Here is a 115,343-nt window from a genome sequence, read left to right on the forward strand (position 1 = left end):
CCCCAAGCCATCAACTCGACAGGGGGAGAGAGTCATGCCAACTCCGGAGGCCGGGCGCCCCATTGCGGGGCCACCAAGAAGGTAATGGGGGGGGGGAGTTGGGGGGGCTGGGTGAGGTGGGGGCCGGGCGAGGTGGAGGAGTCGGGTGAGGCGGAGGGGCCGGGTGAGGTGGCGGGCCGGGCGAGGCGGCGGAGTCGGGTGAGGCGGGGGGCCGGGCGAGGTGGGGGGCGGAGGAGTCGGGTGAGGCGGGGCGCCGGTTGACGTGGCGCTCCGTGCCGCTGGAAGGGGCTCCTCCCCGAGCGGTCGCCCGCCGTGTCCGCCCGCAGGGCCTCCGGTTGCGGCCGTACGCCGGACGGGGTGTCCTGAAGCTGCCTGAACGGGCCCGAGTCGACCCGAGTCGACCCGAGCCGGTCCGGCCTGAACCGGGGGGACGGAGTCCGGCCTGACCAGGGGGGACGTATCCCTACGCGCCGCCGCCGACCGGGCGGCCGGTGTCCCGGAACCCGCTCCACGGAAGGAACAACCCCCATGGCTGCCAAGCCCGCAATCGTCCTGGTCCACGGTTTCTGGGGCGGTGCCGCGCACTGGTCCAAGGTCATCCCCGAGCTGCACCGCCGCGGCTTCACCGATCTGCACGCCGTTGAGAACCCGCTCACCTCGCTCGCCGAGGACGCCGAGCGGACCCGCAAGATGGTCAAGCAGATCGACGGCCCGGTCGTCCTCGTCGGCCATTCCTACGGCGGAGCCGTCATCACCGAGGCCGGTGACCTGCCCAATGTCACCGCCCTCGTCTACATCGCCGCCTTCGCGCCGGACGCCGGGGAGAGCCCCGGCGGGATCAGCCAGGAGAAGCCCCCGGCCGCCTTCGAGAACCTCGCCCCCGACTCCGACGGCTACCTCTGGGTCAAGCAGGACAAGTTCCACGAGAGCTTCTGCCAGGACCTGACCGAGGAGGAGGGGCTCGTCATGGGGGTGACCCAGAAGGCGCCGCTGGCCTCCACCTTCGGCGACGCCATCAGCGCCCCCGCCTGGCGGGCCAAGCCGGTCTGGTACCAGGTCTCCAGCAGCGACCGCATGATCCACCCGGACAACGAACGCCGGATGGCCGAGCGGATGAACCCCCGCAAGACCATCGAGCTGGACTCCAGCCACGCCTCGCTCGCCTCGCAGCCGGGCCCGGTCACCGATCTGATCGAGGACGCCGCCAACGCCGTATGAGCGTGCGGGCGCGGGCGCGCGGGAGCACCCTGGAAGCAGGTCTTCCGGAGGTGACCGTCATGACGCACACCACGACGCACACCACGACCCGCCCCGCACCGCGCACCGCGATGCACACCATTGTGGGCTGGCATGTCGAGCTGGAGTTCATGGAGGACGACCAGCACACCCGGGCCGCCGCGCTGGTCCGGCTGCCCGATGGCACCGAGGTCCGCGCCCATGGCCGGGCCACCCGCCATCACGCCGACTCCAACCAGCCACGCGTAGGCGAGGAGATCGCGGGCGCCCGCGCCCTCAACGAGATCGCCATGCAGTTGCTCACCAAGGCGCACGGCGAGATCGACGCGGACTCGGGCCGGACCTCCGGCCCGATCCACGCCTGACACCCACCTGACACCTGTTTCGCCCCCCGCCTAACCCGCCACGCCCCCGCCCGCAGCTCCGTGTAGGCGCGATCGCGGCGGACGATCGTCTCCGCGTGCCCCCACCAGGCCCACCATGCAGAGGACCCCTTCGCTCTCTTGTGGTTACTCGGAAACTGTAAGAGAGTGAAGCCTGACCTGGAAGAACGCACTTTTTGGTGACGGGGGAACCCAATGGTGACCAAGCAACTGCTCCACGACCTGCCGCCCGACGCCGATCTGCGCCGCGCCGACTCCCTCGCCCGCGAGATCTTCTCGGACGTCGCCAACAAATGGGCGCTCCTGATCATCGAGGCGCTCGGCGACGGCACCCTCCGCTTCAGCGAGCTGCGCCAGGAGGTCGAGGGCATCAGCCACAAGATGCTCACCCAGAACCTCCGCATGCTGGAGCGCAACGGCCTGGTCGACCGGAAGGTCCACCCCACCGTCCCGCCCCGCGTCGAGTACACCCTCACCGCGCCCGGCCGCGCACTGCGCGCCGCCGTCGACACCATCTGCGGCTGGACCCAGGAGCATCTGACGCACATCGAGGGCGCCCGGCGGCGGTTCGACGACTGAGGGGCGTCCTCAGGGCGTCGGTGTCCCGAACGCCCGCCCGAGGTGGGTGAGGGCCGCCGCCAGCGCCGGGTTCCTGGTGGTGTCCCGCCAGGTCAGGGAGAGCAGCGCCGGGGCCGGGGCGTCCTCGATCGGGCGGGCGGTGAGCCGGTCGGCGTAGGGCGCGGCCAGGGACTCGCTCAGTACGGCCACCCCGAGGCCCCGGGCCGCCAGCTCCGCGAGGGCGTCGGCCGCGCCCGCCTGGAGGGTGACCGCGGGGGCCAGCCCGGCCGACGCGCAGGCCCGGTCGAACGCCGTCCGCACCCCGGTCCCCGGCGGCATGCAGATCAGCGGGTGGGCGGACACCTCCGCCAGGGTGACGCCGGGGCGGGCGGCCAGCGGGTGGTCCGGCGGGACCGCCACCATCAGCCGCTCACTGACGAGGACCAGCGACTCCAGCTCCCGCGGCGGCGCCGACGCCGTACCGACCAGCGCCAGATCCACCCCGCCCGCCCGCACCCGCTCCACCAGCCGCTCCGAGTTGTCCTCCAGCAGCTCGATCTCCACGCCCGGATGCGCCCGGTGGAACGCGGCCAGCCCCTCGAACAGCGGGGTGATCGTGCAGCCGATCACCATCCCGGCGGTGAGCCGGCCGCGCAGCACCCCGGACACCTCCGCCACCGCCACGCCGACCGCCGCCGAGGCCGCCAGCGCGGTCCGGGCGTGCTCCAGCGCCGCCTTTCCGGCCGGGGTCAGGGTCGCCGTACGGCCCGAGCGGTCGAACAGCTCGGCGCCCAGCTCCCGTTCCAGCTGCCGGATCTGGGCGCTGACCCCGGACTGGCTGATGTGCACCCGCTCGGCGGCCCGGGTGAAGTTCCGCTCCTCGGCGACCGCTACGAAGTACTCCAGCTGCCTCAGTTCCATGAGTGAGAATTCTAGTATGAGGAAGAGCCAGCTGTTGGACTTCTGGAGTGGGGGGCGGAAGGCTGGAGGGACCGAGCAGAGAACCCAGAGAGGGAGAGTGACAGCCATGACCGGCCACGAGAAGGCCATGCGGCCCGAGGACCTCACCCGGCTGTTCGTCGAGCGCTCCAACGCCGGGGACGCCGCCGGGGTCGCCGCGCTCTACGAGGAGGACGCGGTGCTCGCGTATCCGCCGGGGCGGACGACCGTCGGGCGGGCGGCGATCCGGGAGCTGTGGGAGAAGGTGCTCGCCGACCGGCCCCGCTTCACCCCCGAGCCGCCCCTGCCCACCCTCGTCAGCGGCGATCTCGCGCTCACCGCCACCCCGCCGACCGACGGGGCCGGGGCGCGGGCACAGGTGGTGCGGCGGCAGCCGGACGGGAGCTGGCTGCGGGTGCTGGACCAGCCGGAGTTCGTGACGCCGTCGTAGGGACGGGAGCCTGACGCCGTCGTGGGGGAGGGAGCCTGACGCCGTCGTAGGGACGGGAGCCTGACGCCGTCGTAGGGAAGGGAACGGCCGTCAGCGTCCCGCCGAGCACACCCCCACCGCCCGGATCAGTGCCTGTGCCCTCGGGTCCGCCGTCACGCTCTTGCGGAAGCCGTTGGTGACATAGCCGAACGCGATCCCCGACTCCGGGTCCGCGAAGCCCAGCGCGCCGCCCCGGCCCGGATGCCCGAAGGAGCCGTCCGACAGCAGCGGGGACGCGCTGCCGTGCAGCATGTAGCCGAGGCCGAAGCGGGTGCCGACGACCAGGACCCGGTCCGGTCCGGCCGAGCGCTCACCGCGCGCCAGCTCCACCGTCTCCGGGGTGAACAGCCGCGTCCCGCCGTCCACCGGGCCGATCAGCGAGGCGTAGATCCGGGCCAGTCCGTCGGCGGTCGCGATGCCGTTGGAGGCGGGGAGCGCGGCAGCCTGGTAGGCGGGGTCGTTCTCGTCGGGCAGCGGGGTGATCGCGGCGAAAGCGCGGCGGGTGAGGGAGTCCGGGTCGGCGTAGGCGTCGGAGACGGCCCGCTTGGGGCGGGTGCGCAGTCCACCGGGGCCGGTCCCCGGGGTGTCGCCGCGGCCCACCCGGCCCACCCGGGCCGCCTCCGCGTCCGGCAGCCCCAGCCAGAAGTCCGCGCCCACCGGCCCGGCGATCTCCTCGGCGATCCACTCCCCGATGCCCCGCCCGGTCACCCGGCGCACCAGTTCCGCCGTCAGCCAGCTGAAGGTCTGCGCGTGATAGCCGTGCCCGGTGCCCGGCTCCCAGGCCGGTGCCTGCGCCGCCACCGCCCGCGCCCCCAGCACCGGGTCCGCCGCCTGCTCCGGTGTCAGCGGCCGGTCCAGCACCGGCACCCCGGCCCGGTGCGCCAGGAGATGCCAGACGGCGGTCCGCTCCTTGCCGGCCGTCTTGTACTCCGGCCACCACTCGCCGACCGGCGCGTCCAGGTCCAGTTCCCCGCGCTGGTGCAGCAGCAGGAGGACGGCGGCGGCCACGCCCTTGGTCGCCGAGCGCACGATCTGGGCCGTGCCCCGCTCCCAGGGGGCCGTCCCGTCGATGTCCCGCGTCCCGGCCCACAGATCGACCAGGCGGTGCCCGTCCCGGTAGACGGCGACGGCCGCGCCCCGGTCGCCGAGCGTCTCGAAGTTGCGCACGAAGGCGTCCCGGACCGGCTCGAACCCCTCCGCCACCGTGCCCTGTATCTCCACGCCCACGCCCGCACTCCGTTCCGTTCCGTTTCCCTGCCATCACCACCCCGGCAAGGGGTGCAACAGCCAGCCACCGCCGCCTGATTCCTCGCCCGGTGGGCTCAGCCCCGGCCCGCCGCCGGTACCGACCGGGGATCGAAGCCGTACGGCAGCTCCAGCCGGTGCGCCCGCATCAGCTCCCCGTCCGTGAGCAGTTCGCGGGTGGGGCCGTCCGCCGCGATCACTCCCTCGCTGAGGATCAGCGCGCGCGGGCACAGTTCCAGCGCGTAGGGGAGGTCATGGGTGACCATCAGGACCGTCACGTCCAGGGAGCGCAGGATGTCGGCGAGTTCGCGGCGGGAGGCCGGGTCGAGGTTGGACGACGGTTCGTCCAGGACCAGGATCTCCGGCTCCATGGCGAGGACGGTCGCCACCGCCACCCGGCGCCGCTGGCCGAAGGAGAGATGGTGCGGCGGACGGTCGGTGAACTCCGCCATGCCGACCTGCCCGAGCGCCCGCTCCACCCGGGCCTCCAGCTCCGCGCCCTTCAGCCCGGCCGCCGCCGGTCCGAACGCCACGTCCTCGCGCACGGTCGGCATGAAGAGCTGGTCGTCGGGGTCCTGGAAGACGATCCCGACCCGGCGCCGGATCTGAGCCAGGTGTGTCCGCCCGACCGGCAGCCCGGCCACCCGGACCGTACCGGTGCCGCCGGTCAGGATGCCGTTGAGATGCAGCACCAGGGTGGTCTTCCCGGCGCCGTTCGGGCCGAGCAGCGCGACCCGCTCGCCGCGCCCGATCCGCAAGTCGACGCCGAACAGCGCCTGATGCCCGTCGGGGTAGGCGAAGGCGAGACCGGAGACCTCCAGGGAGGCGGGGGCCGTGCTGTCGTCGTCGCTCACAGGGTCCGTCACAGGGTCAGTCACAGGGTCCATCCCAGCAGACAGACCACCAGCGCGGTCAGCGGGAGGGCCAGCGCGTACGACCACTGGGCGCGGTCCGCGCGGACCTCGTCGATGACCGGCATGGTCCCGGTGTAGCCCCGGCTGATCATGGCCAGATGGACGCGCTCGCCCCGTTCGTAGGAGCGGATGAACAGCGCGCCCGCCGACTTCGCCAGCACCCCCCAGTGGCGGACGCCGCGCGCCTCGAAGCCCCGGGACTCGCGGGCGATCCGCATCCGCCGCATCTCGTCGGCGATGACATCGCCGTAGCGGATCATGAAGGAGGCGATCTGGACGAGGAGCGGGGGCAGGCGCAGCCGCTGGAGGCCGAGCAGCAGGGCGCGCAGTTCGGTGGTGGCGGCGAGGAGGACGGAGGCGGCGACGCCGAGGGTGCCCTTGGCCAGCACGTTCCAGGCGCCCCACAGACCGTTGACGCTCAGCGACAGGCCGAGGACGTCCACCCGCTCGCCCCGCGCCACGAACGGCAGCAGCACCGCGAACGCCACGAACGGCACCTCGATCAGCAGCCGCCGCAGCAGCAGCCCGGCGGGCACGCGGGCGATCCCGGCGACGACCGCGAGCAGCACGGCGTACAGCCCGAACGCCCACATCGCCGCGCGCGGGGTGGACACCACGACCACCACGAAGGCGAAGGTGGCGGCGATCTTGGTGTGCGGCGGCAGCCGGTGCACGGGCGAGTGCCCGTGCCGGTAGAGCCGGTGCGCGTGTCCCGCTCCCACGGGGTCAGGAACTTCCGGCGGCCGAGGCGGTGGTGGCGTCGTCGCCGGTACGGCGGCGGCGGATCGCCCAGAAGACCGCGCCGCCCGCGACGACCGTCGCGCCGACGCCGATCACGCCCGCGAGACCGCCGGAGAGCCGGGCGTTGTCGATGTCCCGGACGCCGTAGTCGGCCAGCGGGGAATCGGCGTTCGCGTGCTCCTCGGCGGAGTCCGCGAAGCCCTTGTCCTCGGCGACCCGCTCCAGCCCGTCCGGGTTGGCGGACGCGTAGAAGCTGACGACACCGGCCAGGAGCAGGGAGACCACGAGCCCGGAGAGCAGGAAGGTGCGGCGGGAGGCGCGCGGCGCCCCCACCGGCTCGGGCTCCCGGCCCGGCGCGTCGACCAGTTCCCCGCCCACCCGCAGCTTCAGCGGCTGCCGCAGATCCCGGGCCCCGTAGACCAGATCCGGCCGGACGGCGATCACCGCGCCGACGGTGAGCGCGGTGATGACCGCCTCGCCGATCCCGATCAGCACATGCACCCCGCCCATGGCCGCGGCGACCGTGCCCAGCGGGACATCGGTGGTGCCGCCGATCGCGTAGAACCCGACGAAGGCGAGCGCGGCGGCGGGGACGGACACCAGCGCGGCGGCGAACGAGGCCGCCGTCACCGAGCCGGGGCGCCGGGGCAGCACCTTCACCAGAGCGCGGAAGACGACGTACGCCACCACGACCCCGACCACCGACATGGTGCTGATGTTCACGCCGAGCGCGGTCAGCCCGCCGTCCGCGAACAGCACGCTCTGCATCAGCAGCACCACGGAGATACAGAGCGCGCCGGTGTAGGGCCCGACCAGGATCGCGGCCAGCGCCCCGCCCAGCAGATGCCCGCTGGTCCCGGCCGCGACCGGGAAGTTCAGCATCTGCACGGCGAAGATGAACGCGGCGACCAGTCCCGCCAGCGGCGCGGTCCGCTCGTCCAGTTCCCGGCGCGCACCACGCAGGGACACGGCCACGGCGCCCGCCGCGACGACGCCCGCCACGGCGGAGGTGGGGGCGTTGATGAATCCGTCAGGTACATGCACAGGGCGATGATTGACCTGTTGCGAACCCTGTGCAAGAGCGCCTGGGTGTCGGGAACGTCTCGTGTGCGTATACGGAGATCGGCGCAGAGGGGTTCCGGAGGCGGAACCGGAGGCGGTTCTGAGCCGGTTCCGGAGCCGGTTTCGGAGGCGGTTCCGGAGACATTCTCTCCAGGGGCGGTATCGGGAAAGTGTGTGACATTGGAGGAGGGGCGGGGCAGCACCGCTCTCCTACAGGTCACGCTGGGTAAAGGGGCCGTCCGATGTCCGCAGTCGAGCAGTACGCGCGAGCCCATATCGTCACCGACACCGACATCCCCGACGAGCCCGACGCCGTTCCCGTCGTGCTGCGCTACGACCCCGAGGCCGACCCGCTGTCGGTCCGGATCGGGCTGCCCGGCCCGCCCGGACCGCACGAGTGGACCTTCGACCGCACCCTGCTGGAACAGGGGCTGCGGGAACCCGCCGGGTCGGGCGAGGTCAAGGTCTGGCCGTGCGGCCGGGTCCAGGCCGTGGTCGAGTTCCACTCCGCGCAGGGTGTGTCGGTGGTGCAGTTCGACGCCAAGACGCTGATGCGGTTCCTGCGGCGGACGTATCTGGCGGGGGAGCCGACGCCCACGGTGACCGGGATCGGCCGCCCGGCCTGAGTCTGAGTCGCCCGGGTTCGGCCGCCCGGCCTCGGTCCGAGTCGCCCGGGGTCGGCCGCCTGGCCTGAGTCTGAGTCGCCCGGTTTCAGTCGCCCAGCTTGAGCAGTGCCGCGACCATCGGGCCCGCCGTCGAGCCGCCGTGGCCGCCCTGCTGGACCACCCCGGCCGCGGCCAGATCGCCCCGGTACGCGGTGAACCAGCCGTTGGGCTTCTTCTGGCCGTCGACCTCCGCCGACCCGGTCTTCGCACCGGCGTCACCGGTCACCCCGGCCATCGCCTCGGCCGCCGTGCCCGAGGACGCCGTGTAGGACATCAGCTCGCGCAACTGCCCCGCTGTGTCCGCGGACATCGTGCGCGAGGCGGTCGCCAGGGTCCGCCCGTCCACCGACGGATCGACCAGATACGGCTGGCGGAAGACGCCCTCCTTGACGGTCGCCGACACCGACGCCATGTTCAGCGGGTTCATCCGCACCCCGCCCTGGCCGATCAGCGAGGCGCCCATCTGCGCCTTCGACTGCACCGGCACCGCGCCGTCGAAGGTCGGCACCCCGATCGCCCAGTCGTTCAGCCCGAGGCCGAAGACCTGCTGGGCCTGCTTGGTGAGATCGTCGTCCTTCAGCTTCGGCGCCTGGCTGATGAAGGCGGTGTTGCAGGACCGCGCGAAACTCGTCCGGAACGTGCCGTCCTTGATCTCGAACTCGTCCAGGTTCTGGAACTTCCAGTTGCCGTAGGTGAAGTACTTCGGGCAGGGGTGCGCCTTGTCCATCGACGCGAGCCCCTTGTCGATCAGCAGCGAGGCGGTGATCACCTTCATCGTGGAGCCCGGCGCCAGCGAGCCCTGGAAGGCGGTGTTGAAGTTCGGGTTGGCGTTGGCGGCGGCCAGGATCTCCCCGGTCGACGGCTTCATCACCACCACGGACGACCTGGCCTTCTTCGCCACCTGCTCCTCGGCCGCCGCCTGCAAGGTCGGGCTGAACGTCGTCTCCACCGTGCCCGGCGTGCCCTCGCTCAGCTCCAGCAGGGTCTTGTCCGAGGCGTCCTTCTTCTTGGACTCCTCGCCGCGCACCACCCGCAGCTCGATGCCCGCGGTGCCGCCGGCGGTCTTGCCGTACTTCTCCCGCAGCCCGTCCAGGACCAGGCCCAGCGACGGGTACTTCTTCGCCGTCAGCTCACCGCCGTCCCGGTCCAGCGCCTTGACCGGCGGGGTGCCGGCCGCGCCGGTGACGAGGGTGTCGCCGTCCTGGAGTTCGGGGTGCAGCACCGCGGAGTGCCACTCGACGAGGGGGGTGCCGTCGCCCGCGCGGCGGATGACGGTGAGGGTGCTGGAGTAGGAGAGGGGCTTGCTGATCTCGGGGCGGGTCTCCGTCTTGGGCGAGGTGACCGTGCCCTTCACCGTGAACGGGACCTTGTCGCCCTGGCGGGTGCCCGGGGTCAGGGTGAGGTCGCCGATCCCGGCGTCCTCGGCGTAGTCGGTGAGGAGCGCCTTGGCGGCGGGGCCGTCGTTGGTGGCGGAGGCCGCGGCGATGACATCGCCCCGCTGCCAGGCGGTGAGGAAGGTCTCGGCGGCGGTGGTGATCTCGGTCGCCGAGAGGGGGCCGGTCTTCACCGGCTTGGCGCGCTGTCCCGCGCCGGAGACCAGGTTGTCCTCGGCGGCGGCACCGCCGTAGAGCGCGTAGACACCGAGGCCGGCTCCGCCCACGACCACGGCGACCATGCCGCCGACGAGGGAGGGGCGGGTGGTCTTTCGTCGCTCGGCGTCGCGCCTTCTGTTGCCCACGCTGGTTCCGACCTCATTCTTGTGCGTCTGCTTTTTCTGCTGCTTCGGCTGTGGTGATCTCAGTGTTGCCAACGAGTGCACCAGCCTAGGGGCCCGACCTGTGCGGTACGACTCCGTCGGGGGCCGGGTGGTGACGGGGCGTCGGGTTGTTCGTCGGGTGCGGGTGGGTGGGGGCTGGTCGCGCAGTTCCCCGCGCCCCCAAAAGCCTCTGCGCCCCTGAAAGCCTCTCCGCCCATGAAAAGCCGTGGCGGCACCCGCCGATGCGGTGAGTGAGGCCCCGTCACCCGGCCCCGTCACCCCGCCCGGAGTACCGACGCCACGATCGGGCCCGCCGCGTCGCCGCCGTGGCCGCCGCCCTCCGCCATCGCCGCCGCCGCGATGTCCCCCCGGTACCCGGTGAACCAGCTGTTCGCCTTCTCCGCGCCGTCCACCTCCGCCGACCCCGTCTTCGCCCCGATGTCCCCGCCCAGTCCCGCCATCGCCGCCGCGCCCGTGCCGCTGACCGCCGTGCGGTTCATCATCGAGCGGAGCTGGGCGACGGTCCCGGACGAGAGTCCCTTCGCGGTGGCGAGTTCACGGTCGTCCAGGGACCGCGGCACGATCACCGGCTGCCGGAACGTCCCGGTGCTGGCCGTCGCGGTCACGGACGCCATGTTCAGCGGGCTCATCTGGACCTGCCCCTGGCCGATGAGGTTCGCCGCCTTGTCGGGCCCCTCGACCGCGGGGACCGAACCGTCGAAGGAGGGGATGCCGGTCTTCCAGTTGTCCTTGCCGAGCCCGAACCGCTCCTCGGCCTCCCGGGTCACGGAGTCGGCGTCCAGATCGTCGGTGTACTTGATGAAACCGGTGTTGCAGGACCGGGCGAAGGTGTCCGCCAGGGTCGCGCCCTCATTGGGCTCCAGCGTGTCCAGGTTGTTGAAGGTCTGGCCCTCCCACAGCGCCGTGTCCGGACAGGGCGCGGGCCCCTGTTCGGTGGTCAGCCCGGAGTCGATGAGCGTGGCGGCGGTGATGATCTTCATGGTGGACCCGGGAGCGACCTCGCCCAGGAACGCCGCGTTCCAGCCGTCCGCGCGATTGTTGGCGACGGCCAGCACCTCGCCGGTGCTGGGCTGGACGGCGACCACCGACGACTCGTCGTACGCGCCGACCGCCTTCTCCGCCGCGGCCTGCGCGCTCGCGCTGAGCGTGGTGGTCAGCTCGCCCGGCTCGCCCTCGGCGACGGTGAGCAGCGGGGTGTCGGCGGCGCCGGTCGCGGTGTGCCGGATCGCCAGCTCGACGCCCGGGGTGCCACCGGCCTGCTCGCCGTACTTGGCCCGCAGTTCGTCGAGGATGGGGCCGAGCGAGGGGTACTTCTTCGCGGTGAGGACCTTGCCGTCGCGGTCCACCGCCTCGATCGGCGGCTGCGCCGAGGGCCCGGTCATCAGGGTGTCACCGGCCTTGAGGTCCGGATGCACTACCGACGGCTCCCAGTCGACCAGCGCCCTGCCGGTGGTCTTGCCGCGGACGACGGTGAGACTGCTGTCGTAGGCGAGCGGCTTGCTCTTGCCGTCGTATGACACCGTTGCCTTCACCGAGTACGGGACGGTGGCACCGGTGGCCGTGCCGGGGGTGATCGCCACGTCCTTGATACGGGCCTCCTGACCGAAGGCGTTGAGGACCGGGGCGGCGACGGAGGCGTTGTTGGTGAGCGCGGCGGCGGCGGTGCCGTCGCCCTTCTCCCAGGCCGCGAAGAAGTCGGCGCTGGCCTCCTGGATCTCGTCGGCGCTCGGTGGGCCGGTTCTCACCTCGGTCCCGCCGGAGCCGTCGCCCATCGCGGAGACGAAGGTGTACCCCCCGTATCCGGCGGCGCCCACCATCCCGGCGAACACCGTCCCCACGACGGCCCCCTTGACCCCCTTGCGCATGACGCGGCCCTCCCCGATTCCCCGTTCGGTTCCCCTGCTGCTCTGCCTGCTCCGCCCCGGCGGCACGCGGACGTTCTGAACGCGTTCAGACGGCCGGGCGTGTCGAACTGTAGGCGCCGGGAGGGCGAACTGTGACGCCTGTTGCCGGACGGTGGCAGAACAGAGACATGGAGCTGGTGCATAGGGCATCTATCGGATCTACGGGATGTCCCCGGCGGCTCGGTCCGGCTCAGTCCGGCTCAGTCCGGCTCGGTCCGGCTCGGTCCGGCTCAGTCCGATTCCGGCAGCGGCTTCCAGGTCGAGGGGCCCGGCGTACGGCCCGCGGGCGGGTACTCGCAGTCGATGCTGCTGATCTCCCGGTCCCCGTCGGCGTCGACCACCGCGACACCGGTGCACGCCCGCCCGTGCTCATCGGTCCAGGTGACCACCTCGCTCCGGTCGGCGCACCCGGCGAGCAGCAGCACCCCCACGACCGCCGTCCCGGCACCCACAACGCCCCGACGGCCTCCGGCACCCCGCATGGCATCCCCCTGAGTCGCATGGTCTCCGACTCCCTTGGTACCCGGCGGAGTTGAACGCCGTCCACACCCCCGGCCACGTCCAGGGGTCCGGTCACCGCCGTCGGCCGGCGCCGCTACCGTCCTCGCATGGATGGGGACTCCGGGAACCGGACGCGGCCGTGCAAGTGGTGCGGGACGCCGGTCCCGCAGCCGGCCGCCCGCTGGCGCAGACGGAACTTCTGCTGCCGAGCGCACCGCAGGGGGTTCCGCGCGCTGAAGGCGCTCGTGCGCTTCCTGGACGGCCTGTAGCGCCCGGTCGGGCGCCGCCCGAGGAGGCGGCTACACCCAGGTGTCCAGCCACATCCGGGAGCGCCAGTCGTCGATCGGGATCGACTGGCCCGTGTAGATCGGCCAGAAATAGATGAAGTTCCAGGCGATGAGGAGGACCAGGACGCCCGCGCCGGTCGCGCCCGCGACCCTGCGGGTGTCCGAGGAGCGGGCTGGGCCGATCAGCGCGCCGAGGAGCATCGCCACGGCCAGACAGAGGAAGGGGATGAAGACGACCGCGTAGAAGAGGAAGATCGTGCGTTCCTGGTACAGGAACCAGGGGACGTACCCCGCGGCGATGGCGCAGGCGATGGCGCCCGCGCGCCAGTCACGGCGGAAGAACCAGCGCCACAGGACATAGGCGAGGGCGAAGATCCCCACCCACCACAGCATCGGCGTGCCCAGCGCGAGGACCTCGCGGGCACACTTCTCACCGGCGTCCGCCGGGCAGCCGTCGGCGCCGGGGGCCGGGGACTCGTAGAAGTAGGAGACCGGGCGGCCCAGGACCAGCCAGCTCCACGGGTTGGACTGGTAGGTGTGGGGGGAGTCCAGGTCGACATGGAACTGGTAGACCTGCGTCTCGTAGTGCCACAGGCTGCGCAGCCAGTCCGGGAACAGCCAGGACCAGGAGCTGTCCCGGCCGTCGGTGGCCGCCCAGTTGCGGTAGTAGCCGCCCGTGCCGTCCGTGGGGGAGAGGATCCAGCCGATCCAGGACGCGAGGTAGGTCGCCACCATCACCGGGACCAGGGCGACGAACGCCAGGCCCAGGTCGTACTTGATGACCGCCAGATACGGGTGCCGGGCGCCCGCCACCTTGCGGGAGCCGACGTCCCACAGGACCGTCATCACCGCGAACGCGACCAGTACGTAGAGGCCGTTCCACTTGGTGCCGACCGCCAGGCCCAGCATCAGCCCGGCCGCCCACCGCCACGGGCGCAGGCCCAGCGAGACGGTGTCGGCGATGTGCGCGTCCGGGCGGACCCTGCCGTCCGGGTCGACCGGCAGCGCGGCGGCCAGCCGGGCCCGCGCCTTGTCCCGGTCCACCACCAGACAGCCGAACGCGGCCACCACGAAGAACATCAGCACACCGTCCAGCAGCGCCGTCCGGCTCATCACGAAGTGCAGCCCGTCCACCGCCAGCAGCGCGCCCGCCAGACAGCCCAGGAAGGTGGAGCGCAGCAGCCGGCGGCCGATCCGGCAGATCAGCAGGACCGACAGCGTGCCCAGCACCGCCGTCATGAACCGCCAGCCGAACGGATCGAACCCGAACATCAGCTCGCCCAGCCCGATGACGTACTTCCCGACCGGCGGATGCACCACATACGCCGCGTCGGTGGGGATCGGGACGTTCCCCCCGGAGTTCAGGATCAGATCGTTGACGTTCTTGTCCCAGTTGACCTCGAACCCGCGGTGCACGAGCGCCCACGCGTCCTTCGCGTAGTACGTCTCGTCGAATATCACCGCCTGCGGGTTGCCCAGGTTCCAGAACCGCAGCACCCCCGCGAACAGCGTGACCAGCAGCGGACCGCCCCAGCCGGCCCAGCGCACCAGACGGGTGGCCCGCTCGTAGGGGATCCCGAGCGCCGCCCACAGCCGCGGTCCGGGCTCCGCGTACGGCGGCACCAGCCGCTCCCGGACGTCCCCGGGCCCGGCCCCGGGGTCGCCCCCGAGATCCCCCCCGTCGCTCCCGTCGCTCCGCGCCGCGTAGCCGAAACGGCGCAGCCGCTGCTGCCACGCCGGCCGCTGGTCGGGCGGGGCCTGGTCATGCCGGGTGTCCGTCGAGGGCGCGGAGGACGCAGAGGACGCGGTACTGGTCACCGCGCCATCGTAGGGAACGGCGCTGTGCGAGTCCCGCGCATGGGTGGGATGGGAGGAGATGAGGGGGAATGCGCCCGGTTCGCGGTGATCGATCCGGTGCCTGAGGGGGCGCCGGGAAGGACTGGGAGGGGACTGGGAGGGGACTGGGAGGATGGGGGCGTGACTGGAACCCTTGTTTTGGCGGGCACCCCCATCGGCGACACCGCGGACGCCCCGCCCCGGCTGGCCGAGGAACTGGCGGGCGCGGATGTGATCGCCGCCGAGGACACCCGGCGGCTGCGCCGGCTGACCCAGGCCCTCGGGGTGACCCCCAGGGGCCGGGTGGTCTCCTACTTCGAGGGCAACGAGGCCGCCCGGACGCCGGAGCTGGTCGAGGAGCTGGCCGGCGGGGCGCGGGTGCTGCTGGTGACGGACGCCGGGATGCCGTCGGTGTCCGACCCCGGGTACCGGCTGGTCGCGGCGGCCGTCGAGCGGGACGTCCGGGTCACCGCGGTGCCGGGGCCGTCCGCCGTGCTCACCGCGCTCGCGCTGTCCGGGCTGCCGGTGGACCGGTTCTGCTTCGAGGGGTTCCTGCCGCGCAAGGCCGGGGAGCGGCTGTCCCGGCTGCGGGAGTCCGCCGCCGAGCGCCGCACCCTCGTCTACTTCGAGGCCCCGCACCGGCTCGACGACACCCTCGCCGCGATGGCCGAGGTCTTCGGCGGCGACCGGCGGGCCGCGGTCTGCCGGGAGCTGACCAAGACGTACGAGGAGGTGCGGCGGGGGCCGCTGGCCGAGCTGGCGGCCTGGGCGGCGCAGGGGGTGCGCGGCGAGATCACGGTGGTGGTGGAGGGGGCGCCGGAGCGGTCGGGGGCGGAGGTCGGCCCGGAGGAGCTGGTGCGGCGGGTGCGGGTGCGGGAGGAGGCGGGGGAGCGGCGCAAGGAGGCCATCGCGGCGGTGGCGGTGGAGGCGGGGGTGCCGAAGCGGGTCGTCTTCGACGCGGTGGTGGCGGCGAAGCAGGGGACCACGCCGTGAGCGACGACGCTCTGAGAGGGCCGGGCGAAACAGGGGACGACGCCGTGAAGGGGCCGGGCGAAGCAGCGGACGACGCCCTGAGGGGGCCGGGCGAAGCAGGGGACTCCGTGGCGTGCCGCCCGCCGCTCACACCCGTCTTGACGCATCCCTGACGCCGCCCCGGTCCACGCTTCGGCAAAGTGGAGGGGCCCTCTCCGGGGGTTTCGGCAAGGAACGGCCAAGGCGCGGCCAACTCTCGGCAGGGGTGGGTGCATCCGGGCCCGGACAGGCGTTCTCTGGTCTGAGGGGACGCACCCGTCCCCGACGGACCAGCGGACACCACAGGAGCTGGCATGAGCGAGATCGCAGGGCACACCGGCCTCCGCAGCGCGGCGGGCGCCATCGTCCACGAGTCCTACTCCTTCGCCTGCATGAGGTGCGGGCACGGCTGGGAGCAGTCGTACGAGATAGAGCACCACACGGACACCGACGGCCGCGCCTTCGTGCTGTACGTGGCGGACGGCCAGGTCGTGCCGTCCCCGCTGAACCGGCCGACCTGCGCCAACTGCGACGGTCATGTGCTGCGGATCATGGCGGCCGGCCGGGTCTCGGGCGTACGGGAGGCGGCGCGACGCAGCACCGCCCGCCCGGCCCCGCACCCCACGGCGGACGAGGCGGCCGGGGACGTGCCCGGCACCGCCCGGCGCGAGCACCACCACTGGCACCTCTCCGACCTTCTGCACCCCTTCCACCGCCGGGCCAGCTAGCCCCGCCCCCGAATCCGGGCCCGGCGGACGGCCTCCCCCGCCGGGCCCGACGGCCGCCCGGACCCGCGCCGCCCCGCTCCATCCCGTCCCGTCCCGTCCTGGGACTTTCGTAGGATCGGGGCATGTCTTCGAACGCCTCCGGCGCCTCCCGTGCCCCCGGCAAGGACGCCGCGCCGCCGCCCCCGCAGCCGCTGCGCGTCCCGGTCGCCGACTCGCACACCCACCTCGACATGCAGTCGGGCACGGTCGCCGAGGCCCTCGCCGTCGCCGCGTCGGTCGGTGTCACCACCCTCGTCCAGGTCGGCTGCGACCTCAAGGGCTCCCGCTGGGCGGCGGAGACGGCGGCGGCGTACGACGCCGTCCACGCGGCCGTCGCCCTGCACCCCAACGAGGCGCCCAGGATCGTGCACGGCGACCCCGACGGTTGGTCGAGGCAGGGCGCCCGCACCCCCGGCGGTGACGCCGCCCTCGACGACGCGCTCACCGAGATCGACCGGCTGGCCGCGCTGGACGCGGTCAAGGCGGTCGGCGAGACCGGCCTCGACCACTTCCGCACCGGGCCGGAGGGCAAGGACGCCCAGGAGCGCTCCTTCCGCGCCCACATCGAGATCGCCAAGCGGCACGGCAAGGCCCTGGTCATCCACGACCGCGACGCCCACGCCGACGTCCTGCGCATCCTGAAGGAGGAGGGCGCCCCCGAACGGACCGTCTTCCACTGCTACTCCGGCGACGCCGCGATGGCCGAGATCTGCGCCCGCGCCGGCTACTACATGTCCTTCGCCGGGAACGTCACCTTCAAGAACGCCCAGAATCTGCGCGACGCGGTCGCCGTCGCCCCGCCGGAGCTGCTGCTGGTGGAGACCGACGCCCCCTTCCTGACCCCGGCCCCGTACCGCGGACGGCCCAACGCGCCCTATCTCATTCCGGTCACGGTCCGCGCGATGGCCGCCGTACGGGGCGTCGGGGAGGACGAGCTGGCGACCGCCCTCGCCGCCAACACCGCCCGCGCCTTCGCCTACTGAGGCCCTGGCGCGGTCGCCTCGAACAGTCACCGCACGTAGCCGCGTCGCTTTGGAGAGTGACGGTCGCTCCGCTACGTTCTGGGTGCCCGAGCCGGACCCGTCCGGCCCCGAGGGCAGGAACGCCCAGGCCCCAGGAGCGTGTCGGCGTGAGCAGTCAGCAGTACGAGTACGCGAACCCGTACACCCGCACGGCCACCGAGCCGGACGGCGGCCACGGCGCCGCCTTCGCCCCCCACGCGGCGGAAACCCTCCCCTACGGGACCCCCACCGCCTCCACCCTCCCCTACGGGACCCCCACCGCCTCCGCCCTCCTCCCCCCGCCGGAGACCCTCCCCTACGGGCTCCACGGGACCGCCTACCCGCCGACGGCCCCCTACGAGCCCCCCGGCCCCCTCCTCCCCCACCAGGAGGTCGCCGAGAGCGGCGCACCGCCCCGGCGTTCGGCGCACCACCGCAGGACGCGGGACGGCGGCGGTGCCCCGGCCGGTGCCGTACGGCGGCTGCTGCCCCGCGCGCTGGTCATGGCCTTCCTCGCCGGGGGCACCACCGCGTTCGTCGCCCAGGACAAGGCCGTCGAGCTGACCGTCGACGGACACCCCCGCGAGCTGCACACCTTCGCCGACGACGTCACCGAACTCCTCGCCGACCAGGGCGTCGAGACCGGCCCCCACGACCGGGTGTCCCCGGCCCCCGGCACCCATCTGACCAGCGGCGACGAGATCGCCGTCCGCTATGGCCGCCCGATCCGGCTGACCCTCGACGGACGGCTCCACGAGGTGTGGACGACCGGCCGCACGGTCGGCGAGGCGCTCGGGCAGCTCGGGGTGCGCGCGGAGGGCGCGTATCTCTCCGCCGCGCCCTCCCGGCCCATCGGCCGCGCCGGGCTCGCGCTGGACGTCCGTACCGAACGCGCGGTGACCGTCATGGCCGACGGCCGCGCCCGGACCGTCCGCACCAACGCGGCGACCGTCGGCGAGGCCGTGGCCGCCGCCGGGATCACCCTGCGCGGCGAGGACGCCCTCTCGGTGGCCCCGGGCAGCTTCCCGCGCGACGGGCAGACCGTCACCGTGCTGCGGATCACCGGGTCGCGGGAGGTCGCCGAGGAGGAGATCCCCTTCGCGGTCCGGCGGACCCCGGACCCGGCGCTGTTCCGGGGCCAGGAGGTGATCGAGCAGGCCGGGCAGCCGGGGCTGCGCCAGGTCGTCTACGCCGTGCGGACCGTCAACGGGGTGCGGCAGAAGCCGCGCCGGACCGGCTCCGAGGTGGTGCGCGCGCCGCGCGAGCGGGTGGTGCGGGTGGGCACGCGGCCGATGCCGGTGTCGGTCCGGGGCGCCGACCATCTCGACTGGCGGGCGCTCGCCGTCTGCGAGTCCGGCGGCCGTCCCGCCGCGGTCGACCCGTCCGGGACGTACGGCGGGCTGTACCAGTTCGACACCCGCACCTGGCAGAGCCTCGGCGGCGCCGGCCGCCCCCAGGACGCCCCCGCCGCGGAACAGACCCTGCGGGCGAAGAAGCTGTACGTCCAGCGGGGGGCGAGCCCATGGCCACACTGCGGGACCCGGCTGGGCGGGTGAGGCGCAGGGGGTTTTAGGGGCGCGGAGAACTGCGCGACCAGCCCCCACCCACCCGCACTCGACAACCAACCAGTCATCCCCCGTCGGAGACCCGTACCCTGGTCCCGTGAGCAGCCCCACCCCTGACGCCCTGCTGGGCCCCGCCGACGTCCGTGAACTCGCGGCGGCGCACGGCGTGCGGCCGACCAAGCAGCGCGGCCAGAACTTCGTCATCGACGCCAACACGGTCCGCCGTATCGTCCGCACCGCCGAGGTGCGGCCCGAGGACGTGGTGGTGGAGGTCGGACCGGGGCTCGGGTCGCTGACCCTGGCGCTGCTGGAGGTGGCCGACCGGGTCACCGCCGTCGAGATCGACGACGTCCTCGCCGCCGCGCTGCCCGCCACGATCGCCGCGCGGATGCCGGAGCGGGCCGCCCGCTTCTCCCTCGTCCACTCGGACGCGATGCGGGTCACCGCGCTCCCTGGCCCCGCCCCCACCGCCCTGGTCGCCAACCTCCCCTACAACGTGGCCGTCCCGGTGCTGCTGCACATGCTCGAAACCTTCCCGAGCATCGAACGCACCCTGGTCATGGTCCAGTCCGAGGTCGCCGACCGACTGGCCGCCCCGCCCGGCTCCAAGGTGTACGGCGTCCCCTCGGTGAAGGCCAACTGGTACGCGGACGTCAAACGGGCCGGAGCCATCGGCCGCACGGTCTTCTGGCCGGCGCCGAACGTGGACAGCGGCCTGGTGTCCCTGACCCGGCGGACCGAACCGGTGAAGACCTCGGCGGCCCGCACCGAGGTCTTCGCGGTGGTGGACGCCGCGTTCGCCCAGCGCCGCAAGACGCTGCGGGCGGCGCTGTCCGGCTGGGCCGGTTCGGCGGCGGCGGCCGAGACGGCGCTCGTCGCGGCCGGGGTGTCCCCACAGGCGCGGGGCGAGTCCCTGACGGTGGAGGAGTTCGCCCGCATCGCCGAGCACCGGAGCGTCGAGCACCGAAGCGTCGACGATCGGAGCGCCGAAGGTCAGAGCGCCCGGCACCGCATCGCCGAGCACCGGAGCGCGGAGCGCCGGAGCACCGAGCAGAGGGAGTCGCGGTAAGTGAGCGCCGGCGTGACGGTCCGTGTCCCGGCCAAGGTGAACGCGCAGCTCGCGGTGGGCGCGGTCCGCCCCGACGGCTTCCACGACCTGGCCAATGTCTTCCTCGCGGTCGGCCTCTACGACGAGGTGACGGTCACCGAGGCCGACGACCTCCGCGTCACCTGCTCCGGCCCCGACGCCGACCAGGTCCCCCTGGACCGCACCAACCTCGCCGCCCGCGCCGCGATCACCCTCGCCGAGCGGTACGGCCGCGTCCCCGCGGTCCACCTCCACATCGCCAAGGACATCCCCGTCGCCGGGGGCATGGCGGGCGGCAGCGCGGACGGGGCGGGCGCCCTGCTGGCCTGCGACGCGCTGTGGGGCACGGGCGCCTCCCGCGCCGAGCTCCTCGACATCTGCGCCGAACTGGGCAGCGATGTGCCGTTCAGCCTGATCGGCGGCGCGGCGCTGGGCACCGGGCGGGGCGAGAGGCTGACGGCCCTGGAGGTCGGCGCCACCTTCCACTGGGTCTTCGCCATGGCCGACCGGGGCCTGTCCACCCCGGCGGTGTTCCGCGAGTTCGACCGCCTCGCCGAGGCCGAGGGCCGCGAGATCCCGGAGCCGGTGGCCTCGCCCGCCCTCCTCGCCGCCCTCGCCAAGGGCGACCCCGAGGCCCTCGCCGCGGCCGTCTCCAACGATCTCCAGCCCGCCGCGCTCTCCCTCTTCCCGGCCCTCGCCGACACCCTCGCCACGGGCCGCTCCGCGGGCGCCCTCACCGCCCTGGTCTCCGGCTCCGGCCCCACGACGGCCTTCCTGGCCCGCGACGCCGCCGCCGCGGTGAGGATCGCGCAGGCTCTGACGGGGGTGTGCCGGACCGTACGGACGACGACAGCACCGGCGCCGGGGGCGACGGTGCTGTGAGGGGCGACGCGGTCAGGGCTTGGAGATCGTCAGATCGAGGTCGATGCCATAGGGTTCCGCGACCCTGACGCGGTCACGATGGAGGCCCATGTGCACATACCCCCGGGTCAGCGGGTCGAGTTGGTAGACATGGGCGATCGGCTGGTCCGTGACGCCGTCCCGCTCGACCCGCCAGTAGTGCCGGATCCCGGCACGGGCGTACTTCAGCGGCTTGGTCGTTCCGTCCCGGGACTCCGACTCCGGCGCGACCACCTCGACCGCCAGCAGCACATCCCGCGCCACGAAATGACGCTGATCCAGACCGGTCAGCGCCTCCCTGGCGACCACCATGATGTCCGGCCCGGGAGCGTTGCGGTCATCGAGCCGCAGGGCCATCTCCCGCACGAGCATCAGCTCCGGCGGCAGCGTCAGCCCCAGCCCTCCCATCAGCGACTCGGTCACAACGAAGTGGTAGTAGCTCGGCGGACTCACGAAGACCAGGCTCCCGTCGATCATCTGGGTGTGCGGCGGGAGATCCTCCAGGGCGAACAGGTCGTCCGCGGTGTAGCCGTTCCTCGGCGGCACCGGCCACGGGGAGCCGTGCTCGGTGGACTCGTCGGTCATGGTTCCTCCCATGCCCGCGAGCCTGCTGCCCGCCCCCCATCCCGGTGATCACTTCTCGATCGCATCATCACAAAGAGTGACAACCCCCTCGCGCGCCGCCCCGCCGCGCCCAGGCCCTACGCTTGAAGGCTGACCGACCCCCGCGCAGCAGGAGAGTAATGGCCGTCAATCTGGTCAATGTCGAGAACGTCACCAAGGTCTACGGCACCCGTGCCCTGCTGGACGGAGTCTCCCTCGGCGTCTCCGAGGGCGACCGCATCGGCGTGGTGGGCCGCAACGGCGACGGCAAGACGACGCTGATCCGGATGCTGGCCCGGCTGGAGGAGGCCGACACCGGCCGGGTCACCCACTCCGGCGGGCTGCGGCTCGGCGTCCTCACCCAGCACGACTCCCTCGACCCCACCGCCACCGTCCGCCACGAGGTGATCGGCGATCTCGCCGACCACGAGTGGGCGGGCAACGCCAAGGTCAGGGACGTGCTCACCGGCCTCTTCGGCGGGCTCGACCTGCCCGGCTTCCCCAAGGGCCTGGACACCGTCATCGCCCCCCTCTCCGGCGGTGAGCGGCGGCGCATCGCGCTCGCCAAGCTGCTCATCGAGGAGCAGGACCTGATCGTGCTCGACGAGCCGACCAACCATCTCGATGTCGAGGGCATCTCCTGGCTCGCCCGCCATCTGCGCGAGCGCCGCGCCGCCCTGGTCTGCGTCACCCACGACCGCTGGTTCCTGGACCAGGTCTGCACCCGGATGTGGGACGTCCAGCGCGGCACGGTCCATGAGTACGAGGGCGGCTACTCCGACTATGTCTTCGCCCGCGCCGAGCGCGAGCGCATCGCCGCCACCGAGGAGACCAAGCGGCAGAACCTGGTCCGCAAGGAACTGGCCTGGCTGCGCCGGGGCGCCCCCGCCCGCACCTCCAAGCCGCGCTTCCGCGTCGAGGCCGCCAATGAGCTGATCAGGGACGTCCCGCCGCCCCGGGACACCAGCGAGCTGATGCGGTTCGCCTCCTCGCGGCTCGGCAAGACCGTGTTCGACCTGGAGGACATCACCGTCCAGGCCGGGCCCAAGGTGCTGCTCAAGCACGTCACCTGGCAGCTCGGCCCCGGTGACCGGATCGGCCTGGTCGGGGTGAACGGCGCCGGGAAGACCTCGCTGCTGCGCGCCCTCGCCGACGCCGCCCGCAGCGAGGGCGAGACCCAGCCCGCCGCCGGGCGGGTCGCCGTCGGCCGGACCGTCAAGCTGGCCTACCTCTCCCAGGAGGTCGCCGAACTCGATCCCGCCCTGCGGGTCCTGGAGGCCGTCCAGCAGGTGCGGGAGCGGGTCGACCTCGGCAAGGGCCGGGAGCTGACCGCCGGACAGCTCTGCGAGACCTTCGGCTTCAGCAAGGAGAAGCAGTGGACGCCGGTCGGCGACCTCAGCGGCGGTGAGCGCCGCCGCCTCCAGCTGCTGCGCCTGCTGATGGACGAGCCCAATGTCCTCTTCCTCGACGAGCCCACCAACGACCTCGACATCGAGACCCTCACCCAGCTCGAAGACGTCCTCGACGGCTGGCCCGGCTCGATGATCGTCATCTCCCACGACCGCTTCTTCGTGGAGCGCACCACCGACAATGTCTACGCCCTCCTCGGCGACGGCACCCTGCGGATGCTGCCGCGCGGGATCGACGAGTATCTGGAGCGCCGACGGCGGATGGAGGAGACGGCCGCCGCCGGAACCGCCGCCGCGACGCGTCCCGCCATCGACAGCGGCGCCCCCGCCGAGAAGAGCGCCGCCGACCAGCGCGCCGCCAAGAAGGAACTCCAGAAGATCGAACGACGGCTGGACCGGATCTCCGAGCAGGAGACCACCCTGCACGACCGGATCGCCGCCAACGCCACCGACTTCGCGAAGGTCGCCGAACTCGACGCCGAGCTGCGCGCGTTGAGCGGCGAGCGCGAGGAACTGGAGCTGCGATGGCTGGAACTCGCGGAGGACGCGTAGCGGAGTCGGGCGTTTCACGGCGGAATCCGGAACGCGCCGCACACCTCGTGAAGGGGGCGTGAAGGCGCGTAACGGGCCCATCACGGCCCGGTGCTCCCTTGGGAACAGGGGGGACGCCGGGCCGTTGTGATGTCCGCCCCGAGTGATAGAAAGGGCCGGTCTGAGAACTGAAGAGAAGCGCGTCCGGGTCCCTTGGGAGCCTCGGAGCGTGGCTAAAAAGGTCAGCAATAACAGGGGGAACACGCTGATGGCTCAGCCGCCCAATCAGCCGCCGCCGCAAGGCAGTTTCGGTGCACCGCAGGACCAGCCACCACCCCCCGGGGGCGGTTTCGGCCCCCCGCAGCCCACGCCACCACCACCTCCTCCTCAGACCCCGCCCCCGCCCCAGCCCGGTTACGGCTACCCGCAGCAGCCCCAGCCGGGCTACGGCTACCCGCAGCAGCCCCCGGGCCCGTACGCCACCCCCGGCCCCTACGCCACCCCCGGCCACGGCCGGCCCCAGCAGCCGGGCCCCTACGGCGCCCAGCCCCCCGGCTACGGCTATCCGCAACCCGGCGGCGGCTACCCGGGCACCCCACCCGGCCACCCCGGCCACCCCGGCCCCCCGGGCGGAGCCCCTGGCGCTCCCGCCCCCCGGGGTCCCTTCCGGGGCAAGCCCGCGATGATCATCGGCGCGGCTGTGGCCGTCCTCCTGGTCGTCGGCGGGACGGTCTTCGCGGTCACCCGGGGTGACGACGGCGGCAAGGAGCCCGTCGCCGAGAAGAGCGGGGACACCGGTCCGACCGCCTCCGACGACCCGGTCAACCCCGGTGACGGCGACGGCGACGGCGGCGCGGGCCCCGACCCGGACAACCTCAACGAGGGCCGCGAGGACGGTGACTCCCGGGTCCTCTGGTACAAGGAGGCCCCGGACGCGCCCGGTGACGGCGCCGAGGCCCCCGGGATGTGGATCACCGACAAGACGGCGGTGAAGGCCGCGTACAAGCAGGTCTTCGCCTATGCCGTGGGCGACGGCACCCCCGCCTGGGACCCGATCGAGTTCCCGCAGCCGATCTGCGCGGTCACCGAGGAGAAGACGGACGACGACACCATCGTCGTCGCCTATATGAGCGGCACCACCGACCGCGCCAAGTGCAACCAGCTCCAGCAGATCGATCTGGCCACCGGTGCCAAGGGCTGGAAGGGCGAGGTCCCGGACGGCGCCCTGTTCGACTCCACGCTCAGTGTGGAACTGTCGGTGGCGGGCGACACCCTGATGGTGGGCCGCTCCCAGTCCGGGACGGCGTTCGACATCACCGACGGCAAGAAGCTCTTCGACGCCAAGCGCTACGACGACACCTGCTTCCCCGCCGGGTTCGCGGGCAGCGGCGGACGGCTCCTCCAGGTCGCCTCCTGCGGCGCCGGGACCGACGACCAGCACGACGAGATGCGGGAGCTGGACCCGCGTACCGGCAAGGCCAAGTGGACCCAGCGGTTCGACAACGGCTGGCAGGTGACCCGCGCCTACTCCGTGGACCCGCTGGTGGTCTACAGCACCCATGACGAGAAGGACCAGTGGAACATCTCGGTCCTCGGCGCGGACGGAGCCGTCACCTCCCAGGTCCTCCTGGACGAGACCTTCGCCCCGGAGTGCGGCTGGGCCATCCTCGCGCGCGATCTGGCCGGCTGCCAGGGCGTCGCCGCCGACCGCGACACCCTCTATCTGCCGACCGAGGCCATCACCGGCGCCAATGAGATCGTCGCCATCGGTCTGGCCGACGGCAAGGAGAAGTGGCGGGTGAAGTCCCCGTCGGACCGGTCGATGCAGCCGCTCCGGATCGAGGGCGGCGAGCTGATCGCCTATGTCGGGGCGTCCTACGACCAGGGCGGCCGGGTGGTGTCCATCCCGATCGCCGGGAACGACCACGAACCGGTCACGCTGCTCCAGAACCCGAGCGGTGCCGCCGATGTCGAGGGTGGCTTCTTCTCCCGGGACATGGCCTGGGAGGACGGCCGCTTCTATCTCTCCACGACCCGGCTGACCGGCAATGACGACGCCAAGGAGAAGCTGATGCTGGCGTACGGCAAGTAGCGGCCCCGCGCCCGCCGTCGCCGTACGGCCCTTCCCGTTCCCCCGCTTCTTCTCCCGCTCGCTCCCCAGGTTCCGAAGGTTCCGAGGTACTCCGCGATGACCCAGCCGCCCCCGCCCCCGCCGCAGCAGCCCCCCAACGAGCCGCCCCCGAGCGGCGGGGGCTTCGGCCCGCCCCCGACACCCCAGCCCGGTTACGGCTACCCGTCGGCCCCGCCCCCGCCCGCACCTCCGCAGCAGCCGGGCTACGGCTACCCCGCCGCACCCCAGCAGACCCCGCCCGGCTACGGATACCCGGGCCAGCAGCAGCCGTCCCCGAACCCCTATGCCTCCCAGCCGCCGCCCCCCGGCTACGGCTACCCCCAGCCCACCGTGCCGCTCCACCAGGCGCAGCCGGGGCAGGGGAGCGGCGGATCCGGCGGCCGGAGGATCAACGCCCAGCTGGCGATCATCGTCTCGGCGGTCGTCGCCATCGCCCTGATCATCGGCGGCGGGGTCTGGTACTCCCAGTCCTCCGGCGACGACGGGAACGACACGGCCGCCTCCAGCGGCGCGAACGGCGGAAAGAAGGACGGGAACGACAAGGACGGCAAGGCCGACGAGGGCGCGGCCGTCCCGAAGGGCTCCGAGCCGGTGCCCTCGGACCCGGCCGCCGAACTGCTGTTCCAGATCCCCGCCCCGGCCGTGAAGGGCGACCAGATCGACAGCGTGGTCGGCTCCTGGCTGACCGACTCGGTGTACGCGAAGAGCGGGGTGAACGAGGTCGTCGGCTACGACCCGGACACCGGCGACAAGCGCTGGACCCTGCCGCTCACCGGCCAGACCTGCGGGTTCGCCCGGCAGATCGCCGGGGACGGGACGAGCGTGGTGCTCTCGGAGACTCGTAAGCGCAACAGCGAGGGCGACCATGAGTCGTGCACGCAGATCACCGCGTTCAATGTCGGCAGCGGCAAGAAGCTGTGGAGCAAGAGCGTCACCATCAATGACGCCGAGGTGGAGTTCGCGGAGGCCAGTATCACCGGCTCCACGGTCGCGGTCGGCGGCGGCTTCACCGGCGGCGCGGCCTTCGACCTCACCAGCGGCAAGGTGCTGTGGCAGCCGAAGGTCAGCAACTGCGCGGATGCCGGCTACGCGGGCGGCGCGCAGCTCGTCGCGGTCCACAAGTGCGGCGAGTACGGCAGCGAGAAGTTCGAGGTCCAGGTGATCGACCCGAAGACGGGTGCGGTCACCTGGGGTTACCAGGTCCCCGCCGGGCTGGAGAACATCAAGGTGATCTCCACCGACCCGGTGGTGTTCGGAGTGGACTCGGCGGACATCACCGCCTCCGGCGCCTCGGACGTCTTCTCCCTGGACGACAACGGCAAACTGCTCTACAAGATCGCCCTGAAGGACGGGGAGTACAACCACCGCTGCGAGATCAGCCGCATCGACGGCTGCGGCGGGATCGTGGTCGGCAACGGCAAACTCTGGGTGCCGACCAAGGAGCACGACGCCGGCGGCGACTACGGCCAGACCAATGAGATCGTGGCGTTCTCCCTGGAGACCGGCAAGACGACCGGCGACCGTATCGACGCCGGGGACGGCTACACGATCTTCCCGGTGCGCATGGACGGCGGCGATCTCCTCGCCTACAAGGAGGGCCCGTACGACGGGGGCGACCAGATCGTCTCGGTCAACGGCGGCACGATGAAGCAGACCACCCTCCTGGAGACCCCGGACAGCCGGTCGGTACGGGACGCGATCAGCAGGATGGTGCCCAGCTCGGCGGAACTGCGCTACACCGACGGACGCCTGTTCCTCGGCAAGAACCTGATCAGCAGGCCGTACTCGGAGGGCGAGGAGGTCTTCACGGCACTGGGCTTCGGCGCGAAGTAGGGGGTGCGGGGGCGAATCCGTGGGCGTGAACCCACCGCCGCGCGCCACACCCGCGCCCCCGCTCACCCCTCCTCACCCCCGCTCACTCCCGCTCGCCTCCCACTGCCCCCGCCCGCCCCTCTCCCCGCGCCGCCCCAGCTCAGGGCCGGTCCGGTGCGCGTTTCGCCCAACACCCGCGAATGCGAGGATTTTCAGCGATCCGGGGCACATCTCTCCGGTAGGGGAAGCGCAATGTCGAACAAGCGTGTAGCTTCCGGGGGCATGAGGAGCAGGGGTGTCCCGGGCCCGGTGTCACGGGCTCCGATCATGGGGAGCGATGACGACCCGTAGTGGGCATCCATGGGGGGACTGGGGGGACTGGGGGGTTCTCGATGGGAGTGCGGCTGATGGTGGTCGATGACCACCGCCTGCTGGCCGAGGCGCTGGCCTCGGCACTGAAGTTGCGCGGGCACCGGGTGCTCGCCGCGGCGGCACCCGCCGCGGGCGCGGCGGAACTGGTGATCGCGCGAGCGCCGGAGGTGTGCCTGCTGGGGACGGCGACACCGGCCGAGCCGGGGGCCTTCGACCCGGTGGCGAAGATCAAGCGGGAGCGTCCGCAGGTGGCGGTGCTGGTCCTCGGACCGGTACCGAGCCCGCGCGGCATCGCGGCGGCCTTCGCGGCCGGCGCCTCCGGCTATGTACGGCACGACGAGCGGATAGAGGGTGTGGAGCGCGCCATCATGAAGGCCCGCGCCGGGGAGGCGGCGGTGGCCCCGCAACTGCTCCAGGGCGCGTTCAGCGAACTGCTGAACCCCGCCGCCCAGCCGGACGACGAGGGCCGCCGACTGCTGCGGATGCTCACCCCGCGCGAGGTCGAGGTCCTGGTCCGGGTCGCCGACGGCGAGGACACCCGGCTGATCGCCGCGGGCATGGGCATCGCCCCGTCGACGGCCCGCACCCATGTCCAGCGCGTCCTGATGAAACTGGGCGTCGGCTCCCGCCTGGAGGCCGCGGCCCTGGCCGCCCGCACGGGCCTGCTGGACCACGCGGGCCCGTTCCACCCGACGGCGGGGCGGGTTTCGGAGAACGGGGTGGAGCGGGGGCCGTAGGGGCGGCGACGACGAGGGGGGCCGGGGTTCGCTCGAACCCCGGCCCCCCTCGCTCACGGTCGCCGCCGTCAGCCGATCAGCCGATCATCAACTGGGACGTCCGCCAGGCGCTGTCCGGGCTGATCACCGCGACCCGCGCACCGAGGACCGACGCCCCGCCCTTGTAGAAGTGGACGGCGTTGTCGCTGCCCAGCGCCCAGAGATCGGGGATACGGTCGTTGTTGACGTCCGCGGTGCCGCGCAGATGGGTCACCGGGACGGTCGTCTTGTCCCAGCCCTCCGCGTAGACCTCGTCCGCGCCGGTCTTGGACGCGGCCGCGGTGGACAGCGAGGCGATCGTGGAGCCGCCCGTGCTGTCCTTCACGCCGTAGCGCAGATACAGCCGGCTGCTGGCCTCGGAGCGCCAGAGCAGATCGGGGGCGCCGTCGGCATCGTGGTCGCCGACCGAGACCAGGTCCCGTTCCAGCCAGGCCGTCGCGGAGATCTTGGTGACCTTGAGGAAGGTGGCCCCGGTGTAGCCGTCGAAGGCCCACAGCTCACCGCCGGTGGCCGTGGCGAACAGATCGATCCGGCCGTCGAGGTCGTAGTCGCCCACCATCAGCTGGTTCAGGGTCGCCGGGTCCGGTGAGCCGGTGGGCAGCCGTACGGTCATCCGCCCGGCGATGTCGACACTGCCGTAGCCGTCGCCGGGGTAGACATAGAGCTTGCCGTCGGGCATCCGGGCGAAGACATCGCCGACGCCGTCGCCGCCGAGGGCGTCACCGCCGTGGGTGATCAGCGCGGGCTTGCCGTCGGCGCCCTTCCAGTAGCCCGGCAGATGGGCCTCGCCGTCCTCGTCGGGGTCGGCCAGCAGCCCGGTGCCGTTGTCGTGGGCGGCGGAGAGGGAGGCGTGCAGATCGCCGGTGAGGGTGGAGGCGTGCATCCGCAGATCGCCGTCCGCGTTGATGACCAGGACGTCCGGGATGGCGTCCCCGGTCAGGTCGCCCGGCCCGTCGGCCTTGTCGCGCGGGGTGACGTAGAAGAGGTACTTGGTGCCGAGCGAGGGGTTGCCGCCGCTGTCCTTGGCCCGGACGTACAGGACGTTGGGCCCGGCCATCGGCGGGGACAGGGACTTGGTGAGGGAGGCGCCGGCGGTGACGTTCTGGCCCTCGCCGTAGCTGGTGGTGTTGAAGGACCACTCGAAGCGGGTGACGTCCAGGTCGTCGTCCGGTGCGAAGGTGAAGGAGCCGGACGTGCCGAACTTGACCTTGGACCAGATCGTGCCGTCGTCGTCGGCCTTCGGGAAGTCGACGGGGGAGGTCACGATCGGCTCGTTCGGCGCGTCGCTGTCGAAGATGAACCGGCACACCCCTGGGCTGGCCGTCGGGGAGTACGCCGAGGCGGCCCCGCTGTGGTCGATCGCCCGGACCCGCCAGGAGTAGGTCCAGCCGTTGGTGAACTCCGCCTTGTTGATCTCCACCGATGCCTTGCCGGTACTGGTCACCGCCACATTCCGGTCGAGGATCTTGTCGGTGGCACCGGTGCGCCACAGCTCGAAGTCCAGATACCTCAGGTCCTGCCGGACGGAGGTGTCGTCCGGGTCGGAGGAGGCCGCCGAGAGGATCACATTGCGCTTGCCGATGTGGAGGTAGGGGGAGGTCCGGTCGCAGGTGCTGCCGGGGCTCATCGTCACCGAGCTGGGGGTCTTCGGCTTGCGGTTGTAGGTCAGGTCCAGCCGGGGCGCGCTCTCGCGTTCCGCCTGGAACTTCTTCCACGAGTACGCCGAGTCCTCGGTGGTGGCGCGCAGCCCGATGGTCATCGAGGACCAGCCGCCGTCGGCCGCGTCCTGGGCGACCGCCTTGGCGTCGTAGGTGACATAGGAGTCGGGGCAGCTGGAGTTCCAGCCGTGGGCGAAGGACTTGGTGCCGATCTCCGTCTTCCAGTCCGGCTGGTTGTTCCAGGTGGTCTTGGAGGAGATGCCCCCCGTCAGCCACACCTGCATCTCCCGCGCGCTGCACGACCAGGCGTAGGTCTCGCGCAGCCGGATGGTGGCGGAGGAGATATGGGCGCCCTTGATGTTCGCCGCCCAGACGATGTTGAAGAAGGAGCGGGACAGCCCCCAGGTCGTCGACTCGAAGCCGACCCGGGCCTCCGTGGTGCCGGAGTTGTAGTTGGTGCCGTCGTAGAAGCTGGAGCTGGGGTACTTCTTGTACGCGGTCGTCCAGTGCTTGGTCTTGCCGTAGATCGTGGGGTCGATGAAGACCGGGTAGACGGTGCCGGTGTCCGACAGCAGTTCCGCGTCCGGGACGACGGTCAGTGCGGTGGAGGTGGTGCCGGGCGCGGTGAGCGCGGCACCGGCCACGGCCATATGGGTGCCGGGGTCGGGTCCGGCGAGCCCGGGGAGCGCGAACACCTCGGCGTCGGTCAGGGCAGCCCGCCGGACGTCGGCGTCGGCATCGGCATCGGCGCTCTCGCGGTACGGGGCCGTCCGTACGAGGCCGTCTCCGGTGCCGTCTCCCCGGTGGGTGGCGGGATCGGCGCCGTCCGTGGCCGGTTCGGTGGTCTCGGGGGCGGGGCCGGGGTCCTCGGCGGGCGGGGGAGCCGGGGTGGCCTCCTCCGTCGGGGCCGCGCTGTCCGAACCGGTGTCGGGGGCGGCGGTCTCCTCGCCGACCGGTGCGCCGGGCTCCTCGGAGTAGGAGGGGGCGGGCTCGGTGGGCTCCTCGGTGGGCTCGGGGTCGGGGCCCTCGGTGACGGCGTACTCGCCCGCCGAGTCCCACATGTAGGGCGTGGGGGAGACGGCGATCTCCCCGCCGTCCCGGTCGCGGCCGGTGACGACCTTGGTGACCGGGTCCAGATGGAAGGTCAGATCGGGCGAGGACAGCCCGTAGGACAGCGAGTCGAGCGCGGGGTTCGCCGCCGCGGCGGCGCTGTGCACCACGAGGACCTGGCTGAAGCCGCTGTCCTGGGCGGTCAGCAGCAGATCGACCCCGTCGAGCACATCCCGGTACAGCGCGCTGGAGCCGCTGATCACCGGGCTGGGCAGGGCACCCGGCCAGCTCAGCGTCACCTCGTGCCCCTCGCTGGTGAGCGTGGCCAACTCGCTGTACGGGGTGGTCTCGTCGGCGATCCGCAGGGTCCGGCCGCTCTTCGTGGTGGTGAACACCGCCGGTTCGGCCCGGGTGGTGGTGCCGCCGGGGGTGCGGGCGTCGCCGCTGCCGCCCGCCGAGAACACCACGGGGTCGCCCACCGCCCGTGCCGCCCAGCCCTCGTCGGTGCGGGTGAGCCGGGTGTCGAGGGGCTTCCAGGCGCCGTTCACCTTGGCCCGGACGGGCGCGGCGTAGGCGACCAGTTCGAAGCTGCCGTCGGGGCGGGCGTAGGTGGTGGACGTCTCGTCGCGCAGCGCGGTCACCTCGACGCGCTCGCCGGTGGAGACGGCACGGGTCCGGGCTGCCTCCTCGTCGAGCGTGGCGGCGGCCTGCTTCGGCCGGGCGGTGCCGGGGGAGGCGGCGGAGCCGGGGGGATCGCCGCCGTCGAGCAGCGGCACGGTGAGCAGACCGAGGCCGAGCGCGCCGGCGATGACGGCGGCCACCCCCGCTCGGCCCCGCCCGGACGCGGGCAGGCCGAAGCGACGACGTTCCATGGGCTTTTCGTCCCCTCCCCCTGAAGCTCCGGAAAGCCCGGAACTCTTCAGCACTCTGTGTCGCTTTTCCGGCGCGCAGCAGGCGACCGGGAAAGCGAGCACAGAGCATGGCTGATGGCAGGGAATTGCGCTACAGCCCCTCTGCCTTTGTCCTTCCTTGACCTCGGACCGGGAGCGGACGGCGTCGTTCGTACGTCTTCAAGGGTGAGGCGAGCTGCTGCTTCGCGCTCCGGGGTGTTCTGCGCCAAATCGCCACAACCCCAGCACATATGACGGTCCTTTACATCCCCATTGGGATGATCTTGCCGTAAAAGGAAATGATTCAGCAGCCTTTGATAAACCTGTGGGAATTTATCTCGTGATCCATTTCACACCTGTTGACTTTCCGTGAATGGGTGATTCACCATTCGTGATCTCAAGTGAAGGAACTGTGTCCGCGGGGGCTGCCGCTGTGTGGGGATCACTTTCTTGGAGCGGCAGACGCGGACACGCGCTGTCGAACGCCGACCGCAGGGTCCGGACCCGGCTGCGCACCGCCGTGGTCGGCGCGGTCTTCGTCGCCCTGGTGGCCGGCGTCGCACCCGCCGCCGTGGCGGTACCGCCGAAGGACGACCGCAGCGGCGTCGACCTGGTCGATCTGCCCGTCCCCGAGGACGCCGACGGCGCCGACGGCGGTGAACTGGCCGAGCTGACGACCAGTGAGGCCGAGCAGCCCGCGGAGTACGAGCCCACCCAGGTCACCGCCCCCGAGGGCGGCACCGTCGCCAAGGACCTCACCGGCCTCACCCCCGGCGAGCTGATCCCGATCAGCAGCGCCGACGGCACCACCGTCCTGCCCGTCGAGATCGGCGCCCCCGAGGACGCCCAGCCGGCCCAGGCCACCGCCCTGGAGGGCAACTGGCAGGTCGCCCTCGCCGATCAGAGCGAACTCGCCACCACCAGCATCGAGGGCGTCGCCCTCACGGTCACCCCGCCCGCCACCGCCACCGGCGACGCGGTCATCGCCCTCGACTACTCCGACTTCTCCGACCTGTACGGCGCCAACTGGGCCGACCGGCTGTCGTTCGTGCAGTACCCGGCGTGCTTCCTGACCACCCCGGACACCGAGGGCTGCTCCGAGCCCACCGAGGTCAACACCGACAACGTCGTGGAGCAGACCGGCACCGACACCGACGGCAAGCCGGTCTACGAGCGCAGGATCCTCGCCGAGGTCGACGCCGAGGCACTCGCCGCCGGCGGCACCACCACCGTCACCCCCGCCGCCACCGGCTCCGAGGGTTCCGTCACCGACGCGCTGTACCGCGGCCCCGGGAACCCGGGCGGCCCCCGTCTCGCCTCCCTCGCGCAGGCGGCAGCCGCGGGCTCCGGCTCCTCCGTGCTGCTCGCCACCGACTCCGGCGCCGGCTCCAAGGGCGACTTCGGCGCCACCCCGCTGGTCAGCGCGGGCACCTGGTCCGCGGGCGGCAACGCCGGCTCCTTCAACTACACCTACCCGCTCCAGGTCCCGGAGGTCCCCGGCGGCCCGGCGCCCTCGGTGTCGTTCGGCTACAACTCCCAGTCCGTGGACGGCCGTACCTCGGCCTCCAACAACCAGCCCTCCTGGATCGGCGACGGCTGGGAGTACAACCCGGGCTCCATCACCCGGACGTACACCTCCTGCCGCGACGACCAGGCGGGCACCCACAACAACACCAAGAAGACCACCGATCTGTGCTGGGGCTCCTACAACGCCACCCTCACCCTGGGCGGCGCCACCACGGACCTGGTCCTCCCCGACACCGCGACCTCCGCCTACGGCGACAAGTGGGTCACCGCCAACGGCGACGGCTCACGCGTCGAACTGCTGAAGTACACCGGCTTCGGCAACGGCGACGCCGACGGCGAGTACTGGCGCGTCACCACCAGGGACGGCACCCAGTACTGGTTCGGCCGGCATCTGCTGCCCGGCTTCGGCACCGGCGACCCGGCGACCAACTCCGTCCTCAGCGTGCCCGTCGCCGGCAACCAGCCCGGCGAGCCGTGCTACCAGGCCGACGACTTCGCGGGCTCCTTCTGCTCCCAGGCATGGCGCTGGAATCTCGACTACGTCGTCGACGCCAACGGCAACGCCATGTCTCTGTACTGGACGAAGGAGAAGAACCACTACGCGAAGAACAACAAGTACAAGACCCCGGTCTCCTACGACCGCGGCGGCTACCTCCGGCGCATCGAATACGGCCTGACCAGCGCCGACCTCTACGCCCCGCCCATCGCCAGGGTCTCCTTCGACACCGACGAGCGCTGCTTCAAGGAAGGCGACCTCGTCTGCACGGCGGAGGGCGACAGCAACGACAACTTCACCTCCGGCGAGTTCGCCAAGAACCGCATCTGGTACGACACCCCGGCCGATCTGTACTGCGCCTCCGGCAAGGAGTGCTACGTCCCCGTCCCCACCTTCTGGTCCCGCAAGCGCCTGGCCCAGGTGACCACCTGGACCCAGCGCACCGAAGGCACCACGGACCTGTCCAAGGTGGACAGCTGGACCCTCCAGCAGTCCCTGCCCGCCGACCTCACCGACGAGGGCACGGCCCTGTGGCTGGAGTCCGTCACCCGCACCGGCTACGCCCCCGACGGCGAACCGCAGGCCCTCAACCCGGTGCAGTTCCTCGCCAACAGCCAGTCGATGCCCAACCGGTACAAGCGCGGTACCGGTGACCCGAACCCGGCCTTCGACCGGCTGCGCATCCAGCGGGTGGTGAGCGAGTACGGCGGCGAGACCCTCGTCACCTACGAGACCGACGACTGCCGGCCCGGCGGGCAGTTCCCGCAGCCGGAGGACAACACCACCCTGTGCTTCCCGGTGTACTGGCACACCGACCCCGATGTCGAGAAGATCGACTGGTTCCACAAATACCGGGTCGCCTCGGTCCAGGAAATGCCCGCCCTCACCGGCGTGCCCCCCGTCACCACCTCCTACGAGTATCTCGGCGGCGGGGCCTGGGCGCTGAACCAGGCGGAGTTCTCCAAGAAGAAGACCCGCACCTACGACCAGTGGCGCGGCTACGCCCGGGTCCGCACCGTCACCGGCGAGGATCTGTCCACCCCCTATGTCTCCACCGCCCGGGGCATGACGGAGACCCGCTACTTCCGGGGGATGCACGGCGATCCCCTGCCCGGCGGCAGCACCCGCTCGGTCTCCGTCGTCGACTCCACCGGCGCCGCCATCGCCACCGACCGCAAGCAGTACGCGGGCCGGGTCGCGGAGACCCTGACCTACGCGAAGAACGGCGGCGACCTGCTGACCCGCAGCATCGACTACCCGAGGTCGATCCTGCTGGCCAGCCGCGACCGCACCGGCGGCATCCCGGCCCTGGAGGCGCACCGGGTCCTGGACAGCCAGAGCCTGACCTCCACCCGCTCCTCCGGCACCGGCGACGACACCCGCACCTGGCGCTCGCTGAAGACCGTCCACACCTACGACGACACCTACGGCCTCCCCACCCAGGTCGAGGACCAGGGCGACGCGGGGAAGACCGGCGACGAGACCTGCACGGTCCTCACCTACCTCCACAACACCGCCAAGCACCTCATCGGCCTCCCCGCACAGACCCTCACCACCGCCGGGACCTGCGCGGACGCGGCCACCGCCACCGCCGCCGACTGGATCGACGGCTCCCGCGTCGGCTACGACGGCACCACCGCGTTCAGCGCGACGGCCGCCCCCGCCTCCCCCAACCCCACCATCACCTGGGCCGTCAACGGCACCGGCGGCGGCTGGACCAGGGACGGCGAGGTCGCCTACGACTCCTACGGCCGCACCACGTCCACCAAGGACGCCGACGGCAACCCCTCCACCACCACCTACCGCCCGAGCCAGGGCCAGGTCCACGAGATCGAGACCGCCAACGCCCTCGGCCACAGCGAGGTCAGCAAGCTGGAACCGGGCCGCGGGGTGGCCCTCTCCGAGCGGGACACCAACGGCCGCACCACCACCTTCGGCTACGACGCGCTCGGCCGCTCCACCGAGGTGTGGGCCCCGGGCCGCGCGACCTCCCAGTCCCCCTCGGCCAAGTTCAGCTACCGCACCACCATCGGCCAGCCCGTCTCGATCACCACCGAGGCCCTCACCCACGAGGGCGGCTACGACACCTCCACCGTCATCTACGACGGACTCGGCCGCGAACGCCAGAAACAGGAACCGGCGGTCGGCGGCGGCCGACTGATCACCGACACCCTCTACAGCGCCAACGGCACCATCCAGCAGACCAACAACGGCTACTACGCCGAGGGCGACCCCTCGATCGAGCTGTTCGACCTGGCCTCCGACTACCAGGTCCCCAACGCCACCCTCTACTCCTACGACGGCGCAGGCCGCACCCTCTCGGAGACCCCCTACCTCAACGGCCAGGCCGTCCCCGCCAAGGCGACCCGCTACGAGTACCGCTACGACCACTCCACGGTGATCCCGCCGCAGGGCGCCGCCGCCCAGCGCACCTGGTCCGACGCCCAGGGCCGCACGGTCCGCGTCGACACCTTCACCGACGCCCTGCGCTCCGCGTACCGCGCGACCACCTACACCTATGACGCGCGCGGCGACCAGGTCGAGGCCAAGGACTCCGAGGGCAACCGCTGGACCTGGACGTACGACGCCCGGGGCCGCGAGACCGAATCGGTCGACCCGGACGCCGGCACCACCACCACGACCTACGACACCCTGGACCGCCCGGTCCTGGTCACCTCCGAGACCGCGACCGTCCACACCGCGTACGACGACCTCTCCCGCCCCACCGAACAGCGCCTCGGCTCCGCCACCGGAACCCTGCTGGCCAAGACCGAGTACGACACCCTGATCGGCGGCGCCGGCCTGCCCACCGCGCAGACCCGCTACACCGGCGGCCAGCCCTACACCACCGCGGTCACCGGATACACCACCGACTACCAGCCGACCGGCCAGAAGATCAGCATCCCCGAGTCGGTCGCCCTCCAGCACGACCTGGCACCGGAGTACGCCTACAGCTTCGAATACTCGGCGCTGGGCCGTCTGGAGGCGGTCAACCTCCCCTCCGTCGGCACCCTGCCCGCCGAGAAACTGGTCATCCGCTACAACGAGGACGGCCTGCCGGTCTCCACCTCCGGCCTCGCCTGGTACACCTCCCAGACCTCCTACTCCCCCTACGGCCAGGTGCTGCGCACGGTCAGCGGCGAGAACCCCAACCGGGTCTGGACGACCAACCTGTTCGACGAGGCCACGGGTGAGCTGAAGCAGAGCATCGTCGACCGCCAGTCGACCAGCGACACCACCGGCGTCACCGGCAACCGCGTCAACTCCCGCACCTACGGCTACGACCCGGCCGGCAATGTCACCTCCATCGCCGACCTCTCCAACTCGGTCACCGACCGCCAGTGCTTCGGCTACGACGCCCTCGGCCAGCTCACCGACGCCTGGACCGCGCCGTCGTCCTGCACCGCCACCGGCAAGACCCACGCGGCGCCGAAGTACGCCGACGGCACCACCAATGTCACCGCCGCCAACAGCGGCTACTGGCAGAGCTACTCCTACGACGCCCTCGGCAACCGCGAGAAGCTGATCCAGCACGACCCGGGCCTGAACGCGGCCAAGGACGCGACGACCACGTACGCCTACGGCAAGACGGACGGCACCCAGCCCCACACCCTCACCGGCACGTCCAAGACGTACACCGCGGACTCCGGAGCGCAGGTCACCAAGGCGACGACCCTCACCTACGACGACGCCGGCAACACGGCCACCCGTACCGCCGACGGCTCCGAGCAGGCGCTGACCTGGACCTGGGACGGCCAGGTCGAGTCCGTCACCGGCTTCGGCGAGAACGGCTCCGGCGCCTGGCTGGGCCTGGCGAACAAATGCCTGGACCTCACCTCGTCCCTCACCACCCCCGGCACCCCCCTCCAGCTCTACACCTGCAACGGCTCCAAGGCGCAGAAGTACCGCATCGACCCGGCGTCCTCCGCCGACCCCTCCACCGGCACCCTGAAGATCCTCGGCAAGTGCGCGCAGCCCAAGGACGGCGGCACGGCCAACGGCACCCCGGTGGTGATCGCCGACTGCACGGGAGCGGCCCCCCAGCAGTGGAAGGCCGACCCCACCGGCAACAAACTCCGCCACATCGCCTCCAACAAGTGCCTGGACGTCCCCGGCGCCAACTCCACCGACAGCACCGACCTCCAGCTCTACACCTGCGACACGAACGGCCTCGCCCAGTCCTGGGTCCCCGACAAGGCCACGACCTACGTCTACGGCGGCGACGGCAGCCGTCTGATGACCCTCTCAGCCACCGAGAGCACCCTGCATCTCGGCGAGTCGACGATCTCCGTCAACGCGGCCGGCGGCCCCGCCTACACCGAGCGCTACTACTCCCAGCCCGGCGCCCCCACGGTCATGCGCCACGCCCAGGGCTCGGCGGCGGCGGAACTCTCGGCCCAGATCACCGACCAGAACGGCACGGCGTACGCCAATGTCGCCCTGGCCGCGGGCAACCGGGTCAAGTTCTCCAAGACGGACGCGTTCGGCGTGGAACGCGCCGAATCCTCCACCTGGCGCTCCCACCAGGGCTACATCGGCGGCACGGAGGACACGACCGCGGGCCTGATCCACCTGGGCGCCCGCCTCTACGACCCCACGACGGGCCGCTTCCTCTCCCCCGACCCGGTCCTGGACCTGGCGGACCCGGTCCAGATGAACGGGTATGTGTACTGCGAGAACAACCCGGTGACGTTCTCGGATCCGACGGGGTTGATGTCGTCGGCGGATGGGGCCGGTGGCGGGGGCGGCGGCAACTCGATGAGTTCGGAGGAGGCGTGGGCGCACGGTCAGCTGAACATGACCCTGACCGATATCGTCCTGGCGCACGGATGGGCCGCGCTGAGCGAGTTCTTCGACCTCGGTGAGGTGGTGAGCTGCTTCACCCGGGGCGACCTGTGGGCCTGCGGCAAGGTGCTGATCGGCGCACTGCCGTGGACCAGGCTCGGCAAGATCCCCGGAGTGCTGAAGGCGGCGAACAACATCGCCAACGCGATCCAGGCATGGATGAAGGCCAAGGAGAAGGCCCGCAAGATCATCGAGGCGGCCAAGAAGGCTCGCGAAGCGGCGCGCAAGGCGAAGGAAGCGAAGCGCAAGGCGGCGGAACGCGCCGCCCAGCTGAAGAAGAAGGCCCAGCAGGCCGCGACGCGCCAGGCGAAGAAGGCGGTGGAGAAGACCGGAAACGCGGTCCAGAAAACGAAGAAGGCCGACGCGAAGAAGGCGGAGTCCAAGCCTCAGCAGGCGAAGGCGAAACCGGAGAAGTCGTCCGGGGGCGGCAACGAACGCTGCGATGACAGCAACAGCTTCGTCCCCGGCACCCAGGTCCTCATGGCCGACGGCACCACCAAGCCCATCGACCAGGTGAAGAACGGCGACAAGGTCCTCGCCACGGACCCGGAAACCGGCGAGACGGCCGTGGAGACGGTCACCGCACAGATCCAGGGCAAGGGCGCCAAGAACCTGGTCAAGCTGACGATCGCGGTGACCGACACCCAGACCTCCGAGGTCACGGCGACGGACGGCCACCCGTTCTGGGTCCCGGAACTGGGCGAGTGGATCGACGCGACGGACCTGACCTCAGGCCAGTGGCTGCGCACCAGCGCCGGCACGTATGTCCAGATCACGGCAGTGGAACGGTGGACGGCGGCGGACGCCACGGTCCACAACCTGACGGTCAGTGATCTGCATACGTACTATGTGGTGGCGGGCGTTGCCCCGGTACTCGTGCATAACTGTGGTGAGTCCGAGGAGGCTGCCCCTGCGGAGGCTGCCTCTGAGGGGCCGCAAAGTCTCTACCACTACACGAATGAAGCGGGGCATGACGGAATCCTTTCGAGTGGCGAGATGAGACCTTCCCTGAAGGCAAACAACCCGAAGGATGCTCGCTATGGAGATGGCCAGTATCTGACGGATATCCGGCCCGGGACGAAGACGCTCGGACAGCTCTCGGCAGCATTCTTGCGTGTCCCATGGGCTGGACGTAAGTTCACTCACTACATCGAAATTGACGTCAGAGGGCTAGACGTAGTGGAAGGGAGGCCAGGAGTGTTCGTGATCCTAAACAGCGGGTCACTTGATCTAACCGGCCGCATCCTCAACTCTGGAAGGAACTAGAGGTGAGGTACGTCAAGGTCGCATGGGTTCACGACTTCGCTGATGATCCTGTGCTCTATCTCAGTGAACTCGGCGACGACGGATATGAGAATCGGAAGGTGCAGTTCTATCGGGACGGCCGATCCGAATGGGCGGACGAGGGTTTCGAAACCGCAACTGTTGGTCTGTCGGAAGTTCCTTTTCCGCCATTGGAGGAAATTTCCAGCCAACCGGAGTTCATTGTCCAAGCCATCACTCCGGAAGAGTTCGAGCGTGCTTGGAACGAGGCACACGCGGACTTCTGACGTACCGTCCACGGCCACACCCTGCGTCGCTGTCGGCGGCTATTGGAGCACTTGAGTATCGGATCGCCAGGGTGATGGATTTCGAGGCGAGGTATCCTGATTACTTACGACCATTCGAGGCTCGGGCTGGTGCCTTCGGAGGAGGGGGGATATTAAATCCTGGCTCGTGGCCTTGTGGCGGGAAGGGCATGCGTCGAGCTTGAAAGCTGAGGAATTTATCGCCGAGTTCGGAGGGTTGGTGGTCCAACCTGTAAATCGAACAGGGCTGAATTTTTCCAATGACTAGCCGTTCGACTTTGATCCGATTTCGGCTGGCGCAGATCGGCATTTGGTGTGCCGTTACTCGGAGTCCGGGGGTGAATCCATGGCCTTGATAGCAGTGAGCACGAAGAATGAAAGCGAGAGCGTATGATGCGGCTGGGGCGATCCGGGGCGGCAGTGATACTGGGTGTGTTGTTGTCGGGGTGCACCGCAACGGGCGGAGGCGGCGGAGGTGCAGATGAGCTGCTCAAGCCAATGCCTCACGGAAGCGCCACGATCGATAGCCGAGGGCTACGAGGGGCGTCATTGATGTCCAACGAGGTAGGCGGATTCACTGTTTCTGACGTGGATGGCCAGACGGACGTGGTGGTCGAGCAGGATGTTTGTGCCCCCTTGGCTGAGGCGTTGTCGGGCGACATCATCGCCAAGCCGACGTCTACGGAGATCCGGGAAGCCTCCGGCGAAAGCGTCACCGTGACTCTCTTGCTCGCCCAGTACGGCGACGGCAAGGCATCCCCCGCCCTCGACACCCTCGCCACCTCCACCAACACCTGCGCCGACGGTTTCACCGCCACCGTCGACGGCAAGCCCCACCACTTCACCCAGATCACCCCCGAACTCGCCCCCGAAGGCGCCGACCAGGCCATGGCGCTCGGCGCCCAAGTCGAGCGGGACGGGACGAAGACCCCCGTCAAGGTCGTCGTCCTCCGCAAGGGCGACACCGTCGCCTACCTCAGCGCCGTCCCCGACGGCCGCACTCCCGACGGCTTCGCCGTACCCCCCGCCCTCATCGGCGCCCAGCTCGCCAAGCTGGCCCAGTGAAAGCACCCAACGAAAACCCCGGCTGACGGCAAGTCGGCCGACCAGCAGATCCACAGAAAGCGAACACCGCACCCCATGCACAGACCCGGCATACGCCACCGCCACCCCCGTACCACCCTCGCCGCCGCCACCGCCCTTCTCTCCCTCACCCTCCTCACCGCCTGCGGCGGCTCCGGCGGCTCCGGTTCCGGTGATGCCGAGGGGAAGGACGGGGACGGCACCGCCACCCCCACGACCGCCGCCGTAGTCGAAGAGGCGACCCCCCTCACCCCCGCCGAACTGGAGACGGCCTCCCTCACCAAGGCCGACCTCGACAACTACGAGGTCGCCGAGGCACCGGAGTCGGACGTCTCCGCCGCCGAGGCCGCGAAGGTCACCGGTGAGGACTGCGCCCCCGCCGGCCGCACCATCGCCGGCGCCGCCCTCGGCACGGCGGACGCCACCACCCACCGCCGGTTCACCGGCGGCGCCGCCGACGCCTCCGACTATCTGAACATCAACACCGGCATGGTCACCCTCGCCTCCTACCCCTCCGCCGCCGACGCCGCAGCCGCGCTGAAGACGCTCGGCGATGCCGTCACCGCCTGCGCGGACGGCTTCGAGTGGACCATCGGCGGCGAGAAGCTGACCGCCACCGAGGTCACCGAGGACACCGCCCCCGACGCGGGCGACGAGGCCGTCGCGTTCACCGTCGTCAGCCCGGTCGAGGGCGTCGACGCCCCCTGGAAGGGGCTCGTCTTCCGCGAGGGAGCCACCCTCGCCCACTACAGCCTGGTCAACGCCGCCGCGGTCGACTCCGGCAAGGACGCTCCCTTCCCCGCCGTCCTCGTCACCGCCCAGGCGGACAAGCTGCGCGGCTGAGCCGCACCGCTGCCCAGCTTCCTCCCCCTCCCCTCCCCTCTCCAACAAAATCAACAACACCTCATGGTGTTCTTTGTTTGATTGTGGTGAAGTGACCTTGGTGGCAGCAGTCGGCGGGCAGGGCGCCCCAGGGCCCCGCCCGCCGACTGACCGAGGAGCGCAAGGGGAGCCCGTCCGTGAAGAAGACCTCGACCCGGCTGGCCGACGGTCGTGAGCTGATCTACTACGACCTCGGCGACACCGGCACACGGAACGCGCCCGACCGGCGTCCCCTGGAGCCCACGGTCACCTCCTCCGAGGTCCGCCGCGACCCGCTGCTCGGCGACGCCGTGGCCATCGCCTCCCACCGCCAGGGCCGTACCTACCACCCGCCCCCCGACCAGTGCCCCCTCTGCCCCACCCGGGGCGACCGGCTCACCGAGATCCCGGACTCGTCGTACGACGTGGCCGTCTTCCAGAACCGGTTCCCCTCCCTCGCCGGGGAGGCCGGGCGCTGCGAGGTGGTCTGCTTCACCTCCGACCACGACAGTTCGTTCGCCGGGCTCGGCCGCGACCACGCGCGCCTCGTCCTCGACGCCTGGACCGACCGCACCGCCGAGCTGTCCCAACTCCCCTCCGTCCGGCAGGTGTTCTGCTTCGAGAACCGCGGCGCCGAGATCGGCGTCACCCTCCAGCACCCGCACGGCCAGATCTACGCCTACCCCTTCGTCACCCCCCGCACCGCCCTGATGCTCCGCCAACTCGCCGCGCACCGCCGGGCGAGCGGCGGCGGAAACCTCTTCGACGCCGTCCTCGCCCGTGAACTCGCCGCCGAGCGGGTAGTCCTCACGGGTGAACACTGGGCGGCCTTCGTCCCCTACGCCGCCCACTGGCCGTACGAGGTCCACCTGTACCCGCGCCGCCGGGTGCCCGATCTGCTCGCCCTGGACGAGGACGCGCGCACAGAGTTCCCCCAGATCTATCTGGAACTCTTGCGTCGGTTCGACCGGATCTTCGGGGACGGTGAGCCGCCGACGCCCTACATCGCGGCCTGGCACCAGGCCCCGTCCGGGTCGCCGGCGGACTTCGACGGCGTCAGCCGTGACGACTTCGCGCTGCATCTGGAGCTTTTCACCATCCGCCGGACGTCCGGCAAGCTGAAGTACCTCGCGGGCTCCGAATCCGGTATGAGCGTGTTCATCAACGATGTGCCGCCGGAGCGCGCGGCCCAGCGACTGCGAGAGGTAGCGAGTTCATGAAGCACCTGAAGTACCTGGTGACGGGCGGGGCGGGGTACGTCGGGAGCGTGGTCGCCCAGCATCTGCTGGAGGCCGGGCACGAGGTCACCGTCCTCGACAACCTCTCCACCGGTTTCCGCGAGGGCGTCCCCGCGGGCGCCGCCTTCATCGAGGGCGACCTCCGCGACGCCGCGAAGCACCTCGACGCCTCCTACGCGGCTGTCCTCCATTTCGCCGCGTTCTCCCAGGTCGGCGAGTCGGTCGCGCACCCCGAGAAGTACTGGGACAACAACGTCGGCGGCACCATGGCCCTGCTCGCCGCCATGCGCGACAGCGGCATCGGCACCCTCGTCTTCTCCTCCACCGCCGCCACCTACGGCGAACCCGAGCAGATCCCCATCCCCGAGTCCGCCCCCACCCGCCCCACCAACCCCTACGGCGCCTCCAAACTCGCCGTCGACCACATGATCACCGGCGAGGCCACCGCCCACGGCCTGGCCGCCGTCTCCCTGCGCTACTTCAATGTCGCGGGCGCGTACGGCGCCTGCGGCGAGCGCCACGACCCCGAGTCGCACCTCATCCCCCTCGTCCTCCAGGTCGCCCAGGGCCGCCGCCCGTCCATCTCGGTCTACGGCGACGGCTACCCCACCCCCGACGGCACCTGCGTCCGCGACTACATCCATGTCGCCGACCTCGCCGACGCCCATCTCCTCGCCCTCACCGCCGCCCGCCCCGGCGAGCACCTCATCTGCAACCTCGGCAACGGCGAGGGCTTCTCCGTCCGCGAGGTCATCGAGACCGTCCGGCGCGTCACCGGCCGTCCGATCCCCGAGACCGCGGCCCCGCGCCGCGGCGGCGACCCGGCCGTCCTCGTCGCCTCCGCCGCCACCGCCCGCGAGCGGCTCGGCTGGCACCCCTCCCGCCCCGACCTCGCGGCCATCGTCACCGACGCCTGGCAGTTCGCCCAGCACCTCGCAGAGAAGCGGTAGACCGATGGACACGGAACTTCAGCCGGCCCTGGACACCCAGGTCACCCGCGCCTTCGAGGATCTCTACGGCACCTCCCCCGACGGCGTCTGGGCCGCCCCCGGCCGCGTCAACCTCATAGGCGAGCACACCGACTACAACGACGGCTTCGTGATGCCCTTCGCGCTGCCGCACACCACCGTCGCCGCCGTCGCCCGCCGCACCGACGGCCGCCTCCGGCTGCACTCCGCCGACCTCGAAGCGGGCGGCGGCACGGGCATCGTCGAACTGCACCTCGACGCCCTCGCCCCCGGCACCGACCGCGACTGGACCGCGTACCCCGCCGGGGTCGTCTGGGCGCTGCGCGAGGCCGGGCACCCGGTGACCGGCGCCGACATCCATCTCGCCTCGACGGTCCCCACCGGCGCCGGGCTCTCCTCCTCGGCGGCCCTGGAGGTGGTCGTCGCCCTCGCCCTCAGCGACCTCCACGCCCTCGGCATCCCGCGCTGGAAGCTGGCCCGGCTGTGCCAGCGCGCCGAGAACGTCTATGTCGGCGCCCCCACCGGGATCATGGACCAGACCGCGTCCGCCTGCTGCGAGGCCGGACACGCCCTGTTCCTCGACACCCGCGACCTCTCCACCCGGCAGATCCCCCTCGACCTCGCCGCCGAGGGACTGCGCCTGCTGGTGGTCGACACCCGCGTCAAACACGCCCACAGCGACGGCGAGTACGGCAGGCGCCGCGCGGGCTGCGAGAAGGGCGCGGCCCTGCTGGGCGTCGACGCCCTCCGGGACATCGGGTACGACGGCCTGGACGAGGCCCTCGCCGCGCTCGGCGACGAGGAGGAGGTACGCCGGCTGGTACGGCACGTCGTCACCGAGGACCAGCGCGTCGAACGCGTCGTCACCCTCCTCGAAGCGGGCCGCACCCGGGAGATCGGCCCCGTCCTCACCGAGGGCCACGCCTCGCTCCGCGACGACTTCCGTGTCTCCTGCCCCGAACTGGACACGGTCGTGGACACCGCCCTCACCGCCGGCGCCCTCGGCGCCCGCATGACCGGCGGCGGCTTCGGCGGCTCGGCGATCGTCCTGACGGACGCGACCGAGGTCGACCCCGTCACCCAGGCGGTGACGGCAGCCTTCGCGGCGGCGGGCTTCACACCCCCGAGAACCTTCGAGGCGGTACCGGGGGAGGGGGCGCGAAGGGCTTTCTAGGGGCGCTGAGGGTACCCCTCACAACCGCTTCGTCAGCGTGTACTCCGTGACCCCCGGCGGATAGTCGGGGATCACGCACACCACCTCGTACCCCCGCTTCCGATAGAACTCCGGTGCCTGGAAGTCCCACGTCTCCAGCCGCACCGACCCGCACCCCCGCTCATCGCGCGCGATCCGCTCGGCCTCCGCCAGCAGCGCCCCGCCCAGCCCCGCGCCGCGCACCCGCTCGTCCACCCACAGCGTCGACACATGCAGCCAGCCCGCCCAGGTGTGCCCGGCCAGCCCGCCCGCGAGGGCGTCCGTGTCGTCCAGCGCCCACAACTGGAGCGGAGCCTCCCGGTCCCGCCCGGTGGCGCGCAGGGCGCGCAGTTCGGGCGAGGCCGCGGTGTTGGCGGCGCGCAGCCCCGCCCCGAGCTGGGCCCGCCGGGCCGGGTCGACTTCCGCAACAAGACGAAACATGCGGCACACGATAGGCGTGCCGGGCAGGCCCGTTCTGCAAATAGGCGTCCGCTTCCGCAAATACGCTTCCGCCGCCCGCGCCCGCCCGTACCCTGAGGAACAGTGCCGGTGGGGGCCGGCGCGGATCAGGGGGCGAGACCAAAGTCGGGTACGACGCCCGATCGGGGGGTAGCAGTCTCTGCACGGCGGCGGCCGCGCGGCTCTGGCATCTCTCCGGGCGTCGTACCCGCGTCGGTCGTCGTACTCCGGACCAGTGGGGGTTGTCAGTGGTTCGCATCCGAGTACTGGTCGTCGACGACCATCGAATCTTCGCCGAGTCGCTCGCCGCGGCGCTCGCGGCCGAGCCCGACGTGGATGTCTCCGCGGCCGGGAGCGGCCCGGCGGCGCTGCGCAGCCTGGAGCGCGCGGTGGCCGAGGGCCGCCGCTACGACGTGCTGCTGGTGGACGCCGATCTCGGTGTCGCCCCGCCCGGGATACGCCCGGCGGTGCAGGAGGTCGGCGAGGACGGGCTGGTGGACGGGATCTCGCTGGTCGCGGGGGTCCGTTCGGCGCAGCCCGGCGTCCGGATCGTGGTCCTCGCCGAGAAGGACGATCCACGGCGGGCGGCGCTCGCGCTCCAGGCCGGGGCGTCCGGCTGGGTGGCGAAGGACTGCTCGCTGTCCCGGCTGCTGACGGTGATCCGGGGGGTGCTGCGCGACGAGACGCATCTGCCGCCCGCGCTGCTGACCGGGGTGCTGCGGGAGCTGACGGCGGCCCGCAAGCACCGTACGGAGAGTGAACGCCTGGTGGAGTCGCTCACTCCGCGTGAGCGGGAGGTGCTGCGCTGCATGGTGGCGGGGCTGGGCCGCAAGGCGGTGGCGGAGCGGCTGTTCCTCTCGCCGCACACGGTCCGCACCCATATGCAGAACGTGCTGGGCAAGCTGGGAGTGCACTCGACGCTGGCGGCCGTGGCCCTCGCCCGGCGGGCCGGGGTGGGGCCGGTGGATCTAACCGGGGATGTTGTCGAACGGGGCGGTCAGCTGGCGTAGCAGCGCGGCGAGTTCGCCGCGCTGGGCGCGGGACAGCTCGGCGAGGATCGCCCGCTCCTGGTCGAGGAGTCCGGCGAGAGCCTGGTCGGCGCGGTCGCGCCCCTCGTCGGTGAGCCGGACGAGGACGCCCCGGCGGTCGCTGGGGTCGGGCAGCCGTTCGACCAGGCCCTTCTTGGCGAGCCGGTCGATCCGGTTGGTCATCGTCCCGGACGTGACCAGCGTCTGGGTGAGCAACTGACCGGGGGAGAGCTGGTACGGGGTGCCCGCGCGGCGCAGCGCGGTGAGCACGTCGAACTCCCAGGGCTCCAGGCTGTGCTCGGCGAAGGCCAGCCGGCGCGCGCGGTCCAGATGCCGGGCGAGCCTGCTCACCCGGCTGAGTACTTCCAGCGGCTCCACATCGAGGTCCGGACGCTCCCGGCGCCACGCTGCGACCAGCCGATCGACCTCGTCCTCCATGACGATCAGTGTAGTGGTTGTGTCGACATGAAGTCTCTTGACATCAAGATACTTTCCGGTTCACTGTGGGAAGGGGAAAGAGACGCCCCCACCCCCCGCCCGAGGAGACCCCACCATGACCACCCCCGTGTGGGACCCCGTCCAGTACCTGCGGCACGCCGGGCTCCGCGCCCGCCCCTTCGCCGATCTGCTGGCCCATGTACCGGACCTCCCCGCCGAGCGGCCCCGGATCGCCGATCTGGGCTGCGGCCCCGGCACGGTCACCGTCGCCCTCGCCGAGCGCTGGCCCACCGCGCACATCACCGGGTACGACAACGCGCCGGAGATGCTGGCCGGGGCGGAGACCTACGCCGGGCCGACGCCGGGCGGCGGAACCCTCGACTTCGCGGCGGCCGACGCCCGCACCTGGACCCCGGACGAGACCCACGACCTGATCATCAGCAACGCCACGCTGCAATGGGTGCCGGGGCACCCGGACCGTTTCTCCGACTGGATCGCGGCGCTGGCCCCCGGCGGCACCTTCGCCTTCCAGGTCCCCGGCAACTACGACGCCCCGAGCCACCGCATCCTGCGCGAACTGGCCGGGGCCGATCCCCGGCTCGCCGGCACCCTGCGCCACGAGGACGCGGTCCGCACCCCCGCCGAGTACCACGAGGCCCTCACGTCCCTCGGCTGCGAGGCGGACGTCTGGGAGACCACGTACATCCATCTCCTGACGGGGGAGGACGCGGTGCTGGACTGGGTGAAGGGCACCGCCCTGCGCCCGGTCCTGACGGCCCTGTCCGGCGACCCGGGGGCCCGGGACGCCTTCCTCACGGCCTATCGCGCGCGGCTCCGCGAGGCGTACCCCGCCACCCCGCACGGCACCCCGTTCCCGTTCCGGCGGATCTTCGCGGTGGCGTCGGTGCGGGGGTGAGGGGTGCCGGGCGTGAGGGTTCAGGCCGTGCGGCCCAGGTGGGTGATGAGGATGTGGATGACGTCGTCGTCGATGACGTACAGGACGCGGTAGTCGCCGACGCGGAGGCGGCGGATGTCCACGCCGTAGGCGACGGAGTCGGCGGGGCGGGGGGCGTCGGCGAGTGCGTCGACGGCCTCGTAGACGGCGGTGAGACCGACGGGGTCTTCCTTCAGGAACCGTGTGGCCTGATCTGTGGCGCTCGCTTCCCAGATGATGCGGTAGGTCATGGGCGCAGCCCCAGGATGCGTCCGACCTCCTCGTGCGGAATGCCCGGCCCGAGCGTCCCCGCGAGCTTGCGCCGCTGATAGTCCGCCACCGCCAGTGCGTCCTCAAGATCCTCTATTACCTGTGGAGAGACGATCAGCGCCGCCACATGGCCGTGGTCGGTGATCGCGATGGTCTCCCGGCTGTGCGCAGCACGCCGCACCAGATCGCCGAGCTGGGCACGGGCCGCACTGATCGTGATCTCAGTCATGCGCACATGATTGCACAAGGTGAAGGTTGTTTACGTTTGGATGGTTGAGTGGAGAACCGTGCCCGGTCAGTTCTTCCGATGGCCTATCAGCCGAGGCTTCGGCTCCAGGCCGTCCAGGCCGTGCCAGGCCAGGTTCACCAGATGGGCCGCGACCTCCGCCTTCTTCGGCTTGCGGACCTCCAGCCACCACTGGCCGGTCAGGGCGACCATGCCGACCAGGGCCTGCGCGTAGAGGGGGGCGAGCTTGGGGTCGAAGCCTCGGCTCTTGAACTCCTTGCCGAGGATGTCCTCGACCTGCGTGGCGATGTCGGAGATGAGGGAGGCGAAGGAGCCGGTCGACTGGGGGATGGGGGAGTCCCGGACCAGGATGCGGAAGCCGTCCGTGTACTCCTCGATGTAGTCGAGGAGGGCGAACGCCGCCTCTTCCAGCAGCTCACGCGGGTGCCCGGCGGTCAGGGAGCCGGTCACGCCCTCCAGCAGCCGGCGCATCTCGCGGTCGACGACCACCGCGTAGAGCCCCTCCTTGCCGCCGAAGTGCTCGTACACCACCGGCTTGGACACCCCGGCCTTCGCCGCGATCTCCTCCACCGATGTGCCCTCGAACCCCTTCGCGGCGAACAGCGTGCGACCGATCTCCAGCAGTTGCTGGCGCCGCTCCGCACCGGTCATCCGGGTGCGGCGGACGCGCCGCGGCTTGTCATTGCTGGGGGTACTGGAGTCGGTCGCCACGCTGTCAATCATGCAGCCTCGGCGGGGTCTTTCCGCTGCCGGGAGCCGTCCAGGGCCTGGTTGCGCCGGGAATCGATACGCGAGCGTGACGGCCAGCGCACGTCATGGGCCCAGCCCGCCAGCTCGAACCAGCGGATCAGCCGGGCGGAGGAGTCGATCTGGCCGCGCTCCACACCGTGCCGCGCGGAGGTCGGGTCGGCGTGGTGCAGGTTGTGCCAGGACTCGCCGCAGGACAGCACCGCCAGCCACCACACATTGCCCGAGCGGTCCCGCGACTTGAACGGCCGCTTGCCCACCGCGTGGCAGATCGAGTTGATCGACCAGGTGACGTGGTGGAGCAGGGCCACCCGGACGAGGGATCCCCAGAAGAATCCGGTGAAGGCGCCCCACCAGGACATCGTCACCAGACCGCCGATCAGCGCGGGGAGGGCGAGGGAGACGCCGGTCCAGACGATGAACTGGCGGGAGATCGCGCGCAGCGCCGGGTCCTTGATCAGATCCGGGGCGTACTTCTCCTGCGGGGTGCGCTCCTCGTCGAACATCCATCCGATGTGGGCCCACCACAGGCCCTTCATCAGGGCGGGCACGGTCTCCCCGTAGCGCCACGGCGAGTGCGGGTCGCCCTCCGCGTCGGAGAACTGGTGGTGCTTGCGGTGGTCGGCGACCCAGCGCACCAGCGGCCCCTCGACCGCCATCGACCCGGCGATGGCCAGCGCGATCTTCAGCGGGCGGTTGGCCTTGAAGGAGCTGTGGGTGAAGTGGCGGTGGTAACCGATGGTGATGCCGTGGCAGCCCAGGAAGTAGAAGAAGACCATCAGAGCGAGGTCCAGCCAGCTCACCCCCCAGCCCCACACCAGCGGCACCGCCGTGATCAGCGCGAGAAAGGGGACGACGATGAACAGCAGCAGGGCGAACTGCTCAAGAGAACCCTTGCGGTCGCCGCCCAGCGTGGCGGACTGCGGTGGCTCCCCGGTCGCCTGGGCGGACGGTTGCGTGGTCTGGTCGATCACATCGGAGCTCGTGGTCATGGCGCGTCCCCTGGGGGGTCGTGGGTTGGGGGTACGGGTACCGGGATACCGGAACGGGGGAAACACCTGGACAGAGGCTTCCCTACGGTTCCGTAACCTACGGCGTCGTAAGTATGTCAGCGCGTAGCCCGGCGGCAAGAGCCCGACAGCCTGCGCGTCCCGCCCGACACCTATCCTTGGGGGTGGTCGGACAGCGCGGTCCGCTCTTTCTTCTGCCCGGAAGCCCGGCCCGTAAGCGGTCCCGCCGCGCCACGGACCACGGCCTCCTCCGACACGAGCCCCGAACTCATCAGCCGAGCCTCCCCACTGCAAGGAGCCGCACCTGTGAGCAGTGCCGACGACCAGACCACGACGACCACCGGCAGTGAACTGCGCGCCGACATCCGCCGGCTGGGCGACCTCCTGGGCGAGACCCTGGTCCGCCAGGAAGGCCCCGAACTGCTGGAACTCGTCGAGAAGGTCCGCCGTCTCACCCGCGAGGACGGCGAGGCCGCCGCCGAGCTGCTGCGCGGAACCGAGCTGGAGACCGCCGCCAAGCTGGTCCGCGCGTTCTCCACCTACTTCCACCTGGCCAATGTCACCGAACAGGTGCACCGGGGCCGGGAACTGCGCGCCAGGCGCGCCGCCGAGGGCGGACTTCTCGCCCGTACGGCCGACCGGCTGAAGGACGCCGACCCCGAGCACCTGCGCCAGACCGTCCGCCATCTCAGCGTCCGCCCGGTCTTCACCGCCCACCCCACCGAGGCCGCCCGCCGCTCCGTCCTCAACAAGCTCCGCCGGATCGCGGCCCTGCTGGACACCCCGGTCATCGAGTCCGACCGGCGCCGCCACGACACCCGGCTCGCCGAGAACATCGACCTGGTGTGGCAGACCGACGAGCTGCGGGTCGTCCGCCCCGAGCCCGCCGACGAGGCCCGCAACGCCATCTACTACCTCGACGAACTCCACGCCAACGCCGTGGGGGACGTCCTGGAGGACCTCACCGCCGAGCTGGAGCGGGTCGGCGTCGAGCTGCCCGCCGATGTCCGCCCGCTCACCTTCGGCACCTGGATCGGCGGCGACCGCGACGGCAACCCCAATGTCACCCCCCAGGTCACCTGGGACGTGCTGATCCTCCAGCACGAGCACGGCATCAACGACGCCCTGGAGATGATCGACGAGCTGCGCGGCTTCCTCTCCAACTCCATCCGCTACACCGGGGCCACCGAGGAACTCCTCGCCTCCCTCCAGGCCGATCTGGAGCGGCTGCCCGAGATCAGCCCGCGCTACAAGCGGCTCAACGCCGAGGAGCCCTACCGGCTCAAGGCCACCTGCGTCCGCCAGAAGCTGGTCAACACCAAGCACCGCCTCGCCACCGGCACCCCGCACGAACCGGGCCGCGACTACCTCGGCACCACCGAGCTGCTGCACGATCTGACCCTGATCCAGACCTCGCTGCGCGAGCACCGGGGCGCCCTGTTCGCCGACGGCCGGATGAACCGCACCATCCGCACCCTGGCCGCCTTCGGCCTCCAGCTCGCCACCATGGACGTCCGCGAGCACGCCGACGCCCACCACCACGCCCTCGGCCAGCTGTTCGACCGGCTCGGCGAGGAGTCCTGGCGCTACACCGACATGCCCCGCGAGTACCGGACGAAGCTGCTGGCCAAGGAGCTGCGCTCACGCCGCCCGCTGGCGCCCAGCCCGGCGCCGGTGGACGCGGCCGGGGCCAAGACGCTCGGGGTGTTCCAGACCGTCAAGCGGGCCCTTGAGGTGTTCGGGCCCGAGGTCGTGGAGTCGTACATCATCTCGATGTGCCAGGGCGCGGACGATGTGTTCGCCGCGGCCGTGCTCGCCCGGGAGGCCGGGCTGGTCGATCTGCACGCCGGGTGGGCGAAGGTCGGCATCGTCCCGCTCCTGGAGACCACCGACGAGCTGAAGGCCGCCGACTCCATCCTGGAGGACATGCTCTCCGACCCCTCCTACCGGCGCCTCGTCGCCCTGCGCGGCGATGTCCAGGAGGTCATGCTCGGCTACTCCGACTCCTCCAAGTTCGGCGGCATCACCACCAGCCAGTGGGAGATCCACCGCGCCCAGCGCCGACTGCGCGATGTCGCCCACCGCTACGGGGTACGGCTCAGGCTGTTCCACGGCCGGGGCGGCACCGTCGGCCGGGGCGGCGGCCCCACCCATGACGCCATCCTCGCCCAGCCCTGGGGCACCCTGGAGGGCGAGATCAAGGTCACCGAGCAGGGCGAGGTCATCTCCGACAAGTACCTCATCCCCTCCCTGGCCAGGGAGAACCTGGAGCTGACCGTCGCCGCCACGCTCCAGGCGTCCGCCCTGCACACCGCCCCCCGCCAGTCGGTGGAGGCGCTGGCCCGCTGGGACGCGGCGATGGACGTGGTCAGCGACGCCGCCGAGGCCACCTACCGCCGGCTGGTGGACGACCCGGACCTCCCGGCGTACTTCTTCGCCTCCACCCCCGTCGACCAGCTCGCCGACCTCCACCTCGGCTCGCGCCCCTCGCGCCGTCCGGACTCCGGCGCGGGTCTGGACGGACTGCGGGCGATCCCCTGGGTGTTCGGCTGGACCCAGTCCCGGCAGATCGTCCCCGGCTGGTTCGGGGTCGGCTCCGGGCTGCGGGCCCTGCGCGAGGCGGGCCTGGACACCGTCCTGGACGAGATGTACGGACAGTGGCACTTCTTCCGGAACTTCATCTCCAATGTCGAGATGACCCTCGCCAAGACCGATCTGCGGATCGCCGGGCACTATGTGGACACCCTCGTCCCCGACGAGCTGAAGCATGTCTTCACCACCATCCGCGCCGAGCACGCGCTCACCGTCGCGGAGATCCTGAAGATCACCGGTGAGGACGATCTGCTGAACGCCCAGCCCGTCCTGAAGCAGACGTTCACCATCCGGGACGCCTACCTGGACCCGATCTCCTACCTCCAGGTGGCCCTGCTCAAGCGCCAGCGCGACGCGGCGGCGAACGGCACCGACCCCGACCCGCTCCTCGCCCGCGCCCTGCTCCTCACGGTCAACGGCGTCGCGGCGGGCCTGCGCAACACGGGCTGACCGGGAACGAAGGCAGGGGCCGGCGCGGTCAGACGGCGAAGAACGCCGCCGTCAGCAGCACCGCGCCGGCCCCGGCCAGCACCGCCGCGAGCCGCGTCCGCCGCAGCCCCCCGGCCACCACCACCGACGCCAGCAGCAGCGCACCGCCCAGCGGCACCCACGCGTACAGCACCCCACCGGGCCCCGACCGCACCGCCTCGGCCCCGCCCGGCTTCATCACCACCGTGTACGTCCGCCCCTCGACGACGGCCACGGTGTCCTCCAGTACGACGCCGTCCCGCGCCTTCGACCCCGACGACAGCGGCGCGTACGCCCCCGTACAGACCCCGTCGGCGCAGCGCGCGATCTCGACGGTGCCGCTCTCCCGCCCCTTGGTGAGCATCACGTACTGCGCGGAACCCCAGGACGCCCACACCCCGGCGATCAGGATCAGCGCGGCGACCGTACCCATCGCCGCGAACCGCCCGAACCGCAGCGCGGCGCCCGCACCCTGACTGGAGACGACGGCAGAAGGCATGGCGGCGATCCTTGGCCATGACCCCACGCCCGGTCAACTCACGCTGGGCGCATGTCAGGAGTTGTACGTACTCTGCGCCCGCTCCAGCCCCTCCGCGAGCAGTGCCTCCACGGAATCCGCCGCCCGGTCCACGAAGTAGTCGAGCTCCTTGCGCTCGCCGCCGGAGAAATCCTTCAGCACGAAATCCGCGACCTGCATCCGCCCCGGCGGGCGGCCGATCCCGAACCGCACCCGGTGGTAGTCCGGCCCCATCGCCTTCGTCATCGACTTCAGCCCGTTGTGCCCGTTGTCCCCGCCGCCCAGCTTCAGCCGCAGGGTGCCGTAGTCGATGTCCAGTTCGTCATGGATGGCGACCACATGGTCCAGCGGCACCTTGTAGAAGTCCCGCAGCGCGTTCACCGGCCCACCGGACAGATTCATGTACGACATCGGCTTGGCGAGGACGATACGACGGCTCGCGGGGCCGGGCGGCCCGATCCGGCCCTCCACGATCTGCGCCTGCGCCTTCCCCGCCCGCTTGAACTTCCCGCCGATGCGCCCGGCCAGCAGATCGGCCACCATGAACCCCACGTTGTGCCGGTTCATCGCGTACTCGGGCCCGGGATTGCCCAGCCCCACGACCAGCCAGGGGGCGTCGGCGCCGCTCGTCACGTCCATCTCTCCCTCGTCTGCCTCGTACACCTCGAACGAGATCCAGCCGCCGCCCCGGCTGAGGGGCGGCGGCTGGAAAGGTACCGTTACCGGCCGGGTGCGATCACGCCTCGGCGACGGCCTCGCCCTCGCCGGACTCGCCCTCCGGCGCCTCCTCGGCCTGCGCGGCCAGCACCTGGAGGACCACCGTGTCCGCCTCGACGGCCAGGGTGACGCCCTTGGGCAGGGTGATGTCCTTGGCGAGCACGGAGGCACCGGCCTCCAGGCCCTCGACGGAGACGCTGACGCTCTCGGGGATGTGGGTGGCCTCGGCCTCGACCGGCAGCGCGTTCAGCACGTGCTCCAGCAGGTTGCCGCCCGGGGCCAGCTCGCCCTCGGTCTGGACCGGGATGTCGACGGTGACCTTCTCGCCGCGCTTGACCAGCAGCAGGTCGACATGCTCCAGGTAGCCCTTGATGGCGTCGCGCTGCACGGCCTTCGGGATGGCCAGCTCGGTGGACTTGCCGTCGATGTCCAGGGCGATCAGGACGTTCGGGGTGCGCAGCGCGAGCTGCAGCTCGTGGCCCGGGAGGGTCAGGTGCACGGGGTCGGTGCCGTGCCCGTAGAGCACGACGGGGACCTTGCTGTCACGGCGGACGCGGCGGGCGGCGCCCTTGCCGAACTCGGTGCGGGTCTCGGCGGCGAGCTTGACCTCGGCCATGGGGATCACTCCTCGTAGAGGTGGGTCGGACGGGTCACCCGGCCACGAACGGCCTGCTACGAAGAGCGCGTCGATAACGGACAGCCCACCGCCTCCAGCGGAAGCGGCACGGCCTCCCTCGCCGAGCAACTGCATCAGCGTACTCGGCGGGGGAGGCCGTAGAAAAATCGATCAAGCGGAGTGCGGGACCGAGGGGGTCAGTGCTCGTCGAACAGGCTCGTCACCGAGCCGTCCTCGAACACCTCGCGCACCGCGCTGGCGATGGTCGGCGCGATGGACAGCACCGTGATCTTGTCGAGGTCCAGCTCGCCCGGCGTCGGCAGGGTGTTGGTGAAGACGAACTCGCTCACCTTGGAGTTCTTCAGGCGGTCCGCGGCGGGACCGGAGAGCACCCCGTGGGTGGCGGTCACGATGACGTCCTCCGCCCCGTGCGCGTACAGCGCGTCGGCGGCGGCGCAGATCGTGCCACCGGTGTCGATCATGTCGTCCACCAGGACGCAGACCCGGCCGCGGACCTCGCCGACCACCTCGTGGACGGTGACCTGGTTGGCGACGTCCTTGTCGCGGCGCTTGTGGACGATCGCCAGCGGGGCGCCGAGCCGGTCGCACCAGCGGTCGGCGACCCGGACCCGGCCGGCGTCCGGGGAGACCACCGTCAGCTTCTCGCGGTCCACCTTGGCGCCGACGTAGTCCGCCAGCAGGGGGAGCGCGAAGAGGTGGTCGACCGGGCCGTCGAAGAAGCCCTGGATCTGGTCGGTGTGGAGGTCGATGGCGAGGATGCGGTCCGCGCCGGCCGTCTTCATCAGATCGGCGATCAGGCGGGCCGAGATGGGCTCCCGGCCGCGGTGCTTCTTGTCCTGGCGGGCGTAGCCGTAGAACGGCACGATGACCGTGATGGAGCGGGCCGACGCGCGCTTGAGCGCGTCGATCATGATCAGCTGCTCCATGACCCACTTGTTGATCGGCGCGGTGTGGCTCTGGATCAGGAAGCAGTCCGCGCCACGCGCCGATTCCTGGTACCGCACATAGATCTCACCGTTGGCGAAGTCGAACGCCTTGGTCGGAACGACCCCGACACCCAGCTGTTGGGCGACCTCCTCGGCAAGCTCGGGGTGGGCGCGGCCGGAGAAGAACATCAATTTCTTCTCGCCGGTCGTCTTGATCCCGGTCACAGCACTGTCTCCTCAGAGGTGTCTCAGCTGGAAGTGGACACGGCGTCTCAGCTGGGCGTGAGACGTCGTCTCAGCTGGTGGGGTGCGGGTGGGCACTTATCACGGTACGCCGTGTTTGGAGCATCGGTTTCCGGTCAGCCCTCGCCGCCCGGCTCCCGAGAGGCCGCCTCGGCCGCCTTCGCCGACGCGCTGCCCGGACGCTTACGGGCCACCCAGCCCTCGATATTGCGCTGCTGACCACGGGCCACGGCCAGCGAACCGGGCGGCACGTCCCGGGTGATCACGGAGCCGGCGGCGGTGTAGGCGCCGTCCCCGACCGTGACAGGCGCCACAAACATGTTGTCCGAACCCGTCTTGCAGTGTGAGCCGACGGTCGTGTGGTGCTTGTGCTCGCCGTCGTAGTTCACGAACACGCTGGCGGCGCCGATGTTGCTGTACTCGCCGATCGTCGCGTCCCCGACATAGGACAGATGCGGGACCTTGGTCCCCTCCCCGACCGACGCGTTCTTGGTCTCGACATACGTCCCGATCTTCGCTTTCGCGCCCAGCCGGGTCCCCGGCCGCAGATAGGCGTACGGGCCCACGCTCGCCGCCTCCCCGACCTCGGCGCCGTCGGCGACGGTGTTGTCGACGCGGGCCCCGGCGCCGACCCGGGTGTCGGTCAGCCGGCTGTTGGGGCCGACCTCCGCGCCCTGGCCGATATGCGTCGTCCCGTGCAGCAGGGTGTTGGGGTGGACCAGGGCATCCTGGCCGAAAGTCACCGTCACATCGACCCAGGTGGACGCCGGGTCCACCACGGTCACCCCGGCGAGCATGGCGGCGGTCAGCACCCGCTCGTTCAGGATCCGGCGGGCCTCGGCCAGCTGCACCCGGTTGTTGATCCCGGCGATCTCCCGGTGGTCCCCGGCGACCGACGCCCCCACCCGGTGCCCGGCCTCGCGCAGGATCCCCAGGACATCGGTGAGGTACTCCTCGCCCTGGCTGTTGTCGGTACGGACCTTGCCGAGCGCGTCCGCGAGCAGCGGCCCGTCGAAGGCGAAGACGCCGGAGTTGATCTCCCGGACGGCCCGCTGGGAGTCGGAGGCGTCCTTGTGCTCCACGATCGCGGTCACCGCGCCGGAGGCCGCGTCCCGCACGATCCGGCCGTACCCGGTGGCGTCCGGCACCTCGGCGGTCAGCACCGTCACCGCGTTGCCGTCCTCGGCGTGGGTGCGGGCGAGGGCCTCCAGCGTGGCCCCGGTCAGCAGCGGCGTGTCCCCGCACACCACGACCACCGTGCCGTGGACGACCCCGCCCAGCTCCTCCAGGCCCATCCGGACCGCGTGCCCGGTGCCGTTCTGCTCGGCCTGCACGGCGGTGCGCACCCGCGGGGCGATCCGCCCGAGATGCCCGGTGACCTGCTCCCGGGCGTGGCCCACGACCACCACCAGCCGCTCCGGCGCCAACTCGTCCGCGGCGGCCAGCACATGGCCGACCAGACTGCGCCCGCAGATCTCGTGCAGGACCTTGGGTGTGGCCGACTTCATACGGGTGCCCTCACCCGCTGCGAGGACGACGACGGCTGCCGGGCGAATGGCGCTCACGGGATGCCCTTCGGCTGTGGAAAAGGGTGTGGACATCCGCAGAATACCGGGGTCACCCGGCCCGGACATGAGAGTGGGCCCTGACGGTGCTGTTGCGGTCAGGGCCCGGACGCGAGCGGAAGCGGAACACCGCGGTGACGTCCTGTCGGCTCCCGGAGAAGGATTCGAACCCTCATTCAACGGACCAAAACCGTTTGTCCTGCCCTTAGACGATCCGGGATGGCACGCGCTCCGCGTCCGACGACATCGGGACGAGTCGTTGATCGGCTTCGCGCACGGACACCACTATGCCGTACCCGAAGCCTCCGGTGCGACGGTACAAGTCAGGACGGTTCGGTCGCCGGGTGATCACACAGGGTGCTGTGAGGCGGTCGTCGAAAGTCATCGAAACTCATCGGAAATCGGGGCGGGTGCGCCCGTAGGCTGGAGGCATGACCATGACGGGGGAAGAGACCGGGGAGGCCGGGGAGGTCCACGCCAGGGCCTCGGCCGGGGCTGCCGGGGCAGCCGGAGGGCTGTGGTGGTGGACCCGGCGGCGGGGCGCGGTGTTCGACGGCGTGCTCGCCGTCCTCTCCGCGCTGGAGTGCGCGGCGGAGGGCATCCCCTTCGCGCGCGACGCGGGGATCCCGATCGCCGCGGGGGTCGTCTTCGGCCTGGTGGCCGGGGCGACGCTGCTGCTGCGGCGGCGCTGGCCCATCGCCGTCGTGCTGGTCGCCATCGCGATCACCCCGGCCCAGATGGGCTTCCTGCTGGGCCTGGTCGGCCTCTACACCCTCGCCGCGTCCGAGCTGCCGCGCCGGATCATCGGCTCCTTGGCGTGCATGTCCCTGGTGGGCACCGCGATCGTCACTTTCGTGCGGGTCCGCCAGGACGTACGGACCGGGACCATGGACCTGGGTGACTGGTTCGTCCCCTTCGCGTCCATCGCCACCGCGGTCGGGCTGACCCTGCCGCCCGTCCTGCTCGGGCTGTACGTCGGCGCCAGGCGCCGGCTGATGGAGAGCCTGCGCGAGCGCGCGGACAGCCTGGAGCGGGAGCTCCAGCTGCTCGCCGAGCGCGCCGAGGAGCGCGCCGAGTGGGCGCGCGGCGAGGAACGCACCCGGATCGCCCGCGAGATGCACGACGTCGTCGCGCACCGGGTGAGCCTGATGGTGGTGCACGCGGCGGCCCTCCAGGCGGTGGCCCGCAAGGACCCCGAGAAAGCGGTGAAGAACGCGGCGCTGGTCGGCGACATGGGCCGCCAGGCGCTGACCGAGCTGCGTGAGATGCTCGGCGTGCTGCGCAGCGGCGAGGGCGGCTCCACGGCGGGTGGCACCGGGGGCTCCACGGCGGGCCGTACGGGTGCGTCGGTGCCGCCGCTCGCGGCCGTCGGGGTCGCCGCCGCTGCCGCCGCGACCCGCGCCGCGAGGGAGGGCGCGGCCGAGGGACCGGCGCTGGCCGCGCTGGACGAGCTGGTCGGGCAGTCGGCGGCGGCCGGGATGGTCGTGGCGCTCTCCATCGAGGGCGAGGTACGGGCGTACGCCCGGGAGATCGAGCAGACCGCGTACCGGGTGGTGCAGGAGGCGCTGACCAACGTCCACAAGCACGCGGCCGGGGCGAAGACCCATGTCCGGCTCGCGCACCGGGCGGCCGAGATCGCCATGCAGGTGGAGAACGAGCCCCCGCCCGAGGTACCGGCGGTGTCCCTGGTCCGGCTCCCGTCGGGCGGCAACGGGCTGGTGGGGATGAAGGAACGGGTCGTCGGACTGGGCGGGGTGTTCGTGTCGGGGCCGACGGATGCCGGGGGGTTCCGGGTTTCGGCGGTGATTCCGGCGGTGTGAGGGGGGCCGCTCCGGGGGGCGAGGGGTGGGGTTTGGGGTGTGTCGTGGGGTGTGGGGGTGCGTTGTGGGGGCTCGGGGGCCGGGGGCGTTGTGGCATCGCCCGGCCTGTGCTTCTGCTCGCTGCCGTCCGGCTTGCTGCCGGGTCACTGGCGTCCGGCCTGGTCTGGTGGTAGCTGCGCTGCCTCGGACCACTCCGGTAGCTGGGGCAGGGGTGGGCAGTGCCCGGCGTCGTCCCCGGGGCGCCGCCCCCGGTTGGAGGCCGGGGGCGGTTCAGAGGGGCTGGGGTTCGGGGCCGGGGTGCCCCGGAGGGGTCAGGCGGTGGGGTTCGGTGCCGGTGACCAGGGTGGTCAGGGCGTGGTCCATGGTCTGGCCCAGGTACCAGTCGCCGGTGTGGTCGAGGGCGTAGACCCTGCCCTCCGTGTCGATGGCCAGGAGTGCCTGGGAGTGCGGTTCGGCGCCCAGGGGGCTGACCTCGGTGTCCAGGGCGCGGCCGAGGTCGGCGAGGGTGCGGGCCAGATGCAGCCCGTGCAGCGGGTCGATGTGCAGGTCGACGGGGGCGATCCGGCGTCCCGGCCCGGTCGGCGCGATGCGCAGCCCGCCGAACTCCGCCCAGGCCTCGACCGCCGCCGGGAAGACGGCGTGGGTGTGGCCCGCGGGCGAGGTGTGCTCGCGCAGGGTGTCGGCCCAGATCTCGGCCTGCTTGATGTCCCAGCGACCCGGCACCCAGCCGGCGGCGCGCAGCGCGGCGTCGACGGGGACCGGGAAGCGGGTGGTGGAGGTGCGGTCGGGGTGCATCTGGCCCTTGTTCTTCGGTTTCTTCGGTTTCTTCGGTCGGCGGGGGCGTGTTGACGGGTGGACGCCCGGTGGGCGTCGGATCAGGTGTGCTGGTCCGTCGGGTCGACCACCCGGACGCCGAAGTGGGCGGTGAGGGCGGCGCAGGCCTGGCAGGGGTCGGCGAAGCTGCCGTGCAGCGGATCGCCGTCCTCCCGGATCCGGCGGGCGGTGAGCTTGGCGTGCTTGAGCGCCTTGCGGGCCTCGCCGTTGGTCATGGGCTTGCGCGCGGCGCGCTTGCTGCGGCCGGAGTCGGCGGTGGTGATGTGCCGGGAGATCAGGATCGTCTCCGCGCAGCGACCGGTGAACCGGTCCCGCTGGGCGCTCGGCAGCGAGTCCAGGAAGTCCTGCACCAGCGGGTGCAGCGACGGCGGCTGGTCGCCCCGGGCGGCGGTGCCGGTGAGCGTGGCACCGCGCACGGAGAGCGCCGCGGCGACGGTGGGGAGTATGCCGTCCCGGCGGTGGCGCAGGGCCGGGGCGGGCGCCCGCTCGGCGCTGCTCCAGCCCACGCGTGGGTCGCCGCCGGACGGGGCCTGGTGCGCCCCCGTTTGCGTCGCGTTCATGATCGTCATTCCCCTCCGTGCATCCCCCCGGCCGATCCAGAGTGCCAAATGCCGTGGCTGGTGCGGAAGCTGGGGCGGTGCGACACGCCCGTGACCGGGCAGGCTGTGACCAGGGCGTGACGGGTGGTCACGGGGTTCGGCCGGGGTGTACGGGGGTGTGCGCGCGGTGTGACGGGCGCCGCGACCGGCGCCGGTGACCGGTGTTCGGGTTCCGCATAGGCTGTCGGCACGCGACGCGCGGTCGGCGATGAGCGGACGGCGCTCGGTCGACGCGGCCGAACGGTCAACGGCGATCGGCGGCCGGTACGGAGCGGACAACAGACAGCGAGTGACAGTCGGATACGGGGCGTGGTGGGCCGGAGGCGGTCGCCGCTGTCCGTACAGAGCGCCGCAGGGGGCAACCGCCATGACAGCAGGTCGGCTCGGGCTGGGGGCACCTCCCGGCGGCCAGGCCGGGGGACAGGCCGCGCCGCCGAACGCGGCCTATGCCGGGCAGGTCGTGCATTTCCCGGACCCGGTCCGGGCCGCCCGCCATCCCCGGGGGGTACGGGTGGATGAGCACGGCTACCCCGACTTCTCGCCCTACGCCCGCGCCGCCGCGCAGATCGCGGAACCGCCGGACGGCTTCGGTGTCGACGAGCTGCGCCTGACGGACTATGTGTCGGCGAACGCGGCGCAGTCCGCCGCCGGGCACGACCTGTGGGACACCGTGCCGCCGGTCGCCACCCCGCACGGCTGGACCTGGCACCACGTGGTGGGCACCCGGCGGCTGGAGTTGGTCCCCGTCGAGGTCAAGGCGCTGCTGCGGCACCACGGCGGGATCGCCACCTCCACCGTCGACCAGAACAAGCGCGGCACCCGCCCCCTCCAGGAGACCCGGCCCGCCCACTTCCGGCTGCCCAAGTCCGGGGTCGCGGTGACTGAGCAGCAGGTGCTGGGCGTCGAGGAGGACCTCGGGTACCGCCTCCCCGGCGCGTACCGCAGCTTCCTGAAGGCGGCGGGCGGCTGCGCCCCGGTCGGCACCGCGCTGGACGCCGAACTGGGGCTCCTCGTCGACCAGCCGTTCTTCACGGTCCGCGACGAGGCCGCGGTCAACGACCTGGTCTATGTCAACAAATGCCTGCGCGACCATCTCACCAAGGACTACCTCGGGGTGGGTTTCGTACAGGGCGGGCTGCTCGCGGTGAAGGTGAAGGGTGACCGGATCGGCTCGGTCTGGTTCTGCGCCTACGACGACGCGCGCGACACGGATCCGTCCGTACCGCCCGCCGAGCGGGTGGCGCGGCTGCTGCTGCCCTGCGGCGACGACTTCGACGCGTTTCTGTCCCGGCTGGCGGGCTCCCCGCCGGAGCTGGAGACCGTGGCCAACCTGATGGTGGACGGCGGGTTCGCGCAGACGGCGCCGGTCGCGTCCGGGGCGGGGGAGTGAGCTGACGATGGTGACGTTCGCACAGGCGCAGGAGCGCGCCGAGGAGTGGGTCAACGGCGATGTGCCCGCGTACCAGCACCGTGAGGTGCGGGTGCGGGAGTTCGACCTCGGGTTCGTGGTGTGGGCGGAGGACCGCGCGGACGGGCCCCGTTCCGACGGCGGCACCCAGCGGCTGGTCCTCGCCCGCGACAGCGGCGAGGCCACGCTCTGGCCGTCCCTCCCGATCGGCGAGGTCATCCGCCGGTACGAGGAGGAGTACGGGGGTGTCGCCGACGCGGTCCCGGCGCCCGCGCCCGCCGCGGCCCGGATGGACCTCAACCAGACGTCGTTCCTGCTGACTCCTCCGGAGTGGTTGCAGGAGGCGGCGGACAAGCTGGGGATCCCGGACCGGAGAGGGGCCTCCTCCGGAGGGGGGACGGGGTCCGGGTCGGGTTCGGTGTCGGTGTCGGGGGACGGTTCGGGAGGGGCTGCTGCCGAGGGGTCCCGTGCGGTGGGCTCCGCCGGGGGCGGGCTGGCGGAGACGCAGCCCGGGGTGGTGCCGGGCGGCGCGCCCGCCGGGGCGACTCCCTGGGCCGGGACCGACACCAACGCCGACGGTGGCGGCGACGACGGTTCCGTACCGCTGCCCCAGACGGTGTTCGCACCGCCGCTGAGCGGTGCCGACGACGAGGACGCCCCGCCTCCGGTCTCGCCGGAGGCGCAGACCGCGCTGATGTCCGGCGGCAGCCAGTTGCCGAGGACGGTGACCGCGCCGGCGCTGGATGACTCGGTGGGGTCGGGGGTGGCGGGGGTGCCGGGGGTGCCGGGGGTGCCCGGGGTGTCGGGGGGTTCCGGGACGCCGGGTGTGGTGGGTGCGTCGGGTGGGCCAGGTGTCCCGGGTGGACCAGGTGTGCCCGGTGGGCCGGGTGCGGGTGGGGGCCCTGGGGTGCCGGGTGCGCCCGGGGTCGCTCCGGCCGGGGCGGGGGCGCCTGGATCGTACGGGGGCGGGGTCGTGCCGTCGGGTGCTGTGCCGCCGCCCGGGGCTGTTCCGCCGGGTGCTGTGCCGCCGCCCGGGGCCGTTCCGCCGGGTGCTGTGCCGCCGCCTGGGGCCGTGACCCCGGGCTCCGCTCCTCCGGGTGCCGTGCCCCCGGGCGCCGTTCCGCCAGGTCCCGTACCTTCCGGTCACGTGCCTCCCGGTCACGTGCCTCCCGGTCACGTGCCTTCCGGTCCCGTGTCTTCCGTACCCCCCGGAAGTACGCCCCCGCCCGCGCCCACCTACGGGTATCCGCAGGCGCCGCCCGGTACGCCGTCGGTCGGCGTTCCGCATGCGAGTGATATTGCCGATGCCGCCACCAGCAAGGCCGCTCCGCCGCCGCGGCGGGGTGGCCGGGGTGTGACGCCGCCGCCTCCGCCGGGGGCACCGGGTGTGCCCGGTGGGCGTCCGGGGGTCGCGCCGCCCCCTCCGCCGGGGGTGCCGGGCGGACGTCCCGGCGCCGCGCCGCCGCCTCCGCCGGGGGTGCCGGGGGTGCCCGGTGGTTCGTCCGGTGGTGGGTCAGGGGCCTATGTGCCGACGCAGTTGGTTCCGCCGCTGGGGCCGGAGGGGCCGGGCGGGACGCCTCCCGGTGGGATGCATCACGCCCCGACGATGCTGGCCGGCGGTACCGCCGGGGGTGCGCCGCAGGCGCCCGGGGCGCCGGGTGTGCCGGGTGCGTCCGCCGGGGGTGCGCGGGGTGCCGTCCATCATGAGGAGACCGTGCTGTCCGGGCCTCCGGTCAGGGGTGGGCCCGGGGTGCCCCCGCCGCCGCAGGCGCCGGGGATGCCGCCGGGCATGGCGCCGGGGGGCCCGCGGCCGGTGCCGGGGCAGCCGCCCGCGTACGGGTATCCGCAGCAGGGGCAGCCGACGGTCGGGCCCGGCTATCAGGCCGTGCTGCGCTACCGGGCGCAGGACGGGTCCGAGCAGCAGGTGATCCGGCGGTCCGCGCCCGGTACCCCGCACCCGGAGTGGCAGATCTTCCACGAGCTGCGCGGGATGAACGTGCCGCCGGACCAGGTCCTGGAGCTCCACACCGAGCTGGAGTCCTGCGAACTGCCCGGCGCCTACTGCGCGCGGATGATCCGGGAGCAGTGGCCGCAGGCGCGGATCACCAGCATCGCGCCCTACGGCGCCGATCACGCCGGACGGCAGCAGGGGATGCGGCAACTGCTCGCGCACCAGGGCGAGTTGCACCAGGTCGCCGACGGTCCCGCGCGACCGGGGCCGGTGCGCGCGCCGCTGCCGCCGGTGCAGCCCGCGCCGCCGATCCCGCCGGACGGCGTGGCGCAGGAACTGGCGGGGGCGTTCGGGCCGGGGGTGTTCCGGTTCGAGCAGGCGGCGGTGTCCCGGCAGGGGGTGCCGCCGGTCGTGGCGCACACGCTGGTGGTGGCCGGACTGCCGGTCGACATGGGCCCGTTCTTCTGGGCGCAGGCCCAGCCGGGGCGGCCGGTGCCGACGCTGGCGGAGCTGGCGGCCGAGCGCGGGGTGCAGCCGGCGGCGGACGCCGGGTCGTATCTCGTCATGGGCAGCGACTTCGGCAAGGCCCTCTGCGTCCAGTACGGGACGGCGAACATCGTGGCGGTGCCGGTGGAGCCGGGGCCGGGCGGGGCGCCGGTGCCGCCGCAGTTCGTGAACACCGGGCTGCCGGAGTTCGTGCGCTGTCTGGCACTGCTGGGGCGGATGTGGCGGCTGCGGTTCGGGTTGAACCAGGAGCAGGCGGGGCGCTGGACCGTCGACTTCCAGGCGCAGCTCGCCGCGCTCGACCCGGCGGCGCTGGGCTCCCCGGAGAGCTGGTGGTCGGTGCTGCTGGAGCAGATGTGGGACGGGTTGCTTTGATGCCGCGCCGGGGGTAGGGGCGCGGGTTGGGGTTGGGGTTGGGGTTGGTTTGGGTCGGTGTGGTGTGGGGCCGTTCCCGGTGGGATGCGAGGTTGCGTCCGACGGGGGGCGGCCCTTTCCGTTTCCCTGGGGGAGGGGGATGTGCGGGCATATGGGCGCATAGAAGCCATCTTGACGCCCTTCGTAACGTATAAGCGGAGTGTCGCGTTATGAACCTTTCTGTGTGATCCGTCAAGCTGTGCGGCACATCGAACGTGTGCGCACGACTCTGTGCGGTCCGGCGGAGAGGGGTTCAGGATGAACAGCGCATCGGTGTCGCGGCAGGGCTTCGCGACCGTCCGGGGGCGTGGCTACCGCCCCGAGCAGGTCGACGCGTTCACCGAGGAACTCTCGCGCGACCGCGACGCCGCCTGGGAGCGCGCCGCCCGGCTGACCGTGCTGGCCAGGGACATGGAGGCGGAGGCGGACCGGCTGCGCGAGACGCTGGCCGAACTGCCCCCGCAGACCTACGAGACGCTCGGGGAGCGCGCGCGGGAACTGTTCCGGCTCGCGGGCGAGGAGGCGGCGGACGTACGCGACCGTGCGCGGTGCGCGGGACGGGAAGAGGTCGCACAGGCCGAGTCGTACGCCCTGGTGGTGCGCGGGAAGGCGCGGGAGGAGGCGGACGCGCTGATCGCCGAGGCCGAGGAGCAGGCCCGGCAGCGGCTGACCGCCGCCCGCGAGGACGCCGACGAGGTACGGATCGGCGCCCGGCGCGCGGTCAAGGAGGGGCGCGGCGAGGCCCTTTCGGCGCTGCGCGAGGTACGGCAGCGGACCGCCGGGTTGCTGACCGGGCAGCAGCAGGAGCACGCCGAGCGCTGGACGGCGGCGGAGCGGGAGGCGGTCGCGTCTGCGGCGGCCACGGAGGCGCACCTCGCGGAACGGATCGCCCGCGCGGAGGCCGCGCTGTCCGCGGCGAAGCAGGGGTTCGCGGCGGCGGAGGAATCCGCGCGCCGGGTCCAGGAGGAGGCCGGTGCCCGCGCCGCGGAACTCCTCGCGGACGCGCGCCTGCACGAGGACCGCGTCGCCCGCGAGACGGAACGCGTGCTGTGCGAGCACGGGGAGCGGTGGGACGAGGTACGGGCGCAGATGGACCAGGTGCGGGGCAGCCTGGCGGCGCTGACGGGGGGTTCGGGGGGTGGGCTGGCGGAGAGCCAGACAGGGGGGTTGGCGGAGGGGATCGCGGGGGGCGGCTGGGCTTCGGCGGAGTGACGGAAGGGGTGGTGGCAGCCCTGGTGATCCTCGCGCAGCGTGCGGGCCCCGTCCTTCGGCGGGGGTTCGGTCGCCTGGGCGGGGGCCTCACGTCATGCCTCCCGTCCGGCGAAGCCGGGAAGCTCCGGCCGGGCGCGGTGGCCGGTCCGGCAGCGCGGGCAGCGGCACGGCGGCCAGCGGTCCGAGACCAGCATCAGCGGCCCCGGAACGCCCCGGAACACGCGCCGTACGGTGGGGCCCTTCCGGTTGCCGTCCGGGCCGACCCGGTACGTCTCGATCGTCAGGCGCGAGTCGCCCGACGCGGGCCGGGTGCCGACGTTCACCGGGCCCCGCCCTCGCCGTCGGTGGCGAGCAGGTAAGGGCGGATCGGCGTGGTACTGGCTCCGTCCAGGGGGCCGCGCAGCCCGTACGGCGACCGGGGCGCGCGGGCCTGCGCGGCGGCGCAGGGACGAGACGGGTACAGGCATCGCGCGGGAGCCGTAGAGGCCGGACGGGCACCCGCTCGGCGCTTGCCCTTGCCCGGCAATAAGGCGCTCAGCACCTGTCCCGCGATCGTATGAATAATGCTCACTGTCATCAGCTCCTCTGAGGCTGGTGGCCATGCCCCCGGACCGGTCGCACGGTCGCGGGGGTTCCTTCTGCGCTGATTTCAGAGTGCCGATATGAAAGACCCTTGGCGTTGACAGAAGTGTCAACGCCAAGGGTCTTGACGAGAGTTGCGCGATCCGCTAGACGCCGCACCACAGCGCGTAGTCGCGCAGCTCGTCGCCGGCGCGCTGGCGTGCACGCAGCAGCGTGGCCACCGTCTCGTGTACCGAGTGGTGGTAGCGGGTGAGCTGGGGTGACGCGGTTCGTGCCTCTCGCAGCGAGGCCAGGGCCTCGTCCCGGCGTGCCGTCCAGGTCTCGGCGCGTGCCTTGTCGATCCAGAAATGCGCCGCGCGGGTGGGCGGATAGTCGTCCGGCAACCGCACCGCGGAAGCGACGGCCAGCGCCTCGTCGTGGTCGTCCTGATCGCTCGCGGCGGCGATCTCGTGGAGCCGGACGTTGACCGGGCCGAACGCGAGCGCGTAGTCACGTGTCTCGCCGGTCCGCTCGGCCAGTTCGGCGGCCTGCCCCATCCACTCGGAGGCACCGCCCTGGTCGTTGCCGCGGGCCGACAGGGTCGCCGCCCGGAGCTGGAGCGTGCCGCGCACCGCCCGGGTCGCGCGTGTCCCGTCGTCGTCCAGCTCCCGCAGGGCGTGCCGCATGAGGGAGACGCCCCGGTCCAGTCGGGAGTTGTCGGCGGCCATCTGCGCGCGCTCGTACCGCTCGATGGCCACTTGGCGTGGATCGCCGGACCGCGGAGCGGCCACGGCCATGCGCGCCAACGCCAGTCGGGCGAGGTCCATGTAGCCGAGGCGGTACGCGACGATGGCCGCCGTACGGGCCACTTCTGCCTGGGCCGCGTGCGCACGCTCGCGGTCCCGGCCGGGACGGTCGTGCAGCTGCGTGACCAGGGACAGCTCGGAGATCAGGCCGGGCAGCACTCCGGCGATCTCGGTGAACTCGGCGGCGATACGCCGCGCGTGCAACTGCCTTGCCTCCTGCTCCAGGGCCTCGATGCTGCGCGGTGCCGGGGCGTCCTCCGGCGGCAGGTCCCAGTCGTCGAACGCCGTGCTGATCGGCGTGAGCAGAGCGTCTATCCGCTCCCGCTGGAGTGCCTGGATGTACGGCTGCCCGCGCAGCACCGAGACGCCCACGGAGAGGGCGCGGGCCACGGATGCCAGGACGGACTCGCTCGCCGAGCGTTCGCCGTTCTCGATACGGGAGATGAGGCTCGGTGAGACATGAGCGCGTCGGCCGAGTTCGGTGAGCGAGTAGTCGCGGATCTTGCGGAGTTCCTGGATGCGGGCGCCGATGTGCTCCGGGGTGCCGGAGAAGGTGTCGGGCATGCTGACTCCCCTTGCGATGCTGGCACTTCGCAATGTACTCGCGTCGCGATACGCGCGCGGGCGGTGGCCGACCCCGGCAGAACGACGCAAGCAGGCGGCCGGTGTGGAGGGAGCGAGCATCCTGATGGGCAGGCATGACTACGAGGACGACCCCGACGCCCCGCAGGCGAACAGCCTCGTTCCGGCCGCCTCGGCCGTCGTCGTGGACGACAGCGGCCGAGTGCTGTTGCAGCGGCGGACCCTGATGCCCGCCCTGCGCTGACCTTCGGCGAACCGCCGGCCGACAGCCTCCCCCCTGTGTACGGGCGTATGGGAAACGGCCCGAGGGAGCACGCGGCAGCGCCGGCGCTCGACCCTCATACGGCGGGGGTGGAGTCGCGTACCCGAAGAGGGAAACGGAGTGGCCGGTTGGGGAGCGGGGCGCCGACCTGGGTGTCGGGGAACGCCGAACGGGGCTCCTAGGAGCCGTCCTCGTGGCCCCCACCCCGCTCCCCCAGCACCGGAAAGCGCCTCGGCGCCACCGTCACCAGGATCACGAGCGCCGTGGCCGCCGCGAATGCCGCCCCCAGATACACGGCGTGGACCGCGTCGGCGACGGCCCGGCGCGTCGCCTCCGACGTGGTGCCCGTACCGAGCCCGTGGGTGATCGCGTCCAGGTCCCCGGCGCCGCCCAGCCGCGTCGCGAGCACCCCGTTGGCGACCGCGCCGAAGACCGCGGCGCCCACTGTCTGGAAGGTCTGCCGGCAGAACAGCACCGACGCCGTCGCCGTACCGCGCTCGGCCCAGCCCACCGTGGACTGCACGCCCACGATCAGCGGCAGTTGGAACAGCCCCAGCGCGGCGCCCAGGAGCAGCATCAGCAGCGTCGGCTGCCATGCCTCGCCCGGGTACGGCAGGAACGGGAAGGCGAACAGCAGCAGCGTGGCGAGGCCGATGCCGACGATCGCGGTGTCACGGAAGCCGATCCGCCGGTAGACATGCTGGCTCAGGGCGGCCGATATCGGCCAGCTCAGCGTCCACACGGACAGCACCGCCCCGGCCGCGATCGGTCCGAGGCCGAGCACCGCCTGCGCGTACAGGGGCAGGAACACCGTGGGCGCCACCATCAGCAGCCCCAGCGCGCCCAGCGCGAGATTGACGGCGGCGATCGTCCGTCGGCGCCACACCCAGCCCGGGATGATCGGTTCTGCCGCGCGCCGCTCGATGACGACCACCAGCGCGGCCAGCGCGGCTCCGGCGCCGAACAGCGCGAGCGACGGGGTGGACAGCCACGGCCAGGCGACCCCGCCCTGCACCAGCGCGGTCAGCAGCGCGCCCCCGCACGCGAACACCGCGAGCGCCCCGGCCCAGTCCACGCGCGGGCGCACGGACGGGGTCCTGCGCTGCGGCTCGTGCAGATGACGCGCGATCAGCCACAGGGCGAGCCCGCCGACCGGCAGATTGACCAGGAAGATCCACCGCCAGTCGGCGTACCCGGCGAGCACCCCGCCCACCCCCGGCCCGGCGACCGCCGACACCGCCCAGACGGTGGACAGCTTCGCCTGGATCCTGGGGCGCTCCTTGAGCGGGTAGAGGTCGGCGGCCAGCGTCTGGACCGTGCCCTGGAGGGCGCCACCGCCGAGCCCCTGGAGGATCCGGAACGCGATCAGCGAGCCCATGTTCCAGGCCAGGGCGCACAGCAGGGAGCCGATCAGGAACAGCACGGCACCGGCGATCAGCACCGGCTTGCGGCCGAAGGTGTCGGACAGCTTGCCGTAGAGGGGGAGGGAGACGGTGACGGCGAGCAGATAGCCGGAGAACAGCCAGGAGAAGACGGAGAACCCGCCGAGATCGCCGACGATCTGCGGGACGGCGGTGGCGACGATGGTGGAGTCCAGCGCGGCCAGCGCCATCGCGAGCATCAGCGCGGCGACGACGGCACCGCGGCGGGCGGGGGCGGAGGCGGATAAAGGCGCGCTGGTGCTGTCGTCCTCGGTGCCGGGACCGGCACCGGCACCGGCACCGGTTTCCTCGTCGCCGGGGCTCGCGGGTCCTGCCGGTCCTGCCGGTCCTGCCGTGCCCACGCGATGGTCCCCCCGCCTCAACCGGTTGCCCTGTGCAGCGATCTGCCGGGCGACAGCCTCCCACCCGGGGGCGGGGGTGCGGGAGGCCGCGTCGGGGAGCGCACGGGGGCGCCGGGGTTGACCCTCACGTGGCGGGAGGGTGGACGCTCACTGCACCGGAAGGCGGACCCGACCCTGAGACGGACTCCACCTGGCGGTGGACAGCCCTTAGGGGTACCTCCGTATCAGGTGTCGGGGAGGGTTCGTACCGACGGAGGACGAGAGGCCCCTCCGTCGTCCTTAACCTGGCTTTATGCCGATGGGGGGCGCCGCGAGGCGGTTCACCGCACCTTCGGGGGTGGGGTTTTCCTCAGTAAAAGACTGCGCTGTGCACCAGGGTGCGGAACCTCTCCGGCAGGAAGACTCATCGACGTGGCGCCCGCCCGCTCGGCCGCCGCACCACCAGGACGTCCGCGACCTGGTCGCCGGACGCCCGATCGCTGACCGACTTAGGAGACATACCGTGACATCGGCTGTAACCATTCCCAGGCACGGGGGCACTGGAGGGCGTACGGCCGTCGCCGCGCGAGCGCGGCAGGTCGTCAAGGCGTACGGGGCCGGGGAGACCCGCGTCGTCGCCCTCGACCATGTCGATGTGGACATCGCCCGCGGCCAGTTCACCGCGATCATGGGGCCCTCGGGGTCCGGCAAGTCGACCCTGATGCACTGCCTGGCCGGGCTGGACACCGTCACCAGCGGGCAGATCTATCTGGACGACACCGAGATCACCGGGCTGAAGGACAAGAAGCTCACCCAGCTCAGGCGCGACCGCATCGGGTTCATCTTCCAGGCGTTCAATCTGCTGCCGACGCTGAACGCGCTGGAGAACATCACGCTGCCGATGGACATAGCGGGGCGTAAGCCCGACAAGCCGTGGCTGGACCGGGTCGTGGAGACCGTCGGGCTCGCCGGACGCCTCAAGCACCGTCCGACCCAGCTCTCCGGCGGCCAGCAGCAGCGCGTCGCCGTGGCCCGCGCCCTCGCCGCCCGCCCCGAGATCATCTTCGGCGACGAGCCCACCGGGAACCTGGACTCCCGCGCGGGCGCCGAAGTGCTCGGCTTTCTCCGCCAGTCCGTCGACGAGCTGGGCCAGACCATCGTGATCGTCACCCACGACCCCGTCGCCGCCTCCTACTCGGACCGGGTGCTCTACCTCGCCGACGGCCGGATCGTGGACGAGATGTACAACCCGACCGCCGATCAGGTCCTGGACCGGATGAAGGACTTCGACGCGCGGGGGCGCACGTCATGACCGTGTGGAAGACCTCCCGGCGCAACTTCCTGGCCCACAAGGGCCGAATGGCCCTGTCGGCGGTGGCGGTACTGCTCTCCGTCGCCTTCGTCTGCGGCACCCTGGTGTTCACCGACACCATGAACACGACGTTCGACAAGCTCTTCCAGGCCACCGCCGCCGATGTCACCGTCAGCACCAAGGACAGCTCCGACACCGGCGAGACCACCTCCGACAACGGCAGACCGCCGGTGCTCCCCGCCTCCGTGGTGGACGAGGTGAAGGGCGCCGAGGGGGTGGAGTCGGCCGAGGGGACCGTCTTCTCGACCTCGGTGACCGTCATCGACGCCGACAAGGACAACCTCTCGGCGGCCGGCGGCGCCCCGACCATCGTCGGCAACTGGAACGGCAACGACGCCCGGACCATGAAGATCTCCTCCGGAGCCGCGCCGCGCGGTGCCGAGCAGATCATGGTCGACGCCGACACCGCCGACAAGCACGACCTCGCGCTCGGCGACGAGATCTCCGTGATCAGCGCCCTCGGCACCCACCGGGCCGCGGTCTCCGGCATCGCCGACTTCACCGTCACCAACCCCGGCGCGGCCATCTTCTACCTCGACACCCCGACCGCCCAGCGGATCCTGACCGGTGAGAGCGAGGTCTTCACCAGCGTCAATGTCACCGCCGCGACCGGCTTCACGGACGCCCAGGTGAAGCAGAACGTCACCGCGGCACTCGACGGCGGCTACCAGGTGCAGACCGCCAAGGAGGTCGCCGACGCCAATGCCGAGGACGTCCAGGAGTTCATGGGCGTCATCAAGTACGCCATGCTCGGCTTCGCCGGGATCGCCTTCCTCGTCGGCGTCTTCCTGATCATCAACACCTTCTCCATGCTGGTCACCCAGCGCACCCGGGAGATCGGTCTGATGCGGGCCATCGGCTCCTCCCGCAAGCAGGTCAACCGCTCCGTGCTGCTGGAGGCGCTGCTGCTGGGCCTGGTCGGCTCGGTGCTCGGCGTCGCGGGCGGCGTCGGACTCGCCGTCGGTCTGATGAAGCTCATGGGCGCCGCGGGCATGAACCTCTCCACCGACGATCTCACCATCGCCGCGACCACCCCCGTGGTCGGCCTGGTCCTCGGCGTCGTCGTCACCGTCCTCGCCGCCTACCTCCCGGCCCGCCGCGCCGGCAAGGTCTCGCCGATGGCCGCGCTGCGCGACGCCGGGGCCCCGCCGGACGCCCGCGCCGGAGTGATCCGCGGTGTCATCGGCACGCTCCTCACCGGCAGCGGGGTCGCCCTTCTCTTCCTCGCGGCGGGCGCCGACAAGGCGAGCGAGGGCGCGATGTGGCTCGGCGGCGGTGTGGTGCTGTCCCTGATCGGCTTCGTCGCCATCGGCCCGCTGCTCGCCGGGGCGGTCGTCCGGGTGCTCAGCGCGATCCTGCTGCGGGCCTTCGGCCCCGTCGGGCGGCTCGCCGAGCGCAACGCCCTGCGCAACCCGCGCCGCACCGGCGCCACCGGCGCGGCCCTGATGATCGGCCTCGCCCTGGTCGCCTGTCTGTCGGTGGTCGGCTCCTCCATGGTCGCCTCGGCCACCGAGGAACTCGACCAGAGCGTCGGTACGGACTTCATCATCCAGAGCGACACCGGCCAGCTGATCACCCCGCAGGCCGTCCAGGCGGTCCGGGACACCGAGGGCATCGGCCATGTCACCGAGTACAAGTGGACCGAGGCCGACTTCCGCACCCCCGACGGGCAGACGGTGGAGCAGACCGCGATCACCGCCGCCGACCCGACCTACGCGACCGACCTCCGGGTCGAGACCGTCGAGGGCGAGCTGGCCGACGCCTACCTGCCCGGCTCGATGTCCGTGCACGAGGACTTCGCCAAGGACCACGGCATCAGCCTCGGCTCGAAGATCGGCGTCGACTTCAAGGACGGCACCGAGGCCGAGCTGACCGTCCGCGCCATCACCAGCAGTGAGGCCGTCATCGACGCGGGCGCGATGTACACCTCCATCGACACCCTCGCCCAGCATGTCCCGGCCGACAAGATGCCCCTGGACCAGCTGCTCTTCGCCTCGGCGCAGGACGGTCAGGAAGAGGCCGTCTACACCGCGCTCCAGACCTCCCTGGACGACTATCCGCAGTACACCGTCCGGGACCAGACCGACTACAAGGAGGCCCTCCAGGACCAGGTGGGCCAGCTGCTCAACATGATCTACGGCCTGCTGGCCCTCGCGATCATCGTCGCGGTCCTCGGGGTCGTGAACACCCTCGCCCTGTCGGTGGTGGAGCGCACCCGGGAGATCGGCCTGATGCGGGCGATCGGTCTCTCCCGCAGGCAGCTGCGGCGGATGATCCGCCTGGAGTCGGTCGTCATCGCCCTCTTCGGCGCCCTGCTCGGCCTCGGGCTGGGGATGGGCTGGGGCGCGACGGCGCAGCAGCTGCTCGCCCTGGAAGGACTGAACGTCCTGGAGATCCCCTGGCCCACGATCATCGGCGTCTTCATCGGATCGGCCTTCGTCGGACTCTTCGCGGCCCTGATCCCCGCGTTCCGGGCGGGCCGGATGAACGTCCTCAACGCGATCGCGACGGATTGACCCGACCGGTTCGGTTCATCCCGATCCCGAGATCCTGATCCCGAGATCCCGAACCCGATCCCGATCCCGCCCACTGGCCCGACCGGCGGGCAGGCGGGCGGGCGGGATCCATGACCACCGCATACGGGGGTTGCGGGGGATGGCCCCGGCGGACGCGCGCACAGCGTCCGCCGGGGCCGGGGCTTTTTCGGGGGTACCCGGGAGGGGTGCCCCCGAGTCGCCCGGGGAGCGCCCGTCGAGGTCACCCGGAAGGTGTGCGCGGGGCGCCACGGCAGGGCGTGCGCGCCGGGCGCTTTCCCGGCGCACGGACGAGTGTCGGCGCCGCGTCGTACGCTGGAGACCCCCGGCCCGTGACGCGTGCCGGGCCGTTCGCGTTGCCCACCCCCCGTCTCCACCGTCTCCCCCGTCTTCACCTGCCTCACCCCCCTCCCGCTCCCACCCCGGATGGAAAGCCCCTCCATGAGCCTGCACGGTCTGCTCGACGCCGTCGTCAAGGACGCCGCCCTCGCGGAAGCGATCAAGGCGGCTGCCGACGGCAACCGCATGCATGTCGACCTGGTCGGCCCGCCCGCCGCCCGCCCCTTCGCGGTGGCGGCGCTGGCGCGCGAGTCCGCCCGCCCGGTGCTCGCCGTCACGGCCACCGGCCGCGAGGCCGAGGACCTGGCCGCCGCCCTGCGCTCGCTGCTGCCGCCCGACACGATCGCGGAGTACCCGTCCTGGGAGACGCTGCCGCACGAGCGGCTCAGCCCGCGCAGCGACACCGTGGGGCGCCGGCTCGCCGTGCTGCGGCGCCTCGCCCACCCGCGCCCCGACGACCCGGAGACCGGTCCGGTCTCGGTCGTCGTCGCCCCCGTGCGATCCGTGCTCCAGCCGCAGGTCAAGGGGTTGGGCGACCTGGAGCCGGTGGCGCTGCGCAGCGGGCAGACCGCCGATCTCAACGCGATCGTGGACGCCCTCGGGGCCGCCGCCTACGCGCGCGTGGAGCTGGTCGAGAAGCGCGGCGAGTTCGCGGTGCGCGGCGGGATCCTGGATGTGTTCCCGCCCACCGAGGAACACCCCCTGCGGATCGAGTTCTGGGGCGACGACGTCGAGGAGATCCGCTACTTCAAGGTCGCCGACCAGCGCTCCCTGGAGGTCGCCGAGCACGGACTGTGGGCCCCGCCCTGCCGTGAGCTGCTGCTCACCGACGAGGTCAGGTCCCGCGCGCGGGCCCTCGCCGAGCGCCACCCCGAGCTGGGCGAACTGCTCGGCAAGATCGCCGAGGGCATCGCGGTGGAGGGCATGGAGTCCCTCGCCCCGGTCCTGGTGGACGACATGGAACTGCTGCTGGACGTGCTGCCCGCCGGCGCCATGGCCGTCGTCTGCGATCCGGAGCGGGTGCGGACCCGGGCGTCGGACCTGGTGGCGACCAGCCAGGAGTTCCTCCAGGCGTCCTGGGCGGCGACCGCGGGCGGCGGCGAGGCGCCGATCGATGTGGGCGCGGCGTCCCTGTGGTCCCTCGCGGACGTCCGGGAGCGGGCGCGCGAGCGGTCGATGCTGTGGTGGACGGTGTCGCCGTTCGCCGCCGACGAGGAGCCGGACGCGGACACCCTCAAGCTCGGCATGCACGCGCCGGAGACCTACCGGGGCGACACCGCGCGGGCCCTCGCCGACACCAAGGGCTGGCTTGCCGACGGCTGGCGCACGGTGTTCGTCACCGAGGCCCACGGCCCCGCCGCCCGTACGGTCGAGGTGCTCGGCGGCGAGGGCATCGCCGCCCGGCTGGACACGGACCTGGGCGCGCTGAGCCCGTCCGTGGTGCATGTGGCGTGCGGCTCGATCGACTACGGCTTCGTCGACCCGGCGCTCCGCCTCGCCGTCCTCACCGAGACCGACCTCTCCGGGCAGAAGGCGGCGGGCCGGGACGGCGCCCGGATGCCCGCCCGGCGCCGCAAGACCATCGACCCCCTCACCCTGGAGGCGGGCGACTACATCGTCCACGAGCAGCACGGCGTGGGCCGCTACATCGAGATGGTGCAGCGCACGGTCCAGGGTGCCACCCGCGAGTACCTGGTCGTGGAGTACGCGCCCGCCAAGCGCGGCCAGCCCGGCGACCGTCTCTACATCCCCACCGACCAGCTGGAGCAGATCACCAAGTACGTCGGCGGCGAGGCCCCCACCCTGCACCGCCTCGGCGGCGCCGACTGGACCAAGACCAAGGCCCGCGCCAAGAAGGCCGTCAAGGAGATCGCCGCCGATCTGATCAAGCTCTACAGCGCCCGGATGGCCGCCCCCGGGCATGTCTTCGGGGCGGACACCCCCTGGCAGCGCGAACTGGAGGACGCCTTCCCCTACGCGGAGACGCCCGACCAGCTCACCACCATCGCCGAGGTCAAGGAGGACATGGAGAAGTCGGTCCCCATGGACCGCCTGATCTGCGGCGATGTCGGCTACGGCAAGACGGAGATCGCGGTGCGGGCCGCGTTCAAGGCCGTCCAGGACGGCAAACAGGTCGCCGTCCTCGTCCCCACGACCCTGCTGGTGCAGCAGCACTTCGGGACGTTCAGCGAGCGCTACGCGCAGTTCCCGGTCAATGTGCGGGCGCTGTCCCGGTTCCAGAGCGACAACGAGGCCAAGGCCACCCTGGAGGGGCTGCGCGAGGGCGCGGTCGACGTCGTCATCGGCACCCACCGGCTGTTCTCCACCGAGACCCGCTTCAAGGACCTCGGCCTGGTCATCGTGGACGAGGAGCAGCGCTTCGGCGTCGAGCACAAGGAGCAGCTCAAGAAGCTCCGCGCCAATGTCGACGTCCTCACCATGTCCGCCACCCCCATCCCGCGCACCCTGGAGATGGCCGTCACCGGCATCCGCGAGATGTCGACCATCACCACCCCGCCCGAGGAGCGCCACCCGGTGCTCACCTTCGTCGGGCCGTACGAGGAGCGGCAGATCGGCGCCGCCATCCGCCGTGAGCTGCTGCGCGAGGGCCAGGTCTTCTACATCCACAACCGGGTCGAGTCCATCGACCGCGCGGCGGCCCGGCTGCGCGAGATCGTCCCCGAGGCCCGGATCGCCACCGCGCACGGCCAGATGTCGGAGTCCGCGCTGGAACAGGTCGTCGTCGACTTCTGGGAGAAGAAGTTCGACGTCCTGGTGTCGACCACGATCGTGGAGTCCGGCATCGACATCTCCAACGCCAACACCCTCATCGTGGAGCGCGGCGACACCTTCGGCCTCTCCCAGCTGCACCAGCTGCGCGGACGCGTCGGCCGCGGCCGGGAGCGCGGCTACGCGTACTTCCTGTACCCGCCGGAGAAGCCCCTGACGGAGACCGCCCACGAACGGCTCGCCACCATCGCCCAGCACACCGAGATGGGCGCGGGCATGTACGTCGCCATGAAGGACCTGGAGATCCGCGGCGCGGGCAACCTCCTCGGCGGCGAGCAGTCCGGCCATATCGCGGGCGTCGGCTTCGATCTGTACGTCCGGATGGTCGGCGAGGCCGTCGCGGACTACCGGCGCCAGCTGGAGACCGGCGAGATCGAGGAGGAGCCGCCGCTGGAGGTCAAGATCGAGCTGCCGGTCGACGCCCACGTCCCGCACGACTACGCGCCCGGCGAACGGCTGCGCCTCCAGGCGTACCGCGCGATCGCCTCCGCCAACAGCGAGGACGACATCAAGGCGGTCCGCGAGGAGCTGACCGACCGCTACGGCAAGCTGCCCGAACCTGTGGAGAACCTGCTGCTGGTCGCCGGTCTGCGGATGCTGGCACGGGCGTGCGGGGTGGGCGAGGTGGTGCTCCAGGGCACCAACATCCGCTTCGCGCCGGTCGAACTGCGCGAGTCGCAGGAGCTGCGGCTGAAGCGGCTCTACCCCGGCAGTGTCATCAAACCGGCCGCGCACCAGGTGCTCGTACCGCGCCCGAAGACCGCGAAGGTGGGCGGCAAGCCGCTGGTCGGGCGGGAGCTGCTGGGGTGGGTCGGGGAGTTCTTGACGTCGGTGCTGGGGTCGTAGCCGACCCGGCCAGGGGGTCGTGGGGCAGGGCGCCGGGCGCCGGAAGCCGGGTGGCCGGGTGGCAGGGGGCCGGAGGGCCCGGGGCAAGGTGAAGCCGTCCGCGGGAGGTGAGGTGCCGCGGACGGCTTCGGTCGGAGGACATCATCGTCCGAGGACATCGTCGTCCGAGGACACCGTCGTCCCAGGTGGTGGTCCGGGCGGTACGACGAGGCAGCCGCCGGGGTTCCTTTCCTTGGGGTTCCTGAGGGGAACCCTTGGGGAGGCCCCTGAGACGAGTCCCTTGGGGAGGTCCCTCAGGGGAGCCCCTGGTGGGGAGGTCCCCGGTGGCCTCTACGGCTGATCGGGCCTTTCGCGGTCCATGCCGAGCGCGCCTTCCGCCTTCTGCTGCGCGTCGTCGACCTGGCTCTCGTACTTGTTGCCCGTCTTCTCGTTCACTTTCCGTTCCGCCGTGTCGGACATGTCCTTGGCCTTGTCCTGACCATGGTGGCCTTTGAACCTGTCGAAGATGCCCATCCGGCAACTCCTTCCGCAGGTGACTCACTTTCGACCATACGCCCGACTTGCGGAGTATGCGCGCCTTGGTTCGGTGGGGTGGGAACCGGCCGCCCGCTACCGTGTTCGGCACGTGCGGGACCGGCGTGGCAAGGGGAGGGGCGGGCCGTGATGCGTCTGCGGGGCGGGGCCGTGTCCGCGGCGGCGGCACTGCTGCTGGCCGTGACCGGCTGCACGGAGGGGACGACCGGCGGCGGGGGAGCCGAAGCGAGCCGCGGAGCCGAGGGCGGCGGGGGCGCGGCGCTGGCCGCCGCCCGGGAACTGACGGTCAAGGGCCGCGCGCCCAGGACCGGCTACGACCGCGACCGGTTCGGCACCCCGTGGGCCGACACCGACTCCAATCGGTGCGGCACCCGCGACGACATCCTCGAACGGGATCTGACGGACGTGGAGTTCACCGACGGCCGCTGCGAGGTGGCCTCCGGCACCCTCGCCCCCGACCCCTACACCGGCCGGGACGTCGAGTTCGAACGCGGTCGCAGCGAGGTCGACATCGACCATCTCGTCGCCCTGTCCGACGCCTGGCAGAAGGGCGCCCAGCAGTGGGAGCCCGGCAAGCGGATCGCCTTCGCCAACGACCCGCTCAATCTGCTCGCCGTCGACGCGGGCACCAATCGCGCCAAGGGCGACGGCGACACCGCGACCTGGCTGCCCCCCGACAAGGCGTACCGGTGCACGTATGTCGCCGGTCAGGTCGCGGTCAAGCGGAAGTACGGGCTGTGGGTCACCGCCGCCGAGCGCGACGCGATGACCCGGGTCCTGTCCGGCTGCCCCGACGAACCCCTCCCCACCGGGGGCAACCCGACGGCGGCACCGCCCCGCTTCACGGCCGACTGACACGGGGCGCCTCCGGCGGTCGCCGTAGGGCGGGGTGGGTGCAGCGGTCGTCCTAGCCGTCCAGGGCGTCGAGGGCGTCCAGGTCGAGGATCTCGCCGGACGGCTCGTCCGCCGCCACGGGCCTGCCGTGGTCGGTGAGGACCACGCCCCCGGAGCCGGACGACGACGCCGCCGGACCGTCGACACGCAGCAGATATGGCTCGCCCTCGGTGGCGACATGGAGGGTGTAGGTGTCGACCCCGTCCTTCTCGTGCAGGGCGATGGCGGGGGTGCCGTCGACGGTGGTGGTCGCCCCGCGGGTGGCGTCCGAGTGCACGTCCCCGGTGCCGGACAACACCGTGTCCAGGTCGCAGAACGCCTGGATGTCCGCCGCATCCGCCCCGTCCGCGGAGGTACGGGTCCACCGGTCGGCCAGCAGCGCGACCGCCGCGTCCGTGTCGGCCCGGGACTCGCCTTCCTCCTCGCCCTGGGCGCGCAGGAACGCCTCGTCGTAGCGGAGGTAGAGGGAGTCGCCGGTCTTGATCAGATCGGCGGTGCCCCCGCCGTCGAAGCCGAGGGTGCCGACGCAGTCGCCGTTCTTGCCGACGGCGAGATCGAGCCGGAGCGGGTCACCGTCGGGTCCCTCCGGGAGGTCGCCCCGCATCCGGAGGGACCCGGCGGCGGTGGTGGCGCTGAGGGCCCGTTCGGCGATTTGACCTCCGGTCAGTCCGGGGAAGGGGTCTGTGGGCGTGGGTGACTGTGTCCGGCCGGTCGGCGCGGTGGGTTGCGTCGCGCTGCCGTTGCCGTTGTTGCTGCCACCGCCGTTGCCGGCCCGCTCTTGCGCCCCGTACCCGGTGACTCCGAGGGCGGTGACGGCTGTCGCGGCGGTGAGACAGAGGGCGGCGAGTGTCGTACGGCGCATGGGAGGTCCCTGGTGGTGATGGGGGCGCGGGTGGAGCGCGGGTGTGGGGCTGGGTGTGAAGCGCGGGGTGTGGCCGGGGTGCGAGGTGTGAGGTGCGGGGCCTGGCCGGGGTGCGGGGCGTGAGTGCGTGGGTCACGCCCCGCACGGGACACAGGGCTCGGGCACACAGGGCTCGGGACACGGGCCCGCGACCGGGACCGAGACAAGGGCCAGGACGGGGGCCACGACCGGGACCCGACCGGAGCCAGGCGACCGCCTCAGCCGGACTTCTTCCAGTCCTGGCAGCCGGACGTCTTGAAGTAGCCGTCCGACTCGGAGATCGTCACGACCGCGGAGCCATTGACGTTGTTGTTCGCGATGATCGACTCAAGGGCGTGCTCGGCGTCCTTGCTGCGCTCCCAGTAGCACATGTCGTCCGTGTTGCCGGAGGACTTGTAGGTGCCGGGGGCGATGTCGACGCCCACCTGGAACATGCCGCCGTCGCCCGCCATCTCGGTCGCCGGCGTACCGCCCTCGGCCTTCGTGTCGACCGTCTCCCAGTCCGAGCAGCCGCTCGACTTGAAGATCTTGTCGGCCGTCGTGATGGTGACGTAGCTGGTGCCGGTCACATTGTCGTTCGCGAGAATCGACTCGACCTCGCCCTTGGCGTCCTTGGCCCGCTCCCAGTAGCACATGGCGTCGGTGTTCCCGCTGGTCCGGTAGGTGCCGGGCTGGATGTCGGAACCGACCTCGTAGTCCCCGTCCCCGCCGATCGCCGGCTCCTTCTTCTCTTCCTTCTCCTGCGCGGCCTCCCCCTCGCCGCCGGAGCCCTGGTCGCCGCCGGACCCGTCCTGCGAGGACGCCGAAGAGTTCTTGTCGCTGCCGGAGTCGTCCCCGCCGCCGCTCATCGAGACCGCCCCGATGACCACGATCCCCACGACGGCGCCCAGCGCGACCTTGCTCTTCATGCCCATGACTGTTCCCTCCCCAAAGCGTTGACTGCCTCGGTCGGGCAGTCGCTCGTTCGCTGGGTCAATAAGAACATTGACTGTGAACCGAGTCAACACGGTTCACGCAATCAAGTCCTTACACGACCGTGAACTCAGAGATCTTGCGTACCGTCCGTGAATCGGGGGATCGTTCCTGCATCGGTATGCTCAAGGTCACGCACGGGATGAGGGGAGCGGGGCGAGTGCAGGACAACGCGACAGAGGTGACCGCCGCCGGGATCGCCCGGCTCGCCGGGGTGGGACGCGCCGCCGTCAGCAACTGGCGCCGCCGCCACGCCGACTTCCCCAAACCCGTCGGCGGCACCGAGACCAGCCCGTCCTTCGCCCTCACCGAGGTCGAGGGATGGCTGCGCCGCCAGGGCAAACTCGCCGAGGTCCCGCTGCGGGAGCGCGTCTGGCAGCACCTCGCCGGACACCCGGAGGGCCCGGCGACCGCGCTGGTCCACGCCGGGTGCGTACTGCTGCTGATCCATGACCGTCCGACGGTGTGGCTGGACGTGTCCGCCGGGTCCGACGAGCGACTCGCGGCGCTGCTGCCGGCCGAGCTGGAGCAGGTGCTCGTGGCGCGCTTCGGAAGCGCCGGGCGGCGCCGGAGGACCGGGTCCGCCGCACCAGCCCTCTCCGCCGTGAACCCGCCCGCCGCTGTGAACACCACCCCGCCGGTTCACACGACCCACGCCGTTCACGCCCCGCACCCCCCCGCCCTCGCACCCCCGCACCCCCCCACCCCCGCACCCCCGCACCCCCCCACCCCCGCACCCCCCCGCACCCCAACCGCCGCACCCACCCCCACGCAGGCACCCACCCCCACACCCACACCCACCCCCACCCCCACCGCAATCCCCACCCCCACCGGCCCCGAACTCCTCCCCTCCGTCCCCCTCCTGCGCGGCGCCGCCGAACTCGCCGCCGAGCTGGGCGCGCGGCAGACCTTCGAGTTCCTGCTCGGCCGCCATCTCGACGCCAACCCGCGCCAATACACCCTCACCCCCGCCGACCTGGCCGACCTCATGGCCCGGCTCGCGGGACCCGCCCGTACCGTGCTCGACCCCGCCTGCGGCACCGGCGCGCTGCCGAGGGCCGTGGACGCCCGGCCCGAGCAGGAGTTCCACCTCCAGGACAGCGCGCCCGAACTGGCCGCGTTCACCGCGCTCCGGCTCGCGCTGCACTCCCGCGCCGCCGTGCGCGCCGCCGTCGGGGACACCCTGCGCGCGGACGCCCATCCCGGGCTGCGCGCCGACGCCGTCCTGTGCCATCCGCCCTTCAACGAGCGCAACTGGGGCCATGACGAACTGGCCTACGACCCGCGCTGGGAGTACGGCTTCCCGGCCCGCACCGAGTCCGAGCTGGCCTGGGTGCAGCACGCGCTGGCCCGGCTCAAGGAGGGCGGCACCGCCGTTCTGCTGATGCCGCCCGCCGCCGCCTCCCGCCGCTCCGGGCGCCGGATCCGTGCCGACCTGCTGCGGCGGGGCGCGCTGCGGGCCGTGATCGCCCTGCCGCTCGGCGCGGCCCCGCCGCACAGCATCCCCCTGCACCTGTGGGTGCTGCGCCGCCCCGGGAACGCGCCCGCCGTGCCAGAGGTGCTGCTCATGGACACCGGGCAGTTCGCCGGTGAGGGACGCGGCGGGCCCGACTGGCGGGCGGTCAGGGAGACGGTGGAGGAGGCGTGGGGCGCGTTCGACCGTGCGGGCACGCTCACCGAGCGGCCGGGCCTGGCCCGCGCCCTGCCGGTCATCGAACTCCTCGACGACGATGTCGACCTCGCCCCCGCCCGCCATCTCCCGCCCCCCGCGGCGGCCGACGGCGCCGAGGCGCTCACCGCGGTCCGCGACCGCCTCGGCGAGACCCTGCGCCTCACCGGCGACCTCACACCCCCGCCGCCCGCCCCCGCGCACCCCACGCGCTGGCCCCTCATCACCATCGGCGAACTCGCCCGGGGCGGCGCCCTGGTGACCCGCTCCGGCGCGAACACCCCGGGCGCGGGACACGCCGGGAACTTCTCCGTTACCGGGGGCATGGGAGACGACGGAAACCGGGCCCACGCGCGCGTGCCCGTGCTCACCGACCACGATGTCCTGGCCGGCACCGCCCCCACCGGCGTGCTCCCGGAGGGCGAGGACGAGACGGTGCTCACCGAACCCGGCGATGTCGTCGTGCCGGTCCTCGGCGGCGGAGCCATGGCCCGGGTGATCGACGGCACGACCGGCGGCGCCGCCCTCGGCCGCAACCTGGTGCTGCTGCGCCCCGACCCCGCCGCGCTCGACCCCTGGTTCCTGGCCGGTTTCCTGCGCGGCACCGCCAACAACCGCCAGGCCAGCAGCTACGCCTCCACCGCCACCCGGCTCGATGTGCGCCGCCTCCAACTGCCCCGGCTCCCGCTCGACGAACAGCGGCGCTACGGGGCCCGCTTCCGCGCCCTCGACGAGTTCGAGCGGGCCCTGCGGCGCGCGAACCGGATCGGCGAACAACTCGTGCGCGGCATGTACGACGGCCTCACCGACGGCACGGTCGCCCCCGACTGAGCCCCCGGGCGCTTCCCGGCCCCTTCCCGGCCTGTCCCTGGCCCCCGGGCCCCTCCCGATCCCGACCCACCGGACCGGCAACCGCACCCCGCTCCCCGACGTCGTAACAGCCGAAGCACCGGTACCCCGGTGACGTATCCCGGTCACGCCCGGGACGCCTGCGATGATCAGGTCGACAACGGTTCGGTACAACGCGGGACACGTTGTCCGTGTCGGCCTATACGCTCGAAGTGACCATCGCACGACCGGCGGCGCAGGGGGCCGGTCCGCGCACGCCCGTCTCAGGTTTCAGGAGCAGCCATGCATGGCCACGGCTACACGCAGCCGGTGAACCGGCCGCCCTCCACAGGCGTGCTGGTCTTCCTGCGTGTGCTGTTCGTCGTGATCTCGGTGTGCAGCATCGGCATGCTGGCCTGGACGATGCTGCTGCGCCTGGCGATCGTCACGCGCAAGAGCCTGGACTGGGGCCTGTTCGTGGCCGTGGTCGCCATCGACATCCTCGCCCTGGTGCTGATCTCCACCGAGCCCGGCGAGGAGATCAACACGGTCGGCGGCTGGACGGGCATGGGCCTGCTGCTGGGCACCCTGGTCGCCGCCATGGCGTACTACCTGGCCGCCGAGACCCGCCACTACCACCAACTGCGCTTCCCGTACGCGCCCCCGCCCGGCACCGGCCCGGCCCCCGCGTACGGCTACCCGCAGCCCCAGCCGCCCTACACCGCCACCACGGTCTCCCAGCTGCCGCCCGTCCCGGGCCCGCACACGCCCGTCCCGCGCGGCGGCGGCCCGCGCCCGCCCGTGCCCCCGAGCGGCCCGCACACCCCGCCCCCCGTCCCGCCCCGGATGCCCGGCCCAGGGGCGCCCGCCGCGCCCTCGCAGCCGCCCCAGCAGCCGCCCGCGCGCATCGACCAGGTCCGCGCGGAGCTGGACGAGCTGAGTGACTATCTGCGCAACCAGGACGGCGGCCGTCCCGAGGGCGGCAGGTGACCGTGGCGGCCGGACGCGTCGTCGCCAGTCGCTACGAACTGGCCACGCTGATCGGGCAGGGCGGCATGGGCCAGGTCTGGACGGCCTACGACCGCCGCCTGGACCGGCGGGTCGCGGTGAAGCTGCTGCGCCCGGACAAGGTCGCCGGACAGGAGGCGGACGAACTGCGCCGCCGCTTCGTGCGCGAGTGCCGGGTCACCGCCCAGGTCGACCACCCGGGCCTGGTCACGGTCCATGACGCGGGCAGCGAGGGCGAGGAGCTGTTCCTCGTCATGCAGTACGTGGACGGCGCCGACCTCTCCGACCACCTCGCCGAGCACGACCCGTACCCGTGGCAGTGGGCCGTCGCGGTCGCCGCGCAGTTGTGCGCCGTACTGAGTGCCGTGCACGCGGTGCCGATCGTCCACCGGGACCTCAAGCCCCGCAATGTGATGGTCAAGCAGGACGGCACGGTGACGGTCCTGGACCTCGGCGTGGCGTCCGTCATGGACACCGACACCACCCGCCTCACCCACACCGGGTCCCCCATAGGCTCCCCCGCCTACATGGCCCCCGAACAGGCCATGGGCGGCGCGGTCGGCCCGTACACCGACCTGTACGCGCTCGGGGTGCTGATGCACGAACTGCTCAGCGGCGATGTGCCGTTCGCGGGCTCCACCGCCCTCGGGGTGCTGCACCGGCACCTCTACGAGCCGCCCCTGCCGGTGCGCCGGATCCGCCCCGAGGTCCCCGAGGCGCTGGAGACCCTCGTCCTGCGGCTGCTCTCGAAGGACCCGCAGCACCGGCCGGGCTCCGCCCAGGACGTCTACGAGGATCTCGCGCTGCTGCTCCCCGCGCGCGGGACGCCCACCGGGGCCCCGCTCGACCCCACCCGCCCCTTCCTGCGCCCGCACGCCCCCTGGCCGGACCGCGCCCGCACCCCGGCGCCCCAGCCCGCCCCCGTGAGCCCCGCGCCCGACGAGAAGCCGGATGTCGCCAAGGCCGTCGACGAGGTCAAGCGGCTGCTCGGCGAGGGCCGGATCACCCAGGCCGTCGACATCCTCGGTTCGATCCTGCCCGCCGCCGCCGAGCAGCACGGCGAGCACTCCCCGGTCGTCCGCAGCCTGCGCAAGCAGTACGCGGCCACGCTCATGGACGACGGCCAGTACCGGCGCGCGCTGCCCGAGCTGCGCCGCCTCGCCGACGAGCGCGCCACCGAGGCCGGCCACGCCGACCCCCAGGCCCTCCGGTTCCGCTACGACGCCGCCCAGTGCCTGGAACAGCTCGGCGAACCGGCGGCGGCCCTCGCCGCGTACCGGGCACTGCTGCCGTACTACGAGAACCAGTACGTCTCCGGCGACCCCGGCCTCGCGCACGAGGTCCGGCGCCGTATCGGCCATCTTCTGCTCGCCCTGGGCGACCGGGCAGCCGCCCACGAGACCCTGATCCGCCTGCTGCACGACGTGGAGCGCATGGGCGGCCCGGCCCACCCCCTGGCCCTGGAGGTGCGGCGCACCTTGCAGTGGCTGGGCCAGGTACGGGGCTAGGGACCGTCCCGAAGGGGCCGGGCGCCCGGGTCCGGAACCCTGCCGAACGGCCGGTGCGCCCCGGTCCGGCGTGGCCGGGACGCGTGCCGGTGCCCGAAGTCCTGGTGAATCGTTGGTCGAATGGGTTGGCCAGAGCTTGCCCGCTGCCTACCATCGATCACCGCAAGACTTTGTGCACCGCCGCACAATCTCCTCGGGAGGTTCCCTTGCACCGCCGTCGTCGCACCGTGCTCGCCCTGTCCGCCGTGATCGCCGCCGCGGCCCCGCTCCTGACCGCGTGCGGAAGCGACGCGCACCCGGGTGCGGCGGCCGTCGTGGGCGATCAGCGGATCACCGTGTCCCAGCTGGAGAACCGGGTGGACGAGGTCCGCGAGGCCCAGCGGGCGGCGGTGACCGACGAGGCGCAGTACGCCGAGGCCATCTCCCAGACCGGCACCCTCACCCGGGACACCCTGCACGGCATGGTCCTCGACCAGGTGCTGAATCGTGCCGCCCGGGACGCGGGCGTCACCGTCAGCCGCAAGGAGGTCCAGGCGTTCCGTGGCGAGCTGGAGGCACAGGCGGGCGGCGCGCGGGCGCTGGAAGACGCCTGGCTCCAGCAGTACGGGGTCGCCCCCGAGCGGCTCGACGCCAACCTCCGAGTCCAGATCGAGGCCCAGAAGCTCGCCACCAAGCTCGGCACGGACACCAGCCAGCCCGCCTTCTGGGCGGCCCTGTCCGACGCGTCCAAGGAACTCGGCGTCGACCTCAACCCGCGCTACGGAGCCTGGGACGCCGAGAAGGTCGGCCGGGTCGACGCCCAGACCCCCTGGGTACGGGAGGTCACGGCGGCGGCCGAACAGCAGCCGGCCTGACCCCCCACCACCGCGCACCTCCCTCCGGGAGACCCCCTCCCACCCTTCTCTCCATACCGATAATCCGAAGATCGCCCCGCGGCTGTGGACAACTTTCCGGTCCCGTCCGCGGGGTGCGTTACGTTCGGATCGTGAACGCAATCAGCCCCGAAGGCATCCCCGACCCCGGCCGTATCGTCCTGCTCACCACCAGCCACCGGGTGGCCCCCGGCCTGCTGTCCTGGCCCGCCTGGCAGGCGCTGCACGCCGCGGACGCGGTGCTCTGCGCGGACGGGGCGCACCCACAGCTCCCGTATCTGAGGGACGCGGGCATCGCCGTCGAGGAGACCGCCCCCACCGCCGAGGAGCTGACCGCCGCCTGCGCCGGGGGCCGCGCGGTGGTGGTGGTCGCCACCGGCGAGGGCGAGCCCGCGCTCACGGACGGGCTGGCCCGGCTCGCCGGGTCCGGCCGGATACGGATGCCCGAGCTGGAGCTGCTCCCCGCCTCCTACGACCTCCCGGGCGCCCGGCTGCTCGATCTGGTGCAGGTGATGGACCGGATCCGCCGGGAGTGCCCCTGGTCCTCGCGGCAGACCCATGAGGGGCTGGCCAAGTACGGCCTGGAGGAGGCGTACGAACTGGTCGAGGCGATCGAGGCCGGCGACCGCGACGAACTGCGCGAGGAACTCGGCGACGTCCTGCTCCAGGTGGTCTTCCACGCCCGGATCGCCGAGGAGGGAGCCCCGGAGGAGCCGGACGACGACGAGGACGGGCACGGCTCCGACGCCCCCTTCTCCATCGACGACGTGGCCGCCGGCATCGTCGCCAAGCTCATCCACCGCCACCCCCATGTCTTCGGCGACGCCACCGCGACGACCCCCGAGGAGGTCAAGGAGCACTGGCTGCGCACCAAGGCCCAGGAGAAGCGGCGGACCTCGGTGACGGAGGGCATCCCGGTCCACCAGCCGGGCCTGGCCCTGGCGGCGAAGCTGGTCTCCCGCGCCCGCACGGCCGGGCTGGACGTCCCCCTGCCCCAGGGCGACGGCATCGGCTACGAACTGCTGACCCTCGCCGCCCGCGCGGAGGCACAGGGCGTGGACCCGGAGTCGGCCCTCAGAGCAGCGGCACGGACCTACCGGGACGCGATCAGACAGAAGGAGAGCGGGGCGGACGGGGCCGTCCCGGAGGACCAGGACGGCCACGAGGACCGGGATACGGTCGAACAGTGACCGACCAGCCCGCCCAGCCCGAGCAACCCGGCCGGTCCAACCAGCCCGACCAGCCCGACCAGTCCGACCAGCTCAACGAGCACCCCCACCCCAAAGAGCACCCCCACCCCAACGAGCACCCCCACCCCGGCGGACCCACCCCACCCCTCTTCTCCTGGTCCTTCGCCACCGACCCCTACCCCGCCTACGCCTGGCTGCGGGAGCACGCCCCCGTGCACCGCACCGAGCTGCCGAGCGGGGTGAGCGCCTGGCTGGTCACGCGGTACGGCGACGCCCGCCAGGCGCTGGCCGACCCACGGCTGTCGAAGAACCCCGCGCATCACGACGAACCCGCGCACGCCAAGGGCAAAACCGGTATCCCCGGTGAGCGCAAGGCCGAGCTGATGACCCATCTGCTCAACATCGACCCACCCGACCACACCCGGCTGCGCCGCCTGGTGTCCAAGGCGTTCACCCCGCGCCGGGTGGCCGAGTTCGCACCCCGGGTGCGTGAGCTGACCGACGACCTGATCGACCGCTTCGCGGAGAAGGGAACCGCGGATCTGATCCATGACTTCGCCTTCCCGCTGCCCATCTACGCGATCTGCGACCTGCTCGGCGTCCCGCGCGAGGACCAGGACGACTTCCGGGACTGGGCCGGGATGATGATCCGGCACGGCGGAGGCCCCCGGGGCGGGGTCGCGCGCTCGGTGAAGAAGATGCGCGGCTACCTCGCCGAGCTGATCCACCGCAAGCGCGCGGCGCTCCCCGACACCCCCGCCCCCGGCGAGGACCTCATCTCCGGCCTGATCCGCGCCTCGGACCACGGCGAGCACCTCACGGAGAACGAGGCGGCGGCGATGGCCTTCATCCTGCTGTTCGCCGGGTTCGAGACCACCGTGAATCTCATCGGCAACGGCACCTACGCCCTGCTCACCCATGACGATCAGCGCGCCCGGTTCCAGCGCGCCCTGGCGGAAGGGGACACCGGGCTCCTCGAAACCGGCGTCGAGGAGCTGCTGCGGTACGACGGGCCGGTCGAGCTGGCCACCTGGCGGTTCGCCACCGAGCCGCTGAGCCTCGGCGGGGAGCGCATCGCGGCGGGCGATCCGGTGCTCGTGGTGCTGGCGGCGGCGGACCGGGACCCGGCGCGGTTCGCCGACCCGGACACCCTCGACCTGGGCCGCCGGGACAACCAGCACCTCGGGTACGGGCACGGCATCCACTACTGCCTGGGCGCCCCGCTGGCCCGGCTGGAGGGGCAGACGGCGCTGGCGACGCTGTTCACCCGCCTGCCCGACCTCCGCCTAGCGGTCGACCCGGCCGAACTGCGCTGGCGCGGCGGCCTCATCATGCGGGGCCTGCGGACCCTGCCGGTGGAGTTCTGACGGACCGCCGGAGCCGACCGGCCGCAGGCGCCATGCTCCGATGCAAGCACCGATTTGACAGACAGTCACCCCACAGCCCCCTCACATCCACAGACGGTCACTCAAAAGATGACACTCTTTCAGCTTTGTGATCTTCACGTGATCTACGCGGCATTAACTTGTGACAAGTCAACGATTGCGGCTACGTTCACCCCTCAGCGCGACGCGCGAGCATCACGCGCCGCGCGGGTCACCGCTGTCTCGGGAAAGGTCCCCGCATGCTCTCCGGGAACGGTCGTCACCGTCGCCCCCGTCAGGCCCCGGCCATCTTGGTCGCTGCCGGAGTGACCGGTTCTGCCATCGCCCTCCCCCTGCTCGGCGCCGGAGGCGCGAGCGCGGCGAGCGGCACCACCTGGGACAAGGTCGCCGAGTGCGAGAGCGGCGGCGCCTGGAGCGCGGACGACGGCAACGGGCGCTACGGCGGCCTCCAGTTGACCCAGGACGACTGGGAGGCGTACGGCGGGCTGGACTACGCGTCGAGCCCGGACCAGTCGAGCCGCTCGCAGCAGATCGCCGTGGCCGAGCGGATCCTCGCCGACCAGGGTGTCGGGGTCTGGCCCGTCTGCGGGCTGCTGCACGGGCTGGCGGAGGACACGGACCCGGCAGGCGTCGACACGGGCGTGGCCGGTGATCCCACACCGGAGGCCACGGACGGCGGCGGCGGTTCCCCCGGCCTCACGGGCGGATTGACCGACTCGTCCAGGTCCTCCGGATCATCCGGAAACACCGGGTCGCCCGGTACGGAGACATCCGGGCCGGACAGCGGCTCCAGCGACTCGTCCTGGGGCTCGGGCCCCTCCGGCGGCACCGAGGGCACCGAGGGCGACGGTTCGTCCGGCACGCCGGAGTCCTCGCCCTCCGGTGGCCCCACCTCGCCCTCCTCCGACCCCTCGGGCCCGTCGTCCTCCCCCTCCGGCGACTCCTCCGTCTCGGCCTCTCCGGTCGAACCGCCCACCGAGTCCCCCTCCGGGGCGAACGGTGAGGAAACGGGCAGCCTGGGGCAGGGTCTCGGCTCTTCGTTCCTGGTCGACACCAGCGCCCTGCCCGAGGTCGACCCGACCCCCGGTACCGGCAAGCACCGCGGCAGCAGCGCCGACGAGAGCACCCCGGACGCGAGCACCCCGGCCAAGGACACGAAGAAGCCCAACACTTTCTCGGGCAATTCAAGCGATTCCCCTGATTCCCCTGATTCCCCCGATTCACCTGATTCACCTGATTCCTCTGATTTCCCCAGTGACTCCGCGACCGGCGAGGGCTCGACGCAGGCCCCGGCGCCGGATGCGACGGACGCGGTAGAGGAATCGGATGAAGTGGGGGAATTGGGCGAAGTAAGGGCGGGGGAGTCCGACCCGAGGGCCTCGCGTGACGGAGGCGGCGAGAAGGACGCGCTCGACCGGAGCTACACCGTCCGCTCCGGCGACACCCTCAGCTCCATCGCCGACTCCCTTGAGGTCGACGGCGGATGGCGCCAGGTCTACCGGCTGAACGAGGCGGTGCTCGACGGCGACCCGAACCACATCGTCCCCGGTCAGACGCTCACCGTCGGCGGCTAGCCGGTCGCGGACCGAGCCCCGCCCACGCCATGTCCGAGCCCTCCCTGGGTCCACTCCAGGCCCTCTCCTGCCCTCCTCCCCGGCCCCACCCGGAGGGAGAAGTGGGCCGGAAGTGACGGGAGTTCACGTCCCCCTTCGCGTCGAATGTCCGGGTTTGGGGAAAGTGTGGGATGAGTCTCAGAAGCCCTGATCGTCTTTGAAATTCCGGGAATCGCGTGTCTACGGTCAGGACCGCTCGCAAGCAGCGGGCCCCGAGGCCGCCACGCCGAATCCTGCCGGTGGTCGTACGGGAACGGTCGTCGCGTCAAGCGCCGTAGGCAGGAGCGGGGGACCCAAGGTAAGCGCCGGTGACGGAGGTTGAGGCGACTCGACCGCACGGACCCGGCTTGGGGTGAAGCCATGACGTACGGGATGAAAACCCCCGTACGGGACATGGCCGGGCAACTCAACCGGCCCGAACCCGACAGCTCACCTCGTAGGCGTCGGTGAGGGGATCTCCACATGCTGTTCTCCGGCAAGGGCAAGCACCGCCGTCCGTCCAAGGCCACCCGTGTCATCGCGCTCGCCGGTGTCACCGGCGCCGCTGTCGCCGCCCCGTTCGTCGCGGCCGGCAACGCCTCCGCCGCCACCGCGTCCGAGTGGGACGCCGTCGCCCAGTGCGAGTCCGGCGGCAACTGGTCCATCAACACCGGGAACGGCTACTACGGCGGCCTCCAGTTCTCGGCCTCCACCTGGGCCGGATTCGGTGGCACGCAGTACGCCGCCACCGCCGACCAGGCCACCAAGGCGCAGCAGATCGAGATCGCCGAGAAGGTCCTCGCGGGCCAGGGCAAGGGCGCCTGGCCGACCTGCGGCGTGGGCCTGTCCAACACCCCCTACGGCGGCGGCTCGACCACCCCCGAGACGGCCCCCGAGACCGCTCCGGAGCCCGCCCCCGAGCCCGCTCGGCCCGAGCGCACCGAGGAGCCCAGCACCTCCCGCTCGCAGGAGCGCCCGGCCGCGTCCGACGAGACCGTCACCACCCCGACCGGCGGAACCGTCGAGAAGGGCGACGGCGAGTACGAGGTCGTCTCCGGCGACACCCTCAGCTCCATCGCCGCCGAGCACGATGTCGCGGGCGGCTGGCAGCAGCTGTTCGAGCGGAACAACGACATCGTCGACGACGCCGACCTGATCTTCCCGGGCCAGCAGCTCCACCTGAAGTAGTCCCGAGCAGCCGCAGCCGCAGCCGCCGACCGGGTCGCCCCGCAACACCTCACGGCCGACCCACAGGCGGCTCAGGCTCCCCCCACAGCCCCACCCCCCACGCTGGCGGTACGACCTCACACGGGCGCCCCCCGGCGGCACCCTCCGCCGCCCCCCGGCGGCACCCTCCGCCGGTTACGGCACCGGGGAGCCCGAGAAGAGCCCGAGAGACCCCGTGGGGCCCCCGTCCCCACGGCCCGCCCCGCCCCGGTGCGTGAATCCCCCGTACGCACCGGGGCGGGGCCCTTTCGCGCCAACCCTCCGGCCGTCGAACCCCCGTATTTGTTCCATTCGGAAACATTTTACGATCGGTTCCGTCCGAGGGGTGGGAGACCGGCTGGCCGATCCCCCCGGGACGGTTAGGCTCGTCTCGCAGAGCCGCCGCGGTCCCGCACGACCGCGTCCGGCCGCTGCGCCACCCGCGTCACATCCACGAAGGAGATGCTCGTGCCGTCCATCGACGTCGTCGTAGCCCGGGAAATCCTGGACTCCCGAGGCAACCCCACGGTCGAGGTCGAGGTCGGCCTCGACGACGGCAGCACGGGTCGTGCCGCCGTTCCCTCCGGCGCCTCCACCGGCGCCTTCGAAGCCATCGAGCTGCGCGACGGCGACCCCAACCGCTACCAGGGCAAGGGCGTCGAGAAGGCCGTCCTCGCGGTGATCGAGCAGATCGGCCCGGAGCTGGTCGGCTACGACGCCACCGAGCAGCGCCTGATCGACCAGGCGATGTTCGACCTGGACGCCACCGACAACAAGGGCTCGCTCGGCGCCAACGCCATCCTCGGCGTCTCCCTCGCCGTCGCCCACGCCGCCTCCGAGGCGTCCGACCTCCCCCTCTTCCGCTACCTGGGCGGTCCGAACGCGCATCTGCTGCCGGTCCCGATGATGAACATCCTGAACGGCGGGTCGCACGCCGACTCGAACGTGGACATCCAGGAGTTCATGATCGCCCCGATCGGCGCCGAGTCCTTCTCCGAGGCGCTGCGCTGGGGCACCGAGGTCTACCACACCCTCAAGAAGGTGCTGAAGACCAAGGGCCTGTCCACCGGCCTCGGCGACGAGGGCGGCTTCGCCCCGAACCTCGGCTCCAACCGCGAGGCCCTCGACCTCATCCTCGAAGCGGTCAAGCAGGCCGGGTACGTCCCCGGCGAGCAGATCGCCCTCGCGCTCGACGTGGCCGCCTCCGAGTTCTACAAGGACGGCAAGTACCTCTTCGAGGGCAAGGAGCGCTCCGCCGCCGAGATGACGGAGTACTACGAGGAGCTGGCCGCCGCCTACCCGCTGGTCTCCATCGAGGACCCGCTGTTCGAGGACGACTGGGCGGGCTGGCAGGTGCTGACCGAGCGCCTCGGCGACAAGGTCCAGATCGTCGGCGACGACCTCTTCGTCACCAACCCGGAGCGCCTCGCCCGCGGTATCGAGGAGGGCGCCGCCAACGCGCTGCTCGTCAAGGTCAACCAGATCGGTTCGCTGACCGAGACCCTGGACGCCGTCGAGCTGGCCCAGCGCAACGGCTTCAAGTGCATGATGTCCCACCGCTCCGGCGAGACCGAGGACGTCACCATCGCCGACCTCGCCGTCGCCACCAACTGCGGCCAGATCAAGACCGGCGCCCCGGCCCGCTCCGAGCGCGTCGCCAAGTACAACCAGCTGCTGCGCATCGAGGAGATCCTCGACGACGCCGCGGTGTACGCCGGCCGCAGCGCCTTCCCCCGCTTCAAGGGCTGAACCGGCGGAACCCGAGCCCCGCAGCAAGCGTCGTCCGTACGTCCCCGTACCCGGTCCCGTACCGTGTGCGGGGACGTACGCGCGTGTGAACGGGAGGCGGGGGCATGGCCCTGAAGGAACGGGACCGGTTCTCCACGGCCACCAGGCTGCGGCTGCTCGGCGAGCAGACCGCCGAGCGGGTCTACCGCTCGCAGACCCGCCGCCAGGCCCGCCGCTCCCGGCTCACCGGCCGCGCCGCGCTGCTGGCCCTGGTCCTGTGCTCCCTGATCGTCGCCCTCGCCTACCCGATAAGGCAGTACGTCGCCCAGCGCGCCGAGATCGCCGACCTGGAGCGCGAGCGGCAGCAGGCGCAGGAACGGGTCGAGGAACTCCGCGACGAGAAGGCACGTTGGCAGGACGACGCCTACGCCGAGCAGCAGATCCGTGAGCGGCTGCACTACGTGCTGCCGGGCGAGACCGGCTACATCGTGATCGACCCGGACGCCGCCCGCCAGTCCCGCGCCGACACGGGCGCCGCGGACCGGCCCTGGTACGCGAACGTCTGGGACGGCGTCGACAAGTCCGACGCCGCCGACGGCTGACCGCGCCCGGCCTCCGGCCTCCGGCCACGCCCCCGGGACCACCCCGGGCCCCCACCCCTACGACCGACCTGACCGACAGAAAGACATCATGCAGACGCCCCCGCCGCCCACCCCGCGCACCGAACCCACCGACGCCGATGTGGCCGCCTTCCAGCAGCAGCTCGGCCGTCCCCCGCGCGGACTGCGCGCCATCGCGCACCGGTGCCCCTGCGGGCAGCCCGACGTCGTGGAGACCGCGCCCCGGCTCCCCGACGGCACGCCCTTCCCGACGCTGTACTACCTGACGTGCCCCAAGGCCGCCTCCGCCATCGGCACGCTGGAGGCGGAGGGGGTCATGAAGGACATGACGGCCCGCCTGGAGAGCGACCCGGAGCTGGCCGCCGCGTACCGCGCCGCGCACGAGGACTACATCCGGCGGCGGGACGAGATCGAGGAGCTGACCGGCTTCCCCAGCGCGGGCGGGATGCCGGACCGGGTGAAGTGCCTGCACGTCCTCGTGGCGCACAGCCTGGCCGCCGGGCCGGGAGTGAACCCGCTCGGCGACGAGGCGCTGGAGATGCTCCCGGAGTGGTGGCGCAAGGGGGCGTGTGTCGTCCCCGGCGACCGCGCTGCCGCGCCGTCCCCGTCCCCGTGACCGTCGGCCACCATCGCGGGGGCTCCGCCCCCGCACCCCCCTCGGCCTGAACGGCCTCGTCCTCAATCGCCGGACGGGCTGAGGGGCCCCACCCGCCGCCCGGCTGAGAGGCCCCCACCCCACCGCCCGGCTGAGGGCCCCACCCCCGCCCGGCTGAGCGGCCCCCACTCGCCAGACGGGCCAAGGGCCCCCCACTACCGGACAGACCGACACGCCCTCCACCCGCCGGACAGACCGAGAGCCCGAGCCCCGCCGAACAGCCCACCCCGCCCCCACCCGCCGGACGGGCCGAAAGGCCCCCCACCCCGCCGCACGGCTGAGGGTCCCACCCCCGCCCGGCTGAGCAGCCCCACTCGCCAGACGGGCCAAGAGGCCCCCCACCTACCGGACAGACCGGCACGCCCCACCCCCCGAACAGCCCACCCCGCCCCCACCCGCCGCACGGGCCCAAACGCCCCCACCCCCGAAGGACACCCCCTATGCCCCGCGTCGCCGCCATCGACTGCGGTACGAACTCCATCCGCCTCCTCGTCGCCGACGTCGACCCCGCGACCGGTGAACTCACCGACCTGGACCGCCGTATGACGATCGTGCGGCTCGGGCAGGGCGTCGACCGGACCGGGCGGCTGGCGCCCGAGGCGCTGGCGCGGACCTTCGCGGCCTGCCGCGAGTACGCCGCCCTGATCAAGGAGCACGGCGCCGAGCGGCTCCGGTTCGTCGCGACCTCCGCCTCCCGCGACGCCGAGAACCGGGACGACTTCGTGCGCGGGGTGCTGGACATCCTGGGCGTGGAGCCCGAGGTGATCTCCGGCGACCAGGAGGCCGAGCTGTCCTTCACCGGCGCCACCAAGGAACTGACCGCCGGCGATGGCCTCACCCACCCCTTCCTCGTCGTGGACATCGGCGGCGGTTCGACCGAGTTCGTGGTCGGCGGGGACCGTGTCGACGCCGCCCGCTCGGTGGACGTCGGCTGTGTGCGGATGACCGAGCGGCACCTGGTCGTGGACGGGGCCGTCACCGACCCGCCCACCGCGGCGCAGATCGCCGCCATGAAGGCCGACATCGAGGCCGCCCTCGACCTCGCGGAGCGCGCCGTGCCGCTGCGCGAGGCCCGGACCCTGGTCGGCCTGGCCGGTTCGGTGACGACGGTGTCCGCCATCGCCCAGGATCTGCCCGCCTACGACTCCGACGCCATCCACCACTCCCGTGTCCCGCACGCCCGGGTCCGGGAGATCACCGAGTGGCTGCTGCGCTCCACGCACGCCGAGCGGGCCGCCGTCCCCTCCATGCACCCGGGGCGGGTCGATGTGATCGCCGCGGGGGCGCTCGTGCTGCTCTCGATCATGGACCGGACCGGCGCGGAGGAGGTCGTGGTGAGCGAGCACGACATCCTGGACGGCATCGCCTGGTCCCTCGCCTGAGCGACTCCACCGGCCGTATGAGCGCAGTTCCGGGCCCCTCCGAGGGCTCCGCGGGACCCCCCGCCGGAAAACTTCGTGAAGTTCTTCACAAGGATTTCGGCCCTGTCGGGGGACCAACCGGCCCCCCTGCGCCCGTCCGGGGGTCGATGGGGGGTGCGGGGGTGCCCGGGGGAGTGTTACCGGGGGGTTTCAGGGGCCCGTCGACGGCAGTGGTCCAACGGATTCCGCAGGGGCGGACCGGCAGCTCACGCGGCATTGACAACGGGTCGGAGGGGGCCCCGGTTCCCTTTCCACGCCATGATGTGGATCACGCGGGCCGCGCAGTGTAGCAGAGGGTGCACCGAAGCTTGTGAAGGGGCGCACGAGGTACCCCCCCGACCCAGGTGGATACTCAATGGCATGAGCACCACGGAGCGTCCCAGGATCCTCGTAGTAGGCGGTGGGTACGTCGGCCTGTACGCGGCTCGGCGCATCCTGAAGAAGATGCGCTACGGCGAGGCGACCGTCACGGTCGTCGACCCCCGGTCGTACATGACCTACCAGCCCTTCCTCCCCGAAACCGCCGCCGGCAACATCTCCCCGCGCCATGTCGTCGTCCCGCTGCGACGTGTGCTGCCCAAGGCGGAGGTGCTCACCGGCCGGGTCACCACCATCGACCAGGACCGCAAGGTCGCCACGATCGCGCCCCTGGTCGGTGAGTCGTACGAGCTTCCCTTCGACTACCTCGTGATCGCGCTCGGCGCGGTCTCCCGGACCTTCCCGATCCCCGGCCTCGCCGAGCAGGGCATCGGTATGAAGGGCATCGAGGAGGCCATCGGCCTGCGCAACCACGTGCTGGAGCAGCTGGACAAGGCCGACTCCACCACCGACGAGGAGATCCGCCGCACGGCGCTCACCTTCGTCTTCGTCGGCGGCGGCTTCGCGGGCGCGGAGACCATCGGCGAGGTCGAGGACATGGCCCGGGACGCGGCCAAGTACTACACCAGCGTCAGCCGCGAGGACATGCGCTTCATCCTCGTCGACGCCGCCGACAAGATCCTGCCCGAGGTCGGCCCCAAGCTCGGCCAGTACGGCAAGGAGCACCTGGAGAGCCGGGGCGTCGAGATCTATCTCTCCACCTCCCTGGACTCCTGCGTCGACGGGCATGTGGTGCTCAAGAACGGGCTGGAGGTCGACTCCAGCACGATCGTCTGGACGGCCGGCGTCAAGCCCAACCCGGCGCTCGCCCGCTACGGTCTGCCGCTCGGCCCGCGCGGCCATGTCGACACCGCCCCCACCCTCCAGGTGCAGGGCACCGACTACATCTGGGCCGCCGGCGACAACGCCCAGGTCCCCGACCTCGCCGCCCGCAAGGCCGGCAACCCCAACGCCTGGACGCCGCCCAACGCGCAGCACGCGCTGCGCCAGGCCAAGGTGCTCGGCGACAACGTGATCTCCGGTATGCGGGGCTTCCCGCAGAAGGAGTACAGCCACGCCAACAAGGGCGCGGTCGCGGGCCTCGGTCTGCACAAGGGCGTCGCGATGATCGTCGTCGGCAAGATGAAGATCAAGGTCAAGGGCCGGCTCGCCTGGTACATGCACCGTGGCTACCACGGCATGGCCATGCCGACCTGGAACCGGAAGATCCGGGTCTTCGCCGACTGGACCCTCGGGATGTTCCTCAAGCGCGAGGTGGTCTCCCTCGGCGCCATGGAGAACCCCCGCGAGGAGTTCTACGAGGCCGCCAAGCCCGCCCCCGCCCCGGTCGCCAAGACCGAGGAACCGGCCAAGGCGTCCTGACCGTCTGATCGCCCGCCCGTCCGGCACACCTTCCGAAGGGGCCGTCCGCCATCCGTGGTGCGGACGGCCCCTTCGGCGTGCCCGGCCCCGGCCGGGCCGGGCCGATCTGACGGATCAGCAGGCAAATGGTGCGGAGTACAGGTGTTTTGCCCAGTCGTAACGCGCGTTGGGGACTGCGCGGGCGCCCGCCAGGTGTTTACGTGGAGGAAGTCATCCGCGATCACTTGTCACGGAGGTGCGCCATGGCCCACGCCGCGCCGCGGCTGAGGGGACTGCTCGAACAGATGCTCGCAGCACCGCTTCCGGTGCGGATCCGCGCCTGGGACGGTTCGGAGGACGGCCCGCCGGACGCGCCGGTCCTGGTCGTCCGCGACCGCCGGGCCCTGCGCAGGCTGCTGTGGAAGCCGGGGGAACTGGGCCTGGCCCGCGCCTGGGTCTCCGGCGACCTGACCGTCGAGGGCGATCTGTACCGGGCACTGGAACTGCTGGCCGGACAGCTCTGGGAACGCAGCGAGGACGACCGTACGCTCGGCCAGGCACTGCGCGACCCCGAGGTGCGCGCGGCCGTCCGCGGACTGCTCCGCCTCGCCGGACCCGCGCTGCCGCCCCCACCGCCCCCCGAGGAGATCCGCAGACCCCGCCATCTGCACACCAGACGCACCGACCGCCGCGCGATCAGCCACCACTACGACGTCGGCAACGACTTCTACGAGATCGTCCTCGGCCCGTCGATGGTCTACTCCTGCGCCTACTGGGAGGACGGCGGCACACTGGAGGGCGCCCAGCGCGACAAGCTCGAACTCATCTGCGAGAAGCTCGCCCTGAAGCCGGGCCAACGGCTGCTGGACGTGGGCTGCGGCTGGGGCTCGATGGTGCTGCACGCCGCCCGCGAGCACGGGGTCAGCGCCGTCGGCGTCACCCTCTCCCAGGAACAGGCCGCCTACGCCCGCAAGCGGATCGCCGACGAGGGACTCACCGACCAGGTCGAGATCCGCGTCCAGGACTACCGGGACGTCCGGGACGGCCCCTACGACGCCATCTCCTCCATCGGCATGGCCGAGCACGTCGGCGCCGAACGCTACCGGGACTACGCCGCCGATCTGTACGGCCTGCTGCGCCCCGGCGGCCGGCTGCTCAACCACCAGATCGCCCGCCGCCCCCGGCGCGACGAGTCCGCCTACGAGGTGAACGACTTCATCGACGCCTATGTGTTCCCGGACGGCGAGCTGGCCCCCGTCGGCACCACCGTCACCCAGTTGGAGCGGGCCGGGTTCGAGGTGCGGGACGTGGAGTCGCTGCGCGAGCACTACGCGCTCACCCTGCGCCGCTGGGTCGCCAATCTGGAGGCCGGCTGGGACCGCGCGGTCGAACTCACCAGCCCAGGCCGGGCCCGGGTCTGGCGCCTCTACATGGCCGCCTCGGCGCTGTCCTTCGAACGCAACCGGATCGGCGTCAACCAGATCCTGGCCGTGAAGACCCCGGCACCCGGCCCCGCGGGCCTGCCCCTGCGCGCCCGCGCCTGGCACGGCTGACCGCGGCGCACAGCGGACGACGGAAAGGCCCCGTCCCTCCCCGGTCACGGTCACCGGGGAGGGACGGGGCCTTCGGCATCACCGGGCCGCCCCCTGGCCCGGCCTGCTCCGCCTGCTCCGGCCTATTCGGCCTTGATGGCGGACAGCATGTTCAGCCTCGCCGCCCGGCGGGCCGGCCACAGCGCGGCCAGCACCCCGACCAGGTCCGCCAGCAGCAGGAACAGCGCCATCCGGCCCCACGGCAGGACCAGCTCGTAGGTCGACATCTGGGAGCCGACCAACTGCCCGGCCGCCCAGCCGAAGAAGACGCCGAGGCCGATCCCGAGGACCCCGCCGAACATGCAGATCACCAGGGACTCCAGCCGCACCATCCGCTTGATGCCCCGGCGGTCCAGGCCGATCGCCCGGAGCATGCCGATCTCCTGCGAGCGCTCGAAGACCGACATGGCCAGGGTGTTGATCACCCCGAGGACGGCCACGATCACCGCCATGGCGAGCAGCGCGTACAGCATGTTGAGCATGAGGGTGAACATGCTGGCGATCTCGTTGGACAGATCCTGCTTGTCCTGGACCTGGATGGCCGGGTTGGCGCCGAGGGCCTCCTCCAGCCGGTCCTTGGTGGCGTCCGAGACCCCGCCGTCCGCGGCGACCATGACCAGCATGTCGTCCGGCTCGCTCTGGTGCGGGGCGAGGGTCCCGGCGTCCAGCATGATCCCGTTGAACATCTCGTTCGCCTCGTACACCCCGGAGACGGTGAGCCGCTCGCTCTCCCCGTCCTCGAAGTGGGCGGTGAACGTCGAGCCGGGCTGCCAGCCGTACCGCTCGGCGGTGTCGGTGTCGACGACGGCGTCCGTGCCGCCGATGGTGAAGGAGCCGCTGTCCAGCGGGAAGTCGGTCAGCTCGCCGAAGGTGCGGCCGTCGACACCGGTGAGGTACTCGGTCTCGCCGTCGATGCGCGAGGGGGCGTTGCGCATCGGGCTGGTGGCGGTGACGCCCTCGGTGTCGCGCAGGGTGCGCTCGACATCCGGGGAGAGCGCGTTGCCGTTGGCCATGGAGACGACGTAGTCGGCGCGGATCGCCTCGCCCGCCATCTTGTCGATGGACTTCTGGAGGCTGCCCGCCATCACCGTCATGCCGGTGATGAGGGTGAGGCCGATCATCAGTGCGGAGGCGGTGGCGGCGGTGCGGCGCGGGTTGCGCACCGAGTTCTGCCGGGCCAGCTTGCCCGCCACCCCGAAGACCCGCAGCAGCGGGGCCGCCGCCGCGATCAGCGGCCGGGACAGCAGCGGGGTCAGGATGAACACCCCGATGATCAGCAGGGCGGCGCCCAGCCCCATCGGCAGCTGCCCGTCCGAGCCCTCCATCCCGGTCGCGGCCAGGATGACGGCCACTCCGGCACCGGCGAACAGCGCGCCGATCGTGTTCCGCACCACCAGCGACTTGGTGCTCGCCTGGGCGTGCACGCTGCTCATCGCGGCGACCGGCGGGATCTTCGCGGCCCGGCGGCCCGGCAGCCAGGCGGCCAGCATGGTGATCACGACGCCGACCCCGAGGGCGACCAGGACCGTGCCGGGCGAGACCACCAGCGGGCCGTCCGGGACGGTGACGTCCAGCGAGCCCATCAGGGCGCGCAGCCCGGCGCCGATGCCGATGCCCGCGACCAGACCGGCGATCCCGGCGACCGTGCCGACCACGAACGCCTCGATCAGCACCGAGCGGGTGACCTGGCGGCGCGAGGCACCGACCGCGCGCATCAGGGCCAGTTCCTTGGTGCGCTGGGCGACCAGCATGGTGAAGGTGTTGGCGATGATGAAGGTGCCGACGAACAGCGCGATCCCGGCGAACGCCAGCATGCCCTGCTGGAGACCGCTCATCGAGGTCTCGATGTTCCTGGCCTGGTCGTCCGCGAGCTGCGTACCGGTCTTGGTGTCGACCACGTCCCCGGGCAGCGCCTCGTCCAGCGCGCTCTTCAGCGCGGCCTGGCCGACTCCCGGCTCGGCGGTGACATCGATCTCGTCGTAGGTGCCCTCCTTCCCGAACAGCGACTGGGCGGTGGCGGTGTCGAAGAGGGCGAGGCTGCCACCGGCGGCGACATTGCCGTCGTCGGTGGTGAAGATGCCGGTGATGGCCGGCTCCAGGACCGGGCCGTCGATGGACATCCGGATGGTGTCGCCGACCTCGTAGCCGGCCCGCTTCGCGGTCTCGGAGTCGATCAATATCTCGTCGGGTCCGCTCGGCACACTGCCGCTGACCAGCGGATACCGGGGGTCGTCGGTGCCCCAGTAGTTCCCGCCCTGCGACTGGAAGCCGCCGCCGATCAGCTTGCCGTCCTTGTCGGCGAGGGCGGTGAAGCCGGTGACGACACCGGTCGCGGAGGCGGCGCCCGGCACCTGCCCGGCGTCCTTGAGGAGGGCCTCGGTCAGCTCGGGCGTCGAGCCGACCCGGTCGCCCTCGGCCTCGCGGCTGTCGGGGGTCACGGCGACGTCGACCTGGTCGAAGCCCTTGGAGGAGCTGTTCTGGAGGGCGTCGGAGAGGGTGTTGGTGAAGACCAGGGTCCCCGAGACGAAGGCCACGCCGAGCATCACGGCGAGGACGGTCATCAGGAGCCGGGCCTTGTGCGCGGTCACATTGCGCAAGGCGGTGCGGAACATGGCTGTCTCAGTCCAGTGGGTACGGTCGGTACGGTCCGATGGGGGTGAGGGGTGACCCTGCGGTCAGCTGGTGCGGCCCTTGGCGTCGAACTGCTTCATCCGGTCCAGCACCAGGTCCGCCGTCGGCCCGTACAGCTCGTCCACGATCCGGCCGTCGGCCAGGAAGATCACCCGGTCCGCGTACGCCGCCGCCACCGGGTCATGGGTCACCATCACCACGGTCTGGCCCAGCTCGCGCACCGAGTTGCGCAGAAAGCCCAGCACCTCGGCGCCGGAGCGGGAGTCCAGGTTCCCGGTGGGCTCGTCGCCGAAGATGATCTCGGGGCGGGAGGCCAGGGCGCGGGCCACGGCGACGCGCTGCTGCTGGCCGCCGGAGAGCTGGGAGGGGCGGTGGCCGAGGCGCCCGGACAGCCCGATCATCTGGATCACCCGGTCGAGCCACTGCTTGTCGGGCTTGCGGCCGGCGATGTCCATCGGCAGCGTGATGTTCTCCAGCGCGGTCAGCGTCGGCAGCAGGTTGAACGCCTGGAAGATGAAGCCGATCTTGTCCCGGCGCAACTTGGTGAGCTGCTTGTCCTTGAGCGAGCCCAGCTCGGTCTCACCGATCCGCGCGGACCCGGACGAGAAGGTGTCCAGCCCGGCGACACAGTGCATCAGGGTCGACTTGCCGGAGCCGGAGGGGCCCATGATCGCGGTGTACTCGGCCTGCCGGAACTCGACGGAGACCCGGTCCAGGGCGACCACCTGGGTCTCGCCCTGTCCGTAGATCTTCGACAGCTCCGTGGCGCGGGCCGCCGCGGTCGTGGGCCGGGCGATGGGGGTCGTGGTCACGGGAGGGTGCTCCTGTCGGGAGGTCGGGACGCTGTTCGAGGACAGGTCCATCGTCCCGAGCACAAAGGGGCCTGGAGTCAGCCGCTGCTCCCGTTCCATGGCCCGCCTCCGGTCGCACCGCGGCCCGCCGTGTCATACCTCGGGATGAGGGGCGCCCCCGACTCGGAGCAGTGCGCCGGAGCCTTGGCCGGGCCGGGCGCGCGCCGTCCGCGCGGGGCGTGCCGTGATCACCGGGATGGGGAGCGCGCGCCGTCCGCGCGGAGCACGGGGGCACTCGCGGTACCGGGAGCGCTCACGGCGACGGCCGGGAACGCATCCACGCGCACGGTGAAATTCCGTCATTCCGCATACGCGGTCCGTGATCGCGCGACAGGCTGGTGGCAAGTGCTGATGGCCTATTTTGCGGTCTGATGCTCCCTCAGACGTCAATAAAATAAGACAACATCGGTCCTCCCGTCCGCTGTTCGGGGGACGTACCCCGATAGGCTCGGAGCCTCGATGCGGAGCCCACGGCCTGCCCGGATGGTGGAATGCAGACACGGCGAGCTTAAACCTCGCTGCCCCTCGCGGGCGTACCGGTTCAAGTCCGGTTCCGGGCACCACTCTGCCTACGGCGTCTGACCAGCGAAAACGGCTGACGGGCGCCGTCAGTCTTTGGTGCCGTCCGGCGCATGGCTGACGCTCCGTCCAACTGATGTGCTGTCACATCATGCGCGCAACTCGCAAAAGATCAAGGGCAGTAGGCCACCGGTCACTGGTTCGGGTGGAGGGCGAGGGTTCTGCCCCCGCTGGTCCCGAGGCGCCGGACTCCGCATGCCAGGCATATGTCATCGGCATCACGGCGAACGGCTCGGGCCCCGCTGACACCACCACGCCGACCGCCCTCGGGATGCCGGAGACGTACACCAGCGGCTGGACGAGAAGGTCCCGGACGCGGGCGGGGCGGATGTCCGGCGAGCAGGCTCTGTCTGTTCAGGGATCCCGGCTTCACCGGTGGCGAGGACAACCACGCGTCGTCCGTCGAATGCCGGCGTCGCTGAACACCTGGCACTCAGGTCAGGGGCCGGGCCTGCCGGGGGGAGCAGGCCCGGCGCCGAGCACGGTAGGCGCGGTTCCGGGCACCTCTCCGTAGCAGAACGGTTCTGTACCAGAACGGTCATCGTCGGCCCCCCACCACTGGTGGGAATCACCCACACGCGTAGCGTGTTCCTGAACACAGGCGAGGGAAAGATCCTCCCCAGGCACTAGGGTCATTCCTTTGCCTTTCCATTACTCTTGAGCCAAGGCCACGCACGGTGGCCATGGAGGAGTGAAATGAGGAGCAGCAACCCGGTCTTCTCGCGACGGGGGTTCAGCCGCGACAACGGCTCCGCGGGCTTCAACACCGCGCCGCAGGCCGGGGGCGCAGCAGTGGGCACGCAGGGCAACCCCTACGCCCAGCCTGGCGCCGGCACCAACCCGTACGCGACCAACCCTTACGCCCAGCCGGGCGTGCAGGGTGCCCCGCCCCAGGCCCCGGCCACCACCGACCGTATGACGATGGACGACGTCGTCATGCGCACGGCCATGACGCTGGGCACGGTCGTCGTCGGCGCCGTCCTGGCGTGGGCCCTGCTGCCGGTCTCGTCCAGCAGCTACGGCCTGGCCATCGGCGCCGCGCTGATCGCCTTCGTCCTGGCGATGGTCCAGTCCTTCAAGCGCAACGCGTCGCCCGCGCTGATCCTGACCTACGCCGCGTTCGAGGGTGTCTTCCTCGGCGTCTTCAGCGAGATGTTCAACTCCCGCTGGTCCGGCGCCCCCTTCCAGGCCGTGCTCGGCACGATGGCCGTCTCCGGCGCCACCCTGCTGATCTACAAGGCCGGCTGGATCCGCGTCACGGCCCGCTACGCCCGTATCGGCATGGCGATCGCCATCGCGTTCGTGCTGGTCATGGCGGTGAACCTGCTGCTGGTCGCGTTCGGCTTCGCCGGTGACGGCGGACTGCGCAGCATGGGCCCGCTGGGCGCGATCGTCGGTATCTTCGCGATCGTCCTCGGCGCGTTCTTCCTCACCCTCGACTTCAAGCAGATCGAGGACGGCATCGCGTACGGCGCCCCGCGCAAGGAATCCTGGCTGGCCGCGTTCGGTCTGACCATGACCCTGGTGTGGATCTACATCGAGATGCTGCGGCTGGTCGCGATCTTCAGCGGCGACGACTGACGGTCGCTCCGCTGGTAGACCGATGAGAAGGGCCCCGGGAATCCCGGGGCCCTTTCGCGCGCTCGGTGCCAGGAGGCAGGGGTCTCAGAGGAGTCTCAGAAGAACCTGCGCGCCGCCCTCCTCAGGTCGTACTCGTGGATGATCGCCTTCGCGTGGCCGTACGCCAGATTGTGTTCATGGCGCAGCCAGCTGACCTTCTCCTCGAAGCGGATGAGAGCCGGGCCGTCCTCGACGGCGCGCAACCAGTCGGCGACTTCACGACCGGTGCAATGGGGGATGCGGGCGAGCAGGTTGCGATGGGTCTCCGCGGAGAAGACTTGGGACATCGGCGCCTCCGGACGCAATCGGGTGTAAGCCGGTCCTTCAGGTCACCGTGCCTGAGCATCGGCCTGTTGGCAACAGTCCGGGTACGGCGCGTACGCTCGCCGCGTGGTGGATACGACGCCGTTGACCCGAGCAGTGGATCACTTCGCCGACCGGCTGAGGGCGGCTCCGCAGAGCCGTCTCCAGCGGGGCGGTGCCGCGGAGGCACTGGGGTTGGCGAGGGAGCTGGCGCGGTGGGCGCAACGGGTGGAGGAGCCCGGCGCGGAGCCGCGGGAGATGCCGGACGCGGGGATGTTCGCGGTCGCGGATCAGGTGACGGTGGCGGGGCGGGACCTGGCGGTCGTGCTCCGCACGGAGGGGGAGGTGGAGGAGGCGGTGGGGGTTGTGGTGGCCGCGCAGGGGCGGGCCGGGGTGTGACGCCTCAGGGCCGGTGACTACGGGGACGACGATTGCGGGGCCGGCGATTACGGGACCGGCGACTGACTACAGGGCCGGTGGCTACAGGAACGGCGACTACAGGCACGGCGACTACAGGGCCGGTGACTACAGGGACGCTATGACCCGGTCCGCCAGGATGTAGACCGTTTCCTCGCCGCACTGGAAGGTGAGCGTGTACGCGCCGGAGATGCCCGAGCCGCCCAGCAGGTGGGGGATCTCGCCGGAGCGCAGGGCGGCGGCGAGGCGTTCCGCGGTCTCGCGGTGGCCCGGGGTCATGCACAGCGTGGTGCCGTCGGCGAAGACATACACATCCAGCGTGCCCAGCGGGCCGGGGCGGACGTCGGTCAGCTCGACCCGGTCGGCCGCCAGCTCCTCCAGCGTGCTCACCGTACGCTCGTGGTCGCCCACGACCGGTGAGGTGACGGGTGTGAAGTCCGGGTGGGAGGGGTGGCGGCGGCGGGCCGCGGACAGCTCGGGCGAGTCCGCCGGGTAGTCACGCGGGTGATCGCGGTGGTGGTGGTCGTGGTGGTGGTCCTCGGTCTCCGGGGCCGGTTCGGTGACCGGCTCCAGCGCCTCCAGGCCCGCGAAGTCGGTGGGGCGGGGCAGGAACGGCTCGTTGTCACCGAGGCCCAGCAGGGACGGCGCGTCGGCGGCGTCGCGGGCCTCCTGGGCGGCCCAGAAGGCACGCGCCTCGGCGAGCTCCCGCTCGCGCTCCTCGGCCAGGGCCTCCGCCACCGCCGCCCGTATCTGATCGGTGTCGGCGGCGGGACGGGCCGCGGGCACCAGACCCCGGGCGGCACCGCCGCCGGCGAGATCCTGGTGCAGGGCCGCGACCTGGCGGCGCAGCTGTATGAGGGTGCGCAGGACGGCGACGCCCACGGCGCCGGTGGCGGCCGTGGTGACCAGCAATGCGATCGGCATGGCGCTCACTGACGTACTCCCGGTTTAAAGTCGACCCCCGACTTCCTACATCAGCTTGATGGGTGAACTAACCCGCTGTCAGTGCGTAACGTCACGAAACGGACAGGACTTTGGACCCACGGCTTATCAGTTCAACACGCTGACCTGCGGTGATTTCCACGACGGGGGAGATAGGTCACATCCTGAGGGAGATTGGATCACAAATCGGCCCAGAACTCCGGAGATTGCCGGGTTCTGGGCCAATGAGTGACGTTAAGTGCCTTTGTGATTACGGAAAGGCGTGGGAATGGGGGACGGGAGAGGGGCGGGGGTCAGCTGAGGCGTTCGATCACCATTGCCATGCCCTGCCCGCCGCCGACGCACATCGTCTCCAGGCCGAACTGCTTGTCGTGCCACTGGAGGGAGTTGATCAGGGTGCCGGTGATGCGGGCGCCGGTCATGCCGAAGGGGTGGCCCACGGCGATGGCCCCGCCGTTGACGTTGAGCTTGTCCAGGGGGATGCCGAGGTCCTGGTAGGAGGGGATGACCTGGGCGGCGAACGCCTCGTTGATCTCGACCAGGTCGATGTCGTCGATGGTGAGCCCGGCGCGGCGCAGCGCCTGGCGGGAGGCGTCGACGGGGCCGAGGCCCATGATCTCGGGGGAGAGCCCGGAGACGCCGGTCGAGACGATCCGGGCGAGCGGGGTCAGGCCCAGCTCCCGCGCCTTGGTGTCGGACATGATGATCACGGCGGCGGCGCCGTCGTTGAGCGGGCAGCAGTTCCCGGCGGTGACCAGTCCGTCGGCGCGGAACACGGGCTTGAGGCCCTGGACGCCCTCCAGGGTGACGCCGGGGCGGGGGCCGTCGTCCGCGGCGACGACCGTGCCGTCCGGGAGCGTGACCGGGGTGATCTCCCGCTCCCAGAAGCCGTCCTTGATGGCCTGCTCGGCGAGGTTCTGCGAGCGGACGCCGAACGCGTCCATCTCCTCGCGGGTGATGCCCTTGGCGCGGGCGAGGTTCTCGGCGGTCTGGCCCATCGCGATGTAGGGGTCGGGGACGAGGCCGTCCTCGCGGGGGTCGTGCCAGGTGGAGCCGGTCGACCCGGCGGTGGCGGCGGTACGGGCCTCGGCGTCGGCGAAGAGGGGGTTGTGGGTGTCGGGGAGGGAGTCGGAGCTGCCCTTGGCGAAGCGGGAGACCGTCTCGACCCCGGCCGAGATGAAGACATCGCCCTCACCGGCCTTGATGGCGTGCAGTGCCATCCGGGAGGTCTGGAGGGAGGACGAACAGTAACGGGTGATCGTGCAGCCGGGGAGGTGGTCCATGCCCAGCTGCACGGCGACGATCCGGCCCAGGTTGAAGCCCTGCTCGCCGCCGGGGAGGCCGCAGCCGAGCATCAGGTCGTCGATGTCCCTCGGGTCCAGCTCCGGGACCTTCGCCAGGGCGGCCTGGATGATCGTGGCGGTGAGGTCGTCGGGGCGGAGTTCCTTGAGCGAGCCCTTGAAGGCACGGCCGATGGGGGAGCGGGCGGTCGAGACGATGACGGCTTCGGGCATTTCCGGCTCCAGGGGCGTACGTACGGCTGGGTGGGCGGGGCTGCTTGGAAGTTACCCGCACGTATGTCATCGGTCACGGGTGCCGTCGTGTGACACGGACCGCACTTTCCAAGCGCTTGCTTGGCCCCAGTGCCCCTTCAGGGGCGCTGGGGGTACCCCCCTCTGGGGGAGGAACCGCGCGAGCAACCACGGACCACCCGCACCCGCCCCGCCCCCTATACGGAGTGCCCCGCCCCCTTTACGGAATGACCGGCGCCGTTTACGGAGTGACCCGGCCCCTTTACGGAGTGACCGGCGCCGTCTCCTCCACCCGCACCCGCCTCCGCCTCCGCCGCTTCAGAAGCGCCCACGGCCCGCGAGGCCCCGTGGGCATCGCGGCGGCGACCTCCGTGCCGGCCTCCGAGGCCGCCTCCGCCGCCGCCTTGGCGACCGGGAGGAACCCCTCGCGGCGGGAGGCGTCCGGACGGTCCTCACCGGCGGGCCAGAGGCCGAGCGCCGCGCAGACCGTCGGCAGGACGGCCATCGCGGCGGTGGCGTACCCCTCGACGGACGGGTGGTAGTGGTCGGGCCCGAACAGTTCGCGCGGGTTCGCGGCGAACTCGGGGCCGAGCAGGTCGCCCAGCGACACCGTGCGCCCGCCCTGCTCCACCACCCCGATGGTCTGGGCCGCCGCCAGTTGCCGGGAGGCCCGGCGGGCGAGCCAGCGCAGCGGCTGCTGGACCGGCTCGATGGTGCCCAGGTCGGGACAGGTGCCGACGACCACCTCCGCACCGGCGGTGCGCAGCCGCCGTACCGCTGCCGACAGCCGGCGGACTGACTGGGTGGCGGGCATCCGGTGGGTGACGTCGTTCGCGCCGATGATGATCACGCAGATGTCGGGGACCTGGGAGCTGTCCTCCAGGACCAGCGCGACCTGGCGGTCGAGGTCGTCGGAGCGGGCGCCGGGCAGCGCCACGTTGCGCAGCCGGACCGGGCGTTCGGCGACCGCGGACAGCCCGGAGGCCAGCAGGGCGCCCGGGGTCTGCTGGGCGCGGTGGACGCCCTGTCCGGCGGCCGTGGAGTCACCCAGGAGGGTCAGCGCGAGGGGCGGTTCGCCCGGGGTGGCGTAGAGCTGCCCGTAGAGCCCGTCCGCGTGGGGGACGCGGGACGACGACGTCCCGTGGCCCACCTGCCGCCGGGCGAGCCGGACCTCCGCGAGGACCACCCCGATCGCCGCCGCCCCCATCAGCCCGATACCGCCCCCGCCGAACGCCGCGCCTGCCGCGATACGCCGGGCCACTCGCGCCCTTGACATGCTCGTCATGGATCGCCGCCACCTCCTTACGTGCCGTACATCCACTCCTTGCCCCGTACTGCCCGTCGCCCAATCTCAACGGGGAGTGAACGCGGGACCGGGGCCGTAGGCTGCTGGGCGAACCATCACGACCACCCCTTTTGCAGCAACCGGAGACAACGGTGCAATTCCACGACTCGATGATCAGCCTCGTCGGCAACACCCCGCTGGTGAGGCTCAACAGCGTGACCAAGGACATCCGGGCGACCGTCCTGGCCAAGGTGGAGTACTTCAACCCGGGCGGCTCCGTGAAGGACCGCATCGCCCTGCGCATGATCGAGGCGGCGGAGCGCAGCGGGGACTTGCTGCCCGGGGGCACGATCGTCGAGCCGACCAGCGGGAACACGGGCGTCGGCCTGGCCATCGTGGCGCAGCAGAAGGGGTACAAGTGCATCTTCGTGTGCCCCGACAAGGTGAGCACCGACAAGATCAACGTCCTGCGGGCGTACGGGGCGGAGGTCGTCGTCTGCCCGACGGCGGTGGACCCCGATCACCCCGACTCGTACTACAACGTCTCCGACCGGCTGGTCCGGGAGACGCCGGGGGCGTGGAAGCCGGACCAGTACTCCAACCCGAACAACCCGGAGTCCCACTACCACTCCACCGGGCCGGAGCTGTGGGAGCAGACGGAGGGGCGGATCACCCACTTCGTGGCGGGCGTCGGTACCGGTGGCACGATCTCCGGCACCGGGCGCTATCTGAAGGACGCGAGCGAGGGCCGGGTCCAGGTCATCGGCGCGGACCCGGAGGGCTCGGTCTACTCGGGCGGGTCCGGACGGCCGTACCTGGTGGAGGGCGTCGGTGAGGACTTCTGGCCGACGGCGTACGACCGGACGGTCGCGGACGAGATCGTGGCCGTGTCCGACAAGGACTCCTTCCAGATGACCCGGCGCCTGGCGAAGGAGGAGGGCCTGCTGGTGGGCGGCTCCTGCGGGATGGCGGTGGTCGCGGCGCTGGAGGTGGCGGAGCGGCTGGGGCCGGACGATGTGGTCGTCGTCCTCCTCCCGGACAGCGGTCGCGGCTACCTCAGCAAGATCTTCAACGACGAGTGGATGGCGGACTACGGGTTCCTGGAGGACACCGGTCCCAGCGCGCGGGTCGCCGATGTCCTGGACGACAAGGAGCACGGCGCGATCCCGTCGCTGGTGCACATGCACCCCGAGGAGACGGTGGGCCAGGCCATCGAGGTGCTGCGCGAGTACGGGGTGTCCCAGATGCCGGTGGTCAAGCCGGGCGCGGGGCACCCGGATGTGATGGCGGCGGAGGTCGTCGGTTCGGTGGTGGAACGGGAACTGCTGGACGCGCTCTTCAACCGGCGCGCTTCGCTGGACGACCCGCTGGAGAAACACATGTCGGCACCGCTGCCGCAGGTGGGTTCCGGTGAGCCGGTGTCCGACCTGATGCAGGTACTGGGCGGGGCGGACGCGGCGATCGTACTGGTGGAGGGGAAGCCGGTGGGGGTTATCGGGCGGCAGGATCTGCTGGCGTTCTTGGCGCATCAGACGAAGTAGAAGGAGTGGGCTCCGGTTCCCGAGGGGATCGGGGCCCTTATCGGTGCTGTGCGCCGTGGGATCAGGTGGCGAGGCCGGTCCGCTCGGCCATGCCCATGAGGGTGGGCCGGGCCCTTTGGTGGAGCACGAAGAGGACCCGGACCACCTCGCGCGCCATGGGGTGCGCCTCGGTCATCTCGGGCGCCACGGCGAAGGCCCTGTGCAGGGCCTCTTCGGCGCCGGAGTAGTTCCTGACGTCGAGCCTGGCCCTGCTGATGTCGATGTACATGCGTCCGAGGCGGCTCGGGCTGAGGGACGGCGGCGGATTCCTGAGCAGCGGATCGCTCATCTCCACGGCCATGCCCGGTTCACCGAGTTCGACATGCGAGGCCAGCTCGTACAGGGCGGTGTTGGCCGGTCCGAAGGTGAGGTTGTGCCAGAGGACATCGGCGGGGACGAGCCGGGCGTAGTGGTGTGCGCGGCGCAGATGGTCGGCCGTGGCTTCCTTGTCCTTGTACCGGGAAGCGAGGACGACTCCGCGCAGATGCAGCGAGCCGAGGCTCATGGCCTGTGCGGGTGAACTGTCCCCGCCCGCCCGCTCGTACTTCGCGATGGCCCGTTCGACGATCGCGAGGCCGTCGTCGTACTGGCCCGCGCTCTGGTAGGTGCCGGCCTCGTTCCAGGCCGTCGCGACCTCGGCCTCCGGGTTCCAGGTCTGCTGCGCCGCCCACGCCTGGCGGGACACGATCATGTCGGCGAGGTCGGGTTGGGCGAGCCGGTGCGCGGCGGCGTACGCGCACCCGTAGACGTCGACCAGCTGTGACCAGACTCCGGCTTCGCCGGGGGCGGAGAGCGCCGTGGCGGTCACCTGCCCGAGAAGCCGGGGAAGCAGGTCCAGTAACTCCAGGTACTTGGTCCCGGCGCGCAGTGCCATGGCCGTCCTCACCTCGGCGGCCAGCGCCTCCGGCGGGGGTACGTCCTCGCGGGGGAGGGTGTAGCGCCGGACCGCCGCGCGGAGGTCGTCCAGGAGTTCCACCTGCCGGGTCTCGTCCGAGAAGGGCTGGCCGTGGATTCTGGCGGTGGTGACGCGCATGGCCTTGGCCAAGGCGGCGACCACGGGAGGAGTCGCGGGGCGCGTGCCGCCTTCGATCTTGGCCAGGAGGGACACGGAGATGCCTCCCATCCGAGCGAGCTTGGCCTGACCCAGGCCACGCGCTTTGCGCAGTACGGCGATGTTCTCACCGGGGGCGGGGGTGTTCTCCATGTGCCTCACTGTCGCACGTCCGCCTACGTACGTACCGTCAGATGCTTTGCTGCTCCATGGTGTTGTGCAAGTTCTGTGTCAACTGATCTTGATCTGACGCAGTTTCCTGATATCGGACAGCAAATACGGCTGACATCAGGAGCCCCCACATGCCTGACCCCACCCCCGAACCAACCACGACCACCCACGGTCACGTGAGTATTGAGGCCACCCGCAACCCCTCCCAAGACGCCTACGAAGCGCTCATGGAGTTACTGCTGCGCATCGGCGTGACCCCCTCCCACGCCCGCGTCGACTGGGCCGGCGACGAGCACACCGCCCCCATCCTCATCGGCCGACTCGGCGTCACGGACGTGCTGCGGCTCAATCGGGCCCTTCGGGTCGCCCTCGGTCAGAGCAACCCGCCCAGCGTCCTCGCCGACCGGCCCCACCGCCCCCTCACCGGCGAGACCGTCCTCGACACCGCCACGGACGGCATGGGCGAGGTCGTCGGCTATCTGCTCCGCCCGCTGGAGCCCGGTGAGCCGCCGTGGACGGCGGACCCGGACGACATCCGGCGCCCGGAGCGGGACCGGCTGATCCGGGCCCGTATGGCACGCCTCGATCTGGACCGGCGCACCAACCCACCGCCGTCGTCGGCGCTCGTGCCCGCGCCGCCCCAGGGCCTCGGGCGTGGCTGAAAGGCCACCGGCCGTCAAGGACGCCTCCCTCCGGTGGGGGCTGCCGACGTTCATCGTCTGGGTCTCCGTCTTCGCCTATGTCCTGTCCGTGGTCATCGGGTCCGGGCAGTGAGCGTCGGCGGAGCACCACTCGTGAACCCCGCCCCTGCCTT

At 71.8% G+C, this 115,343-nt stretch carries 89 protein-coding genes, 2 tRNA genes, 1 pseudogene and 1 riboswitch; of the genes and pseudogenes, 54 read left to right on the forward strand and 38 right to left on the reverse strand.

The features are described 5' to 3' along the window. Positions 1-528: 528 nt before the first annotated feature. From ABZX40_RS19285 to ABZX40_RS19295, 3 genes are all read left to right on the forward strand, one after another. Entirely contained in the window at positions 529-1,218 is a 690-nt protein-coding gene (locus ABZX40_RS19285) for an alpha/beta hydrolase (protein ID WP_355739696.1), read from the forward strand. Between the two features lie 110 nt (positions 1,219-1,328). Then, entirely contained in the window at positions 1,329-1,601 is a 273-nt protein-coding gene (locus ABZX40_RS19290; RefSeq protein ID WP_355739732.1) for a DUF1876 domain-containing protein, read from the forward strand. Between the two features lie 213 nt (positions 1,602-1,814). Continuing rightward, positions 1,815-2,198 (forward strand): helix-turn-helix domain-containing protein, encoded by a 384-nt coding sequence (locus tag ABZX40_RS19295; protein ID WP_355739694.1) that lies wholly within the window; start codon positions 1,815-1,817, stop codon positions 2,196-2,198. A gap of 9 nt (positions 2,199-2,207) precedes the next feature. Here ABZX40_RS19295 and ABZX40_RS19300 read toward each other — a convergent pair whose 3' ends face one another. Beyond that, entirely contained in the window at positions 2,208-3,098 is an 891-nt protein-coding gene (locus ABZX40_RS19300) for a LysR family transcriptional regulator (RefSeq protein ID WP_355739691.1), read from the reverse strand. A gap of 106 nt (positions 3,099-3,204) precedes the next feature. Between ABZX40_RS19300 and ABZX40_RS19305 the strand changes: the two genes are divergently transcribed. After that, positions 3,205-3,567 (forward strand): nuclear transport factor 2 family protein, encoded by a 363-nt coding sequence (locus tag ABZX40_RS19305; RefSeq protein ID WP_355739688.1) that lies wholly within the window; start codon positions 3,205-3,207, stop codon positions 3,565-3,567. A 90-nt stretch (positions 3,568-3,657) separates the two neighbouring features. On the opposite strand, the gene ABZX40_RS19310 is transcribed toward ABZX40_RS19305, so the two are convergent. From ABZX40_RS19310 to ABZX40_RS19325, 4 genes are all read right to left on the reverse strand, one after another. After that, positions 3,658-4,827 (reverse strand): serine hydrolase domain-containing protein, encoded by a 1,170-nt coding sequence (locus tag ABZX40_RS19310; protein ID WP_355739729.1) that lies wholly within the window; start codon positions 4,825-4,827, stop codon positions 3,658-3,660. 101 nt (positions 4,828-4,928) lie between these two features. Beyond that, positions 4,929-5,738 carry an ABC transporter ATP-binding protein gene (locus ABZX40_RS19315; RefSeq protein WP_355739685.1) on the reverse strand — a complete coding sequence of 270 codons (810 nt, stop codon included), beginning with the start codon at positions 5,736-5,738 and terminating at the stop codon, positions 4,929-4,931. Beyond that, on the reverse strand, positions 5,726-6,487 hold the full coding sequence (gene cbiQ, locus ABZX40_RS19320) for a cobalt ECF transporter T component CbiQ (protein WP_355739682.1): 762 nt from the start codon (positions 6,485-6,487) through the stop codon (positions 5,726-5,728). The genes ABZX40_RS19315 and cbiQ overlap by 13 nt, the downstream gene beginning before the upstream one ends. Before the next feature lie 4 nt (positions 6,488-6,491). Next, the gene (locus ABZX40_RS19325) at positions 6,492-7,550 is read right to left on the reverse strand and encodes an energy-coupling factor ABC transporter permease (RefSeq protein WP_355739679.1); all 1,059 of its coding nucleotides are present in this window, start codon (positions 7,548-7,550) and stop codon (positions 6,492-6,494) included. A 260-nt stretch (positions 7,551-7,810) separates the two neighbouring features. Here ABZX40_RS19325 and ABZX40_RS19330 point away from each other — a divergent pair, with 260 nt between their 5' ends. Next, complete coding sequence (locus tag ABZX40_RS19330) at positions 7,811-8,194, forward strand: SsgA family sporulation/cell division regulator (RefSeq protein ID WP_355739676.1); 384 nt, start codon at positions 7,811-7,813, stop codon at positions 8,192-8,194. Positions 8,195-8,279: 85 nt separating this feature from the next. On the opposite strand, the gene ABZX40_RS19335 is transcribed toward ABZX40_RS19330, so the two are convergent. From ABZX40_RS19335 to ABZX40_RS19350, 4 genes are all read right to left on the reverse strand, one after another. Beyond that, positions 8,280-9,971, reverse strand: a complete 1,692-nt coding sequence (locus ABZX40_RS19335) for a penicillin-binding transpeptidase domain-containing protein (protein ID WP_355739673.1) — start codon at positions 9,969-9,971, stop codon at positions 8,280-8,282. Between the two features lie 293 nt (positions 9,972-10,264). Beyond that, positions 10,265-11,875 carry a penicillin-binding transpeptidase domain-containing protein gene (locus tag ABZX40_RS19340; RefSeq protein WP_355739670.1) on the reverse strand — a complete coding sequence of 537 codons (1,611 nt, stop codon included), beginning with the start codon at positions 11,873-11,875 and terminating at the stop codon, positions 10,265-10,267. A 269-nt stretch (positions 11,876-12,144) separates the two neighbouring features. Further along, positions 12,145-12,396, reverse strand: a complete 252-nt coding sequence (locus ABZX40_RS19345; protein ID WP_355739667.1) for a hypothetical protein — start codon at positions 12,394-12,396, stop codon at positions 12,145-12,147. 318 nt (positions 12,397-12,714) lie between these two features. Then, positions 12,715-14,520, reverse strand: a complete 1,806-nt coding sequence (locus ABZX40_RS19350; RefSeq protein WP_355739664.1) for a phospholipid carrier-dependent glycosyltransferase — start codon at positions 14,518-14,520, stop codon at positions 12,715-12,717. Positions 14,521-14,679: 159 nt separating this feature from the next. Here ABZX40_RS19350 and rsmI point away from each other — a divergent pair, with 159 nt between their 5' ends. From rsmI to ABZX40_RS19380, 6 genes are all read left to right on the forward strand, one after another. Further along, the gene (rsmI, locus tag ABZX40_RS19355) at positions 14,680-15,531 is read left to right on the forward strand and encodes a 16S rRNA (cytidine(1402)-2'-O)-methyltransferase (protein ID WP_355739661.1); all 852 of its coding nucleotides are present in this window, start codon (positions 14,680-14,682) and stop codon (positions 15,529-15,531) included. Between the two features lie 332 nt (positions 15,532-15,863). Further along, positions 15,864-16,277 carry a hypothetical protein gene (locus ABZX40_RS19360; RefSeq protein WP_355739658.1) on the forward strand — a complete coding sequence of 138 codons (414 nt, stop codon included), beginning with the start codon at positions 15,864-15,866 and terminating at the stop codon, positions 16,275-16,277. A 122-nt stretch (positions 16,278-16,399) separates the two neighbouring features. After that, entirely contained in the window at positions 16,400-17,299 is a 900-nt protein-coding gene (locus ABZX40_RS19365; protein ID WP_355739655.1) for a TatD family hydrolase, read from the forward strand. Positions 17,300-17,445: 146 nt separating this feature from the next. Then, positions 17,446-18,873: a ubiquitin-like domain-containing protein gene (locus ABZX40_RS19370; RefSeq protein WP_355739652.1), complete on the forward strand. Its 1,428-nt coding sequence runs from the start codon at positions 17,446-17,448 to the stop codon at positions 18,871-18,873. Between the two features lie 106 nt (positions 18,874-18,979). Next, positions 18,980-19,951 carry a 16S rRNA (adenine(1518)-N(6)/adenine(1519)-N(6))-dimethyltransferase RsmA gene (gene rsmA / locus ABZX40_RS19375; RefSeq protein ID WP_355739649.1) on the forward strand — a complete coding sequence of 324 codons (972 nt, stop codon included), beginning with the start codon at positions 18,980-18,982 and terminating at the stop codon, positions 19,949-19,951. A gap of 12 nt (positions 19,952-19,963) precedes the next feature. After that, a complete protein-coding gene (locus ABZX40_RS19380) occupies positions 19,964-20,851 on the forward strand; it encodes a 4-(cytidine 5'-diphospho)-2-C-methyl-D-erythritol kinase (protein WP_355739646.1) in 888 nt (295 codons plus the stop codon). A gap of 12 nt (positions 20,852-20,863) precedes the next feature. Here ABZX40_RS19380 and ABZX40_RS19385 read toward each other — a convergent pair whose 3' ends face one another. After that, complete coding sequence (locus ABZX40_RS19385) at positions 20,864-21,454, reverse strand: Uma2 family endonuclease (protein WP_355739643.1); 591 nt, start codon at positions 21,452-21,454, stop codon at positions 20,864-20,866. Positions 21,455-21,612: 158 nt separating this feature from the next. Between ABZX40_RS19385 and ABZX40_RS19390 the strand changes: the two genes are divergently transcribed. From ABZX40_RS19390 to ABZX40_RS19405, 4 genes are all read left to right on the forward strand, one after another. Next, on the forward strand, positions 21,613-23,433 hold the full coding sequence (locus tag ABZX40_RS19390; RefSeq protein WP_355739640.1) for an ABC-F family ATP-binding cassette domain-containing protein: 1,821 nt from the start codon (positions 21,613-21,615) through the stop codon (positions 23,431-23,433). A 247-nt stretch (positions 23,434-23,680) separates the two neighbouring features. Next, positions 23,681-25,504, forward strand: a complete 1,824-nt coding sequence (locus ABZX40_RS19395) for a PQQ-binding-like beta-propeller repeat protein (protein ID WP_355739637.1) — start codon at positions 23,681-23,683, stop codon at positions 25,502-25,504. Positions 25,505-25,600: 96 nt separating this feature from the next. After that, the gene (locus tag ABZX40_RS19400; RefSeq protein WP_355739634.1) at positions 25,601-27,376 is read left to right on the forward strand and encodes a PQQ-binding-like beta-propeller repeat protein; all 1,776 of its coding nucleotides are present in this window, start codon (positions 25,601-25,603) and stop codon (positions 27,374-27,376) included. A 371-nt stretch (positions 27,377-27,747) separates the two neighbouring features. Next, positions 27,748-28,464: a response regulator transcription factor gene (locus ABZX40_RS19405; protein WP_355739631.1), complete on the forward strand. Its 717-nt coding sequence runs from the start codon at positions 27,748-27,750 to the stop codon at positions 28,462-28,464. Positions 28,465-28,540: 76 nt separating this feature from the next. Here ABZX40_RS19405 and ABZX40_RS19410 read toward each other — a convergent pair whose 3' ends face one another. Beyond that, complete coding sequence (locus ABZX40_RS19410) at positions 28,541-32,083, reverse strand: DNRLRE domain-containing protein (RefSeq protein WP_355739628.1); 3,543 nt, start codon at positions 32,081-32,083, stop codon at positions 28,541-28,543. 451 nt (positions 32,084-32,534) lie between these two features. Between ABZX40_RS19410 and ABZX40_RS19415 the strand changes: the two genes are divergently transcribed. The 8 genes from ABZX40_RS19415 (at position 32,535) to galK (ending at position 45,861) form a co-directional block, all read left to right on the forward strand. Further along, positions 32,535-40,235 carry an HYD1 signature containing ADP-ribosyltransferase family protein gene (locus ABZX40_RS19415; protein ID WP_355739625.1) on the forward strand — a complete coding sequence of 2,567 codons (7,701 nt, stop codon included), beginning with the start codon at positions 32,535-32,537 and terminating at the stop codon, positions 40,233-40,235. 2 nt (positions 40,236-40,237) lie between these two features. Further along, positions 40,238-40,519 carry a hypothetical protein gene (locus tag ABZX40_RS19420; protein WP_355739622.1) on the forward strand — a complete coding sequence of 94 codons (282 nt, stop codon included), beginning with the start codon at positions 40,238-40,240 and terminating at the stop codon, positions 40,517-40,519. A gap of 112 nt (positions 40,520-40,631) precedes the next feature. Further along, positions 40,632-40,805, forward strand: coding sequence for an SUKH-3 domain-containing protein (locus ABZX40_RS19425; RefSeq protein WP_355739726.1), 174 nt, complete (start codon positions 40,632-40,634; stop codon positions 40,803-40,805). A gap of 320 nt (positions 40,806-41,125) precedes the next feature. Further along, positions 41,126-41,602 (forward strand): hypothetical protein, encoded by a 477-nt coding sequence (locus tag ABZX40_RS19430; protein ID WP_355739620.1) that lies wholly within the window; start codon positions 41,126-41,128, stop codon positions 41,600-41,602. A 75-nt stretch (positions 41,603-41,677) separates the two neighbouring features. Next, positions 41,678-42,463, forward strand: coding sequence for a hypothetical protein (locus ABZX40_RS19435; RefSeq protein WP_355739617.1), 786 nt, complete (start codon positions 41,678-41,680; stop codon positions 42,461-42,463). A 176-nt stretch (positions 42,464-42,639) separates the two neighbouring features. Further along, positions 42,640-43,701, forward strand: coding sequence for a galactose-1-phosphate uridylyltransferase (gene galT, locus ABZX40_RS19440; RefSeq protein ID WP_355739615.1), 1,062 nt, complete (start codon positions 42,640-42,642; stop codon positions 43,699-43,701). Continuing rightward, positions 43,698-44,669, forward strand: a complete 972-nt coding sequence (gene galE / locus ABZX40_RS19445; protein WP_355739612.1) for a UDP-glucose 4-epimerase GalE — start codon at positions 43,698-43,700, stop codon at positions 44,667-44,669. The genes galT and galE overlap by 4 nt, the downstream gene beginning before the upstream one ends. 4 nt (positions 44,670-44,673) lie before the next feature. Then, a complete protein-coding gene (galK, locus tag ABZX40_RS19450) occupies positions 44,674-45,861 on the forward strand; it encodes a galactokinase (protein WP_355739610.1) in 1,188 nt (395 codons plus the stop codon). An 18-nt stretch (positions 45,862-45,879) separates the two neighbouring features. Here galK and ABZX40_RS19455 read toward each other — a convergent pair whose 3' ends face one another. Then, on the reverse strand, positions 45,880-46,332 hold the full coding sequence (locus ABZX40_RS19455; RefSeq protein ID WP_355739724.1) for a GNAT family N-acetyltransferase: 453 nt from the start codon (positions 46,330-46,332) through the stop codon (positions 45,880-45,882). Between the two features lie 254 nt (positions 46,333-46,586). On the opposite strand from ABZX40_RS19455, the gene ABZX40_RS19460 reads away from it, so the two are divergent. Then, on the forward strand, positions 46,587-47,348 hold the full coding sequence (locus ABZX40_RS19460; RefSeq protein ID WP_355739607.1) for a response regulator transcription factor: 762 nt from the start codon (positions 46,587-46,589) through the stop codon (positions 47,346-47,348). Here ABZX40_RS19460 and tamR read toward each other — a convergent pair. Further along, entirely contained in the window at positions 47,307-47,804 is a 498-nt protein-coding gene (gene tamR / locus ABZX40_RS19465) for a MarR family transcriptional regulator TamR (RefSeq protein ID WP_355739605.1), read from the reverse strand. The genes ABZX40_RS19460 and tamR overlap by 42 nt on opposite strands. A gap of 115 nt (positions 47,805-47,919) precedes the next feature. Here tamR and ABZX40_RS19470 point away from each other — a divergent pair, with 115 nt between their 5' ends. Further along, a complete protein-coding gene (locus tag ABZX40_RS19470; protein ID WP_355739602.1) occupies positions 47,920-48,720 on the forward strand; it encodes a trans-aconitate 2-methyltransferase in 801 nt (266 codons plus the stop codon). 20 nt (positions 48,721-48,740) lie between these two features. Here the strand turns inward: ABZX40_RS19470 and ABZX40_RS19475 are convergent, their stop codons facing one another. The 4 genes from ABZX40_RS19475 to ABZX40_RS19490 form a co-directional block, all read right to left on the reverse strand. After that, positions 48,741-48,989 carry a type II toxin-antitoxin system RelE/ParE family toxin gene (locus ABZX40_RS19475; protein ID WP_355739599.1) on the reverse strand — a complete coding sequence of 83 codons (249 nt, stop codon included), beginning with the start codon at positions 48,987-48,989 and terminating at the stop codon, positions 48,741-48,743. Continuing rightward, the gene (locus tag ABZX40_RS19480) at positions 48,986-49,237 is read right to left on the reverse strand and encodes a type II toxin-antitoxin system Phd/YefM family antitoxin (protein ID WP_355739597.1); all 252 of its coding nucleotides are present in this window, start codon (positions 49,235-49,237) and stop codon (positions 48,986-48,988) included. The genes ABZX40_RS19475 and ABZX40_RS19480 overlap by 4 nt, the downstream gene beginning before the upstream one ends. Positions 49,238-49,303: 66 nt before the next feature. Then, positions 49,304-49,978, reverse strand: a complete 675-nt coding sequence (locus ABZX40_RS19485) for a TetR/AcrR family transcriptional regulator (RefSeq protein ID WP_355739595.1) — start codon at positions 49,976-49,978, stop codon at positions 49,304-49,306. After that, positions 49,975-50,994 (reverse strand): fatty acid desaturase, encoded by a 1,020-nt coding sequence (locus ABZX40_RS19490; RefSeq protein WP_355739592.1) that lies wholly within the window; start codon positions 50,992-50,994, stop codon positions 49,975-49,977. The genes ABZX40_RS19485 and ABZX40_RS19490 overlap by 4 nt, the downstream gene beginning before the upstream one ends. A gap of 324 nt (positions 50,995-51,318) precedes the next feature. On the opposite strand from ABZX40_RS19490, the gene ppc reads away from it, so the two are divergent. Further along, on the forward strand, positions 51,319-54,054 hold the full coding sequence (gene ppc / locus ABZX40_RS19495; RefSeq protein WP_355739589.1) for a phosphoenolpyruvate carboxylase: 2,736 nt from the start codon (positions 51,319-51,321) through the stop codon (positions 54,052-54,054). Positions 54,055-54,082: 28 nt separating this feature from the next. On the opposite strand, the gene ABZX40_RS19500 is transcribed toward ppc, so the two are convergent. The 6 genes from ABZX40_RS19500 to ABZX40_RS19525 form a co-directional block, all read right to left on the reverse strand. Next, positions 54,083-54,571 carry a hypothetical protein gene (locus ABZX40_RS19500; protein ID WP_355739586.1) on the reverse strand — a complete coding sequence of 163 codons (489 nt, stop codon included), beginning with the start codon at positions 54,569-54,571 and terminating at the stop codon, positions 54,083-54,085. A gap of 54 nt (positions 54,572-54,625) precedes the next feature. Then, entirely contained in the window at positions 54,626-55,228 is a 603-nt protein-coding gene (gene pth / locus ABZX40_RS19505) for an aminoacyl-tRNA hydrolase (RefSeq protein ID WP_355739584.1), read from the reverse strand. A gap of 97 nt (positions 55,229-55,325) precedes the next feature. Continuing rightward, the gene (locus tag ABZX40_RS19510; RefSeq protein ID WP_355739582.1) at positions 55,326-55,922 is read right to left on the reverse strand and encodes a 50S ribosomal protein L25/general stress protein Ctc; all 597 of its coding nucleotides are present in this window, start codon (positions 55,920-55,922) and stop codon (positions 55,326-55,328) included. Positions 55,923-56,119: 197 nt separating this feature from the next. Next, the gene (locus ABZX40_RS19515; RefSeq protein ID WP_355739579.1) at positions 56,120-57,094 is read right to left on the reverse strand and encodes a ribose-phosphate diphosphokinase; all 975 of its coding nucleotides are present in this window, start codon (positions 57,092-57,094) and stop codon (positions 56,120-56,122) included. 134 nt (positions 57,095-57,228) lie between these two features. Further along, a complete protein-coding gene (glmU, locus tag ABZX40_RS19520; protein ID WP_355739576.1) occupies positions 57,229-58,677 on the reverse strand; it encodes a bifunctional UDP-N-acetylglucosamine diphosphorylase/glucosamine-1-phosphate N-acetyltransferase GlmU in 1,449 nt (482 codons plus the stop codon). A gap of 149 nt (positions 58,678-58,826) precedes the next feature. Further along, positions 58,827-58,897 (reverse strand) — tRNA-Gln (locus ABZX40_RS19525). A gap of 211 nt (positions 58,898-59,108) precedes the next feature. Here ABZX40_RS19525 and ABZX40_RS19530 point away from each other — a divergent pair. Beyond that, positions 59,109-60,497, forward strand: coding sequence for a histidine kinase (locus tag ABZX40_RS19530; RefSeq protein ID WP_355739573.1), 1,389 nt, complete (start codon positions 59,109-59,111; stop codon positions 60,495-60,497). 270 nt (positions 60,498-60,767) lie between these two features. Here the strand turns inward: ABZX40_RS19530 and ABZX40_RS19535 are convergent, their stop codons facing one another. Both ABZX40_RS19535 and ABZX40_RS19540 read right to left on the reverse strand, forming a co-directional pair. Next, positions 60,768-61,292 carry an SUKH-3 domain-containing protein gene (locus ABZX40_RS19535; RefSeq protein ID WP_355739570.1) on the reverse strand — a complete coding sequence of 175 codons (525 nt, stop codon included), beginning with the start codon at positions 61,290-61,292 and terminating at the stop codon, positions 60,768-60,770. Positions 61,293-61,372: 80 nt separating this feature from the next. Beyond that, entirely contained in the window at positions 61,373-61,900 is a 528-nt protein-coding gene (locus ABZX40_RS19540; protein ID WP_355739568.1) for a YwqJ-related putative deaminase, read from the reverse strand. A 397-nt stretch (positions 61,901-62,297) separates the two neighbouring features. Between ABZX40_RS19540 and ABZX40_RS19545 the strand changes: the two genes are divergently transcribed. The 3 genes from ABZX40_RS19545 (at position 62,298) to ABZX40_RS19555 (ending at position 67,419) form a co-directional block, all read left to right on the forward strand. Next, positions 62,298-63,320: an SMI1/KNR4 family protein gene (locus ABZX40_RS19545; RefSeq protein ID WP_355739566.1), complete on the forward strand. Its 1,023-nt coding sequence runs from the start codon at positions 62,298-62,300 to the stop codon at positions 63,318-63,320. 7 nt (positions 63,321-63,327) lie between these two features. Next, positions 63,328-66,168, forward strand: a complete 2,841-nt coding sequence (locus tag ABZX40_RS19550) for an SUKH-4 family immunity protein (protein WP_355739563.1) — start codon at positions 63,328-63,330, stop codon at positions 66,166-66,168. Between the two features lie 297 nt (positions 66,169-66,465). After that, entirely contained in the window at positions 66,466-67,419 is a 954-nt protein-coding gene (locus ABZX40_RS19555) for a cellulose-binding protein (RefSeq protein ID WP_355739560.1), read from the forward strand. A gap of 92 nt (positions 67,420-67,511) precedes the next feature. On the opposite strand, the gene ABZX40_RS19560 is transcribed toward ABZX40_RS19555, so the two are convergent. Then, positions 67,512-67,742 (reverse strand): hypothetical protein, encoded by a 231-nt coding sequence (locus tag ABZX40_RS19560; RefSeq protein WP_355739558.1) that lies wholly within the window; start codon positions 67,740-67,742, stop codon positions 67,512-67,514. Positions 67,743-68,147: 405 nt separating this feature from the next. Next, the gene (locus ABZX40_RS19565) at positions 68,148-69,350 is read right to left on the reverse strand and encodes a helix-turn-helix transcriptional regulator (protein ID WP_355739556.1); all 1,203 of its coding nucleotides are present in this window, start codon (positions 69,348-69,350) and stop codon (positions 68,148-68,150) included. Between the two features lie 124 nt (positions 69,351-69,474). On the opposite strand from ABZX40_RS19565, the pseudogene ABZX40_RS19570 reads away from it, so the two are divergent. Next, positions 69,475-69,588: pseudogene (locus ABZX40_RS19570) on the forward strand (NUDIX hydrolase); the annotation flags it as partial. 220 nt (positions 69,589-69,808) lie between these two features. On the opposite strand, the gene ABZX40_RS19575 reads toward ABZX40_RS19570, so the two are convergent. Beyond that, a complete protein-coding gene (locus ABZX40_RS19575; protein WP_355739553.1) occupies positions 69,809-71,413 on the reverse strand; it encodes an MFS transporter in 1,605 nt (534 codons plus the stop codon). Positions 71,414-71,915: 502 nt separating this feature from the next. On the opposite strand from ABZX40_RS19575, the gene ABZX40_RS19580 reads away from it, so the two are divergent. From ABZX40_RS19580 to mfd, 3 genes are all read left to right on the forward strand, one after another. Beyond that, on the forward strand, positions 71,916-72,704 hold the full coding sequence (locus tag ABZX40_RS19580) for an ABC transporter ATP-binding protein (protein WP_355739550.1): 789 nt from the start codon (positions 71,916-71,918) through the stop codon (positions 72,702-72,704). Continuing rightward, complete coding sequence (locus ABZX40_RS19585) at positions 72,701-75,280, forward strand: ABC transporter permease (protein WP_355739548.1); 2,580 nt, start codon at positions 72,701-72,703, stop codon at positions 75,278-75,280. The genes ABZX40_RS19580 and ABZX40_RS19585 overlap by 4 nt, the downstream gene beginning before the upstream one ends. A 459-nt stretch (positions 75,281-75,739) precedes the next feature. Continuing rightward, positions 75,740-79,273, forward strand: a complete 3,534-nt coding sequence (gene mfd, locus ABZX40_RS19590; protein WP_355739546.1) for a transcription-repair coupling factor — start codon at positions 75,740-75,742, stop codon at positions 79,271-79,273. A gap of 330 nt (positions 79,274-79,603) precedes the next feature. On the opposite strand, the gene ABZX40_RS19595 is transcribed toward mfd, so the two are convergent. Continuing rightward, on the reverse strand, positions 79,604-79,786 hold the full coding sequence (locus tag ABZX40_RS19595) for an antitoxin (protein WP_355739542.1): 183 nt from the start codon (positions 79,784-79,786) through the stop codon (positions 79,604-79,606). Positions 79,787-79,936: 150 nt separating this feature from the next. Between ABZX40_RS19595 and ABZX40_RS19600 the strand changes: the two genes are divergently transcribed. After that, positions 79,937-80,662 (forward strand): HNH endonuclease family protein, encoded by a 726-nt coding sequence (locus tag ABZX40_RS19600; protein ID WP_355739721.1) that lies wholly within the window; start codon positions 79,937-79,939, stop codon positions 80,660-80,662. 52 nt (positions 80,663-80,714) lie between these two features. Here the strand turns inward: ABZX40_RS19600 and ABZX40_RS19605 are convergent, their stop codons facing one another. After that, entirely contained in the window at positions 80,715-81,563 is an 849-nt protein-coding gene (locus ABZX40_RS19605; protein WP_355739539.1) for a hypothetical protein, read from the reverse strand. Positions 81,564-81,820: 257 nt separating this feature from the next. Then, positions 81,821-82,516 (reverse strand): hypothetical protein, encoded by a 696-nt coding sequence (locus ABZX40_RS19610; protein ID WP_355739536.1) that lies wholly within the window; start codon positions 82,514-82,516, stop codon positions 81,821-81,823. A gap of 218 nt (positions 82,517-82,734) precedes the next feature. On the opposite strand from ABZX40_RS19610, the gene ABZX40_RS19615 reads away from it, so the two are divergent. From ABZX40_RS19615 to ABZX40_RS19680, 14 genes are all read left to right on the forward strand, one after another. After that, positions 82,735-85,074, forward strand: coding sequence for an N-6 DNA methylase (locus ABZX40_RS19615; protein ID WP_356162596.1), 2,340 nt, complete (start codon positions 82,735-82,737; stop codon positions 85,072-85,074). 300 nt (positions 85,075-85,374) lie between these two features. Beyond that, positions 85,375-86,061, forward strand: a complete 687-nt coding sequence (locus tag ABZX40_RS19620; RefSeq protein ID WP_355739531.1) for a hypothetical protein — start codon at positions 85,375-85,377, stop codon at positions 86,059-86,061. Positions 86,062-86,099: 38 nt separating this feature from the next. Then, the gene (locus tag ABZX40_RS19625; RefSeq protein WP_355739718.1) at positions 86,100-87,587 is read left to right on the forward strand and encodes a protein kinase; all 1,488 of its coding nucleotides are present in this window, start codon (positions 86,100-86,102) and stop codon (positions 87,585-87,587) included. 206 nt (positions 87,588-87,793) lie between these two features. After that, positions 87,794-88,441, forward strand: coding sequence for a SurA N-terminal domain-containing protein (locus ABZX40_RS19630; protein WP_355739528.1), 648 nt, complete (start codon positions 87,794-87,796; stop codon positions 88,439-88,441). Positions 88,442-88,572: 131 nt separating this feature from the next. Next, positions 88,573-89,649, forward strand: a complete 1,077-nt coding sequence (locus ABZX40_RS19635) for a nucleoside triphosphate pyrophosphohydrolase (RefSeq protein WP_355739526.1) — start codon at positions 88,573-88,575, stop codon at positions 89,647-89,649. Continuing rightward, complete coding sequence (locus ABZX40_RS19640; RefSeq protein WP_355739523.1) at positions 89,646-91,016, forward strand: cytochrome P450; 1,371 nt, start codon at positions 89,646-89,648, stop codon at positions 91,014-91,016. The genes ABZX40_RS19635 and ABZX40_RS19640 overlap by 4 nt, the downstream gene beginning before the upstream one ends. Positions 91,017-91,339: 323 nt before the next feature. Further along, positions 91,340-92,608: a transglycosylase family protein gene (locus ABZX40_RS19645; protein WP_355739521.1), complete on the forward strand. Its 1,269-nt coding sequence runs from the start codon at positions 91,340-91,342 to the stop codon at positions 92,606-92,608. Between the two features lie 299 nt (positions 92,609-92,907). Beyond that, a riboswitch (cyclic di-AMP (ydaO/yuaA leader) is annotated at positions 92,908-93,105 on the forward strand. A 4-nt stretch (positions 93,106-93,109) separates the two neighbouring features. Beyond that, entirely contained in the window at positions 93,110-93,814 is a 705-nt protein-coding gene (locus tag ABZX40_RS19650) for a transglycosylase family protein (protein WP_355739518.1), read from the forward strand. Between the two features lie 480 nt (positions 93,815-94,294). After that, positions 94,295-95,581 (forward strand): phosphopyruvate hydratase, encoded by a 1,287-nt coding sequence (gene eno / locus ABZX40_RS19655; protein WP_355739515.1) that lies wholly within the window; start codon positions 94,295-94,297, stop codon positions 95,579-95,581. 104 nt (positions 95,582-95,685) lie between these two features. Further along, positions 95,686-96,162 carry a septum formation initiator family protein gene (locus tag ABZX40_RS19660; protein ID WP_355739513.1) on the forward strand — a complete coding sequence of 159 codons (477 nt, stop codon included), beginning with the start codon at positions 95,686-95,688 and terminating at the stop codon, positions 96,160-96,162. 88 nt (positions 96,163-96,250) lie between these two features. Beyond that, complete coding sequence (locus tag ABZX40_RS19665) at positions 96,251-96,796, forward strand: DUF501 domain-containing protein (protein WP_355739510.1); 546 nt, start codon at positions 96,251-96,253, stop codon at positions 96,794-96,796. 479 nt (positions 96,797-97,275) lie between these two features. After that, a complete protein-coding gene (locus ABZX40_RS19670) occupies positions 97,276-98,217 on the forward strand; it encodes a Ppx/GppA phosphatase family protein (protein WP_355739508.1) in 942 nt (313 codons plus the stop codon). Between the two features lie 399 nt (positions 98,218-98,616). Continuing rightward, positions 98,617-99,996, forward strand: a complete 1,380-nt coding sequence (locus ABZX40_RS19675) for an NAD(P)/FAD-dependent oxidoreductase (protein ID WP_355739505.1) — start codon at positions 98,617-98,619, stop codon at positions 99,994-99,996. 242 nt (positions 99,997-100,238) lie between these two features. Further along, positions 100,239-101,528 carry a cyclopropane-fatty-acyl-phospholipid synthase family protein gene (locus ABZX40_RS19680; protein WP_355739502.1) on the forward strand — a complete coding sequence of 430 codons (1,290 nt, stop codon included), beginning with the start codon at positions 100,239-100,241 and terminating at the stop codon, positions 101,526-101,528. 122 nt (positions 101,529-101,650) lie between these two features. On the opposite strand, the gene ABZX40_RS19685 is transcribed toward ABZX40_RS19680, so the two are convergent. Further along, a complete protein-coding gene (locus tag ABZX40_RS19685) occupies positions 101,651-104,179 on the reverse strand; it encodes an ABC transporter permease (protein ID WP_355739499.1) in 2,529 nt (842 codons plus the stop codon). Between the two features lie 63 nt (positions 104,180-104,242). Next, positions 104,243-105,010 (reverse strand): ABC transporter ATP-binding protein, encoded by a 768-nt coding sequence (locus ABZX40_RS19690; RefSeq protein ID WP_355739496.1) that lies wholly within the window; start codon positions 105,008-105,010, stop codon positions 104,243-104,245. A 516-nt stretch (positions 105,011-105,526) separates the two neighbouring features. Here ABZX40_RS19690 and ABZX40_RS19695 point away from each other — a divergent pair. Both ABZX40_RS19695 and ABZX40_RS19700 read left to right on the forward strand, forming a co-directional pair. Beyond that, a tRNA-Leu gene (locus tag ABZX40_RS19695) sits at positions 105,527-105,612 on the forward strand. 712 nt (positions 105,613-106,324) lie between these two features. Then, the gene (locus ABZX40_RS19700) at positions 106,325-107,209 is read left to right on the forward strand and encodes a Bax inhibitor-1/YccA family protein (RefSeq protein ID WP_355739493.1); all 885 of its coding nucleotides are present in this window, start codon (positions 106,325-106,327) and stop codon (positions 107,207-107,209) included. Positions 107,210-107,304: 95 nt separating this feature from the next. Here ABZX40_RS19700 and ABZX40_RS19705 read toward each other — a convergent pair whose 3' ends face one another. Next, on the reverse strand, positions 107,305-107,535 hold the full coding sequence (locus tag ABZX40_RS19705) for a DUF4287 domain-containing protein (RefSeq protein WP_355739490.1): 231 nt from the start codon (positions 107,533-107,535) through the stop codon (positions 107,305-107,307). A 103-nt stretch (positions 107,536-107,638) separates the two neighbouring features. Here ABZX40_RS19705 and ABZX40_RS19710 point away from each other — a divergent pair, with 103 nt between their 5' ends. Beyond that, positions 107,639-107,950 carry a hypothetical protein gene (locus tag ABZX40_RS19710; protein ID WP_355739487.1) on the forward strand — a complete coding sequence of 104 codons (312 nt, stop codon included), beginning with the start codon at positions 107,639-107,641 and terminating at the stop codon, positions 107,948-107,950. A gap of 126 nt (positions 107,951-108,076) precedes the next feature. Here ABZX40_RS19710 and ABZX40_RS19715 read toward each other — a convergent pair whose 3' ends face one another. The 3 genes from ABZX40_RS19715 to ABZX40_RS19725 all read right to left on the reverse strand — a co-directional run bounded on the left by ABZX40_RS19715 (position 108,077) and on the right by ABZX40_RS19725 (position 111,727). Continuing rightward, positions 108,077-108,901: a hypothetical protein gene (locus ABZX40_RS19715; RefSeq protein ID WP_355739484.1), complete on the reverse strand. Its 825-nt coding sequence runs from the start codon at positions 108,899-108,901 to the stop codon at positions 108,077-108,079. A gap of 302 nt (positions 108,902-109,203) precedes the next feature. After that, complete coding sequence (locus tag ABZX40_RS19720) at positions 109,204-110,424, reverse strand: acetyl-CoA C-acetyltransferase (RefSeq protein ID WP_355739481.1); 1,221 nt, start codon at positions 110,422-110,424, stop codon at positions 109,204-109,206. Between the two features lie 280 nt (positions 110,425-110,704). Next, positions 110,705-111,727: an SGNH/GDSL hydrolase family protein gene (locus tag ABZX40_RS19725; RefSeq protein WP_355739479.1), complete on the reverse strand. Its 1,023-nt coding sequence runs from the start codon at positions 111,725-111,727 to the stop codon at positions 110,705-110,707. A gap of 152 nt (positions 111,728-111,879) precedes the next feature. Here ABZX40_RS19725 and ABZX40_RS19730 point away from each other — a divergent pair, with 152 nt between their 5' ends. Then, positions 111,880-113,268 (forward strand): cystathionine beta-synthase, encoded by a 1,389-nt coding sequence (locus ABZX40_RS19730; RefSeq protein ID WP_355739477.1) that lies wholly within the window; start codon positions 111,880-111,882, stop codon positions 113,266-113,268. Between the two features lie 61 nt (positions 113,269-113,329). On the opposite strand, the gene ABZX40_RS19735 is transcribed toward ABZX40_RS19730, so the two are convergent. Continuing rightward, positions 113,330-114,511, reverse strand: coding sequence for a helix-turn-helix transcriptional regulator (locus ABZX40_RS19735; RefSeq protein WP_355739474.1), 1,182 nt, complete (start codon positions 114,509-114,511; stop codon positions 113,330-113,332). A gap of 149 nt (positions 114,512-114,660) precedes the next feature. Between ABZX40_RS19735 and ABZX40_RS19740 the strand changes: the two genes are divergently transcribed. Then, entirely contained in the window at positions 114,661-115,191 is a 531-nt protein-coding gene (locus ABZX40_RS19740; protein WP_355739471.1) for a hypothetical protein, read from the forward strand. Positions 115,192-115,343 lie beyond the last annotated feature (152 nt).

The organism is Streptomyces sp. NPDC004610 (genome assembly GCF_040609715.1).
Taxonomy (GTDB): domain Bacteria; phylum Actinomycetota; class Actinomycetes; order Streptomycetales; family Streptomycetaceae; genus Streptomyces.

Coding starts and splice junctions, on each gene's coding strand:
- ABZX40_RS19605 (WP_355739539.1), bottom strand. CDS start 81,563: ATGCGCCGTACGACACTCGCCGCCCTCTGTCTCACCGCCGCGACAGCC.
- ABZX40_RS19510 (WP_355739582.1), bottom strand. CDS start 55,922: ATGGCCGAGGTCAAGCTCGCCGCCGAGACCCGCACCGAGTTCGGCAAG.
- ABZX40_RS19620 (WP_355739531.1), top strand. CDS start 85,375: ATGCATGGCCACGGCTACACGCAGCCGGTGAACCGGCCGCCCTCCACA.
- ABZX40_RS19650 (WP_355739518.1), top strand. CDS start 93,110: ATGCTGTTCTCCGGCAAGGGCAAGCACCGCCGTCCGTCCAAGGCCACC.
- ABZX40_RS19530 (WP_355739573.1), top strand. CDS start 59,109: ATGACCATGACGGGGGAAGAGACCGGGGAGGCCGGGGAGGTCCACGCC.
- galK (WP_355739610.1), top strand. CDS start 44,674: ATGGACACGGAACTTCAGCCGGCCCTGGACACCCAGGTCACCCGCGCC.
- ABZX40_RS19550 (WP_355739563.1), top strand. CDS start 63,328: ATGGTGACGTTCGCACAGGCGCAGGAGCGCGCCGAGGAGTGGGTCAAC.
- ABZX40_RS19680 (WP_355739502.1), top strand. CDS start 100,239: ATGGCCCACGCCGCGCCGCGGCTGAGGGGACTGCTCGAACAGATGCTC.
- pth (WP_355739584.1), bottom strand. CDS start 55,228: ATGGACGTGACGAGCGGCGCCGACGCCCCCTGGCTGGTCGTGGGGCTG.
- ABZX40_RS19585 (WP_355739548.1), top strand. CDS start 72,701: ATGACCGTGTGGAAGACCTCCCGGCGCAACTTCCTGGCCCACAAGGGC.
- ABZX40_RS19535 (WP_355739570.1), bottom strand. CDS start 61,292: ATGCACCCCGACCGCACCTCCACCACCCGCTTCCCGGTCCCCGTCGAC.
- ABZX40_RS19290 (WP_355739732.1), top strand. CDS start 1,329: ATGCACACCATTGTGGGCTGGCATGTCGAGCTGGAGTTCATGGAGGAC.
- ABZX40_RS19435 (WP_355739617.1), top strand. CDS start 41,678: ATGCACAGACCCGGCATACGCCACCGCCACCCCCGTACCACCCTCGCC.
- ABZX40_RS19735 (WP_355739474.1), bottom strand. CDS start 114,511: ATGGAGAACACCCCCGCCCCCGGTGAGAACATCGCCGTACTGCGCAAA.
- ABZX40_RS19395 (WP_355739637.1), top strand. CDS start 23,681: ATGGCTCAGCCGCCCAATCAGCCGCCGCCGCAAGGCAGTTTCGGTGCA.
- ABZX40_RS19295 (WP_355739694.1), top strand. CDS start 1,815: ATGGTGACCAAGCAACTGCTCCACGACCTGCCGCCCGACGCCGATCTG.
- ABZX40_RS19385 (WP_355739643.1), bottom strand. CDS start 21,454: ATGACCGACGAGTCCACCGAGCACGGCTCCCCGTGGCCGGTGCCGCCG.
- ABZX40_RS19670 (WP_355739508.1), top strand. CDS start 97,276: ATGCCCCGCGTCGCCGCCATCGACTGCGGTACGAACTCCATCCGCCTC.
- ABZX40_RS19390 (WP_355739640.1), top strand. CDS start 21,613: ATGGCCGTCAATCTGGTCAATGTCGAGAACGTCACCAAGGTCTACGGC.
- ABZX40_RS19300 (WP_355739691.1), bottom strand. CDS start 3,098: ATGGAACTGAGGCAGCTGGAGTACTTCGTAGCGGTCGCCGAGGAGCGG.
- ABZX40_RS19410 (WP_355739628.1), bottom strand. CDS start 32,083: ATGGAACGTCGTCGCTTCGGCCTGCCCGCGTCCGGGCGGGGCCGAGCG.
- ABZX40_RS19595 (WP_355739542.1), bottom strand. CDS start 79,786: ATGGGCATCTTCGACAGGTTCAAAGGCCACCATGGTCAGGACAAGGCC.
- ABZX40_RS19345 (WP_355739667.1), bottom strand. CDS start 12,396: ATGCGGGGTGCCGGAGGCCGTCGGGGCGTTGTGGGTGCCGGGACGGCG.
- ABZX40_RS19685 (WP_355739499.1), bottom strand. CDS start 104,179: ATGTTCCGCACCGCCTTGCGCAATGTGACCGCGCACAAGGCCCGGCTC.
- ABZX40_RS19720 (WP_355739481.1), bottom strand. CDS start 110,424: ATGCCCGAAGCCGTCATCGTCTCGACCGCCCGCTCCCCCATCGGCCGT.
- galE (WP_355739612.1), top strand. CDS start 43,698: ATGAAGCACCTGAAGTACCTGGTGACGGGCGGGGCGGGGTACGTCGGG.
- ABZX40_RS19470 (WP_355739602.1), top strand. CDS start 47,920: ATGACCACCCCCGTGTGGGACCCCGTCCAGTACCTGCGGCACGCCGGG.
- ABZX40_RS19705 (WP_355739490.1), bottom strand. CDS start 107,535: ATGTCCCAAGTCTTCTCCGCGGAGACCCATCGCAACCTGCTCGCCCGC.
- eno (WP_355739515.1), top strand. CDS start 94,295: ATGCTCGTGCCGTCCATCGACGTCGTCGTAGCCCGGGAAATCCTGGAC.
- ABZX40_RS19490 (WP_355739592.1), bottom strand. CDS start 50,994: ATGACCACGAGCTCCGATGTGATCGACCAGACCACGCAACCGTCCGCC.
- ABZX40_RS19565 (WP_355739556.1), bottom strand. CDS start 69,350: ATGCCCGACACCTTCTCCGGCACCCCGGAGCACATCGGCGCCCGCATC.
- ABZX40_RS19725 (WP_355739479.1), bottom strand. CDS start 111,727: ATGACGAGCATGTCAAGGGCGCGAGTGGCCCGGCGTATCGCGGCAGGC.
- ABZX40_RS19315 (WP_355739685.1), bottom strand. CDS start 5,738: ATGGACCCTGTGACTGACCCTGTGACGGACCCTGTGAGCGACGACGAC.
- ABZX40_RS19500 (WP_355739586.1), bottom strand. CDS start 54,571: ATGCCTTCTGCCGTCGTCTCCAGTCAGGGTGCGGGCGCCGCGCTGCGG.
- ABZX40_RS19330 (WP_355739676.1), top strand. CDS start 7,811: ATGTCCGCAGTCGAGCAGTACGCGCGAGCCCATATCGTCACCGACACC.
- ABZX40_RS19475 (WP_355739599.1), bottom strand. CDS start 48,989: ATGACCTACCGCATCATCTGGGAAGCGAGCGCCACAGATCAGGCCACA.
- ABZX40_RS19405 (WP_355739631.1), top strand. CDS start 27,748: ATGGGAGTGCGGCTGATGGTGGTCGATGACCACCGCCTGCTGGCCGAG.
- ABZX40_RS19485 (WP_355739595.1), bottom strand. CDS start 49,978: ATGATTGACAGCGTGGCGACCGACTCCAGTACCCCCAGCAATGACAAG.
- ABZX40_RS19540 (WP_355739568.1), bottom strand. CDS start 61,900: ATGACGATCATGAACGCGACGCAAACGGGGGCGCACCAGGCCCCGTCC.
- mfd (WP_355739546.1), top strand. CDS start 75,740: ATGAGCCTGCACGGTCTGCTCGACGCCGTCGTCAAGGACGCCGCCCTC.
- ABZX40_RS19700 (WP_355739493.1), top strand. CDS start 106,325: ATGAGGAGCAGCAACCCGGTCTTCTCGCGACGGGGGTTCAGCCGCGAC.
- ABZX40_RS19360 (WP_355739658.1), top strand. CDS start 15,864: ATGAGCGAGATCGCAGGGCACACCGGCCTCCGCAGCGCGGCGGGCGCC.
- ABZX40_RS19665 (WP_355739510.1), top strand. CDS start 96,251: ATGCAGACGCCCCCGCCGCCCACCCCGCGCACCGAACCCACCGACGCC.
- ABZX40_RS19740 (WP_355739471.1), top strand. CDS start 114,661: ATGCCTGACCCCACCCCCGAACCAACCACGACCACCCACGGTCACGTG.
- ABZX40_RS19600 (WP_355739721.1), top strand. CDS start 79,937: ATGCGTCTGCGGGGCGGGGCCGTGTCCGCGGCGGCGGCACTGCTGCTG.
- tamR (WP_355739605.1), bottom strand. CDS start 47,804: ATGGAGGACGAGGTCGATCGGCTGGTCGCAGCGTGGCGCCGGGAGCGT.
- ABZX40_RS19545 (WP_355739566.1), top strand. CDS start 62,298: ATGACAGCAGGTCGGCTCGGGCTGGGGGCACCTCCCGGCGGCCAGGCC.
- ABZX40_RS19610 (WP_355739536.1), bottom strand. CDS start 82,516: ATGGGCATGAAGAGCAAGGTCGCGCTGGGCGCCGTCGTGGGGATCGTG.
- ABZX40_RS19675 (WP_355739505.1), top strand. CDS start 98,617: ATGAGCACCACGGAGCGTCCCAGGATCCTCGTAGTAGGCGGTGGGTAC.
- ABZX40_RS19340 (WP_355739670.1), bottom strand. CDS start 11,875: ATGCGCAAGGGGGTCAAGGGGGCCGTCGTGGGGACGGTGTTCGCCGGG.
- ABZX40_RS19365 (WP_355739655.1), top strand. CDS start 16,400: ATGTCTTCGAACGCCTCCGGCGCCTCCCGTGCCCCCGGCAAGGACGCC.
- ABZX40_RS19400 (WP_355739634.1), top strand. CDS start 25,601: ATGACCCAGCCGCCCCCGCCCCCGCCGCAGCAGCCCCCCAACGAGCCG.
- ABZX40_RS19305 (WP_355739688.1), top strand. CDS start 3,205: ATGACCGGCCACGAGAAGGCCATGCGGCCCGAGGACCTCACCCGGCTG.
- ABZX40_RS19285 (WP_355739696.1), top strand. CDS start 529: ATGGCTGCCAAGCCCGCAATCGTCCTGGTCCACGGTTTCTGGGGCGGT.
- ABZX40_RS19480 (WP_355739597.1), bottom strand. CDS start 49,237: ATGACTGAGATCACGATCAGTGCGGCCCGTGCCCAGCTCGGCGATCTG.
- ABZX40_RS19660 (WP_355739513.1), top strand. CDS start 95,686: ATGGCCCTGAAGGAACGGGACCGGTTCTCCACGGCCACCAGGCTGCGG.
- ABZX40_RS19555 (WP_355739560.1), top strand. CDS start 66,466: ATGAACAGCGCATCGGTGTCGCGGCAGGGCTTCGCGACCGTCCGGGGG.